This window comes from Serratia sp. CoH_122_TC_1, from assembly GCF_058191755.1.
The window spans coordinates 1-115,343 of the sequence record NZ_JBXWLA010000002.1; the positions used below are offsets into that span (position 1 = coordinate 1).

Annotated in this window: 105 protein-coding genes and 1 pseudogene (1 of these 106 running past the window's edge); 52 read left to right on the forward strand and 54 right to left on the reverse strand. The window is 54.1% G+C overall.

The features are described 5' to 3' along the window. Positions 1-991 (forward strand): cation:dicarboxylate symporter family transporter (locus AC2FC2_RS02575; protein ID WP_490658671.1); only part of this gene is annotated, 991 nt, incomplete at its 5' end. Positions 992-1,056: 65 nt separating this feature from the next. Here AC2FC2_RS02575 and phnX read toward each other — a convergent pair. Both phnX and phnW read right to left on the reverse strand, forming a co-directional pair. Continuing rightward, positions 1,057-1,866 (reverse strand): phosphonoacetaldehyde hydrolase, encoded by an 810-nt coding sequence (phnX, locus tag AC2FC2_RS02580; protein WP_490658672.1) that lies wholly within the window; start codon positions 1,864-1,866, stop codon positions 1,057-1,059. Positions 1,867-1,873: 7 nt separating this feature from the next. After that, on the reverse strand, positions 1,874-2,977 hold the full coding sequence (gene phnW / locus AC2FC2_RS02585; protein ID WP_490658673.1) for a 2-aminoethylphosphonate--pyruvate transaminase: 1,104 nt from the start codon (positions 2,975-2,977) through the stop codon (positions 1,874-1,876). 143 nt (positions 2,978-3,120) lie between these two features. Between phnW and phnR the strand changes: the two genes are divergently transcribed. Then, complete coding sequence (gene phnR / locus AC2FC2_RS02590) at positions 3,121-3,840, forward strand: phosphonate utilization transcriptional regulator PhnR (protein ID WP_209632986.1); 720 nt, start codon at positions 3,121-3,123, stop codon at positions 3,838-3,840. Positions 3,841-3,927: 87 nt separating this feature from the next. Here phnR and kdgR read toward each other — a convergent pair whose 3' ends face one another. After that, positions 3,928-4,719 carry a DNA-binding transcriptional regulator KdgR gene (gene kdgR / locus AC2FC2_RS02595; protein ID WP_490658674.1) on the reverse strand — a complete coding sequence of 264 codons (792 nt, stop codon included), beginning with the start codon at positions 4,717-4,719 and terminating at the stop codon, positions 3,928-3,930. Positions 4,720-4,944: 225 nt separating this feature from the next. Here kdgR and AC2FC2_RS02600 point away from each other — a divergent pair, with 225 nt between their 5' ends. Continuing rightward, positions 4,945-6,339, forward strand: a complete 1,395-nt coding sequence (locus AC2FC2_RS02600; RefSeq protein ID WP_209634185.1) for an MFS transporter — start codon at positions 4,945-4,947, stop codon at positions 6,337-6,339. A gap of 48 nt (positions 6,340-6,387) precedes the next feature. Here AC2FC2_RS02600 and htpX read toward each other — a convergent pair whose 3' ends face one another. The 6 genes from htpX to AC2FC2_RS02630 form a co-directional block, all read right to left on the reverse strand. After that, positions 6,388-7,266 carry a protease HtpX gene (gene htpX / locus AC2FC2_RS02605; protein ID WP_209632984.1) on the reverse strand — a complete coding sequence of 293 codons (879 nt, stop codon included), beginning with the start codon at positions 7,264-7,266 and terminating at the stop codon, positions 6,388-6,390. Between the two features lie 197 nt (positions 7,267-7,463). Then, complete coding sequence (locus AC2FC2_RS02610) at positions 7,464-7,850, reverse strand: DUF4260 domain-containing protein (RefSeq protein WP_314592249.1); 387 nt, start codon at positions 7,848-7,850, stop codon at positions 7,464-7,466. 97 nt (positions 7,851-7,947) lie between these two features. Continuing rightward, on the reverse strand, positions 7,948-9,984 hold the full coding sequence (gene prc / locus AC2FC2_RS02615) for a carboxy terminal-processing peptidase (RefSeq protein ID WP_209632982.1): 2,037 nt from the start codon (positions 9,982-9,984) through the stop codon (positions 7,948-7,950). Between the two features lie 19 nt (positions 9,985-10,003). Beyond that, positions 10,004-10,714 (reverse strand): RNA chaperone ProQ, encoded by a 711-nt coding sequence (proQ, locus tag AC2FC2_RS02620; RefSeq protein WP_209632981.1) that lies wholly within the window; start codon positions 10,712-10,714, stop codon positions 10,004-10,006. Positions 10,715-10,809: 95 nt separating this feature from the next. Beyond that, entirely contained in the window at positions 10,810-11,307 is a 498-nt protein-coding gene (locus AC2FC2_RS02625) for a GAF domain-containing protein (RefSeq protein ID WP_209632980.1), read from the reverse strand. 103 nt (positions 11,308-11,410) lie between these two features. Beyond that, complete coding sequence (locus AC2FC2_RS02630; protein WP_490658675.1) at positions 11,411-11,611, reverse strand: hypothetical protein; 201 nt, start codon at positions 11,609-11,611, stop codon at positions 11,411-11,413. A gap of 215 nt (positions 11,612-11,826) precedes the next feature. Between AC2FC2_RS02630 and yebS the strand changes: the two genes are divergently transcribed. The 10 genes from yebS to AC2FC2_RS02680 all read left to right on the forward strand — a co-directional run bounded on the left by yebS (position 11,827) and on the right by AC2FC2_RS02680 (position 23,690). Further along, complete coding sequence (yebS, locus tag AC2FC2_RS02635; protein ID WP_490658826.1) at positions 11,827-13,074, forward strand: membrane integrity lipid transport subunit YebS; 1,248 nt, start codon at positions 11,827-11,829, stop codon at positions 13,072-13,074. Then, positions 13,043-15,673, forward strand: coding sequence for a PqiB family protein (locus tag AC2FC2_RS02640; RefSeq protein ID WP_265556173.1), 2,631 nt, complete (start codon positions 13,043-13,045; stop codon positions 15,671-15,673). The genes yebS and AC2FC2_RS02640 overlap by 32 nt, the downstream gene beginning before the upstream one ends. Before the next feature lie 102 nt (positions 15,674-15,775). Further along, positions 15,776-17,215, forward strand: coding sequence for a 16S rRNA (cytosine(1407)-C(5))-methyltransferase RsmF (rsmF, locus tag AC2FC2_RS02645; protein WP_490658676.1), 1,440 nt, complete (start codon positions 15,776-15,778; stop codon positions 17,213-17,215). 287 nt (positions 17,216-17,502) lie between these two features. After that, the gene (locus AC2FC2_RS02650; protein WP_209632976.1) at positions 17,503-18,039 is read left to right on the forward strand and encodes a Csu type fimbrial protein; all 537 of its coding nucleotides are present in this window, start codon (positions 17,503-17,505) and stop codon (positions 18,037-18,039) included. Between the two features lie 2 nt (positions 18,040-18,041). Then, positions 18,042-18,545 (forward strand): Csu type fimbrial protein, encoded by a 504-nt coding sequence (locus AC2FC2_RS02655; protein ID WP_265556175.1) that lies wholly within the window; start codon positions 18,042-18,044, stop codon positions 18,543-18,545. Next, on the forward strand, positions 18,545-19,081 hold the full coding sequence (locus tag AC2FC2_RS02660; protein ID WP_209632974.1) for a Csu type fimbrial protein: 537 nt from the start codon (positions 18,545-18,547) through the stop codon (positions 19,079-19,081). The genes AC2FC2_RS02655 and AC2FC2_RS02660 overlap by 1 nt, the downstream gene beginning before the upstream one ends. Before the next feature lie 20 nt (positions 19,082-19,101). Next, positions 19,102-19,866 carry a fimbrial biogenesis chaperone gene (locus tag AC2FC2_RS02665; protein WP_209632973.1) on the forward strand — a complete coding sequence of 255 codons (765 nt, stop codon included), beginning with the start codon at positions 19,102-19,104 and terminating at the stop codon, positions 19,864-19,866. A gap of 82 nt (positions 19,867-19,948) precedes the next feature. After that, positions 19,949-22,360, forward strand: coding sequence for a fimbria/pilus outer membrane usher protein (locus tag AC2FC2_RS02670; protein WP_490658827.1), 2,412 nt, complete (start codon positions 19,949-19,951; stop codon positions 22,358-22,360). Between the two features lie 20 nt (positions 22,361-22,380). Next, a complete protein-coding gene (locus AC2FC2_RS02675; protein WP_209632972.1) occupies positions 22,381-23,313 on the forward strand; it encodes a Csu type fimbrial protein in 933 nt (310 codons plus the stop codon). Between the two features lie 137 nt (positions 23,314-23,450). Beyond that, positions 23,451-23,690, forward strand: a complete 240-nt coding sequence (locus AC2FC2_RS02680) for a YebV family protein (protein ID WP_037422480.1) — start codon at positions 23,451-23,453, stop codon at positions 23,688-23,690. Between the two features lie 53 nt (positions 23,691-23,743). On the opposite strand, the gene AC2FC2_RS02685 is transcribed toward AC2FC2_RS02680, so the two are convergent. Together AC2FC2_RS02685 and AC2FC2_RS02690 are read right to left on the reverse strand one after the other, a co-directional pair. Beyond that, the gene (locus AC2FC2_RS02685) at positions 23,744-24,346 is read right to left on the reverse strand and encodes a hypothetical protein (protein ID WP_490658677.1); all 603 of its coding nucleotides are present in this window, start codon (positions 24,344-24,346) and stop codon (positions 23,744-23,746) included. A 1-nt stretch (position 24,347) separates the two neighbouring features. After that, on the reverse strand, positions 24,348-24,740 hold the full coding sequence (locus tag AC2FC2_RS02690; RefSeq protein WP_037422476.1) for an ASCH domain-containing protein: 393 nt from the start codon (positions 24,738-24,740) through the stop codon (positions 24,348-24,350). 329 nt (positions 24,741-25,069) lie between these two features. Between AC2FC2_RS02690 and yniD the strand changes: the two genes are divergently transcribed. Further along, positions 25,070-25,177 carry a small membrane protein YniD gene (gene yniD, locus AC2FC2_RS02695; protein WP_012144841.1) on the forward strand — a complete coding sequence of 36 codons (108 nt, stop codon included), beginning with the start codon at positions 25,070-25,072 and terminating at the stop codon, positions 25,175-25,177. 18 nt (positions 25,178-25,195) lie between these two features. Then, a complete protein-coding gene (locus tag AC2FC2_RS02700; RefSeq protein ID WP_209632970.1) occupies positions 25,196-25,333 on the forward strand; it encodes a hypothetical protein in 138 nt (45 codons plus the stop codon). Between the two features lie 33 nt (positions 25,334-25,366). On the opposite strand, the gene AC2FC2_RS02705 is transcribed toward AC2FC2_RS02700, so the two are convergent. Further along, positions 25,367-25,537 carry a hypothetical protein gene (locus tag AC2FC2_RS02705; RefSeq protein ID WP_209634231.1) on the reverse strand — a complete coding sequence of 57 codons (171 nt, stop codon included), beginning with the start codon at positions 25,535-25,537 and terminating at the stop codon, positions 25,367-25,369. A gap of 165 nt (positions 25,538-25,702) precedes the next feature. Between AC2FC2_RS02705 and AC2FC2_RS02710 the strand changes: the two genes are divergently transcribed. Continuing rightward, positions 25,703-25,912, forward strand: coding sequence for a hypothetical protein (locus AC2FC2_RS02710; RefSeq protein WP_209632969.1), 210 nt, complete (start codon positions 25,703-25,705; stop codon positions 25,910-25,912). A 150-nt stretch (positions 25,913-26,062) separates the two neighbouring features. Here the strand turns inward: AC2FC2_RS02710 and AC2FC2_RS02715 are convergent, their stop codons facing one another. Both AC2FC2_RS02715 and AC2FC2_RS02720 read right to left on the reverse strand, forming a co-directional pair. Continuing rightward, positions 26,063-27,490, reverse strand: coding sequence for a serralysin family metalloprotease (locus tag AC2FC2_RS02715; protein WP_490658678.1), 1,428 nt, complete (start codon positions 27,488-27,490; stop codon positions 26,063-26,065). Positions 27,491-27,796: 306 nt separating this feature from the next. Next, a complete protein-coding gene (locus AC2FC2_RS02720; RefSeq protein ID WP_209632967.1) occupies positions 27,797-29,140 on the reverse strand; it encodes a 2-hydroxycarboxylate transporter family protein in 1,344 nt (447 codons plus the stop codon). A 482-nt stretch (positions 29,141-29,622) separates the two neighbouring features. On the opposite strand from AC2FC2_RS02720, the gene pckA reads away from it, so the two are divergent. Then, the gene (gene pckA / locus AC2FC2_RS02725; protein WP_209632966.1) at positions 29,623-31,242 is read left to right on the forward strand and encodes a phosphoenolpyruvate carboxykinase (ATP); all 1,620 of its coding nucleotides are present in this window, start codon (positions 29,623-29,625) and stop codon (positions 31,240-31,242) included. Positions 31,243-31,321: 79 nt separating this feature from the next. Here the strand turns inward: pckA and ertE are convergent, their stop codons facing one another. Further along, complete coding sequence (gene ertE, locus AC2FC2_RS02730) at positions 31,322-32,572, reverse strand: N-carbamyl-l-glutamate amidohydrolase ErtE (protein WP_265556180.1); 1,251 nt, start codon at positions 32,570-32,572, stop codon at positions 31,322-31,324. After that, positions 32,569-33,951: a hydantoin-5-propionate amidohydrolase gene (ertD, locus tag AC2FC2_RS02735; protein ID WP_490658679.1), complete on the reverse strand. Its 1,383-nt coding sequence runs from the start codon at positions 33,949-33,951 to the stop codon at positions 32,569-32,571. The genes ertE and ertD overlap by 4 nt, the downstream gene beginning before the upstream one ends. A gap of 173 nt (positions 33,952-34,124) precedes the next feature. On the opposite strand from ertD, the gene AC2FC2_RS02740 reads away from it, so the two are divergent. The 5 genes from AC2FC2_RS02740 (at position 34,125) to AC2FC2_RS02760 (ending at position 41,020) form a co-directional block, all read left to right on the forward strand. Next, complete coding sequence (locus tag AC2FC2_RS02740) at positions 34,125-35,021, forward strand: LysR family transcriptional regulator (protein WP_209632963.1); 897 nt, start codon at positions 34,125-34,127, stop codon at positions 35,019-35,021. A 213-nt stretch (positions 35,022-35,234) separates the two neighbouring features. Continuing rightward, positions 35,235-36,326, forward strand: coding sequence for a thiohydantoin desulfurase (ertC, locus tag AC2FC2_RS02745; RefSeq protein WP_209632962.1), 1,092 nt, complete (start codon positions 35,235-35,237; stop codon positions 36,324-36,326). After that, positions 36,323-37,981 carry a thiourocanate hydratase gene (gene ertB / locus AC2FC2_RS02750; protein ID WP_209632961.1) on the forward strand — a complete coding sequence of 553 codons (1,659 nt, stop codon included), beginning with the start codon at positions 36,323-36,325 and terminating at the stop codon, positions 37,979-37,981. Before ertC ends, ertB begins: the two co-directional genes overlap by 4 nt. Beyond that, positions 37,978-39,321 (forward strand): MFS transporter, encoded by a 1,344-nt coding sequence (locus AC2FC2_RS02755; RefSeq protein WP_209632960.1) that lies wholly within the window; start codon positions 37,978-37,980, stop codon positions 39,319-39,321. Before ertB ends, AC2FC2_RS02755 begins: the two co-directional genes overlap by 4 nt. A gap of 52 nt (positions 39,322-39,373) precedes the next feature. Then, positions 39,374-41,020 (forward strand): HAL/PAL/TAL family ammonia-lyase, encoded by a 1,647-nt coding sequence (locus AC2FC2_RS02760; protein ID WP_490658680.1) that lies wholly within the window; start codon positions 39,374-39,376, stop codon positions 41,018-41,020. Between the two features lie 21 nt (positions 41,021-41,041). Here AC2FC2_RS02760 and AC2FC2_RS02765 read toward each other — a convergent pair whose 3' ends face one another. Further along, on the reverse strand, positions 41,042-41,698 hold the full coding sequence (locus AC2FC2_RS02765; protein WP_490658681.1) for a TetR/AcrR family transcriptional regulator: 657 nt from the start codon (positions 41,696-41,698) through the stop codon (positions 41,042-41,044). A 93-nt stretch (positions 41,699-41,791) separates the two neighbouring features. Between AC2FC2_RS02765 and AC2FC2_RS02770 the strand changes: the two genes are divergently transcribed. The 4 genes from AC2FC2_RS02770 (at position 41,792) to AC2FC2_RS02785 (ending at position 46,767) form a co-directional block, all read left to right on the forward strand. Then, positions 41,792-42,490, forward strand: a complete 699-nt coding sequence (locus AC2FC2_RS02770; RefSeq protein WP_209632957.1) for a DAPG hydrolase family protein — start codon at positions 41,792-41,794, stop codon at positions 42,488-42,490. A 93-nt stretch (positions 42,491-42,583) separates the two neighbouring features. Then, a complete protein-coding gene (locus tag AC2FC2_RS02775; protein WP_265557117.1) occupies positions 42,584-43,894 on the forward strand; it encodes an MFS transporter in 1,311 nt (436 codons plus the stop codon). A gap of 174 nt (positions 43,895-44,068) precedes the next feature. Further along, complete coding sequence (locus AC2FC2_RS02780) at positions 44,069-45,328, forward strand: MFS transporter (RefSeq protein WP_490658682.1); 1,260 nt, start codon at positions 44,069-44,071, stop codon at positions 45,326-45,328. After that, positions 45,325-46,767 (forward strand): glycoside hydrolase family 32 protein, encoded by a 1,443-nt coding sequence (locus tag AC2FC2_RS02785; RefSeq protein WP_490658683.1) that lies wholly within the window; start codon positions 45,325-45,327, stop codon positions 46,765-46,767. Before AC2FC2_RS02780 ends, AC2FC2_RS02785 begins: the two co-directional genes overlap by 4 nt. A 134-nt stretch (positions 46,768-46,901) precedes the next feature. Here the strand turns inward: AC2FC2_RS02785 and AC2FC2_RS02790 are convergent, their stop codons facing one another. The 3 genes from AC2FC2_RS02790 to AC2FC2_RS02800 form a co-directional block, all read right to left on the reverse strand. Next, positions 46,902-47,903, reverse strand: coding sequence for a LacI family DNA-binding transcriptional regulator (locus tag AC2FC2_RS02790; RefSeq protein ID WP_209632953.1), 1,002 nt, complete (start codon positions 47,901-47,903; stop codon positions 46,902-46,904). 67 nt (positions 47,904-47,970) lie between these two features. Further along, positions 47,971-48,534, reverse strand: coding sequence for a HutD/Ves family protein (locus AC2FC2_RS02795; RefSeq protein WP_490658684.1), 564 nt, complete (start codon positions 48,532-48,534; stop codon positions 47,971-47,973). Next, positions 48,534-49,904: a formimidoylglutamate deiminase gene (locus AC2FC2_RS02800; RefSeq protein WP_490658685.1), complete on the reverse strand. Its 1,371-nt coding sequence runs from the start codon at positions 49,902-49,904 to the stop codon at positions 48,534-48,536. Before AC2FC2_RS02800 ends, AC2FC2_RS02795 begins: the two co-directional genes overlap by 1 nt. A 213-nt stretch (positions 49,905-50,117) precedes the next feature. Between AC2FC2_RS02800 and hutC the strand changes: the two genes are divergently transcribed. The 4 genes from hutC to AC2FC2_RS02820 all read left to right on the forward strand — a co-directional run bounded on the left by hutC (position 50,118) and on the right by AC2FC2_RS02820 (position 54,807). Further along, positions 50,118-50,834: a histidine utilization transcriptional repressor HutC gene (gene hutC, locus AC2FC2_RS02805; RefSeq protein WP_245209773.1), complete on the forward strand. Its 717-nt coding sequence runs from the start codon at positions 50,118-50,120 to the stop codon at positions 50,832-50,834. A gap of 159 nt (positions 50,835-50,993) precedes the next feature. Beyond that, positions 50,994-52,217: an imidazolonepropionase gene (hutI, locus tag AC2FC2_RS02810; protein ID WP_490658686.1), complete on the forward strand. Its 1,224-nt coding sequence runs from the start codon at positions 50,994-50,996 to the stop codon at positions 52,215-52,217. Continuing rightward, positions 52,214-53,017 carry an N-formylglutamate deformylase gene (gene hutG, locus AC2FC2_RS02815; protein ID WP_209632948.1) on the forward strand — a complete coding sequence of 268 codons (804 nt, stop codon included), beginning with the start codon at positions 52,214-52,216 and terminating at the stop codon, positions 53,015-53,017. Before hutI ends, hutG begins: the two co-directional genes overlap by 4 nt. 254 nt (positions 53,018-53,271) lie before the next feature. Then, the gene (locus AC2FC2_RS02820; protein ID WP_490658687.1) at positions 53,272-54,807 is read left to right on the forward strand and encodes a serine hydrolase domain-containing protein; all 1,536 of its coding nucleotides are present in this window, start codon (positions 53,272-53,274) and stop codon (positions 54,805-54,807) included. An 8-nt stretch (positions 54,808-54,815) separates the two neighbouring features. Here AC2FC2_RS02820 and AC2FC2_RS02825 read toward each other — a convergent pair whose 3' ends face one another. From AC2FC2_RS02825 to AC2FC2_RS02835, 3 genes are all read right to left on the reverse strand, one after another. Continuing rightward, on the reverse strand, positions 54,816-55,346 hold the full coding sequence (locus tag AC2FC2_RS02825) for a chorismate mutase (RefSeq protein ID WP_490658688.1): 531 nt from the start codon (positions 55,344-55,346) through the stop codon (positions 54,816-54,818). Positions 55,347-55,463: 117 nt separating this feature from the next. Next, positions 55,464-55,928 carry an anti-virulence regulator CigR family protein gene (locus tag AC2FC2_RS02830; protein WP_209632945.1) on the reverse strand — a complete coding sequence of 155 codons (465 nt, stop codon included), beginning with the start codon at positions 55,926-55,928 and terminating at the stop codon, positions 55,464-55,466. A gap of 266 nt (positions 55,929-56,194) precedes the next feature. Next, positions 56,195-56,392 (reverse strand): hypothetical protein, encoded by a 198-nt coding sequence (locus tag AC2FC2_RS02835; protein WP_490658689.1) that lies wholly within the window; start codon positions 56,390-56,392, stop codon positions 56,195-56,197. Between AC2FC2_RS02835 and AC2FC2_RS02840 the strand changes: the two genes are divergently transcribed. Continuing rightward, positions 56,391-56,570 (forward strand): hypothetical protein, encoded by a 180-nt coding sequence (locus AC2FC2_RS02840; RefSeq protein WP_209632944.1) that lies wholly within the window; start codon positions 56,391-56,393, stop codon positions 56,568-56,570. The genes AC2FC2_RS02835 and AC2FC2_RS02840 overlap by 2 nt on opposite strands. Positions 56,571-56,624: 54 nt before the next feature. Here AC2FC2_RS02840 and AC2FC2_RS02845 read toward each other — a convergent pair whose 3' ends face one another. The 6 genes from AC2FC2_RS02845 to AC2FC2_RS02870 form a co-directional block, all read right to left on the reverse strand. Beyond that, positions 56,625-57,506 carry a nucleoside-specific channel-forming protein Tsx gene (locus AC2FC2_RS02845; RefSeq protein WP_209632943.1) on the reverse strand — a complete coding sequence of 294 codons (882 nt, stop codon included), beginning with the start codon at positions 57,504-57,506 and terminating at the stop codon, positions 56,625-56,627. A 392-nt stretch (positions 57,507-57,898) separates the two neighbouring features. Beyond that, on the reverse strand, positions 57,899-58,171 hold the full coding sequence (locus AC2FC2_RS02850; protein WP_209632942.1) for a hypothetical protein: 273 nt from the start codon (positions 58,169-58,171) through the stop codon (positions 57,899-57,901). Between the two features lie 72 nt (positions 58,172-58,243). After that, on the reverse strand, positions 58,244-59,137 hold the full coding sequence (gene yddG / locus AC2FC2_RS02855; RefSeq protein ID WP_490658690.1) for an aromatic amino acid DMT transporter YddG: 894 nt from the start codon (positions 59,135-59,137) through the stop codon (positions 58,244-58,246). 92 nt (positions 59,138-59,229) lie between these two features. Next, positions 59,230-60,600, reverse strand: a complete 1,371-nt coding sequence (locus tag AC2FC2_RS02860; protein ID WP_265557126.1) for an APC family permease — start codon at positions 60,598-60,600, stop codon at positions 59,230-59,232. Continuing rightward, positions 60,590-60,787, reverse strand: coding sequence for a hypothetical protein (locus AC2FC2_RS02865; RefSeq protein ID WP_209632939.1), 198 nt, complete (start codon positions 60,785-60,787; stop codon positions 60,590-60,592). Before AC2FC2_RS02865 ends, AC2FC2_RS02860 begins: the two co-directional genes overlap by 11 nt. A gap of 130 nt (positions 60,788-60,917) precedes the next feature. Beyond that, on the reverse strand, positions 60,918-62,336 hold the full coding sequence (locus AC2FC2_RS02870) for a glutamine synthetase family protein (protein ID WP_490658691.1): 1,419 nt from the start codon (positions 62,334-62,336) through the stop codon (positions 60,918-60,920). 239 nt (positions 62,337-62,575) lie between these two features. On the opposite strand from AC2FC2_RS02870, the gene puuD reads away from it, so the two are divergent. From puuD to AC2FC2_RS02890, 4 genes are read left to right on the forward strand one after another with little or no spacing between them, the layout of a single operon-like run. Further along, positions 62,576-63,337 (forward strand): gamma-glutamyl-gamma-aminobutyrate hydrolase, encoded by a 762-nt coding sequence (gene puuD / locus AC2FC2_RS02875; protein WP_265557128.1) that lies wholly within the window; start codon positions 62,576-62,578, stop codon positions 63,335-63,337. Beyond that, positions 63,334-63,891 (forward strand): HTH-type transcriptional regulator PuuR, encoded by a 558-nt coding sequence (gene puuR, locus AC2FC2_RS02880; RefSeq protein ID WP_209632936.1) that lies wholly within the window; start codon positions 63,334-63,336, stop codon positions 63,889-63,891. The genes puuD and puuR overlap by 4 nt, the downstream gene beginning before the upstream one ends. Before the next feature lie 15 nt (positions 63,892-63,906). Continuing rightward, the gene (puuC, locus tag AC2FC2_RS02885; RefSeq protein WP_490658692.1) at positions 63,907-65,403 is read left to right on the forward strand and encodes an aldehyde dehydrogenase PuuC; all 1,497 of its coding nucleotides are present in this window, start codon (positions 63,907-63,909) and stop codon (positions 65,401-65,403) included. Between the two features lie 11 nt (positions 65,404-65,414). Then, positions 65,415-66,695 (forward strand): NAD(P)/FAD-dependent oxidoreductase, encoded by a 1,281-nt coding sequence (locus tag AC2FC2_RS02890; protein WP_265557130.1) that lies wholly within the window; start codon positions 65,415-65,417, stop codon positions 66,693-66,695. A gap of 40 nt (positions 66,696-66,735) precedes the next feature. Here the strand turns inward: AC2FC2_RS02890 and budC are convergent, their stop codons facing one another. Further along, a complete protein-coding gene (budC, locus tag AC2FC2_RS02895) occupies positions 66,736-67,491 on the reverse strand; it encodes a meso-2,3-butanediol dehydrogenase (RefSeq protein ID WP_061807606.1) in 756 nt (251 codons plus the stop codon). A gap of 326 nt (positions 67,492-67,817) precedes the next feature. After that, on the reverse strand, positions 67,818-68,246 hold the full coding sequence (locus tag AC2FC2_RS02900) for a universal stress protein (protein WP_265557131.1): 429 nt from the start codon (positions 68,244-68,246) through the stop codon (positions 67,818-67,820). Positions 68,247-68,513: 267 nt separating this feature from the next. Between AC2FC2_RS02900 and AC2FC2_RS02905 the strand changes: the two genes are divergently transcribed. Continuing rightward, a complete protein-coding gene (locus AC2FC2_RS02905; protein WP_265557132.1) occupies positions 68,514-69,194 on the forward strand; it encodes a hydrolase in 681 nt (226 codons plus the stop codon). 365 nt (positions 69,195-69,559) lie between these two features. Here the strand turns inward: AC2FC2_RS02905 and cspE are convergent, their stop codons facing one another. The 6 genes and pseudogenes from cspE to AC2FC2_RS02935 form a co-directional block, all read right to left on the reverse strand. After that, positions 69,560-69,772 carry a transcription antiterminator/RNA stability regulator CspE gene (gene cspE, locus AC2FC2_RS02910; protein ID WP_012006483.1) on the reverse strand — a complete coding sequence of 71 codons (213 nt, stop codon included), beginning with the start codon at positions 69,770-69,772 and terminating at the stop codon, positions 69,560-69,562. 342 nt (positions 69,773-70,114) lie between these two features. Continuing rightward, positions 70,115-70,759, reverse strand: a complete 645-nt coding sequence (locus tag AC2FC2_RS02915) for a Qnr family pentapeptide repeat protein (protein ID WP_209632931.1) — start codon at positions 70,757-70,759, stop codon at positions 70,115-70,117. A gap of 127 nt (positions 70,760-70,886) precedes the next feature. Beyond that, positions 70,887-71,051: pseudogene (locus tag AC2FC2_RS02920) on the reverse strand (DUF3658 domain-containing protein); the annotation flags it as partial. A gap of 12 nt (positions 71,052-71,063) precedes the next feature. After that, entirely contained in the window at positions 71,064-71,630 is a 567-nt protein-coding gene (locus AC2FC2_RS02925) for a DUF1835 domain-containing protein (RefSeq protein ID WP_404759756.1), read from the reverse strand. A 242-nt stretch (positions 71,631-71,872) separates the two neighbouring features. Beyond that, positions 71,873-72,949 carry an SMP-30/gluconolactonase/LRE family protein gene (locus AC2FC2_RS02930; protein ID WP_490658693.1) on the reverse strand — a complete coding sequence of 359 codons (1,077 nt, stop codon included), beginning with the start codon at positions 72,947-72,949 and terminating at the stop codon, positions 71,873-71,875. A 197-nt stretch (positions 72,950-73,146) separates the two neighbouring features. Continuing rightward, positions 73,147-73,356, reverse strand: coding sequence for a hypothetical protein (locus AC2FC2_RS02935; protein WP_209632928.1), 210 nt, complete (start codon positions 73,354-73,356; stop codon positions 73,147-73,149). 173 nt (positions 73,357-73,529) lie between these two features. On the opposite strand from AC2FC2_RS02935, the gene AC2FC2_RS02940 reads away from it, so the two are divergent. Then, positions 73,530-73,880, forward strand: a complete 351-nt coding sequence (locus AC2FC2_RS02940; RefSeq protein WP_404759758.1) for a GFA family protein — start codon at positions 73,530-73,532, stop codon at positions 73,878-73,880. A gap of 82 nt (positions 73,881-73,962) precedes the next feature. Here the strand turns inward: AC2FC2_RS02940 and AC2FC2_RS02945 are convergent, their stop codons facing one another. From AC2FC2_RS02945 to AC2FC2_RS02960, 4 genes are all read right to left on the reverse strand, one after another. Then, complete coding sequence (locus AC2FC2_RS02945) at positions 73,963-75,135, reverse strand: Gfo/Idh/MocA family protein (RefSeq protein ID WP_490658694.1); 1,173 nt, start codon at positions 75,133-75,135, stop codon at positions 73,963-73,965. Positions 75,136-75,149: 14 nt separating this feature from the next. Beyond that, positions 75,150-76,073: a TIM barrel protein gene (locus tag AC2FC2_RS02950; RefSeq protein ID WP_404759760.1), complete on the reverse strand. Its 924-nt coding sequence runs from the start codon at positions 76,071-76,073 to the stop codon at positions 75,150-75,152. Positions 76,074-76,282: 209 nt separating this feature from the next. Further along, complete coding sequence (locus tag AC2FC2_RS02955; RefSeq protein ID WP_490658695.1) at positions 76,283-77,320, reverse strand: LacI family DNA-binding transcriptional regulator; 1,038 nt, start codon at positions 77,318-77,320, stop codon at positions 76,283-76,285. A 114-nt stretch (positions 77,321-77,434) separates the two neighbouring features. Next, on the reverse strand, positions 77,435-77,851 hold the full coding sequence (locus AC2FC2_RS02960; protein ID WP_209632923.1) for a DUF2000 domain-containing protein: 417 nt from the start codon (positions 77,849-77,851) through the stop codon (positions 77,435-77,437). Between the two features lie 534 nt (positions 77,852-78,385). Here AC2FC2_RS02960 and AC2FC2_RS02965 point away from each other — a divergent pair. The 3 genes from AC2FC2_RS02965 (at position 78,386) to AC2FC2_RS02975 (ending at position 88,466) form a co-directional block, all read left to right on the forward strand. Beyond that, complete coding sequence (locus AC2FC2_RS02965) at positions 78,386-85,573, forward strand: SDR family NAD(P)-dependent oxidoreductase (protein ID WP_490658696.1); 7,188 nt, start codon at positions 78,386-78,388, stop codon at positions 85,571-85,573. Positions 85,574-85,832: 259 nt separating this feature from the next. Beyond that, entirely contained in the window at positions 85,833-87,038 is a 1,206-nt protein-coding gene (locus AC2FC2_RS02970) for an MFS transporter (RefSeq protein WP_265556956.1), read from the forward strand. A 306-nt stretch (positions 87,039-87,344) separates the two neighbouring features. Then, positions 87,345-88,466 carry an AI-2E family transporter gene (locus AC2FC2_RS02975; protein WP_209632920.1) on the forward strand — a complete coding sequence of 374 codons (1,122 nt, stop codon included), beginning with the start codon at positions 87,345-87,347 and terminating at the stop codon, positions 88,464-88,466. A gap of 142 nt (positions 88,467-88,608) precedes the next feature. Here the strand turns inward: AC2FC2_RS02975 and AC2FC2_RS02980 are convergent, their stop codons facing one another. Then, on the reverse strand, positions 88,609-89,040 hold the full coding sequence (locus AC2FC2_RS02980) for a GNAT family N-acetyltransferase (RefSeq protein ID WP_490658697.1): 432 nt from the start codon (positions 89,038-89,040) through the stop codon (positions 88,609-88,611). Positions 89,041-89,231: 191 nt separating this feature from the next. Here AC2FC2_RS02980 and AC2FC2_RS02985 point away from each other — a divergent pair, with 191 nt between their 5' ends. After that, positions 89,232-89,774 (forward strand): GNAT family N-acetyltransferase, encoded by a 543-nt coding sequence (locus tag AC2FC2_RS02985; protein WP_209632918.1) that lies wholly within the window; start codon positions 89,232-89,234, stop codon positions 89,772-89,774. Between the two features lie 198 nt (positions 89,775-89,972). On the opposite strand, the gene icd is transcribed toward AC2FC2_RS02985, so the two are convergent. Continuing rightward, entirely contained in the window at positions 89,973-91,226 is a 1,254-nt protein-coding gene (icd, locus tag AC2FC2_RS02990; RefSeq protein ID WP_012006449.1) for an NADP-dependent isocitrate dehydrogenase, read from the reverse strand. Positions 91,227-91,358: 132 nt separating this feature from the next. On the opposite strand from icd, the gene rluE reads away from it, so the two are divergent. The 6 genes from rluE (at position 91,359) to purB (ending at position 96,019) form a co-directional block, all read left to right on the forward strand. After that, on the forward strand, positions 91,359-91,985 hold the full coding sequence (gene rluE, locus AC2FC2_RS02995; protein ID WP_209632874.1) for a 23S rRNA pseudouridine(2457) synthase RluE: 627 nt from the start codon (positions 91,359-91,361) through the stop codon (positions 91,983-91,985). 21 nt (positions 91,986-92,006) lie between these two features. Then, positions 92,007-92,342 (forward strand): lysozyme inhibitor LprI family protein, encoded by a 336-nt coding sequence (locus AC2FC2_RS03000; protein ID WP_265556964.1) that lies wholly within the window; start codon positions 92,007-92,009, stop codon positions 92,340-92,342. 9 nt (positions 92,343-92,351) lie between these two features. Beyond that, positions 92,352-92,798 carry an NUDIX hydrolase gene (locus AC2FC2_RS03005; protein ID WP_490307656.1) on the forward strand — a complete coding sequence of 149 codons (447 nt, stop codon included), beginning with the start codon at positions 92,352-92,354 and terminating at the stop codon, positions 92,796-92,798. Positions 92,799-92,893: 95 nt separating this feature from the next. After that, positions 92,894-93,997 carry a tRNA 2-thiouridine(34) synthase MnmA gene (mnmA, locus tag AC2FC2_RS03010; protein WP_490658698.1) on the forward strand — a complete coding sequence of 368 codons (1,104 nt, stop codon included), beginning with the start codon at positions 92,894-92,896 and terminating at the stop codon, positions 93,995-93,997. A 2-nt stretch (positions 93,998-93,999) separates the two neighbouring features. Further along, positions 94,000-94,626 carry a high frequency lysogenization protein HflD gene (gene hflD / locus AC2FC2_RS03015; RefSeq protein WP_265556967.1) on the forward strand — a complete coding sequence of 209 codons (627 nt, stop codon included), beginning with the start codon at positions 94,000-94,002 and terminating at the stop codon, positions 94,624-94,626. A 22-nt stretch (positions 94,627-94,648) separates the two neighbouring features. Beyond that, positions 94,649-96,019: an adenylosuccinate lyase gene (purB, locus tag AC2FC2_RS03020; RefSeq protein WP_490658699.1), complete on the forward strand. Its 1,371-nt coding sequence runs from the start codon at positions 94,649-94,651 to the stop codon at positions 96,017-96,019. 45 nt (positions 96,020-96,064) lie between these two features. Here purB and AC2FC2_RS03025 read toward each other — a convergent pair whose 3' ends face one another. The 3 genes from AC2FC2_RS03025 to pdxR all read right to left on the reverse strand — a co-directional run bounded on the left by AC2FC2_RS03025 (position 96,065) and on the right by pdxR (position 98,871). Further along, a complete protein-coding gene (locus AC2FC2_RS03025; protein WP_209632869.1) occupies positions 96,065-96,766 on the reverse strand; it encodes a GNAT family N-acetyltransferase in 702 nt (233 codons plus the stop codon). A gap of 13 nt (positions 96,767-96,779) precedes the next feature. Beyond that, positions 96,780-97,232 carry a GNAT family N-acetyltransferase gene (locus AC2FC2_RS03030; protein WP_209632868.1) on the reverse strand — a complete coding sequence of 151 codons (453 nt, stop codon included), beginning with the start codon at positions 97,230-97,232 and terminating at the stop codon, positions 96,780-96,782. A 121-nt stretch (positions 97,233-97,353) separates the two neighbouring features. After that, the gene (gene pdxR / locus AC2FC2_RS03035; RefSeq protein WP_490307658.1) at positions 97,354-98,871 is read right to left on the reverse strand and encodes a MocR-like pyridoxine biosynthesis transcription factor PdxR; all 1,518 of its coding nucleotides are present in this window, start codon (positions 98,869-98,871) and stop codon (positions 97,354-97,356) included. Between the two features lie 411 nt (positions 98,872-99,282). Between pdxR and phoP the strand changes: the two genes are divergently transcribed. From phoP to AC2FC2_RS03050, 3 genes are all read left to right on the forward strand, one after another. Next, on the forward strand, positions 99,283-99,954 hold the full coding sequence (gene phoP / locus AC2FC2_RS03040; protein WP_490658700.1) for a two-component system response regulator PhoP: 672 nt from the start codon (positions 99,283-99,285) through the stop codon (positions 99,952-99,954). A 5-nt stretch (positions 99,955-99,959) separates the two neighbouring features. Then, entirely contained in the window at positions 99,960-101,417 is a 1,458-nt protein-coding gene (gene phoQ / locus AC2FC2_RS03045; protein ID WP_265556973.1) for a two-component system sensor histidine kinase PhoQ, read from the forward strand. A gap of 285 nt (positions 101,418-101,702) precedes the next feature. Then, positions 101,703-102,824 carry a ribosomal protein uL16 3-hydroxylase gene (locus AC2FC2_RS03050; RefSeq protein ID WP_404759771.1) on the forward strand — a complete coding sequence of 374 codons (1,122 nt, stop codon included), beginning with the start codon at positions 101,703-101,705 and terminating at the stop codon, positions 102,822-102,824. Positions 102,825-102,874: 50 nt separating this feature from the next. On the opposite strand, the gene AC2FC2_RS03055 is transcribed toward AC2FC2_RS03050, so the two are convergent. The 8 genes from AC2FC2_RS03055 to AC2FC2_RS03090 form a co-directional block, all read right to left on the reverse strand. Beyond that, on the reverse strand, positions 102,875-103,963 hold the full coding sequence (locus tag AC2FC2_RS03055) for a malate/lactate/ureidoglycolate dehydrogenase (RefSeq protein WP_490658701.1): 1,089 nt from the start codon (positions 103,961-103,963) through the stop codon (positions 102,875-102,877). Between the two features lie 85 nt (positions 103,964-104,048). Then, complete coding sequence (gene pepT / locus AC2FC2_RS03060; RefSeq protein ID WP_490658702.1) at positions 104,049-105,278, reverse strand: peptidase T; 1,230 nt, start codon at positions 105,276-105,278, stop codon at positions 104,049-104,051. A gap of 257 nt (positions 105,279-105,535) precedes the next feature. Next, positions 105,536-106,372: a Sir2 family NAD+-dependent deacetylase gene (cobB, locus tag AC2FC2_RS03065; protein WP_209632862.1), complete on the reverse strand. Its 837-nt coding sequence runs from the start codon at positions 106,370-106,372 to the stop codon at positions 105,536-105,538. An 11-nt stretch (positions 106,373-106,383) separates the two neighbouring features. Then, the gene (nagK, locus tag AC2FC2_RS03070; RefSeq protein WP_209632861.1) at positions 106,384-107,304 is read right to left on the reverse strand and encodes an N-acetylglucosamine kinase; all 921 of its coding nucleotides are present in this window, start codon (positions 107,302-107,304) and stop codon (positions 106,384-106,386) included. 55 nt (positions 107,305-107,359) lie between these two features. Then, positions 107,360-108,607: a lipoprotein-releasing ABC transporter permease subunit LolE gene (lolE, locus tag AC2FC2_RS03075; protein ID WP_209632860.1), complete on the reverse strand. Its 1,248-nt coding sequence runs from the start codon at positions 108,605-108,607 to the stop codon at positions 107,360-107,362. Then, a complete protein-coding gene (lolD, locus tag AC2FC2_RS03080; RefSeq protein WP_404759774.1) occupies positions 108,607-109,311 on the reverse strand; it encodes a lipoprotein-releasing ABC transporter ATP-binding protein LolD in 705 nt (234 codons plus the stop codon). Before lolD ends, lolE begins: the two co-directional genes overlap by 1 nt. Further along, positions 109,304-110,506: a lipoprotein-releasing ABC transporter permease subunit LolC gene (gene lolC / locus AC2FC2_RS03085; protein WP_265556979.1), complete on the reverse strand. Its 1,203-nt coding sequence runs from the start codon at positions 110,504-110,506 to the stop codon at positions 109,304-109,306. The genes lolD and lolC overlap by 8 nt, the downstream gene beginning before the upstream one ends. Before the next feature lie 117 nt (positions 110,507-110,623). Further along, a complete protein-coding gene (locus AC2FC2_RS03090) occupies positions 110,624-111,265 on the reverse strand; it encodes a helix-turn-helix transcriptional regulator (RefSeq protein ID WP_209632857.1) in 642 nt (213 codons plus the stop codon). A gap of 86 nt (positions 111,266-111,351) precedes the next feature. On the opposite strand from AC2FC2_RS03090, the gene AC2FC2_RS03095 reads away from it, so the two are divergent. Further along, the gene (locus tag AC2FC2_RS03095) at positions 111,352-112,335 is read left to right on the forward strand and encodes a threo-3-hydroxy-L-aspartate ammonia-lyase (protein ID WP_490658703.1); all 984 of its coding nucleotides are present in this window, start codon (positions 111,352-111,354) and stop codon (positions 112,333-112,335) included. Between the two features lie 151 nt (positions 112,336-112,486). After that, on the forward strand, positions 112,487-115,343 hold the 5' portion of the coding sequence (gene mfd / locus AC2FC2_RS03100; protein ID WP_490658704.1) for a transcription-repair coupling factor. It continues 623 nt past the right edge of the window; only the first 2,857 of its 3,480 coding nucleotides appear in the window; its start codon is at positions 112,487-112,489; its stop codon lies off the right edge, out of view.

The following is a 115,343-nucleotide window of genomic DNA, read 5'->3' on the forward strand; positions in this document are numbered from 1 at the left end:
TGAAGGCCTGGTGCAAGGGGCGCAAGAAAGCGCGCGTCTGTCAGCGATCCAAAGCAACTACGTGGGCAAACTGGCCGACCTGACCGTACCGCAGATGGTGTTGTCCTTTATTCCTAAAAACCCGTTTGCCGACCTGACCGGTGCCAGCCCAACGTCGATCATCAGCGTGGTGATCTTCGCTACCTTCCTTGGCGTGGCGTCGCTGCAACTGCTGAAAGACGACAAGCCTAAAGGCGAACGCGTGCTGGTGGCGATCGATACCCTGCAGGCTTGGGTGATGAAACTGGTACGTCTGGTGATGAAACTGACTCCATACGGCGTATTGGCACTGATGACCAAAGTGGTCGCCGGCTCTAACGTCCACGACATCATCAAACTGGGTAGCTTCGTCGTCGCCTCATATCTGGGTCTGGCTATCATGTTTGCGGTGCACGCTGCCCTGTTGGCATTCACCGGCGTTAACCCGCTGAAGTTCTTCCGCAAGGTATGGCCGGTCATCACTTTCGCCTTTACCAGCCGCTCCAGCGCCGCCAGTATTCCACTTAACGTGGAAGCGCAGACCCGTCGTCTGGGCGTGCCGGAATCCATTGCCAGCTTCTCGGCCTCGTTCGGTGCCACCATTGGCCAGAATGGCTGCGCGGGCTTGTACCCGGCGATGCTGGCGGTCATGGTTGCCCCAACCGTCGGTATTAATCCGCTGGACCCGGTGTGGATTGCGACCTTGGTCGGTATCGTCACTATCAGCTCCGCCGGCGTTGCCGGTGTAGGTGGCGGCGCAACCTTCGCCGCGCTGATCGTGCTGCCGGCAATGGGCCTGCCAGTTACGCTGGTTGCCCTGCTGATCTCGGTTGAACCCTTGATCGACATGGGCCGTACCGCACTGAACGTCAACGGCTCTATGGCTGCCGGTACCATCACCAGCCAGCTGATGAAGCAAACTGACAAGTCCATTATGGACAGCGAAGACGAAGTCGAACTGGCTCACCAGTAAATTTCGTCAGCACTAAAAAAACCGGGGCTCTCACCAGCCCCGGTTTTTTTATGTCTGGGAAACGACTATGGCCGTTCACCCTTCGCCAACCGCTGATTGATTTCGGCAATCACCCCCGGCAGTTGTACCAATGTATCAATCACGTAGTGTGCCCCGGCAGCATACAACTTATCCGCCGCCAACCTGCGCCGCCGTTCAATCTCTTCATCATTCATTTGCTGGTATTCCTCCCAGGTGGCGCCGAATTCGTTACCCGACAGCGCCAACCCGATGCTCCACATCCCCGCGTTGATCCCCTCGCTGATACCCGGCACCGCGTCGTCCACCTTGACGCAATGCGCCACGGCATCAATACCCAGCATAATCACGTTCTGCAACGCCATCCACGGCCCAGGACGGCCGCCAACGGCCAAATCATCCGTCGCTACCCAATGGTCCGGCGCATAGCCACGCTGCGCTGCCGCAGGTGCTAATACCTCCATCACTGCACGCGGATAGCCTGAACAGGAGCCAATCTTGACGCCTTGTTCACGTAACGCGGCAATCACCTGCGGAACCCCCTCAATAGGGTCGGCAAAGTCGACGACCTTGGCAATTTGCAGCGGCATAAAGGCTTGGTACAACGCATCAATATCTTGATGGCTCATAGAACGACCGAGCTTTTGTTGCCAGCGCGCATCTACCGCCGGCAGCTTGCCCAAAGCTTCAATGTGCTGCCACTTGCCCAACCCCATTGGAACACGTGCTTCAGCCAAGCTAATGTCGATATCAAAGGTCTGCTTAAAGGCTTCGACAAAAATCTGCGTCGGCGCAAAAGAACCAAAGTCCACTGTCGTACCGGCCCAGTCGAGAATCACTGCGTTAATCTGGTTCATGGGTATCCTATCGCTCCCAATACATTGCTTGCCCGACCGCGGCCAGCAAACGTTCAATATCTTGCGGATAGACTTCGCCAATGTTGCCTATACGGAAGCAATCGCTCTGCGATACCTTACCGGGGTAAATAACGAAGCCCTGTTGCTTCAGGCGCTGGTAGAACTCTGTAAAGCGGTAATTTTCTGCCTTAGGCGAATAAAAGGCAGTGATAATCGGCGAGTGAAGATCATCTTCCAACAACGTTTCAAATCCAAGTGCGCGCATCCCTGCAACCAAACGTTGTTGATTAGTACGGTAGCGGACGTTACGGGCACCAATCCCCCCTTCTTGCGCCAGTTCGCGCAGGGCCTGCGCAAAAGCCAGTAAAGTATGGGTTGGCGACGTGAAACGCCATTTACCGGCGTTATCTTCCATGCAGCGCCACTGAGCATACAAGTCCAGCGACAGCGAACGCGAACGCCCAATGCACTTTTCCAGCTCGCTGCGTCGTGCTATCACAAATGCAAAACCCGGCACGCCCTGTATGCATTTATTGGCAGAGCTGATCAGATAATCAATGCCCAGCGCATCCACATCCAGCGGAATGCCACCGAAACTGCTCATCGCGTCCACGATCAAGGTTTTGCCATTACGCGCCGCCAAACCTGAGACCCGTTGCAGCGGGTTGAGCATTCCCGTCGTGGTTTCACAATGCACCATGGCGATATGACTGATACGCGTATCGCTTTTCAGCACAGCGTCCATCGCTTCTACATCCGGCTCATTCACTTCACCGCAGTTGAATGCGTGGTGGTTGATATCCATCAACCTGGCCATCTCAACCATGCGCGCGCCATAAGCGCCGTTGTTGACGATCAACAGCTTGTCCTGTGGGCCAATCACCGTTCCCAACGCCGCTTCTACGGCAAAACTGCCGCTGCCCTGCAATAACACCGAGGTATAGCCGGTCGACTGAGTCGCCAGCGCCACCAACTGCTGACGGATGTTCTGCACCACACCCAGGTTGTAATCTTCATCCCAGGTACAGCTATCGAACAACATGGCCTCTTTCACCGTTTTTGACGTGGTCAGCGGACCAGGCGTTAACAACAGGTAATCATGTTCAGACATTTCACTCACCTAATTGGTCTATACCAGATTGCGGTATAGTGGCGGTAAATTTGCTCTCGGGTCAAACGACAACCGCAGCTGAAACAAAAAATTCATCTGCACATGTATAATGGGCAGGTGCCAAAATGCCATAGCGAGTTGAAATGAAAGAACATCAGAGCGAGATCCCCCACTACCTGCAAATCAAGGATCAGTTACAGGCGCGCATCACTCTTGGTGAACTGCAGGCGGGAGATAAACTGCCTTCTGAGCGCGAGCTGTGCGCAATTTTCTCCACGACCCGGGTTACCGTCCGTGAAAGCCTGGCGCAACTGGAAGCGACCGGGGCCATTTACCGTGCCGATCGCCGGGGATGGTTTGTGACGCCAGAACGGCTGTGGTTAGATCCGACGCAAAACACCAACTTTCACCGCTTGTGTCAGGAACAGGGGCGTGCGGCCCGCACTGCGCTATTATCGGCTGAAAAAACCAGGGTACCGCGTGATGTGATGCAACCGCTGGCATTAGCGCCATCGGATAAAATCTATCTGCTACGCCGTGTGCGCTATGCCGATGACCGGGCAATTTGTTATTGTGAAAATCACTGTCTGCCCGAGCGAGTACCGGAACTACTCCGCCGAGATCTCAACGGCAGCCTGACCGAGATTTATCAGCAACACTACAACCTGACCTATCGCAAAATGCACCTGTCGTTTTACCCGACCGCACTGCCACACAATGCCGCTGCCGCCTTGGGTGCGATGGTTGGCCTGCCGGCACTGTTGCTGCGCCGACTTAATTACGATCAGCAAGGCCGCATTCTCGATTTCGACATCGAATATTGGCGCCACGACAGCCTGCGCATTGAGGTTGATACGCTTTAATCCTGCATGCCGGTGCGCCGTCGTAAGCCCACAATAAAAAGGCGCAGCCATGACTGGCTGCGCCCTTAATGCCCTATACCGACGGGATCAGAATGGATAGTCGTGGTAACCCATTTGCTCGGAAATGTTACGCGCGGCGGTATGCAAACGTTTGATGTAATCGGCCTTCGCGTCTTCGGAGTAACGAATAGAAGGGAACGAAATGCTCAGACCCGCAGTGACTACGCCAAAGCGGTCAAATACCGGCACGGCTATACAGCGTAACCCTTCTTCCTGCTCTTCAATATCTTCGCCCACGCCCTGTTCACGCACCTGATCCAACACTGACAACAGCGCTGCGGCGTCGGTCAGGGTGTTCGGAGTACTGCGGGTAAATTCAATCTGCGACAGGATGCGGGTTACTTCCGCCCGATCGCGCCAGGCCAGCAGCACTTTGCCAATCGCAGTACTATGCAGGGGGTTACGGCGGCCGATGCGAGAGTACATGCGCAAGTTATACATGGCATCGATTTTGTGGATGTAGACAATGCTATCTTCATCCAATGCCCCAAGGTGAATGGCTTCACGGGTGTGATTCGACAGTTCACGCATTTGGACGTCAGCGATGCGGATCAGATCAACGCTCTGTAACGACTTGGCTCCCAGTTCAAACAGCTTGAGAGTAAGCGCATATTTTTCCGACTCGTCTTCCTGCGACACATAGCCCAAGGACTTCATGGTTTGCAAAAAACGGTAAACAGTACTTTTGGACATCATCACCCGCTGGGAAAGCTCAGTAATGCCGATCTCGCGTTCCTCGCCCAGCGCCTGCAAGATACCAAAAACCTTTAGCACCGACGACACGGCATCCGGTTGCTTATCTGGATCTGCGTTAACCATATATCCTACCCAGCTTCTGTTTTAAGAAATTTGAACACGGGTTTCAGTATACGCGGTACCTCAGAGACCATGCAATCCAGCCAAGAGATAAATGCCTGAGAGGGAAAGGGTTAGGCGTTTCGCTCTCATTGGTTATTACAATTGCGTGCGAAACTGTGGATGCAATCGCAGACGAATATGATTAGCATGATAATACTCCCCCGAATTAATACCACCGAGATCAACATGCGTCCTTGTACTGACGGCCTCCCCGTCCCGCAGCGCTATGGGGCTATCCTTGCCATTGCCCTGGGCATTACCGTTTCAGTGCTCGACGGTGCGATTGCTAACGTGGCACTGCCGACCATCGCCCGCGATCTGAATGCCAGCCCAGCCAGCTCCATCTGGGTAGTGAACGCCTATCAGTTAGCCATTACCATTTCACTGCTGTCGTTGGCCTCACTCGGCGATTTGATTGGCTATCGCCGCATCTACCAGGCTGGCCTGCTGGTTTTCAGCGTTACGTCACTGTTTTGCGCCCTGTCCGACTCACTGACGACACTGACCATCGCCCGCGTGCTGCAAGGTTTTGGCGCCGCCGCCATCATGAGCGTCAACACCGCATTAATCCGCATTATCTATCCGCAGCGCTTCCTTGGGCGTGGTATGGGCATCAATTCGCTGATTGTCGCCTTCTCGTCGGCGGCTGGCCCCACGGTAGCGGCAGCGATCCTGTCGGTAGCATCCTGGCAATGGTTGTTCGCCATCAACTTGCCGATCGGCATTGTGGCGCTGTTGCTGGGGATGAAATATCTTCCGGCCAATAGCCAGAAAAGCACTAATCAGCGCTTTGACCCGACCAGCGCCGTGATGAACGCGCTGACCTTCGGGTTGTTGATTACCGCCATCAGCGGCTTTGCTCAAGGCCAGAGCCTGACGTTGATTTTCAGCGAAATCGCAGCACTGCTGGTGATTGGCTTCTTCTTTGTCCGCCGCCAGCTGCGCCAGGAATTCCCGTTGCTGCCGGTAGATCTGCTGCGCATCCCCATTTTTGCACTGTCGATGGGCACATCAATTTGTTCGTTCGCGGCACAGATGTTGGCTATGGTCTCATTGCCGTTCTTTTTGCAAAGCACGTTGGGCCGTGATGAGGTCGCCACCGGGCTGCTGCTAACGCCGTGGCCGTTAGCCATTATCGTCATGGCCCCCCTCGCAGGGCGGCTGGTAGAACGCGTCCACGCCGGGCTGCTCGGGTGTATCGGCCTGGCCGTGTTTGCATCGGGGTTATTCCTGCTGGCGATGCTGCCGCATAACCCGTCGGACATGGATATTATCTGGCGTATGGTCCTGTGCGGCGCTGGTTTCGGGTTGTTCCAATCGCCCAATAACCACACGATTATTTCCGCCGCTCCACGTAACCGTAGCGGCGGAGCCAGCGGCATGCTCGGCACCGCGCGGTTGTTGGGGCAAACCTCCGGCGCAGCCTTGGTGGCGCTGATGTTTAACCTGTTCCCTGCCTCAGGTACTCATGCCTCACTGATCCTGGCGGGCACCTTTGCCACATTGGCGGCGGCGGTCAGCAGTTTGCGTATTACTCAACCGCGGGTACAACCGGTAGAAAGCCACCAACAAGCCAAATAGCAGGCATAAAAAAACCCCGGCAAGCCGGGGTTTTTAACGTTATCAGGGTTACTTCAGGTACTGGCCTGAACGCAGCGCTTCGATACGTTTATCGAGCGGCGGGTGCGACATGAACAGTTCGCTGAACGACTTGGATTTGCCGTTGATGCAGAACGCCATCATGTTGCCCGCTTCCTGCGGTTCGTAACTGGTTTTCAAGCGTTGCAGCGCCGCAATCATTTTCTCGCGACCAACCAGTTTGGCAGAGCCGGCATCGGCGTAAAACTCACGGTGGCGTGAGAACCACATGGTGATAATGCTGGCCAGGATACCGAACACCAGTTCCAATACCATCGACACACCGAAATAGATCATCGGGTTACCGTTGCCTTCCCCTTCGCCGTCACGGTTGCCCAGGAAGCCTGCGGCCGCCTGCGCGATCAGACGTGAGATAAAGATCACGAAGGTGTTTACGACACCCTGAATCAGCGTCATGGTGACCATGTCGCCGTTGGCAACGTGGCTGATTTCATGGGCAATAACCGCTTCCGCTTCGTCACGGCTCATGCTCTGCAACAGACCGGTGCTGACAGCAACCAGCGACGCATTACGGCGTGCGCCTGTAGCAAAGGCGTTAATATCCGGTGCATGGTAAATCGCCACCTGCGGCATGGCGATGCCTGCCTGTTGTGACTGACGGCGTACTGTTTCCAGCAACCAGTTTTCAGTTTCGTTACGCGGTTGTTCAATCACTTCCCCGCCAACGGAGCGCAGCGCCATCCATTTGGACATCAGCAATGAGACAAACGAGCCGCCGAAGCCGAACAGACCAGCCATGATCATCAGGCCCTGAACGCTACTGGATTGGATTCCCGTCAGGCTGAGTACCAGCCCGAAAACCAACATCACCGCCAGGTTGGTGAGCAGGAACAGAGCTATACGCATCATAAAATGTTTACTTCCTCATAAATGTTAACAAAACGCTGTCTCGGATACCCTAGATCGTATGGGCATTCGTCACAGTTTCAAGAGTTCCACGCCATTAACCTACTAAAAATACGAAACTTTACAAAAACGGCGCGCGAGCAATGCTTTTCAAATTGTAAACGATTGTTGCATAAAGAGGTGGGTTTTCTAACGGAAAATCAGCGCTGTTTATTATTCAAACGCCCGAGATGAGTATAACCAAATCCTTCAGCGTATTTCAGCCCATAGCCCAGCGTGCGGTCAAAGCCGATATGCGCACACCAAATCAGTGCAGCCATCAGCCAAAACGGCTGTTGGAGCCAGACAAACACCAGGCCACAGAGTATCGGGCCTATATAGGAATGTGCGATGTTATACCCGAGCGCCCCGGCCTTTTTACCCAGTGCATAGGCGATAAATGAAATGTCAGGCAGCAGAAAACAACCGGCAAACAGCCACCCGCTATAGTGTTGGTAATGATATATCGCGACAGACAGGATCAGAACCAGCAGCGCTTCGAGCCGCAGCAGAGTACGCATTGCAGGAGTTAAGTTGCTCACCATCATGTTCCCACCCTGTGTTTAACGTCGAAAAACGCTTCAGGAGCGCCCATTAAAAAGCGCACCCTTGGGTGCGTTTTTCATTTGCTGATGTTCGACTGCGTTACTTCGCCGCCGCTGGCTGCGCCTGGTCAAGGTGCGCCAGATCCAGTGCGATATGCACGGTTTCATCCAGGTATGGGTCTGGTTCCTGGTAATCCTTCGGCAAATCATCCAGCGACTTCAGCGGCTTCTTACCGGCACGCTGCAGACGATCATTAATCCGCTGCAAACGGGTAGCATCATCATCGTGGTTCTCTTTCTCACGCTGGGCGAGGTTGAGTGAAACGATGTTACGCTTGTCCTTCAGTGCCTTGTAATGCGCGATATCCTGCGCGATGTACTGGAACTCAGGATCCTTCGCGATGCGCTGCTCATGATCTTTCAGCAGTTCAGGTTCGAACGGCTTCAAGTCGCCGGTTTTGGTGTAGGTCGCAGCATTGATGCTGTCCCACGGCATCGCGTTATCTTCAAACGCTTCGCCGGTTTCCGCGGGATCAACACCGGTTGGCATCAGGATATCCGGCGTCACACCCTTACGTTGAGTACTGCCGCCATTGACGCGGTAGAACTTCTGAATGGTGTACTGCACAGAACCCAAGGCCGGCCATTCCGGACGCAGCATCTGATCGTAAATGCGGTTCAGCGAACGGTACTGTTGCACAGTGCCTTTACCGAAGGTGGGTTCACCGACGATCAGGGCACGGCCGTAGTCCTGCATTGCCGCAGCAAAGATCTCGGATGCCGAGGCGCTGAAACGGTCAACAAGTACCACCAATGGCCCTTTGTAATAGGTCACGCCGTCGGTGTCTGCGTCTTCACGCACTTTGCCGTTGTTGTCACGTACCTGCACAACCGGGCCGCTCGGAATGAACAGGCCAGACAGCGATACCGCCTCAGTCAGCGCACCGCCACCGTTGGTGCGCAGATCAATGATCAGGCTCTTGACGTTTTGCTTGGCCATCTTCTGCAACTGCACTTTCACATCATCGGTCAGGCCAACGTAGAAGCCGGGAATATCCATCACCGCGACTTTCTCATTGCCGACGGTCTTGATGGTCATTTTCACCGCACGATCTTCCAGACGGATGCGCTCACGGGTCAGCGTAACCACCCGTGTTTTGGTGCCTTTGCCAGCCGGCAGGATATCCAGGCGCACTTTGCTGCCCTTTGGCCCCTTAATCAAGGAAACCACGTCATCCAGGCGCCAACCGATCACATCAACCATAGGTTTGCCTGCTTGGCCAACGCCAACAATACGGTCACCTACGGTGATCGCCTTGCTCTTCGCCGCCGGGCCACCTGGCACCATAGAATTGATGAGGGTGTAATCGTCATCCATCTGCAACACAGCACCAATGCCTTCCAATGACAGGCTCATTTCGGTATTGAACTGTTCGGTGTTGCGCGGAGAAAGATAATTGGTATGTGGGTCGATTTCATGCGCAAAGGCATTCATTACCAGTTGGAATACGTCTTCGCTGTTGCTTTGCGTCAGGCGCTTGATAGCAAACTGATAGCGTTTGGTCAGCGTGTCGCGTATTTCCTTGTCGGTCTTACCGGTCAGCTTGAGGTTCAGCTCGTCATATTTAACTTTGGCATTCCACAGGCTGTCCAGTTCGGCCTTGTCTTTCGGCCACGGCGCTTTGCTGCGGTCGAGATCGATAGTGTCGTTGCCGGTGAAGCTCATTGGCTTTTCCAGCAGCGATAAGGCATAGGTGTAACGCTCAAAACGGCGTTTCTGGGCCAGATTGTACAGCGCGTATGGCGTATCCAGCTTACCGCTTTTCAGTTCTTCGCCAAGCTGATCGCGCTTGTTAGCGAATTGCGCCACGTCAGAGGCCAACAACACATTATGGCTGTAGTCCAACATATTCAGGTAACGATCAAATATCTTGCCTGAAAAGTCCGCGTCGAGGGAGAACTGGCGGTAATGAGAGCGAGTGAAGCGCGACGTTACGCGCTCACTCACAGTAGCATGTTGCGGTTCCTGCTGAAGCTGCGGCAGTTGATCGATGCGGATGTTGGCTGTGTCCGCTCCGTAACTTACACCCGCCCACAACAGACCCGCGACTGCTGTTAATCTGACAAATTTGTTCATGCCTTGGTTGGCCTCCGTATCAGAACTGCAAGTGTTCTGCGCGCACAATCATCGCCAGACCGGAAGAGAGCTGCACACGTACGCCATCTTTAGCGATTTCGAGTACGGTAGCATCCATCGCGCTCTTGCCTGCTCTGACTTTGATTTCTTGGCCAATTTGCAGTTTAGAGATATCCGTGACTGGCACATGACGCGGCTGGCTTTCCTCTTTTACTGGACGAGGTTGGCGAGCTGGCTGTGGGCGAGTTTGTGGGCGCGGTTTGCGGTTCTCCTGTGCGGCTCCACCTTCGCGACGCACGGCAGGTTTTTTACCTGCAGGGCGCGGACGGCGTGGTTCCGCGTCGGCTGATTCACCGGCAGCTTCACGTTTTTTCGCGTTTTGTTCGGCACGCTGTGCCTGAACGCGCGCTTTCGCTTCTTCAAGCTGTTGACGGGCATGATCGACATGCTGCTGTTCCAGCTCACCGCACGGATTGCCGTCCAAATCGACGCGCTGTGCGCCAACTTTGACACCGTACAGATAACGCCAGCTTGAGGTGTACAGGCGCAGAGCAGAACGCAATTGCGTTTTGCTCAGGTTTTCTTCCCCTTGAACACGCTCGACCAGATCCTGAAAAATACCGATTTTCAACGGGCGAGCTTCGCCCTCGGCGCTAAAGCAGAGCGGAAAACGCTCGGCAAGAAAAGCAATGACTTCTTTACTAGAGTTCAACTTAGGTTGATTTTCCATGAAATTTCCTGATTACAACGGGTTTGCCAACCAGCGCAGGCATGAACAGGCGTCATTATAATGACGCCATCGGTAAATGCCACGTTAACCGTAGATCAACTTGCTGTCACAGTGACATATTTCGCACTATCACACTGTTCCAGCTGCGCGCAAAGCCCCGCCACCACTGCTTCCAGGCCCCTTTCGTCCTGTTCGTCGAAACGTTGATAAACTGTGCTGTCAATATCAAGAACGCCGATAATATGACCGCCAACGTTCAGCGGCAGCACAATTTCTGCATTACTGGCCGCATCGCAGGCGATATGGCCTGGGAACGCATGGACATCGCCAACCCGCTGAACGCGGTTTTCCGCCACCGCGGTACCGCACACACCCTTACCCACAGGAATACGCACACAGGCGATTTTTCCCTGGAACGGACCGAGCACCAGTTGGTTGCCGTCGATCAGGTAAAAACCCGCCCAATTGACGTCGTCAAGACGCTCATTGATCAACGCACTGGCGTTGGACAACGCAGCGATAAAGTTGGTTTCCCCGTCGAGCAGCGCACCCAAATCACGTTTTAAATCTGTGTAGAACTCTTCTTTTGTCATCTGTTAACCATGGTTTTCTATTCCTGTGTCTAATATTAAAAGAAACACAGGGGGTCAGTCATAATGCGCATGAGCGACAAGTTATTTGATTTTCTATTGTATATCATGCAGGTAGTTTTGCTGTCTTGCCATTTTTCTGCCAGCTGACCCTCAGCATAATTGCTATTACATCGGGTTGTCCAAAGCAATCATGAGACGTTTTGAAACAACAAGTTAGCCCGGCAGTCACTTTACTGAATGAAATAAGCTTTATTCTTTTTATATCAATGCATTGGATACTCTCTGCCGGTGCTTGTAAAGCCATTGTCCAACCTGCGCCCCATAGGCATTAAATGCCAATCGCCACGGGGTTGTTGAACTGTTGCTTCACAAACCCCTGCCGGGCAAGGTATGTTTGCCTCGCAGAAACCCTGTTTTCCCTGCGTTGCCGCCCTGAGCTTTATCATCAGCAGGTTAGACCAGGTTTATTTTTCAGCTACGCTATGAAATCCGGCGGGCTCTAGGGCAGCTTTTGTCATGATGAAAATACACGCGATCACCACACCACTTTCCAAAGCTCGCCACCAACGTTGTTGCGAATGCGACCTGCTCTTCGTGTTGCCGCCACTCAGCGGTAACCAGGCCGCTTACTGCCCGCGTTGCGATGCAAAAGTAGTGAGTGGACGCGACTGGTCAATGACCCGGCTCACCGCCATGGCAGTCACGATGCTGCTGTTAATGCCCTTCGCCTTCAGTGAACCATTGATCAGCATCCGTTTGCTGGGGGTGCGTATTGACGCCAGCCTACTGGAAGGTATCTGGCAGATGAGCCGTCAGGGCGATCCCATCACCGCCAGTATGGTGGCATTTTGTACCATTGGCGCCCCGTTGACCCTGGCACTGTCACTGCTTTACCTGCGGTTTGGCCATGCGCTGGGCATGAATCTACGGCCGGTGCTTCTGATGCTGGACCGATTGAAAGAGTGGGTCATGCTCGATATTTACCTGATCGGCATGGCCGTTGCGACAATCAAGGTCAAAGAGTACGCCGACATTCAGGCCGGCAGCGCGCTGATTGCGTACCTGTCGCTCACTCTGCTCAGTATCCTGACGCTGATCCATGTCAATTTGGAGCAATTGTGGGAGCGTTATTACCCGCAGGAGCAGCCGGAAGGTCCGCCGCCGGCGCTGCATGTCTGTTTGTCGTGCCATTTTACCGGCTATCCTGACGAACGCGGCCGCTGCACACGCTGCCATATTCCGATGTGCCATCGTCAGCCTTATAGTCTGCAAAAAACCTGGGCCGCTCTGATTGCAGCAATGATTCTGCTGATCCCGGCCAACCTGATGCCTATATCCATTATTTACGCCAACGGTGCGCGCTTGGAAGATACCATCTTCTCTGGTGTCGTCTCGCTGGCAACCTCTGGCAATGCGCCTATTGCCGCTATCGTTTTCATTGCCAGCGTCCTGGTGCCCTTTACCAAGGTCATTGTGCTGATTACCTTGCTGTTCAGCATTCATTTCAAGACCTCGCACAGTTTGAAAACACGTATCCGCCTACTGCGTCTGGTGACCTGGATCGGGCGCTGGTCGATGCTCGATCTGTTTGTTATTGCGTTAATGATGTCGCTGGTGAATCGCGACCAATTGTTATCTTTTACTATGGGACCGGCTGCCTTTTACTTTGGGTCTGCGGTTATTTTAACTATTCTTGCCGTAGAGTGGCTGGATAGCCGATTGATTTGGGATGCACATGCAACAGGAAACGCCGAATACACCGACTGAGGCGCGGGTCAAAAACAAGCGCCGTATTTCGCCATTCTGGTTACTGCCGTTTATTGCCCTGCTGATCGCGGGGTGGTTGGTTTATAACAACGTCCAGGAACGTGGCACCACGGTAACCATAGACTTCCAGTCTGCCGCAGGCATTATCGCCGGGCGTACCCCAGTGCGTTACCAAGGGGTGGAAGTCGGTACCGTACAAAGCATCAGCCTGAGCAAGGATCTCCGCAGTATCGTGGTCGAAGCCAGTATCAAAAGTGACCTCGAAGACTCACTGCGCGACGGCACTCAGTTTTGGCTGGTGACACCGAAAGCCTCGCTGGCGGGGGTGTCTGGCTTGGATGCGTTGGTCGGCGGCAACTACATCGGCATGATGCCAGGCAGCGGGCAGCCGCAAACCCACTTTACCGCGCTCGATACCCAGCCCAAGTACCGGCTGAACACCGGCGAACTGATGATACACCTGCACGCAGACGATCTCGGTTCGTTGAATACCGGTTCGCTGGTGTACTACCGTAAAATCCCCGTCGGCAAGGTATATGACTACACCATCTCCGAGGGCAATAAAGGTGTCACTATCGACGTGCTGATCGATCGCCGCTTTGCCAATCTGGTCAAAGGCAACAGCCGTTTTTGGAACGTCTCAGGCTTCAAAGGCGATTTTAGCCTGGCAGGCGCGTCAGTGCAGATGGAAAGCCTGACAGCCCTGGTCAATGGCGCCATTGCTTTTGATTCACCGCTCGACGCCCCGCAGGCCAAAGCCGATCAAAGCTATACCCTGTATCCCGATTTGGCGCACAGCCAGCGCGGCGTCAACATCACGCTGGATCTGCCGAGCGGTAACAATCTGGCCGAAAACCGCACCCCTCTGATTTACCAAGGGTTACAGGTGGGCACCCTGACCAAGCTAACCTTGCAACAGGACAGCAAGGTCACCGGTGAACTGACGATCGATCCCGCAGTGGTGGATTTGATGCGTAGCGGCACGCGGATCGTCATGCGCAGCCCACGGTTGAGCCTCAACGACGCCAAACTCAGCCAACTGCTGACGGGCAATACGCTGGAACTGGTGCCGGGTGAAGGCGAACCACAGCAACATTTCAACGTTCTCGATAGCAGCGAAACATTGCTGCAACAGCCTGGCGTCCTGACTGTGACGCTTAACGCACCGCAAAGTTACGGCATCGACGTTGGCCAGCCGCTGGTTGTGCATGGCGTCAAGGTTGGCCAGGTCATGAGCCGCGCCCTGACAGCCAACGGCGTGGTGTTTACCGCCGCCATTGAAGCGCAATATCGCAGCCTGTTGCATAAAGACAGTAAGTTCGTGGTCAATAGCCGCGTTGACGTCAAGCTGGGGCTGGATGGTATGGAGGTTCTTGGTGCCAGTGCCCAGGAATGGCTGGACGGCGGTGTGCGTATCATTCCCGGCAGCAAAGGCGACGCTGTCAGCCAGTATCCGTTATATGGCAATAGCGAAAAGGCAGAGGCCGGCATCATCGGCAATAGCCCGACCCCTACCCTGACACTGACGGCGGTCAGTCTGCCAGACGTACAGGCAGGATCGGTCGTGTTGTACCGTAAATTCCAGGTAGGCGAAATCGTTAACGTGCGGCCCAAAGCCAACGAATTTGAGGTCGATGTTTATATCAGCCCGGAATACCGTAAACTACTGACTAACGAAAGTATTTTCTGGGCAGAAGGCGGCGCAAAAGTGCAATTGAACGGTAGCGGCCTGACGGTTCAGGCATCGCCACTCAACCGTGCACTGAAAGGGGCCATCAGTTTCGACAACCTGCAAGGCGTGACGCTGGACAAAGGCGCCAAACGCGTGCTGTACGCCACAGAAACTGCCGCCCGTGCAGTGGGCAGCCAGATTATCCTGAAAACCTATGACGCCAGTAAGCTGTCACCCGGTATGCCGCTGCGTTATCTCGGTATTGATATCGGCCAGGTGGACTCATTGAAATTGGCACCTGAACGCAATGAAGTGCTCGCCAAAGCGGTGTTGTACCCGGAATACGTGCAAACCTTCGCACGCCTGGGCAGCCGTTTCTCCATCGTATCACCGGAGATTTCCGCAGCCGGGGTGAGCAATCTCGACACCTTGCTACAGCCCTACATTAACGTTGAACCGGGTCGTGGGCGCGAATTGCGCAGCTTTGAACTGCAGGAAGCCAGTATTACCGACTCACGCTACCTGGACGGCCTGAGCGTTATCCTCGACGCAGCAGAAACCGGGTCGCTGCAAATCGGCACGCCGGTATTGTTCCGCGGCGTGGAGGTCGGCACTGTTACCGGTTTCTATCTGGGCACCATGTCCGATCGCGTTCACGTCGCATTGCGCATCAGCAAGAAATACCAGTATCTGGTGCGTAACAACAGCGTATTCTGGCTGGCCTCCGGCTATAACCTGCAGTTCGGTCTGACCGGTGGCGTCATCAAGAGTGGGACATTCCAACAGTTCATTCGCGGCGGCATTGCATTTGCCACACCGCCAAGCATTCCTCTGGCACCGAAGTCGACGCCGAACAAGCACTTTATGCTGAATGCTGAAGAACCGAAGGATTGGAAAGCTTGGGGCACCGCAATCCCTAAAGAGTAATTTCGTAACATCGTCAGGGGCTCAGCAATGCTGGGCCCCTACTGCTCTCAGGTTTGTGATAAACTCCCGCCCTTATTTTGACTGCTGCCAGAGAGCTCACCCGTGGCCAAACCTGCCTCCGTTTTTTTGCCGCCCGCGTTTCTCGACGCGACGCGCGCCATCATGCCCGCCGACCTGTCGATGGACGATTTCATTGCCGCCTGCCAACGCCCATTACGCCGTAGCCTACGGGTCAATACCCTGAAGATCAGCGTTGCTGACTTTCTGGTATTGGTGCAGGACTATGACTGGCAATTGGAGCCTATCCCTTGGTGTGCTGAAGGCTTTTGGATAGAACGAAAAGATGAAGAATTGCGTTTGGGCAGCGCGGCGGAACATCTGAGTGGCCTGTTTTACATTCAGGAAGCCAGCTCGATGCTACCTGTCAGCGCACTGTTCGCTGACACGGAAACGCCACGACGGGTCCTGGACGTCGCTGCTGCACCGGGATCAAAAACCACCCAAATTGCTGCCTTGATGAATAACCAGGGCGGTATCGTGGCTAACGAATACTCCGCCAGTCGGGTAAAAGTGCTGCACGCCAATATCAGCCGCTGTGGCGTAAAAAACGTGGCGTTAACTCACTTTGACGGTCGGGTCTTCGGTGCTGCGTTACCGGAAAGCTTTGACGCCATTTTGCTGGATGCGCCTTGCTCCGGTGAAGGTGTGGTGCGCAAAGATCCAGACGCCATGAGCAACTGGTCGCTGGAAAGCGTTGCCGCCATAGCGGACACTCAGCGCGAATTGATCGACAGTGCCTTCCATGCCCTGGCCCCCGGCGGGGTGATGGTCTATTCCACCTGCACACTCAATGCGCAAGAGAACCAGCAAATCGTCAACGGGTTGTTGGCAGCCTACGGCGATGCAGTCAGCATTGAACCGCTGGGTGAACTGTTCCCCGGCGCTAAACAGGCGTTAACTGCCGAAGGTTTCCTGCACGTATTCCCGCAAATCTACGACAGCGAAGGCTTCTTCGTGGCACGTTTGCGTAAGCACCACTCCGTTGCCCCACTGGCAAAACCAAACTATAAACTGGGTAAGTTTCCGTTTACCCCGCTGTCCGGCAAGGACTCGGCTGACATTGCCCAGGCCGCCGCTGCCTCCGGCCTGTTCTGGGATGAAAGCAGTCGTCTGTGGGCGCGCGATAAGGAGATTTGGCTGTTCCCCGCCGAACTGGAGGCACTGGTCAATAAAGTGCGATTCTCACGCATCGGGCTGAAACTGGCCGAGCGTTTCACCAAGGGTTACCGCTGGCAGCACGAAGCTGTTATCGCCTTGGCGATGGACGATAGCAAACAGCGTTTTGAACTGAATGCCGCGCTGGCGCAAGAGTGGTTCCACGGCCGCGATCTGTACCCGGAACTGCCGCCGCAGACCGATGAATGCATTGTCACCTATCAACAACAACCGTTAGGCATCGCCAAGCGCATTGGCAGCCGGATCAAAAACAACCTGCCGCGCGAACTGGTCCGTGACGGCGTGCTGGATTTCCACCAACAATAATCCCATTTTTGCCCTAACTGGCCGGTCAATCCCCGGCTGGTTAATCCTCCTAATAATATTCCTATACGTAAGTATTATTATTCTAATCATTTCCATAACTAATCATTATCCCCCTGAGATGCTGGAAGATAGCGACATCTTTCAAAAACAAAGAAAATTTTCGGCCTTTCCCCAAGACAATTTCGAGTTCTTATTCTATTAATTAAGCTGTAAATAAATTAATGCGTTCAACCCGTTTTCGGGTGGCGATTTTGTGGGGTTCTCCCTTACACAGCAAGGAAACTAATATGAAAAAGATTCTGATGGCATTGACCTCGGTAGCCACCCTGCTGTGCGCAAATGGCGCAGCTAACGCAGGCACAATTCAAGGTACGCTCGGCGTATCGTTAACCATAGGTAACGGCTGTGTCGTTACCGGTGGTACCTCAACCGGAACCGTCAACAACTTTGGTTCTATCAGTTTCGGCACCTACTCCTCATTGGCCAACATCATCACCGCCAGCTCAACCGGCACCGCTGGCGCGGGCAGTTCGATCGGGCTGAACTGCACCGACGGTACCGCGTATACCGTTGCGTTGGATAACGGGTTAAACGCCTCCAGTGGTCAACGTCGGATGGCCAGCAGTGTTCCTGCTTATATCAGCTATAACCTTTATCAAGATGCCGCTCATACGCTCACGTGGAACAACACCACTGGCGTTCTTGCCGGTACCGGTACAGGTGCGGTCGTCCCATTAACCGTCTATGGTCTGGTGCCATCTTCAGGTACCACCCCGGCTGCTGGAGCCTATGCCGATACGGTGACCATGACGGTAACCTGGTAAGCATGCTGCGTCTGGCCAGCGCCTGTCTGTTATTGCTGGTGGCTGTAAGCGGCCGTGCTGATGTCAAGACTGCCACTGTCTCGGTCAACGCCACACTGGTTAAATCCTGTGTGGCGGGTACCACCAGCGGCGGTAGCACCACTTTTGGTACGCTTAACTTTGGTACAGTGTATTTTCTCAATACCGCTGTGCCGGTTACCGGACAGCAAAATTCCGGGGCCTTACAGGTAAATTGCAACAATGGAACCAGCTACACCGTGTTGCTGAGCGGCGGGCAGAGTGGGAATACGGCGGCGCGGTATATGCAGAGCACTGCTGGCGCAAAAGTCAGTTATAACCTCTATACCAACGCCGCTCATACCCTGGTCTGGGACAACGTGACCGGCGTGTCGATGACAGCCACCGGACAAACGACCTGGCTACCGGTGTATGGCTTGGTTCCCGCACAAACAACCCCCGCTACCGGTAACTATTCCGATACGGTGCAGGTAACGATAAATTGGTAATGAAAAGCGCGAAGACCTGTTTGCTGTTAGCTGGCCTGATAAGCGCCTGCGGGGCTTCTGCCGATACCGTTAGCCAGGCCTTTACGGTGAATGCTTCCATTATCAAAGGCTGCGTATTGGGGAGCGGTGTCACTGATGTTACGACATTCGGCACCCTCAGCTTCGGACAGGTCTCCTCACTCAGCAGCAATATCAGCATCGTATCCAGCGCTGGCGCTGGCTCGGTACTGATTCGCTGCAATCCAAATGTGAGCGTCACATTGGCGCTTAATGTAGGCAGTAATGTGACCGGATCCATTTCCGGCGGCAGGAAATTACAAAACGCAACCACGTTGGAAACGCTGGTGTACCAACTGTACCAGGACAGTAACTACTCAACCCTTTGGGGAGATGGCACCAACGGTGGCAACGCACAAACCGTTTCCAGCACCGGCAGCACGCAAGAAATCAAAATTTATGCCCGTTTAATGTCGACCAGTATCCTGCCCACCAGTGGCACCTATAGTGATACGGTCTTATTAACAGTGACTTATTAAGCTTTAACAAGGATCACACTATGCGAACCGCCCTTAGACTGTCTTTGATGACAGCCCTCTTGCTCGCAAGCCAGCCACACGCTTTTGCCGCCGCGTCCATCCTTATCTGGCCGATTGATCCAGCCATTGAAGCCAATCAGCCGGCCACCGCACTGTGGCTGGAGAACCGCGACAGCAAAACCGTTTATATGCAAGTTCGCGTTCTCGGGTGGCAACAGGTTAACGGTAAAGATGACTACCACAACCAAAGTAACGTGGTCGCCAGCCCGCCGGTTGCCACTATCGCCCCCGGCAAACGTCAGCTGATCCGTTTAATTAGACAAACGCCGACCCCTGACGGTAAAGAGCAGGCATACCGTATTCTGGTCGATGAAGTGCCGATTAAGGATCAGGACGGTGCTGCCCCAGAAAAAGGGGCGCAAATGGGATTAAAATTCCAAATGCGTTATTCCGTCCCGCTGTTTGTCAGCGGCAAAGGGATCTGGACCAAGCAGGATTACGAGCATCCGCGTGACTACGCAACGGCCAGCCAACCGCAGCTCAGTTACCGGTTATCACAGCAAAACAGCCAACGCTGGCTTGACGTGCGTAATACCGGTGTAGTGCATGCCCGGCTTTCACAAGTCAGCATGCAGGGCAAGCCTCTTGCGGCTGGATTGCTGGGCTACGTCCTGCCGGGTTCGCAGGTACGCTTTGCCTTACCGCCGTCAGCCAGTTTTGCCGGCGGTAAGCTACAGGCGACGGTCAACGATAATAAACAGCCAATAACGATTCCGGCCTATTGAGCCTTCGGTGCTGGTGAATCGGATACGCCTCCCTATTGGCAACGGATTGAGACTAAAACCGTTAGCCCTTGCCGTACTCTGTATGGTGGTAGACCTGTGGCTAGCAGACGTGCGGGCGGACGATCTGCCACCGCCGCCCGGTGCGATCACCATGCCCGATACTACCCTCTACCTGGAGCCGGTGGTCAATGGCAGGCCAACCGGCAATGTGGTCCCCATTAGCTACCGCGGCGGTCACTACTACCTCACCCCGCAACAGCTTATCGACGCCGGCCTGCCCGTGGCAGATAAACAGGCGAAAGAAATTGCCGTCGATCAGCTCAATAAAGTGGATGTCACCTACAGTGGCGAAACCCAACAGCTGATGATTAACGTGCCCAATGACTGGCTGCCGAATCAAAACATTAGCGCCACCGATCCGGAACAGCGTCTGAAAGCACAAAGCAGCCTTGGTTTTCTCTTTAATTATGATGCCTATGCCAGCCAGAGCGGCAGTGGTAATCCCGGGTATTTCTCGCTCTGGAGCGAACAGCGCTTATTCGACGGATTTGGTGTGATCGCCAATACCGGTATTTACCGTGGCAGTTTCAACAACGACAGCACAAGCGAACAAAACAGTCGCTACGTCCGTTACGACAGCTCATGGCGCTACAGTGACGAAGACAGCATGCTGAGTTACACCGCAGGCGATGTCACCACCGGCTCGTTACCCTGGACAACAGCAGTCAGAATTGGGGGGCTGCAACTGGCGCGTGACTTCGCCACACGTCCGGACGTAATAACCTACCCATTACCGCAGTTTTCTGGGCAAGCAGCGGTGCCCACCAGCGTCGATCTGTATATCAACAGCTATAAAAATACATCGACGAATGTGAACCCCGGGCCTTTCACGCTCAATACCGTTCCCTATATTAATGGTGCCGGTCAGGCAACGGTAGTGACTACCGATGCACTCGGTCGCCAGGTGAGTACGACCGTGCCCTTTTACGTCGCCAGTAATTTGCTCCAGGCCGGTATGAGTGATTTCAGCCTATCGACCGGTGCCCTGCGGCAAAACTACGGCATCAGTTCGGGTGATTACGGGCAATGGGTTGCTAGCGGCAGTGGGCGTTACGGCGTCACCGATTGGTTAACCCTAGAAGGCCGTGCCGAAGGTGCCGCACAACTGGCCGTCGCTGGCACCGGCGCAGACATTCGAATTGGGCAATGGGGGGTAGTAAACGCCTCTTACAGTCATAGCCAGGCGGGCAGTGACGCATTCAACGGCACGCCGCTGCCCGTGCAGATTTACTATGATCCCATCACCGGTCAACCGTTCACACCGGCCGAACCTACCGACGTTTATCAGTACACCAGTACGCGTGGGGATCAAACCAGTCTGGGGTACACCTACAGCAACTCACTGTTCAGCCTTAACGCCCAGCGGGTTCTGCGCAGTGAAGGCTACGGCGATCTTTCTGCTTATAAGAGCAGCTACCGTCTGAGCCGCCGTACCGATCAGCTCACCGGCAGCATTGGTCTCGAACGCTTTGGTAGCATTGGTGTCGGCTATTTTGACGTGCGCGATGCCATCGGCACGCGCACGCGCTTGGTCAACTTATCTTACAGCCTGACTCTGTGGCGTAATATGAGTCTGTATGCCTCGGTAAACCGTGAGATAGGCAGCAGCGGCTACAGCTCGCAACTCCAGCTCAGTATCCCATTCGACAGTTGGGGCACCGCCAGCGTGAGCACCACACGTGACACCAATAATCGCTGGAGTGAACGCGTGGGTTACAGTCGGTCCGCACCTACGGATGGCGGATTGGGATGGAACCTGGCTTATGCCGACAGCCAGGGCAGTGGCAATGATTATCGACAGGCCGACCTCACCTGGCGTACGTCACTGCTTGAAACCCGCGCGGGCCTGTATGGCAACAGCAATAACTACACGCGTTGGGGCGAAGTCAGCGGTTCTCTGGTCGCCATGAACAGCAGTTTCTATGCCACCAATACCATTAATGACGCCTTTGCACTGATTTCAACGGATGGCTACGCCGGTATCCCGGTGAGCTACGAAAACCAACGGATTGGTATAACCAATAACAATGGCTATCTATTAGTGCCTACCGTCACTTCGTATTACCATGCCAAATTCCAAATCGACCCCTTAAATCTGCCTGCGGACGTTACCCTCCCAACGGTAGAGAAAACCGTCGCCGTACGAGACCACAGTGGTTTCCTGGTTAATTTCCCGGTCAAACGTGTTTCAGCTGCCGACGTTGAGCTGGTCGATGCGCAAGGGAAACATCTGGCCAATGGCAGCCAGGTTGCCGTTATCGGCAGCAATCAGCAAAGCTATGTCGGCTGGGACGGCATGAGTTATATCGACCCGGTAGAACAACACAACCGCTTAAGCGTCATTCCGGCTGACGGCGGTGCGCCATGCCAGGCAGAATTCACCCTGGATAAACCGCAAGGTATGCAACGCATCGGCCCCGTCGTCTGCCGATAACCCATTACGGAGAAAAAGATATGTCTCGGCCACTCATAATAATCCTGGCGGCGTTGTTGCTGATGACCTGTCAAAGAGGGCTGGCAGCCTGTAGCACCACCAGCGGTACGGTAACGCTCCCCACCAGCAGCTCCTTTGCCGTGTACAACGGTCAGATCAATGCTCAGGGTACCGCAGGACTTAACTGCACCGGCCTTGGCCTGTCGCTGTTGTCACAAAATACCGTAACGGTGAAAATCGCCTCAACCACAAACACCATGGCACTACTTAATAACAACGGTTCCGGCGATAAAATTTCCTACCTGATTTACCCCGATGCGAATTACCAATATCCCTACAGCATCGGACAAACCATCGATTACAGTTCACTGAATCTACTGTCGCTGATCCTGATCTCCTCTAACGTTAACTTCCCGGTTTATATCAAGACCACTGCAGGAGCGAACGTCAGTGCCGGCACCTATACCGATACCATTAACCTGATATGGAACTACCATATCTGCGGCCTGGGGGTGCTAGGACTGTGCGTCTGGTGGGATGGCACCGATCAACCCAGTACCGTCACCGTGACGGCAATCATCACCAAGAGTTGCCTGATCAATACCGCCAACAGCGTCAATTTTGGCAGTATGGCCCTGGTGGGCCAATTTAATCCCATTAACCAAAGCATCACCCTTACCTGCACCAAGAGCCAGGGCTACACCACCTACTTCACCAATGGCAACAACCCGGTTACCGGCTGGCGGCAGATGATTAATGGCACCACTAATTTTCTGCAGTACCAAATTTATCTGCCCAATACCTCTACCGTATGGAGCAGCACCAATGCGCAAAGCGGCGCCGGAACAGGCCTGGCGCAGAGCATCCCTTTCAAGGCAGCCATTAACCCGGCACAAACCGAAGCGCCGGTCGGTACCTATCAGGACAACGTCAGTTTTGTGGTGACATATTAACGCCATGCGGTAGCCACCGAACACGAATGTTGCCAGCTTGTATTTTTTATGTGGCATTTTTTGCTCATTTGTCTATGCTGATACTGATGACCCAAACTGGTCACACCTCATACCAGCAGATCAGGCAAGGAGTTCCAATGGGCAAAACCGTGGTGAAAATAGGCAGTTTTGAGGTCGACGATGCACATTTGTCTTCTTCGTCAGAGCAAGCCAGTACGCTGGCAATCCCTTGCAAGTCGGATCCCGACCTGTGTATGCAGCTAGACGGTTGGGATGAACACACCAGCATCCCGGCAATGTTGAATGGCAAGCAATCGCTGCTGTATAAACAACATTACGATCGACAGACCGATGCCTGGGTGATGCGATTAGAATGAACGGCAGTAAACGGAAGAACGCGCAGTGTCCGCTAAGAACACGGCGCGTTTTTTTATGCGATAGCGATACCGCGGCCGGCAAAAAAACGGCCAAAGTGGCTCATCGGTAACCGAACCTGTTTGCGGGTCGCCAGGCTGTCACCGGAAGGATTGTGGAAGGTCACGCAGTCAGCCTCGACCGCCGTCACCAAAACCAGATGCCCCCCTCGTTGAGGAGGTACCTGCTCAGGCTGGCGAATGCCAGGGTGCACCGAGGCCATAAAATAACGGTGTCGCGCTAATAACGGCAGCAACTCCCCAGGTTCAAGCCCAACCCGAACCTCTGCCGCCAGCGCAAACTGCTCACGCACATAGTCGACAAAGGGCGCGTAGATCAGCCCCTTAATACGCTCCCCCTCACGTACGTAAGCGCCGTACGGCAAACTGCGGCGTGCCAGCTCCATTAGCGATGGCGCATCACCATCACGGTGGCTCAACACCATTTTCAGACAGGCCATACCGCAGACGTGGTTAGCCCATTCGACGTATTCCGCACGGTCATGCGCACCACTGAGCGCCCAGTTGGCGTCGTCAGCCAACGTCACTCGGCCCGCAATCAAGTCGGCCGCAAGTTCGGGTGTCGCCCACTGGCAGACGTAGGGAACTGGACGTGTCAAATCAGAACGTCTCTGCCACTTTGAAATTCATCAGCACCAGCGTCATATCAGGTGAGAACAGTTCATACTCTTCAAAGAAACTCTGCAGCTCTTTACGCCAGTAGGCCAGTGAACGGTCACCTTCGCCTTCAGCATAAGCATGCGCTTCATCAACCTGATCGTAGGTTTTCATTTCTACTGATGTCAGTTCTACCGCGCAAATCGGGTTACCCTTGCCATCAACCACCACAAACACATCGCCGGCCAGCGGGATACCTTCACCGTCAAGATTGGCGCAGGTTGCCGTCTTGGTCCCGTTGAGGATCAGCTTTACGATGTCATCGGCCTGCTGCTCAGTATTGCCAAACGCCCAACGTTCGGTGTTTTCATATTTTTTCGGAATTTCGCTCGCCATTGCCATACCTTATTGAATGAATCATTGTGCAGACAGAATAGTACAACGTATTCCCCGCTGCCTGCACCTGCCTAATTCACCCCGCTGTCACTCATTCCCACATTTTTTACAAGCCGTTTACGGTAAATGCCTGTGCCTGTGCCAGGACAACAGGCATACTGTGGGCGAGATCCACTCCATGGCGACGGTCAGGCGGTAAAATGAAAGATGCAGATAAAGACTCAGATGACACCTTTAGTGACTTACTCAAAGTCCTGGCGGTGGTGGTGATCGTTATCTTTGTTATCGGCGGCTGGTATTTCAGTTGATTACACCAACAGGAGGTCACATTGGCAACCAAACGCATGCGCACCAAACACTGGAAGATGTTTTTGATTTTGTTGCTGATCTGTCTCGCCCTACTGTTATTGCGCTGGGCGGCAATCGTCTTTGGCTAACGGCAAGGAGCAAGCCCGATGGCAAAAAATAATGGCAAAGGCATCCAAATCGCCTTACTGCTGCTGGCGCTGGTTATTTTGATCTGCGGTGTATTGATGATTACCACCGAATTAGGTCACCAGATGCTCGAAGAGATCGAAGATATTCTCGAATAACGCCAGTCCGGCCGGACACTGGCGAACACCGCACTAGGGGTGATCCCGTTTTGCGGGTTGTTGGGCTTCCGGCTCCAGCAGCTCGCGCAGATAGGCTATTCGTGCCTCCCCTTGTGGTAACCACAGACGACTCAACCAATGCTGCACTTCTGCCCGCTGACTCCGGCGATGGTAGCCAGCCAATTGATCGATCAGTTTCATCATTCATCCTCCAGATATTCAACACTGTCAGTATTGGATAAAAAAACCAGAAGAAATACTGATGGTTTGTTTTTTATACTTCCGGTTTTGGAATTGTGCGATCGGGGTGGTGGCGAACCCCAGGCTCACCTGCTACATTGACCAAAAATCACCCAGCCGAGGTAAACGATGATGTTCTCGGAGCAGGAGATAAAACCCGTGTGGGATGAAGTAGCACGTTTGATCGGCGACAGCGTGATGCAGTTGCGCCATCGCGGTGAGGTTTTAACGGTAGAAACGCTGGCGAAACACCTGACACAACAACTGGACGACTGCAACGATATCGAACGCCGTATCCTGATCGGCGCGGCGATCAACATGCTGAAAGATGGAAAATGAATCGCCAACCGGAATGGTTGGCGATTCGGCAGAAGCCCGAGGTATGCAAGCCCGGCCTTCTGGGCATTACTATGTCAGGCTAACATGACGGATTTAATAGGAATTGTCGGGTTTTTCCTCAAAACACCGAATTATTGTTGCCATCAGGCCTCACGCCAGCACGAAATCACTGATTTCCAAGGGTTGCCCCACCACTTTCACCAGAAAATCACTGCCGTCAAACCCGCCGCCCATATTGATTGCCACATCACTGACATGAGCCTGTTGGTCATAGGTCAACATAGCCTCCCCGGCCTTGCCGCTAAATTGGCTGACAAATTCAAGGCTATTGCTGCCGGTATTAAACAGCGACAGATCAATCTTGTCTTCACCACGAACAAAATCGTGGATCCAGTCCGGTGCAGACGCACGCGATTCCGACGCACCAAAATAAACAAAGGTGTCTTTACCTGCGCCACCGTACAGGTGGTCAGCGCCCTCGCCACCAAACAGTACGTCGTTGCCCGCTCCGCCTTGCAGTAGGTTATTCGCGGCATTACCAATCAAGACGTCATTTCCCGCACCGCCAATCGCATTCTCGATCGTAACACCGGCAGCGATTGAAACGTTCCCCTTCAACCCTCCCACATCGGAGAACGATTTCTCGTTAAGATTAATGCGCTGATTCTGGCTAAAACCGGAGAAATCAAAAGTGTCATTGCCGCCGGCATCCCACGCGGTAAACACGATTTTGTCCTGGGCATGGGTGGCCGTGAGGAAATCACGATCGGTATTGGAATTAAAGCCATAAACCGTATCACCGCTACGGGTCGTCATATTGGCGCCATAAAAATGCTGAATCGCCGTGATGTCATTTAACAATGGAGCAGAGGAGTATGCCCCCTTAAAGTCCTGCCCGGTGCTGCTTTCACTGAAATAACTCATGACGCTGTGGGCGCGGCTGTCTTCAAAGTAGGTGGCATCTTTGCTGTAAGTGATGCTGACGCCAGGCGCAGCGTTGTAATCGCCTGGATGTTGCAGCCCCAGAGCATGACCAATCTCATGGGTAAATGTCTGGCGTCCATATTCATTTTCATGAATCAGATTATTGACGAACACGTTGCTTTTGGCGTTATACCAGGTTTGCCCCGCCACCGATGGAGAAGAGTCCGGGTTATAAGCGAAAGCATATGAACCACGCGAGCTGACATCAAAAAGACCAAATTTGATATTCGCGCTTTGGGTATTGCTGGTTTCTGTAAAGGTGATATTGGCAACGTCTGACCAAGATTGCAGCGAAAGTTTCGCCTGTTCACGCTGCTGTGCATTAAAGCTGCTGAACCCGCTGATCGCCATGCTCGACATATTGCCCGGTGCCTGTTCCCAGAAGCTATAGCTCAGGTTAACCGCCGTTTCTGTTACCCCTTTGTCGTGCCAACTGCGATCGCCACGAATCAATTCCAGCCCGGCATTATCAAAACTTTTTGAGGGATGGATCACATTAAGCTGTGAATCGCTTTCAGGTTTATACGCGCCCTGAAAGGCCAATACCGTTATAGCTTCAGCAGAAGCGCTAGCCTGTTGCTTATTTGATGACATGCCAAAATCTCCATATTCGTCATTTCAGTGAGCTGAGGGCGTCACTGACGGATAGCCTTAATGGCCGGGGTCCGGTGCTGAGTCAATACGGGGATTTCGGTAATGCGGCTGGCACCCTCCATGAGCACTCTTAATGAGAACGATAATCCCTTAACAAAAAGCATAGACACTTTTAATTAAAATACCGCCTCACCTCATTAAAATAATGACGCCCTTTCCCATTACGCTTTGGTGCTTATTATTAGCCCGCGACACAAATAAAAAAACCGGGGCAATCCACCCCGGTATCCATAATGTCATTTGGACTCAGATTAACCAACCCAATAGCAGCGTCGCACCAATGACGGTAGAAGCGCCGCCAATACGCGTGGCAATTTGCGCGAAAGGCATCAATCCCATGCGGTTGGATGCGGAGAGGATCGCTACGTCGCCGGTCCCCCCTAATCCACTGTGGCAACAGGTAACAATCGCCGCCTCAACCGGGTACATTTTTAAATAAGGCGCAATAAGGAAACTCACCAACCCCATAGACAACACCACTGAACCGCAGACCACCACATAACCTACTGAAAAGACGGCTACCACGCTTTCTAACGGCACATACAACATACCCAAGCCAATCATCAGCGGCCACACCAGCGCGGTGGAAACAAATTTATAAAAGCTGTGTGCTCCCGTTTCCATTGAGGTGGGTATCACTCGGCAGTATTTGCACAGTACCGCAAACAAGATCATCAGCACCGGGCCAGGGATATGCACAATGTGTTCGAACAGACCACCGACGATAAAGAAGGCGCAAATCACCAACAGCCCGCCCCCCATCAATTGGAAATCAACGTTACCGCTGGTTTCTTTAATGGCAAACACGGCGTTTTCTTGCGCCGAGCGGATTAGCATGCCATCGCCGCTCAATGCCTTGCGCTTCATACCCAGACGGGCCAACACACCTGCCGCTACGATGGCGAAGATATTGCCCAATACCGCTGCGGGTGCCAGTTGCGCCACATACACGTCTGGTGTTGATCCCAGAATGGCAGAATACGCCAGTGACAGGGGCAAAATGCCTTCACCAATGCCGCCACCGATGATCGGCACAATGATAAAGAAGAAGGTGTGATAGAAAGTGAAGCCAAACAACTTACCCACCAACAGCCCCGTCACCACGGCCGTCACCGTGCCGACGACCAAAGGCACGAACATGCGGATCATGCCCTGAATCAGGATCACCCGGTTCATGCCAAGAATACTGCCGACCACCAAACTGGCGATCACAAAGTACAGCAGATTGGCGTCTTTCATCAGCAGATGAACGGTAGCCATTACGTTCGGCTGGAAGAAATTAAAGTAAACCAATACTGAAGGCACCATCAGGCACAGAATCGCCGGGCCACCAATATCGCGCAGCACGGGAATACTTTTCCCTAACTGTGCCAGCGCAAAACCCAGTGTCATGATCACCGCCAGACCACCGATCATATTCTTTGGCAAGAAGTTGGCGTAGGCCGAAACGGCAACAATGGCACAAATAGTGATAAACAGTGCAACCGGTACTGCACCGATATCCATCTGCCGGATTTGATTAATTAATCTTGACGGATCAGGCTGCGGTGTTTCTTTCTCACACGCAATTTCTGCATTTATCTGTTTCATTATTCACCCTGCTGACAAGTGTTCAGTATGGAGCGGATCGTCTAACGATACGTGGAGTAATTTAAAGCGTTAAAACAAGCCATTATCTGGATAAATTAGATTTCTTATAATAAATAAAATAGTGGACAGCACTGACAATATGATAAAAAATAAAAATACAAAACTAAATTACGCCTTATTAATCCAATATTGTGAACCTTCGCCGATGTTGGTTTTAATTAATTATCGTCAGCGTTTTGTAATTAAAATAATCAGTCGTAAATTCACTGCTATGCTATAGGTGGAAGTAAAAATCCGCGCGTTTATTAATGAGAACCGGAGCGGCAATTAGCTGAATCCGGTCAGCTGTACCCGAGCCTGTCTCTGTACGCGGCACCGTGCAGAAAACAGGCACATAATATATGCCCTGCGGCTTACTGAATGCGGGTAGTTTTGCTGCGGCCCGAAAGTCAGCGGGCATAGAACTAATAAGGAAGTAGGATATGTCTTCAATCGCTATTACCCCACAAACGCTGGCCCGTTACGGCATCCATCAGGCTACCGAAATCGTCCATAACCCAAGCTACGAGCAACTCTTCACTGAGGAAACCCGTGCCGACCTGCCGGCACTGGAGCGCGGAACGCTAACCACATTGGGTGCGGTTAACGTCGATACCGGCGAGTTCACTGGCCGCTCACCGAAAGACAAATACATTGTGCGTGACGACACCACGCGCGATACCGTCTGGTGGTCCGACAACGGCACCGGCAAAAATGACAACCAGCCGCTGTCGCCCGAGGTCTGGCAACATCTGAAAACATTGGTGGGCAACCAACTGTCCGGCAAGCGCCTGTTTGTTGTGGATGCGTTCTGCGGTGCCAATGCCGATACCCGCCTGAAGGTCCGCTTCATCACCGAAGTGGCCTGGCAGGCACACTTCGTCAAAAACATGTTTATCCGCCCGACCGACGAAGAACTGCAACGTTTCGAACCGGACTTCGTGGTGATGAACGGGGCCAAATGCACCAACCCGGACTGGCAACAACAGGGGCTGCATTCAGAGAATTTCGTTGCCTTTAACCTGACTGAACGTATGCAGCTGATCGGCGGAACCTGGTACGGCGGCGAAATGAAAAAAGGGTTGTTCTCGATCATGAACTACCTGCTGCCGCTGCAGGGCATCGCTTCAATGCACTGTTCTGCGAACGTTGGCGAACAAGGTGATGTGGCAGTGTTCTTTGGCCTGTCCGGCACCGGCAAAACCACCCTTTCCACCGATCCCAAACGTCAGTTAATCGGCGATGACGAACACGGCTGGGATGATGACGGCGTGTTTAACTTTGAAGGCGGCTGCTACGCCAAGACCATTAAGCTGTCTCAGCAGGCAGAGCCTGAAATCTACCAGGCGATCCGCCGCAACGCGCTGCTAGAAAACGTGCAGGTATTGGCCGATGGCAGCATTGATTTTGATGACGCCAGCAAAACCGAAAACACCCGTGTTTCTTACCCGATCGACCACATCGAAAACATCGTCAAACCGGTGTCTAAAGCGGGCCATGCGAAGAAAATCATCTTCCTGACTGCGGACGCTTTCGGGGTGCTGCCACCGGTATCTCGCCTGACGCCGGAACAAACCCAATATCACTTCCTGTCCGGTTTCACGGCCAAGCTGGCGGGGACTGAACGTGGGATCACTACCCCAACCCCAACCTTCTCTGCCTGTTTCGGCGCAGCCTTCCTGACGCTGCACCCGACGCAATATGCCGAAGTGCTGGTTAAACGTATGGAAGCCGCCGGCGCCCAGGCCTATTTGGTTAATACCGGTTGGAACGGCAGCGGCAAGCGTATTTCCATTAAGGACACACGCGGCATCATCGACGCTATCTTGAACGGTGAGATTGAACACGCCGACACCTTTACCCTGCCGATCTTTGGCCTGGCAGTGCCGACAGCGTTGCCGGGCGTTGACCCTTCGATCCTCGATCCGCGCAAAACTTACGCTGACGAATCGCTCTGGCAGGAAAAAGCGCAGGATCTGGCGCAGCGTTTTATCGACAACTTCGCTAAATATACCCTGACCCCTGCAGGGGAAAAATTGGTGAATGCGGGACCTAAACTGTAAGGCAACGGGGCGCAGCACGTTGAGCTCAGTCCCATAAGCAAAGAGATATTCACGATTCAGGGGCCGATTGGCCCCTTTTTTACGCCAGTTGCTTATCCAAATTAATCAATGCCTGTGCCAACACCCTGGCGCCATCCGCCAACTGTTGCTCGGTAATCGATTCCTCAGGGCAATGACTGCGCCCGTTCAGGCAAGGAATAAACACCATTCCCACCGGCCCGGTCGGTGCCATGTAAACGGCGTCATGTCCAGCGCCGCTAGGCAAACGACGACTGGCCAACCCAAGTGATTGCGCAGCATTATCAATCGCCTGCATCACCGATTCCGCGCAGGCGGTAGGGCGCGCACGGCTAACGTGCTGCAATTCCGCCTGCAAACCCAACGCCTGTAACCGCGAAAGGCACTGCTCCAGCAGGAGCTCAGGAAAGCAGTCCAATACTTGCTGACTGTCGCTTCGGACTTCAAGCATTAACTCCACCCGCCCCGGTACGGCGTTGGGTACATTCGGCGTCATAGCGATACGGCCCACGGTCGCTACCACATAATGCGGGTTGCCGCTTTGTCGTGATGCCGCGGCATGGGCCTGCTCTATCACATGTGCCGCACCGACCAGTGCATCGCGACGAATATCCATAGGCGTGGTGCCCGAGTGATCCGGTTGCCCAACCACAGTCACCAATACACGGCGAATGCCGACAATATGCGTTACAACCCCTATCGGCAGCCGTTGGTGCTCCAACACTGGGCCCTGTTCTATATGCAATTCAAGGTAAGCTGCTGTTCCCCCGGGCAGGCGCAGCGGCTGGGTCAGCTTTTCAGGCTGAGCACCGATACGAGCCATTGCCTCCGCCAGTGTTTCACCCTGTGCGTTCTTCGCCGCCAGCATGCCACTGTCCAACTCACCGCTGAGCGCCCGGCTGCCAACGCAAGAAATGCCATAATCACTCGGCTCTTCGGACAGAAAATCGATCACCTCAAACGGATGCTGCAAAGCAATTGTCTGTTGGTGCAGGCTATGGGCTATTTCTATCCCCGCCAATACGCCGATAATGCCGTCATAGCGCCCGCCGCCCACCACGGTATCGCAATGTGACCCCGTGACGAGTGGTGCCAAATCATTGCGTAGCCCTGCACGACGTCCGATCAGATTGCCCGCCTCATCCAACGTCACTGTCAGTCCGGCCAGCTGCATTTGCTCAGCAAGCCAGATACGCGCCTCACTGAACAACGGTGTAAAGGCACGCCGTGTCCAGGGGACGTCCGGCAGCGTCATCTGTGCCAGATGATTGACCCTTGCCCATAAGCGTCCGCTATCGATTAACGCTGTCATTGGTTTTCTCCTCTGGCAATGTGTGGACGCAGGAACTGGCCTGTCCCCGGAGTGTTAACAATATGCCCATCGACGAAAACCGCCTCACCACGGCAATAGGTTGCTTCTACCCGCACGCTAAACTCCATGCCCTCAAAAGCGCTCCATTTGACGGCTGACAGACTGTTAGCCGGGTCGAATCGATAATGTTCCGGCCGCAGAATGACAAAGTCAGCGTCCATGCCGGGGTTAAACGCCCCTTTGCGATCGTCGAGAAGGAAATGACGCGCAGGGTTGCGGCACAACAGTTGTGCCACGGTCGTCGGTGCGATGCCGTGTTGCTCACATCCCGTCCACAGTGCGGGCAGCAAGGTTTCCAATCCGGGACCACCGGACGCATTTTTGAACACGTTGGCATCCCCTTTCCGCTCCAGCCCCCAACTGACGTGGTCGGACGAAACGAAAGTACAATCGCCCTGTGCAATATGGCTCCACAGTCGTTCCGTTTCCGCTTTTGGGCGGATCGGTGGGTAATGTTTGGTTTTGGCACCAAATTGGCGCGTATGCTGTTCGTGATTGAGCATCAGGTACTGAACGCACGTTTCAATACTGACGGGATACCCGGCCTGTCGATACATCCGGTACAGCTCGAAACCACGTGAGGTAGAAACATGCACTGCATGGGCGCGAGCACCGCTTTCTGCCCCCATTTCATAAATCAGCGCCGTCGCCAGATTTTCGATCAAGGGCGTATGGGCACGCATAAAAGCATCCCAGCCGGTATCCCCCCTGTCGATCATCCGTTGAATATTCTTACGCGTCAGCTCCTGCATTTGGTTGTGTACCGCACAGGCCAGCCCCGTGGGCGCAATCAGCTCAAAGGCGTGCATCAGGTCATCCTCATCCACTCGAGGGAAGCGTCCCGGTGTGGCCTCAAAGGTAGAGAATTTAAAGGCGCACACGCCACCTTCAATCAGACCCGCGGCGGCGTCAAAACCGTAGGTTGCATTAAGGGTACCAAACAAGGCCACGTCAACATGGCAGTCACGCTCGACCTCGGCAATCTTGGCGTCCAGCAGTGCGCGGCAAGCCACAGGTTCGGGGTCGTCATAGGGCATATCAACCATCACCGTGATTCCCCCCGCCGCCGCCGCGCGCGATGCCCACCCCAGCCCTTCCTGATTCGCCTGGCTACCAGAATGCACCTGACCGTCAATCACGCCGGGCAGGATCCACTTGCCGCTGGCCTCAATGACTTTGCATGCCTCGGGGGCTTGTCCACTGCCGCTCCCAATGATTTTACCGCCAGCGATCGCTAGCCAGCCGTCAGGTGTCACCCGTTCGGCATCCACCAGATTGCCCTTTACCACCAGCTCGGGTCGTTGACTCAGATTCATCATGCCTCTCTCCTTATTACCCCCTACCGATAACTGCATAAAAATGCAGTTATCTCAGGTTATCAATCGACCAGTTGTGCCGATACCAAGGGCAGTGTAGGGTGAGGCTATCTATTCTGTCTTATGCTTGTTTATCACTCATGCATAACAAAATGTTAACTACCCGTGGAGGACGTGTGCGTTTAAACCTCAAACAAATCGAAGTGTTTCGCGCCATTATGCTGACCGGTTCGATCAGCGGTGCCGCAAAACTGCTGCACGTTTCTCAACCGGCAGTTTCACGACTCATCGCCTATACCGAGCAACGGTTAGGCCTGACGTTATTTGAGCGTATCAAGGGGCGGCTGTACCCCACGCCAGAAGCTCGCCACCTGTTTGTCGAAGTCAACTCTGTGTATCAAGGAGTACAGCGGGTCAACGAAGTGGCGGAGGATTTGATCCAAAACCGCATGGGACACCTGCGCATTGCCTGTAGCCCAAGTTTAGGCCAAGGCCTTATCCCCAGTGCTATCGCCAAGTTTCACGCACAACTGCCTGAAGCACGGGTAATTCTGCACACCATGATCCCGGATGTGCTCTTGCAAGCGGTGCTGACACAACAGGTCGAATTGGGCGTCGCCTTTCTGCATGAGGGCCATCCCAACGTGCATTCGCGTCAATTGTACGAGAACCGATTAGTGGTGGCGCTGCCCGCTTCTCATCCACTGACGGCTAAAAATGTGATTGGCATCGAAGAGTTAATCGACCAACCCTTCATTGGCTACGGTGCCGACATCCCTATCGGCCAGCTGGTACGCAAACTGTTGAACGATGCCGACATTATTCTGAGACCCACCGTTGAGGTGCAGCAGATCCATGTCGCCTGTGCATTGGTGCAAGCCGGGGTAGGTATCGCATTGATCGACGAAATTACCGCCAACGGACCGGTGTGGACCAAGGTGGTTTTCCGGCCGATAGAACCCACTGCAAATACCCCTATCAGTATCGTGCATGGCATGTACGAACCGTTGTCGCGCTTGGCACAAGCGTTTATCCATACCCTGGAGTCAGTACAGATCCACTGGTCGCGCTAGGCCATTTTTTCGCCCTTTCCCTTGCCGCTGTCCCTCATGACGGCGGCGCATTATTTTTTCCAGGCCACGGGTTAACATTTTGTTATACGCAGGTGATAAAAAGTAATGCGACATTTTAGTTAACCGCCCCCTAGTATCGAATTCCGGTAGCGCAACTATTCACAGATTATTCATTCAAGCGCAATCTCACCGATACTTTCAGGAGCACAGACCATGGGGCGTGTTTTAACACTTGATGATGTAGAAGCCGCAGTAAAAGGCGGTTCGGTATTTGCCTGCGGCGGTGGCGGCTGGGTGGCCCACGGCCTGGAACTGGGGCGGTTGGCCGTGACCATTGGGCGGCCAGAGTTAGTGACTCTTGATGAGTTGGCCGATGACGCCTGGATCGCCACCGCTGCGGCAATTGGCGCCCCCGGCGGTCTGACCGATTGGCAGATGCTGGGTGTCGACTACGTCAAGGCGGTCCAACTGGTACAACAGGAACTGGGCGCCCCTATCGCGGGATTGATGGTTGGCCAAAATGGTATGTCCAGTACCCTCAACGGCTGGTTGCCTGCGGCAATCCTCGGCTGCAAGGTCGTTGATGCCGTTGGCGACCTGCGCGCCCATCCCACCGGTGATATGGGTTCTATTGGCCTGGCCTCCAGCCCGCAACCCATGATCCAGGCCGCCGTCGGTGGTAACCGTAACCATAATGCCTATATCGAGTTGGTCGTGAAAGGTGCCACCGCCAAGGTATCGCCAGTGCTGCGCAAAGCGGCCGACATGTCCGGCGGGTTCATCGCCAGTTGCCGCAACCCGATACCGGCCGCCTATGTACGCCAACACGCGGCACTGGGGGGAATCAGTCAGGCGATCTCATTAGGTGAAAGCATTCTGGCGGCACAGGGCCGTGACGTTGTCGACGCGATTTGCCGCCACACCGGCGGTCAAATCATCGGCAGCGGCGTCGTTGCCGACAACAGTTTGCGCTATACCGAAGAGGCGTTTGACGTCGGTATTGTGACGATTGGTCAGGGGAATGGGCTGCGCCGCATCCACGTCATGAATGAGCATATGGCAGTAGAAGATGCCCATGGTGAGCGAATTGCCAGTTATCCGGACGTCATCACCACACTGGATATGGCCGGTAACCCGATCAGCGCAGGGCAACTGAAAGCCGGGATGGACGTCGTGATTTTCCATATGCATCACTCGCAGTTCCCGCTCTCGTCTTCGGTTACCGATCCTGCGGTCTATCCCCCGGTGGAGAAAACGCTGGGTATTGATCTACGCAGTTACCTGCCGACAGGAGATGCCGCATGAAAAGAACCTTTGGGGTCACCTCCGGCACCCAATTACGCTGCCTCGGCTGGCGACAAGAGGCCCTGCTGCGCCTGATGGAGAATGTGTTGGCGGTAGGCGAAAACCCGGATGAACTGGTGGTGTATGCCGCTCTGGGCCGGGCCGCACGTGATTGGCCATCACACGATGCCATTGTTCACGCACTGAAAACCATGCGTGAAGATCAGACCTTGCTGGTGCAGTCCGGCAAACCCATCGGCGTGTTGCAAACCCACGCCAATGCACCGTTAGTGATCATGGCCAATTGCAATATGGTCGGCCAATGGGCGAAAGCGGAAAACTTCTACCGCTGGGAAAAAGAGAATCTGATCTGCTGGGGAGGACTGACCGCCGGTGACTGGCAATATATCGGTTCGCAGGGCGTGATCCAGGGCACCTATGAAATCTTCTCGCGCATTGCCGAACGGCATTTTGACAACGATCTACGCGGGCGTTTTATTCTTACCGCCGGATTGGGTGGCATGGGCGGTGCCCAACCACTGGCAGGCACCCTGGCCAATGCCGCGATTCTGACCATCGAAGTCAATCAAGCCAGCATCGACAAGCGGCTGAAAAATGGTTTTCTTCAGCATCAAGCGGCAGATCTCAACCAGGCACTGGCGATGATCGCTGCCGCCCAACAGCGCAAAGAGGCCCTTTCTGTTGCCCTGCTAGGCAACGCCGCCGAGATCTACCCGGCTATTTTGGCCCGTGGTGTCATCCCTGATATCGTCACCGACCAAACAGCAGCGCATGACCTGGTTTACGGCTATGTCCCTGCGGGCTATAGCCTCGCTCAGGTGGCGACACAGCGCGAAACAGACATCAATGCCCTGATGGATGCCAGCCGCCGTTCAATCGTTCAGCACGTACAGGCCATGATCGGTTTTATGGATCGCGGTGCGGTGGTGTTCGACAACGGCAATCTCATACGCACTCACGCCCATCAGGGCGGCGTTGAGCGTGCATTCGAGATCCCTATTTTCACCGAGGCCTTCCTTCGCCCGCTGTTTTGCCGCGCTATCGGCCCGTTCCGCTGGATAGCCCTGTCCAATAACAGCGACGACATTCGCGTGATTGATGACTATCTGCTGCAGCGTTTTGCCGACAATCGCATCGTCAGTAATTGGATCACCCTGGCACGTAAGCATGTTCCGTTCGAGGGATTACCGGCGCGCATCGCTTGGCTTGGTCACGGTGAACGTACCGAGCTGGCGCTAGAGGTGAACCGTATGGTGGCAGACGGGCGCCTGTCCGGTCCGATCGCCTTCACACGCGATCATCTCGATGCCGGTGCGATGGCACATCCTAATATCATGACTGAAAAGATGAAGGATGGCTCCGATGCGATCGCCGACTGGCCGCTGCTCAATGCCTTGGTCAACTGTGCCTCTATGGCGGATCTGGTGGCCATTCACTCCGGTGGCGGCGGTTACAGCGGTTATATGACCAGCTCTGGCATCACCACCGTTGCTGACGGCAGCATTGCGGCGGCACAGCGCCTGCAACTGTCGATGACTAACGACACCAGCACGGGCGTGATGCGCTACGCCGACGCCGGCTATCAAGAGTCACTGGACGAGATTGCTGAAAAATCCCTGCCGTATATCTCACTGCCTCGTGGAGAACAACGATGAATAAAAGCACGGCTCCCTCAATATCGCCTCTGTTGGCCACTGACGCCAGTGTCACGCCGCGTAAAAAAAGCAGTGGGCGCAAAGCGATTGCCGCCGCTTCTGTCGGTAATGCGCTGGAGTGGTATGACTTCTCGGTATACGCTTTTTTTGCGGTGTATATCGCGCAGAACTTCTTTCACCCGAACGATCCCGGCACCCAATTGTTTGAAGCCTTTCTGGCCTTCGGCCTCGGGTTCGTCATTCGCCCCCTCGGTGCATTGGTGATCGGCGCTTACGGCGACCGGGTCGGCCGTAAGGCCGCTCTGACGCTGACGATAATGACCATGGCCGTCGGTACCGCAATCATTGCCTTTGCTCCCCCCTATAGCGCCATCGGTATAGGGGCACCACTGCTGATCCTGTGTGGCCGAGTGCTGCAGGGGTTTTCCGCGGGCGGTGAAGTTGGCGGTGCCGCAGCATTCTTGATCGAACATGCCCCCAAGGATCAAAAAGGCCAGTACGCTTCATGGCTGCAGGCCAGCATGGGGATATCCAATATCCTTGGCGCACTAGTGGCGACAGCCGTCACGCTGACACTTAGCCACGAGCAAGTGGGTGACTGGGGCTGGCGCATTCCCTTCATTATCGGCCTGTCAATCGCCCCGATCGGCCTGTGGATGCGTAAAACGCTCGAAGAAACGCCCCTGTTCGCCGAGGAACAGGCGCGACGGCTGCAAGAGAAACGTGCACCAGAGATGCCGTTGCGCTTGTTATTCCGTACCCATCGCCATGCCGTCCTGCTGGGTACCGGGCTGTCAATCCTATGGGCCGTGAGTGTCTATGCGCTGATTATTTATATGCCGATTTACGTCCAGCGCGTACTGCACTTCGAAAGCCACCAGGCGTTTCTGGCAGCGCTGATCGGCAACTGCTTTATGGTGGTGTGTTGTGTCGCTGCCGGTGCCTGGTCAGACCGGATCGGGACACTGAAGATCTTGCAGGCCGGGGCTGCGCTACTGCTGGTCGCCAGCTACCCATTGTTGTTGCTGCTGGATGCCTACCACACCACGGCGATGCTGATACTGGTGCAGACACTGTTTTGCGTGCTGGTGTCATTGTTCGTCGGCGTGGCACCCGCAGCCTTATCAGATCTCTTTCCTACTGAAGTCCGTGCCAGCGGCATGTCCGTCTCTTACAACCTGGCTGTCACCGTGTTCGGTGGTTTTGCCCCGGCAATCCTCACTTGGTTAACCCAAAATACCGGTACCCGTTTTGCCCCGGCCTGGTACGTGATGATCGCCAGTTTATTGGCGTTGATCACCCTGTATTTGATCGCCCGTCGCCCACAGCGGCAGTTCTAAACCAGATCGCGATTACAACATCATAAAAATCAATAATAAGGGTCTATTTATCATGCCAGGAAAATTGACGTTATCGCTGTTGATCCTGCTCACGCTCGGTTACAGCCAGATCGGGGCAGCCACCGTAACCCTCGACGGCCACTCTCTTACCCCGCAGATTGTCGCCAACGTCGCCGATGGCGAAGCAGTGGCAGTGGCTCCGGCAGCAATGGAGCGCGTGACAATGTCACATAAGGTATTAATACAAGCTGCGCAGAACGGGTTGAAAATCTATGGGTTGACGGTCGGCGTAGGCCTGAACAAAGACCGCCCGATGGTCGATGTACACGGCAAGCTAACGCAAGAAGTCGTAGAGGCATCGAAGAAATTTAACGTCGGCCTGTTGCATGCCCACTCTGGCGGCATCGGTAACCCCATGAGCATTCGAGTCGCGCGGGCGACCATGGTAACCCGCCTCAACGCCTTGTTGAGCGGTGGCGGTGGCGTTCAGCCAGCGATTGTCGACGCCTATGTCGCCTTCCTGAATAAAGGTATCACACCGGTCATCCCCGCAGAGGGTTCCGTGGGTGAAGGCGACATTACGGTAATTAGCCACGTCGGACTGGCGATGCTCGGCGAAGGCGACGTCTATTACCAGGGTAAAAAGGTGGCGGCCAAAACGGCATTGCATAGCAGCCAAACGCCGCCCATTGCTCCTTATGCCAAAGACGCGTTATCGATCCTCAGCTCTAATGCTTACTCTGCCGCCAGCGGCGCATTAGCCCTGGATTCATTGTCTCACCTGATACAGGTTAATACCTTGACCTACGCGCTCAGTCTGCAAGCGCTAAATGGCAACGTATCCCCTTTCCTTGCCAATACCCTGGCATTGCGCCCTTATCCCGAAGTGGCAGCCACGGGGAAAAACCTGCGTGAGCTGCTGGCCGGCTCCAGCCTGTGGCAACACGACGACAGCCGCCCCTTGCAAGACCCACTTAGCTTCCGCTCCGGCGTCTATCTTTTGGGAGAACTTCAACGCAGCTATCAGCAAGCTTACGATCAGTTACTGGTGCAGTTGAACAGTTCTGATGACAATCCGGGTGTCGCACTGAACGTGACAGCACCGTCACAGCGACCGCAAGAGGCCGTCGGGTACGTCAGTGAAGGCGACCTGCAGGGTGCCGTGCTCCCCAGCGCCAACTTTGAGCCCCTTCCGTGGGTGTTGGCCTTCGAACAATTGGGGTTAGCCTTGGCGCACAACTCGCTGGCCAGCGCACAACAGGTGGTCAAACTGAACAACCCTGCATTTACTGGCCTGACGCGTTTTCTCGGCACGGATCATACGGTACATGCCTTTGGTGCGATGGAAAAACCGGTCATGATGCTGGCAATGCGCAACAAAGAGCTGGCAATGCCAGTGTCGCTTGATTACTTCCCGGTCGCCGGCGATATCGAAGACATCGCCACCAATGCCCCGTCGGTGGTTGAGCGCGTTCAGCAGCAAGTGGATAACAGTTATCAATTGCTGGGCATTCTGCTGGTTCATGACGCACAGGCCGTGGATTTACGCCAGCAACGCCAGAATGGTTTTGTGCTCTCTGCACCTACTGCAGCACTCTACGCTGCTGTACGCAAACAGGTCCCCTTTATCGAGACAGATCGCCCGCTAGCCCCAGATTTTGCAGCCGCCGAGCAAGTATTACGTCACTACGGCAAGTAAGCCAGCAGACCTCCCCCACGCTCAGGGCGCCGGCAACGGCGCGCTGAGCAATCCAGGCAATAACACCGCCACCGCAGCCGCGATGCGATCATCGATTTCACTGCCCGGTGGCAACAGCCCCAGTGCCATTTGGCGCAACGGTTCCGCTATCACCATCGCCAGCAGCAGATCGCTGATCTGGGTGAATTCCAGCTCACGTAGCCATCCGCGCCGCTGTTGGCGTTGCAGCCAATCAGCCACAATAGCCCGACCGCGTTCAATACCGTTGCGCTGGTAGATGACCAACAGCGCTTCCCGGCCTGGAAACTCGCCTTGTAACAGACGAAACATCCCCAGGGCCTGTGCGCTCAATACCTGCCGTGCTATCGCCCGTAAGCCTTGTTCCAACAACATCGGCAGTTCTGCCACCTGTTGTGGATCTTGTTCGAACACCGGCTGAAAAGCGTCCGGCCAACTTGCTACCGCCTGCATCACCAGTGCCTCTCGGTTTTCAGCAAAGCGGTACAGGGTCTTTTTGGCCATGCCTGCCTGTTTTGCCACCGCGTCCACTGTCGTCGCGGCATAGCCCTGCGTCAGCAGGAGTTGCAGGGTCGCCTCCACCACGGCGGCCCGCAGCTCGCTTTCCGGGACCGCTGGCCTTCCGCGTGAACGCGATTGAGCGTCTGTTTCATTTGCCATGATTAATCCTCTACAGCGTTGACAGAGACAGCATACCGGCATAGTCTTATTTTGGAAACAACATTAGTTTCCTAAATAAAAAGGATGACCGTTATGACACATCAATCGCTGGTGCTCCCTTGGGGCGTTAATGATATCAACGCGTTGCTTAAACCGGAACCATTGCGGCTGGAGATGGGGCTGACACGTAGCATGGACGGTTTGTTGACCGTGGCTATTCGTACCGACCTGCACGGCTGCAAAGGCCGTATGCTGGAGTGGTGGTTTACCTTTTTTGAAACCACGCAACACATCCGCTGGTGGCATCCGCATGATCACGTCGAACACCGTGGCTGGGACGCCCACTGGAAAAAAGGGGAAAGCTATGTCGGGGCCAGCATCGACGCGGTGGAGTGGCTAGCGGAAATGCCACCGACACCGGCTCGGCTGAAGTTCCATGCCGCCGAAGACTTCTTTGCTGCACACGCCTTGCAGCAGGCACGCGAAAGCCAGGCGTTATCTGCTGCGATTTGCGCCCGCATCGGTTTTGGCGAACAGGTAGCGTTGGACGATAACGGCGACCCTCTCGACGGAGAAATGCTGCACCTGGTTCGGGACACCCCTTATGGTTGCGTGTTGCGCAGCCGCTTCTTACTGGGGAAATCCTGCACCAACGCACATGACGAATTACCGGATGATGTCGGTTTCAACCTGATGCGCCATTGTTACAATGAATTCAGCTATCTGGCACAATTTCTGCCCTCCTTGTACTACGCTGAAAACGGTCGTGAGGTCGCCCCTTTGCCATGGTGAATCCCGTCTCACACTTCCTGTTTAAAATAATTGATTGTTTTGTCATAAGAATTTAGAACTGAATGACAATAATTCAAAGACACGGGAATGGGGATGGACACACAAACGGCGGTTATCGACGCACGCCAGTCGCGTCAGGCCTTGCTGGCCGGTTCGGTCGGCAACTTTATCGAATGGTATGAATTCGGCGTTTACGGTTTTCTCGCCACCGTGATCGCCGCCAATTTTTTTACCCTCCAGGGTGAAAGTGAAATCACCAGCCTGATCCTCACCTATGCCGCCTTTGCGCTGGCCTTTTTCTGTCGCCCGATCGGCGCCGTGATTTTCGGCCGTATCGGCGACCGCATTGGTCGCCGGCCGACGTTAATTGCGGTATTGCTGCTGATGACGGTAGCCACTGCATTGATTGGCATAATGCCAACTTACGCTTCCATTGGCGTCGCCGCCCCACTGTTGCTGACGCTGTTACGTATGTTTCAGGGGCTGTTTGCCGGCGGTGAGTTTGGTGGCGCGGTGTCGCTTATGACCGAGTTTGCGCCAAAGGGTAAACGTGGCCTGTTCGGGGCTTGGCAATCATTGACCGTGGCGTTCGGGCTATTGGCCGGCGCAGGCCTGGTGGCACTGTTAGCCGCATTATTAACGACAGAGCAATTGCATGACTGGGGCTGGCGAATTCCCTTCCTGCTCGCGTTACCCATGGGGGCGGTAGCACTGTGGTTGCGGCTAAAACTGCAAGAAACACCCACCTTTACCCAGGCACAACAGACGCGCCACACAGCCACGCAGGCACCCGCCGTGAAGGTAAGCGGCGTCGTGAAAACCATTGTGATCGGCATTGGCCGCATGATGGGCTGGTCTGCTGCCGGTTACACCTTCCTGGTGGTCATGCCGTCCTACCTACAAACCTCGCTGCACGCAACCTTTCAACAGGCGCTGGTCGCCACCGTGCTGGCCAACATCGGCTTCGCACTGACTATTCTGCCCGCCGGTATCCTTAGCGATAAACTGGGACGCAAAACGGTCATGTTGACCGCGGTGGTGGCGGTGATCCTGTTTACCTTCCCGCTGTTGCACCTGTTGCAAGATCCGCAGAGCTCGCTGCTGGCCAAGGGTATCGCGGTGATGATCGCCGGTGCTGTCGTCGGCCTGCTCGCCGGACCAGGCCCCGCTATGCTGGCAGAAATGTTCCCAACCCAGGTGCGCTATACCGGCCTGGGGCTGGCCTACTCGCTGTCCAATGCCGTGTTTTCCGGCTCCGCGGGGTTAATCATCACCGGTCTTATTAAACAGACCGGCAACCTCGACATTCCCGCTTACTATGTGGTCGCCACGTCGGTTGTCAGCCTGTTCGCGCTGATGACCCTGCGGCGTGACGACCATCTGCGTTCGCTCAACGAGCGTTAATTCCTTTTGGGCGCTCTGCGCGCCCTATTTTCTCGCTGAGTGATTTCGATCACACCAGTAAAATGTTAACGTTAACTTTTGTGATTAACATCGCAACCTCTCGTTTTGATGACTTTATCTGGCACAAAGTTAACGTTAACAATAGAGCTAATTTCATTCATCAGGGTATTTCACATGAACCGCGAAACAAAAAAATATTATGCACTTCTCAGCGGCCTGTTGTTTTTCTTCTTCTTTACCTGGTCATCCAGCTTTTCACTGATTTCGATCTGGCTGAACCAGAAAATTGGCCTTAAAGGGACAGAAACCGGCCTCATCTTCTCCGCAATGTCGATCATGGCGCTGTGCGCACAGCCGCTGTACGGTTTTATTCAGGACAAACTCGGGCTGCGTAAACATCTGCTGCTGTTTGTCGGGATATTGCTGTTACTCACCGGCCCCTTCTTTATCTACGTCTATGCCCCGCTGCTGCAAACCAATTTGGTGGCCGGCGCATTGGTCGGCGGCGTATTTGTCAGCCTGGCGTTCAACGCCGGGATTGGCGCATTGGAATCCTATACCGAACGTGTCAGCCGCATCGTCGGTTTCGAATTTGGCCGGGCGCGTATGTGGGGCTCTCTGGGCTGGGCCAGCGCCACCTTCTTTGCCGGTTTTAACTACAATATCAACCCCAACATCAACTTCTGGATCGCCTCGGCCTCGGCGGCAGTGTTTCTGCTGTTACTGTGGCAAGTGCGTGAGCTGAAACCCAATGCCATGGCCGGTCTCGAGTACGGCAAGCCGGAAAACCTGAAACTGCAGGACGCCCTGGCATTGCTGCGCTTACCGGGATTCTGGGCACTCGTGGTATTCGTACTCGGCACCAGCATCTACGGCGTGTTTGATCAGCAGTTCCCGGTTTATTTCGCCTCGCAGTTCGCCACCCACGAAGAAGGCAACCGCATGTACGGTTTCCTCAACTCACTGCAGGTGTTTCTGGAGGCCGGCGGCATGTTCCTCGCACCGCTGCTGGTTAACCGCATCGGCATCAAACAGAGTCTGTTGCTGGCCAGTAGCGTAATGGCACTGCGCATGTTCGGTTCCGGCATGGCCAGCGGCGCACTGATGATTTCCGCCATGAAGTTACTGCACGCCGTAGAATTGCCGATCCTGCTGGTAGCGATGTTCAAGTACATCACTACGCGCTTCGACAGTCGCCTGTCCTCCACCTTGTATCTGGTCGGATTTCAATTTATCAGCCAGATCGTTGCCGGCATTCTGGCCCCCTTGGCGGGTTACGGTTATGACCGCATCGGTTTTGCTGACACCTATTTGCTGATGGGCTGCGCGGTGGCCGGTACCACACTGATTTCCTGCTTTTTGCTGCGCGGCGAGACCGTGGCCAGCACGCATCCATTTCAATCCACGATAAAATCAAGTGAGCCAACCCAATGAAAAATGCCTTAGCTCAAGCCGATCATGCGGTCGAAGCCCTGCGCGCACAACGTCAGGAGCAGTACTACCCACGCTTTCATCTGGCTCCGGCCGCAGGCTGGATCAACGATCCCAATGGCCTGATCTGTATTAACGGTGTCTATCACGTGTTCTATCAACACCACCCGTATGATGAGAACTGGGGACCAATGCACTGGGGCCACGCGACCAGCCAAGATCTCACGCACTGGCAGCACCAACCTGTCGCCCTGGCACCTGGCGATGATGATGACAAAGACGGCTGCTTCTCAGGCTGTGCGGTGGATAATGACGGCATACTGACACTGATCTATACCGGCCACGTCTGGCTGGGCAAAGAAGGCGATGATGATCAGGTACGCGAGGTGCAATGCCTGGCCACCAGCGAAGATGGGATCCATTTCGTTAAACACGGGCCGGTGCTAACGCCGCCAGAGGGTATCCAGCACTTTCGCGATCCAAAAGTCTGGCGCGCCGGCGACCAATGGTGGATGGTGGTCGGTGCCAAGGAGCACGGGTTGGGACAAGCGCGTCTTTACCGTTCGAACGATCTGCACGACTGGCAGTTTGATCGCGTATTGAGCGCTGCACAGACGTTGCATCAGGGTTATATGTGGGAGTGTCCCGACTTCTTCCCGCTAGGGGAAAAACAGGTGTTGCTATTCTCCCCACAAGGGTTGGCAGCGCAGGGATACCGCAATCGCAATCGATTCCAGAGCGGCTATTTGCTTGGTCACTGGCAACCCGGCAATGATTTCAACGCTACCCAAGCGTTTTGCGAACTGGACAACGGGCACGACTTCTATGCGCCACAAACCTTTACCACCGCCGATGGCCGACGCATGCTGTTCGCCTGGATGGACATGTGGGAATCCCCGATGCCGAGCAAAGCGCACGGCTGGGCCGGCGCCCTTACCCTGCCCCGCGAGTTGACGCTGGCGGCCGATGGAAACGTACTGATGAACCCGGCACGCGAGTTGGCGGCATTGCGTGGGCAGCAACAATCTCTGGCTGCGGTATCGCTGTGCAACCAACGTCAAATGTTAGCGGGAGAAGTGCAGGAATTAGCCCTGACGCTGAATCTGGCTGACAGTAATGCCGAGCGTTACGGTATCGCTATCGGTAAGGCTGCACGGCTGTACGTCGATAATCAGGCGCATCGCCTGGTATTGGAGCGGTTCAGTGAGGATCCCGGTCTATGTGGTTGTCGCAGTGTGCCACTACCGGCGGGGGAAGGGTTGTCGTTACAGATCTTTATCGACAGATCATCGTTGGAGGTCTTCGTCAATCAGGGCGTTGCCTGTCTAACCAGCCGTATCTACCCGGCCGACGGTCATCAAGGCGTTAGCCTGTTTGCCGAAAGTGGACAGGCGCAGTTTGCTGCATTACAGGCCTGGGAATTGGACAGCATCTGGGAATAAACGCCTGTTTGGTGTGAGGGGCACAGTTTATATGCTGCGCCCCATTGCATCTGCAAGGGATAAATCGGGTCGAACATGTTCGGGCCGGTTCCCAGCCATTGATTACCAGCGCGCATTTATTGCGCCCTGATGGATTAAAGTGATTCCCGCAGCAACAGTGGGCAAGCTACTTTCCGCGTATCCTGGTGATCGAGCTGATTGATCAGATGCAGCGCCGCCTGACGGCCCAGTTCGTAATGTGGCAACTGTACCGTCGTCAGCGGTGGCAGGAACAGTTGACCAATCCCCACCATGTTGTCATAGCCCAAAACGCCTACCTGCTGAGGTATTTTCCAGCCCTGCGCCAAGAGCACCTGATACACCATAAATGCTACCCGATCGTTCCCGCACACCACCACATCACAGTCGCGCTGCCCGGGTGAAAAGTGCCTTTCCAGCAGTTCTACGCTGTCGCGGTAATGCTCGTCGCCATCCGTCAAATCGAGATGATACTGACGCAACTGGCTCACATCCCCCCCCGCGTCACACCAGGCACGCTCCAGGCCGCGGCGACGCAGGCCCGCTGCCACGGTGGTTTCAGGTAAGTGAATACACAAGGGGGCACGATAGCCTTTGGCGATCAGCGTACACATTGCGTCGTACTGGCCTTGTTCATCATCAGGAATGTAACTGGCGACCCGATGTTCCGGACTGACGCAATTCGCCAGCACCAGTTTTTTATCCAGCAGCTTGGCCGGGAGGGTCACCTGGCGCAGCCCCATGGTGGTGAAGATCACTCCATCCGGTCTATGTGCCAATAGCAGGTCAATGGTGTGCTCAGCGTTGTCGTCGGCGAACAGGTTAACGACAAAGCTGTTCCAACCGTGCTCGCGCGCCGTTTTTTCAATCGACAGGATCATTTCCACAGAAAACGGTGTGGTTGCAGTATCCAGCGCCAAAACGCCAAGCGTTTGCACCCGGCTGCTGTCGCCGCGAATGCGCCGTGCCGCGAGATCGGGCACATAGTCGAGTTGGTCAATCGCCAATTTGACGCGTTGGTAGGTTTCCGGCCGCAGCTTATCGGGCTCGTTGATGGCACGGGATACCGTCATTAACGATACCCCGGCAAGTTTTGCAACGTCTTTCAGCGAGGCCATGCACCCTTCTCTGTGTGGGATAGAAAACCAAATAATCCCATAGCTTAGCGCTGGACTCTAGCCCGGTCTAGCCGGGCATGATATCGGCCCACAGAATGACGCTGTCTTCCGCCAGCGACGACAAGGTGCCGTGGTGTTCATCCGCCGCCCACCACACGCCTTGACGCGCAGCCAGCATGACGCCATCGGCCAGCGACCAACGGCCCTGCAGCACGTACAACACACCGGCATGATGGCGGGGTAACACCGTCGCCGCAGTTACGCGCTGCACGTTAGCTGCCCAGCGGCCGCGTCGGGTCATGATATTGAAGTCTTGGCTGCTACCGCCCAGCAATGTCGCATTCAGTGCCACATCACCGGAAAAGGCGAACGGCTCACCAACCTGCGAAAGGTGATGATCAATCTGCCCGTCGCTCAGCAGATGCACACCATCGCCTTCCAACAACGTGATCGACCGATCGATACCGGTGAAAGCTGAGAAAGGGCCGTCCTGCGCGATAGTGGCAATACTGGCGCGCCAATCAAAATCCTGACTGCCAGCGGGCCAACAGGCAATCTCGCGGGTTTCTCCCCCACCATTGCGCCACGGCGTTACCGGCAGAGAGGCAAAATCAAAACGCGTCGGGCCCATTATGCCTCCTGCTGGAACGTTTTCAGCACCTGCAGAAACTCTGCGCGGCTCTGCTGTTGCAGGGCATGACGCCCCTGTTCAATCACCTGCCGGCCACCGACAAACACGTCGCGAATTTGCTCTTTGCCGCCGGCGAACAGCCAGCGATTCAGAATGGCGGCGTCAGGTGCAGCAGCCAGATAAGGGTCATCACCGTCCAGAACCAGCCAATCGGCACGGTAACCACTTTGTAAACGCCCAATAGGCGCGCCACAAGCCTGCGCCCCCCCCTGCAAGGCCTGCGGGTACAGAACATCGGCCACTGCCGGTTGCTCTGGCGTAGTCAACCGGTTACGACGCTGATCGCGCAACCGCTGGGCGTATTCGAACCAGCGCAGTTCCTCAACCACATTGAGCGAGACATGGCTGTCGGAGCCGATGCCCCAACGCCCCTGATGCTGCAGGTAGGCGTCGCCGGGGAAAATACCGTCGCCCAGATTCGCTTCCGTGGTCAGGCACAGGCCCGCCACCGCTTTGCTGCGCGCCAACTGCTCCAGCTCGTCACGGTCGAGATGCGTTGCGTGCACCAGACACCAGCGGCTATCGACCGGCAAGTGATCATACAACCAAGCTACCGGACGGCGGCCACTCCAGGCCAGACAGTCATTGACCTCTTTTTGCTGTTCTGCAATATGAATATGCACCGGCAAGGTGCTGTCTGATGCGGCCAGGATCTGCTGCATCTGGCTCAGTTCTACCGCTCGCAGCGAGTGGAAGCACAGTCCCTGATTTTGCAAAGGTTGATCCGCCAACTGACGGGCAATCACCTGCTGCTGCTCCAGATAGCTTTCCGCATTCTGAATAAAACGCTTTTGCCCTGGTTGCGCGGGCTGACCGCCAAACCCCGCATAGCTGTACAACACCGGCAAAAGTGTCATACCAATCCCCGCCTGTGCTGCCGCCTGGCTGAGACGCCCCGTCATTTCACCGCGATCGGCGTAAGGGTTGCCGTCCGCGCCGTGATGCAGATAGTGGAACTCCGCAACCTGGGTATATCCCCCTTTCAGCATTTCGATATACAGTTGACGGGCGATCACTTCCACCTGTTCCGGCGTCAAGCGCTGCACCAGGCGGTACATCAGGTCACGCCAGGTCCAGAAGCTGTCTTGTGGGTTACCCGCTATTTCTGCCAGCCCGGCCATCGCACGCTGAAAAGCATGGGAATGAAGATTCGGCATGCCCGGTACCACGTCGCCGTGCAATCGGGTGCAGCCTTGAGGATCTGAATCGGCAGTCACCTGAGTCAGGTAACCTAGCGCATCAACATCCAGGCGGACGTTATGCGCCCACCCTTCGGGGAGCAGAGCGCGTGAGGCAAAATAAGCTGGCATGGCAGTCTTCCACTGTTAGTGTAACGGCTGATAACGCGCGATAATCGCGCATCCGAAAATGCAGGGCCAACGTGTTGCTGTGGCGAACCGGCCCTTAGTTGTATATACATATACATACGCCGACATCAACAGTAAACTGGTGTTATTATTTTTTTATTTGACGAGGTTAACGTCGTGGTTGATCAACAGACCCTGTTACAACTGGCTGCTGCAATGAGCGATACCCCCGCCCCAATTTATCAACGGGTCAAGCAGGCAATCGTAAACCAGATCCGCGCAGGTCATTGGCTACCGCACCAACGCGTTCCTTCTGAAAGCGAGCTGGTCGCCGAGCTTGGCGTCAGCCGTATGACCATCAACCGCGCACTGCGTGAGCTGACGACTGAAGGCTTCCTCATCCGCATGCAAGGTGTTGGCACCTTTGTCGCCGAAGCCAAGGCACACACCGCCCTGTTGGAAGTGCATAACATTGCCGACGAAATTGCCGCACGTGGGCATCGGCACAGCAGCAAAATTCTGCAGCTCAAAGCACGCCCTGCCAGCGAAGAAGAGGCGGTCGCGTTGGGTATCCAGCCCGGCCAACAGCTTTTCTATTCACAAATCGTGCATTACGAAAACGACATTCCCGTTCAGGTAGAGGACCGCTGCGTGAACCCCCTGATCGCACCTGATTACATGAAGCAGGATTTCGATCGCGTCACGCCCTATATCTACCTGACACAGGCCGCACCGCTGACCGCCGGCGAGCATATCGTGGAAGCGGTGGTGCCAACCTCCCGTGAGCGTGAATTGCTGCAATTGGAGGACCATGAACCCGGACTGCTGATCCACCGCCGCACCTGGTCGGGTAAAACCGTGGTGACCTCAGCGCGCCTGCTGTATCCGGGCAGCCGCTATCAACTGTTCGGCCGTTTCACCACTGACGTGTAATTCCCTGCGGGTGCTGCTTTTGCACCCGCCCTTCCACAACGATCACATCCCGATAACAAATTTTTAGCCTGCCTCTTGTGACAATCCGATGAATGCGCTAGGTTGTTTTTAATTGTATATACAACCATGTGGGAGCCAAGGCTCCAGCGGAGAAAAGCAATGACCACTGAGATTCACTGCGACAGCCTGTGGCACGGAGCCGATATCGTCACCATGCGCGACGGCAAATACCACACGCTCAGCAACGGCGCGATTGCCGTGCGTGATGGAAAAATTGTCTGGCTGGGTGAACATGCGGCAATGCCGGCTGCGCTAATCGCGGATGAAACGGTGAAATTCGACGGCGGCATCATTACCCCAGGCTTTGTTGACTGCCATACGCATCTGGTGTTCGGTGGCAATCGCAGCGGTGAGTTCGAACAGCGTCTGAACGGTGTAAGCTATGCCGACATTGCCGCCCAAGGCGGCGGTATCATTTCCACGGTCAAAGCCACTCGCGACGCCGATGAAGAGCGGTTGTTTGAACAGGCGCTGTTTCGTCTGCGCCCGTTGCTGGCGGAAGGTGTAACCTGCGTGGAGATCAAATCCGGCTACGGTCTGACACCAGAAAGCGAACTAAAAATGTTGCGTGTCGCACGCAGACTGGGCGAACACGTGCCGGTAGAGGTGAAAACCACCTGCCTGGCAGCGCACGCCCTGCCGCCGGAATACGCCAACCGCGCCGACGACTATATCGATCTGGTATGCAACACCATCATTCCTCAAGCGGCTGCCGCCGGGCTGGCCGACGCGGTCGACGCCTTCTGCGAGCACCTGGCATTCTCTCCCGCGCAGGTGGCAAAAGTGTTCGCCGCCGCTGAAGCGGCGGGTTTGCCCGTGAAACTGCACGCCGAACAACTTTCTGCACTGGGCGGCAGCACATTGGCAGCGCAGCACCATGCCCTATCCGCCGATCACCTGGAATACGCCACCGAACAAGATGCCCGCGCCATGGGCGACGCCGGTACCGTAGCGGTACTGCTGCCAGGGGCGTACTACCTGTTACGTGAAACCCAATGTCCACCGGTTGACCTGTTCCGCAAACACGGTGTGGCAATGGCCATTGCCAGTGACGCCAATCCAGGCACCTCACCGACCCTGTCATTACGTTTGATGATCAATATGGCCTGCACCCTGTTCCGTCTGACACCGGAAGAAGCCCTTGCCGGTGTCACGACTCACGCGGCTAAAGCGCTGGGCCTTCAAGCCAGCCATGGCACGCTGGAAACGGGCAAAGTGGCAGATTTTGTACACTGGCCGCTGTCGCGACCGGCTGAACTGGCTTACTGGTTGGGCGGACAACTGCCCTGTACGGTGATTTTCCGAGGAGAAGTACGTCAATGACTATTCGCGATCCGTTTGATTTCCATGCCGGCAGCCTGCCGTTGCTGATCAGCATTCCCCATGCCGGTACTCGACTCACGCCGGCGGTCGAAGCCGGTTTGACCGACGACGCGCGACCGCTACCCGACACCGACTGGCATATCCCGCAGTTGTACGATTTTGCCCGTGCGATGGGTGCCAGCATGTTGGTCGGTAATTATTCGCGCTTTGTCATCGACTTGAACCGCCCCGCGGACGATAAGCCGCTGTATACCACCGCGACGACCGGTCTGTATCCTGACGTGCTGTTTGACGGACGTCCGAGCTTTTTGCCGGGCAAGGCACCCTCTGATGAGGAGCGTTCCCGTTATCTGCAAGACATCTGGCAACCCTATCACCAGCAATTGCAGGATGAACTGGCACGGTTAAAGGCAAAACACGGTTACGCATTGCTCTTCGATGCGCATTCTATTGCCTCAGTGATCCCACGGTTGTTCGACGGTAAGCTGCCGGACCTCAATTTGGGCACCAACAGCGGTGAAAGCTGCGCCCCGGCGCTGAGCGATCGTCTGGTCGCCTGTTGTGAACAGCAGCAACAGTTCACGCACGTGCTTAACGGCCGTTTCAAAGGTGGTTACATCACTCGCGCTTACGGCCAGCCGCAAGAACAGCTGCATGCCATTCAGCTTGAGCTGGCGCAGGTGAACTACATGTCAGAACAGTATCCCTTTGCTTTTGATCCGCAGCGTGCAGCGTCCTTGCAACGCCTGCTCAAACAAATGATCGACAGTCTGCTTTCCTGGGGCGGGTTGCCACGCTAAGTCTTCTCGACCTGTTGCGAGGCACGGCGCCGGCCTCGCATATCCCTGCGCTTGACGTCTTGCCTTGTGGCACACATTTTGCCTCCTTCCCTTCTGCCGTTTCGATTTGCGTACTGCATCTCAGTTTTGACTGAAAATTACCGTATCTGGTCGGAACAGCGCACAAAACAGCGGCCCGCAGATTGCGTGGTACGCGACAATCTGGCGAAAAGCCCATCGAGGCACAAATTGATAATCTATTCTGGAGGCTAGATATGTCTGAAATCCCGCTAAACTGGCGCGCCGCACAGGCGGTTGCCAACCGGCTGTTGGCTGATTGGCAGCCCGATGGCCAACCCGGTGGAGCGATTACCCTGTTCGACGCGATGCAGATCCAAGCGACCACCAGCGCAGGCCTTGCCGATCTGGCGCAAAATACCCCGTTTACCGCCGACACCGTAGTCCGTTATGCCTCTGTCACCAAACATATTTTCGCCGCGCTGGCACTAAATGCCACGGACAACGCCATCAGCCTCAGTGACCGGCTTGGCAACTTGCTGCCTGAGCTGCAATCTCCGTTGGCAGACGTCACCGTCGGCCAAGCGCTCGACATGACCAGCGGGCTCCCCGACGTGCGCGAAACCCTGGGGTTGTTGGGCATCTCGGTGCACACTCGCAGCGAGGCACAGCCGGTGATGCAGTTCCTGCAAGGGCTGAGTGGGTTGAACTACCCCGCGGGAAGCGAAATCACCTACACCAATACCGGTTACCGGCTGGTCGAAGCCGCACTCCAAGCCAGGGGCTATGATTTTGACCAACTGGTGCAGCAGCACATCGCCCAGCCGTTGCAGGTGCAGCTACGGGCGCCCGAAAGCTGGTTTGACGTTGTCCCCGGTCTAGCCCCCGGTTACTGGCGTTCAGCACTGGGTTGGCAACTCGCCACTGCGGGTCTGCATCTTTCCGCATCCGGTAGCCTGACGGGCAGCGCCAATGCCCTCACCCGCTGGTTACAAACGCTGCTCGCCGATCGCGATCCCGGCCGTGGCGTACTGGCACAACTCAGTGCGCCGCGTCATCTCAACCAGGGCCAACTCAGCAGTTATGGTCTGGGGCTGGCACAAACTCCGCTCGGCCAACATCAACTGCTGGGGCACGGCGGTTCACATGCCGGCTACAAAACCTATTTCTTGTTGGCACCTGACCGTCAAGCTGGCGTCGTACTGGTCGCCAACCGCGAGGACTGTGACAGTTTTGCTATGGCACTGCAGGTCATGGCCGCTTTGCTTGGCGAAGCGCTCCCGCAACGCAGCACGGCGATTCCTGACGGTATTTATGCCACGGTGGCCGAACCCTACTGGCTGGAGGTGAAAAACGGCAACGTCGCCTATCTGGGTAGCGATGAACCCCTGTATCAAGCTGATGATGGTTACGCCGTGTCGCTTTCCGCTCATATGCCGATACGGCTCAAATGGACGGGGGAAGCCGTTGAAGGGGAAGTGGGCCATGTGACGCGCAGTTTTCTGCCAGTGACACCCAACCGCGACTGCCTGAAACACGTTCAGGGGTTGTGGTATCACCCGCAGTACCGAACAGCTTTCGAAATTTGCGGCGATCAAGTGCATATTGGGGTTGGCCCTGCGGCACAGACCGGGACAATCAGCTCACTCGGCCAGGGCCGCATGCTGGTTGAAAGCAACGACGGCCCGTGGTTAAAACGCTTTTGCCTGTACTTCCGTGGTTACAGCGTGGATTTGATTGCTAATCGCAGCCGCGTGCTGACCTTTCAGCGCAGCGGCGTGGGTTGCGATTAATCGCGCTGTCACCCCGCCTTGCTTACCCTGACGGCCAGCAAGGCGGTAAATAAGCGCTGTTTGTCAGCCTCGCTCAGGTTGGCCTGATCAATCGCGTGAATAAAGGCACTGCGACTGGCCTGCGTCAACGAACCGCTTTTCACCTCCGTCGCCAACTGCTGTAAAATACGGCTACTGAGTTCAGCAATCTGCGGCCGTACGCTCTCGAGCGGGCGCGGCTGCCACTCACTTTCCGGCTGCGCCAGCCAGCCTGCGCGATAACGGTATTGGATTGCCTTGGCCGCGTCCATTTGTGCCTTGATAAAGGGCCTGACAGAAAGCGGATCCAATCCTAAACGCCCCGCTTCTGCCTCCGCACTTGCCAATACGTTGGACTCTTGCGCCAAATCCTCAATTGGCAGATTGCGTAGTGCCTTATAACCCGCAACATCTTTCATGTAAGACAACCGCTGGTTTACCAGCTCACCGAGTGCCATGTTGCTTTCAGCCAACGAGGAAAAACTGACCAGACAACAGGCAATCAATAACATCCTGAACATGACCATGTCCTTATTTATTTGCCTAAAAACAATAAGGATAAGAGTTCACCACGAACCTTGGGTTCAGGCAAATAAAAAGCCCCGCCGAAGCGAGGCTCTACGCAGCAAAATCCCGCGTTAATTAAACACGCCATTGATCACTGATGCTACCAATGCGGTGCTCAGCGCGACCAAGACCAGGTCGTCACCGGCAATACGCCATTCATAGCCTGGATAATAAGGCAAATCATGGCGCATCGATGAGGGCACCATTTTCTTGGCGATGCCAGGGGGTAACGGCTTGCCACGCGCCAAATTTTTGGCAATACCCGGCGGTAAAGAACGGTACCCGGTCAGCCCATAGTTCACTGCCAGAGAGCGTGCACGCTCACGAGAAATACTGACTGAAACCATGCCTTGGTCGCTATCGTTTCCTTTGGCCTTATTACCGTGGTTACCGTTATTGCCATGATTACCGTTGTTGCCATGATTACCGTTGTTGCCATGGCCGTCCCCCCCTTTATCAGCCAATGCCGGTGCAGATGACAGGCCCAACGACGCGATCAGCGCCAGCACGGTGAGGGTAATATGAGGTGTACGCATGGGTGTCACTTCCTGCATGGGTTATTGCCTCCAATATTGGCGCAACTGTCCACATAAAGCATGCGGAAAACTCTGAGATATTTATCCCCTGGAATGAGGACGCACCCTTCAGATGAAAATACGGTCCCCCACTGCAAAATAACTCGATAAAACCGAATGATTTGACTGAGATTTTTCTTGCAGAGAAATAAGCCTTGTCGTAGTTTGTGAGGGTCACAAAAAAGAGTGAATCTGCTCTTTTTCGTCGCACCTCAAATTATTTTTCATCACCCAAAGTGATAATTCGGAATACTTCCCGCCACCCCGTGCGGGATTCTTTTTGCTATAAAACTGACATCAAATGCACCACACCAGTGCTTTTTGTTGAGATTTAGTTGCCAATACTTTAAATTCGGCGTCTGAGAAACCTTAACCTCCCGCAATGGCCAGGTGGCAACTGACGGGCGTTCAGGAGCAAAAGACATGCAAATGACCCTCATGGAATACATCACACAGCACTTTAATGGCGATCTTCACCGCTACGCGCAATCTGAAGGCGTGAGCCGTGAACAAATCATCAACTGGATCAATAATGAATGCCATGTAATCAAAGGACGATTATTTATGCCGGTAAGACATTTGCCGGGTGAACCTGCGCAGTGATGACAAAAAAAACCCCGCCAAAGCGGAGTTTTCTGTTTCTGACACCACGGAAAATCAGAAGTTATAACCAGCTACCAGGTAGTAACCCCAACCGGTGGATTTAATTGGGCCCTGCGGAGTGCCGATATCAGCCCCATCCTGCCACTGGCCACCGTTATGGAAATAACGGGCAACAAACGAGTAGTGCCAGTGATCGTAATTCAACGCCAAGATATGGCTGGAAGCAATTGAGTTACTGGTACGCACTTGCTTGCCGGTACCGTCGGTCCAATTGCTGTCTTTGCCCAGATCGGAACCAAAGTCAAAGTTGGTAAAGCCGATGTAGCTCAGATTGCCACCCCACAGTTGGGTCAACGGCACAAAGTATTTCACTTTGAAGCGGTAACCATCCCAGCTGTTTTCGTTGGCAGCCTGGTAGTTTTCCCACTGGTATTTTGCATAGATGTTCATCGACAGGCTCATCGGCAGACCGGTGTCGATGTCGGTACCCAGACCCATGTACCAGGTATTCTGGCGACCATCGGCATTGTGGCCCAGGTCATAGATGTAGTTGTTAGCAAAGTACCATTCTTTGAACGGGCCGAAGCTCAGATCGGTACCGGTCAGTTTGTCGATGGAGAAGCGCGGTTCAATCTCCATAAACATCGGTGAACCTTTGTCCCAGATGCCACGATCCGGCGTGTTACCAACGCCGAAGAACTTAGGTACGTCAACGTAGCCATAGAAGTCGAACCAATCTTTTTTAGCGAAGGCTTCATACTCCAGGTAGACGTCGTTGTTCAACTGAGGTCCGAAACGGGTATGGTAGCTGCCTACCACGTTAACGCTCTGGTGCCACCAATCTGAAACGTATTGGCTGTCTTTGCTATCAGCCATTGAAGATGCACTGTAAGACGCTGCGAGCAGTACACCTGCTGCGAGAGCTATTTTTTTCATTTTATTACCACATGCTTAAAGGGCCATTTCCTGCCCGTTAGAAAAGATGACAATGAGTCTGACGACACCTGGCGTTGCCTCCGCTTACAAACTCTCGGGCGACGCGCGCATTATAGAAATCACTGGGTGTAAGAATCTGTGATCCAGTTATGCATTTTGCGAATAGGTAATCGATTGCGTTCACATTTGTCAAATTATGTTTCATGAAAATTCACGATCGCTGTGATTTTTGTCATGCCCGGTAAATTTTTAAGCAGTTTTTGTGCCAATTATGTTCAACACGAAAACGTAACCAGGTCTGTCGCCAAAATGAAAATGCCAGCGCTTTTAACGCTGGCATTTTGAGGAAATCTACGGTGATAAACGGGGAATAGCCCCCCGCTGGTCAAACTTCAGTTAACGGCGGGCAGAGCTTTCGCGATATTCTCCTGACGGAAAACCACCTCTTGCCCAGGTGCGATCTCCCACTCTTTGGGTGGAATATCCACTTTGGGTGCGGCAGCGATCACCGACCCCACAATCAACTTGCCTTCGCGACGCAAAATACTGACATCCAGTTGGTATTCGTGGCGCAAATTAGCCGTGGTCAGTCGCACGGTATCACCGCGCATATAGCTTTCATCATCAATAACTGGCTGCTGAATGAATTGGATATCGTCTCTCATTTTCATGTTCCTTCATGCAGAATCGCTAGTTAGATTCTAGTCCAACATCGGACAATCGGTTGATAATTTCCGTTAATTTCCTCGGGTTGCCCGCCAGCACACTAATGAGCCCAACGTGACCATCACCACCCCCTGCCAAAAATTGGCCGTCAGCGCAGTCTCCAGCACGAGGGCGGCAAATACCGCTGACAACACCGGCGTAAAATAGGACACCGTCGCCAATAACGTCATATTGCCATGCAGAATACCGACGTTCCACGCCGCGTAGCCCGCCCCCATCGCCATACCCGCACATAGCAGCGTCAAGGTCACGGGAAGGGTAAATTGCATGCCGCTTTCGGCGCTAAACGCGTACTTCAGCCATAACGCCACGGCGGTCAGCGTAATAAACAGCACGACACCGTTTTGACCCTGCGCAATTTTCTTGGTCAGATTGCAATACAGTGCCCAAATCACCGCGCCAGCAAACGCCAGCGAATAGCTCAGCGGATTGCTACGCACATTTTCCAGCATTTGCGCCGGTGACCAACCGCCCTCGCCGCTCATGATCCAGCCGATACCGAATAATGACAGCAACAACCCTGGCACCAGCCACCATTTGGCTTTTTGCCCGTTGAATACCAGCGCCATCAGCACGGTAAAACAAGGCCAGAGATAGTTGATCATCCCAACCTCAATGGCTTGCAAGCGGGTATTCGCGTAGCCCAGTGACAGTGACAGACAGATCTCATAGCTGACAAACAACAGGCTACCGAGGATCAGATAGGCTCGCGGGAAATGGCGAAAATTTGGCAGCCGCAGCACCAGCAGCAAAAAAATCGCGCTGACGCTGTAAATCATCGCCGCACCGCCAATAGGCCCCAGCCCCTCGCTAACGCTACGTATCAGGCCGACAACGCTGCTCCACAGCAAGATCGCTAACAGGCCGAGTAATGTGGCTCTATACTGGACGGGGAAAGAGGGCATTGATGAAATCCAATAGGTTATTTTTTATCAGGATTTTCACTCTACTGCCCACAGGAAAAAAAAGAAAGGCGGGCGTCCCCGCCTGGCTTGGGTTATTGCTGCGGTTGTCGCTCAAACTGCGGAGGTGGCTGGCGGAAACGCCGGGTGAGATACACCAGGTAACCAAAGCCCAGAGCGGCCCAAATCAGTCCCATGGTTAGCGAGCTTTTTTCCAGATTCAACCAAAGTACGCCCACCGTCAGAGCCCCCACCAACGGCAGGAACAGATAATTGAAATGGTCTTTCCACGTTTTGTTGCGGCCCTCGCGGATATAAAAATGACTGATCACCGACAAATTGACGAAGGTGAAAGCCACCAGTGCACCAAAGTTGATCAATGCCGTGGCCGTGACCAGATCGAATGACAGCGCAGACAACGCCACCAGCCCAACCAACAGCACGTTCAACGACGGCGTGCGCCACTTCGGATGGATATAGCCAAAATACTTTTCCGGGAACACGTTATCGCGCCCCATTACATATAACAGTCGCGACACGCTGGCGTGTGAGGCCAAACCGGACGCCAAGGTGTTAATAAAGGTAATGCAGAGGAAAATCGATTGGAACAGCTTGCCGCCCACATAGAGCGCGATTTCTGGCAATGCCGCATCTGGCTGGTGGAAACGTTGAATAGAAGGGAAAAACAGCTGAATAAAGAACGACACGCTGATGAAAATCACCCCACCATACAGCGCGGTCAAGAAAATGGCGCGGGGAATCACCCTGGCGGCGTCGGGCGTTTCCTCACATAACGTGGTGACCGCATCAAAGCCAAGGAACGAAAAACACAAAATGGTAGCACCGGTAATAATCGGTAGCAGATGCGCGTTCTCACTCACGAACGGTTGCAAACTCCACACGGTGCCCAACCCTTCACCGCTGTGCAGACCGCGCACAACCAGGAAAATAAACACCACAATGATGGCAACCTGAGCCAGAACAAATAACGTATTGAAGTTGGCTACCAGATTGACGCTTTTCAGGTTGATGGCGGTAATAATGATCACAAAACCCACCACCCACACCCACGGCGGCACGTCAGGAAACAAGGCGGTCAGGTAGATTTTTGCCAGCAGCGTATTAATCATCGGCAAGAACAGGTAATCGAGTAACGAGGACCACCCCACCAAAAAGCCGACGTGCGGATTAATGGCCTTCTGTGCATAGGTATAGGCGGAACCCGCCGTCGGAAACTGGCGCACCAGTTTGCCGTAGCTGATTGCCGTAAAGAGTACGCCAGCCAGCGCCAACAAGTAAGAGGCAGGCACGTGACCGTCAGTCAGGCCGGAAACAATACCGAAGGTGTCAAACACGGTCATCGGTGTCAGATAAGCCAGGCCCATCATCACCACTTGCCACAGCTTCAGGGATTTACGCAGCTGCGGTTTGGCTGCTTCATTACCGTTAATGGGATTAATCGTCATGGCTCTTCCCCTCTTTGTCCTCTGCTGGTAACTGGTTAACGTCATTCAGAGAGGCCGCGGGGAAACTGCTGTTCAGGCGGCGGAAAATGCGATGTAAAGACAACGGGAACAAGCCTGCAGATGGCCCGTATTTACTGCGGCTCAGGCACACGCCTGAGCAGACTGATGGTTCAGTTATGGCTGTCATGATTATTTCCTCGCTGGCGTCCTGTACGCCAAAGTGGAAGAAATGCTGTACCGCTGCGCGCAGCTTCGCAGGCCACAGGATAGCCGGCGGAATGCGCCAGACGCGCGCGGTATAATGGATATTGAGTGGGTCAGGCGTTTTTCAGCATCCACTCGATTTCGGTTTCGGTGATCAGGCGCTCAAACTGCACCAACTCATCCGTTTTGCAGGCCAGGTAGACGTGGCTAAACCTTTCCCCCAGCAGCGCAGTCAGTACCGGCTGGTGTTCAAATTCGTACAGCGCATCACTTTGGCGGATTGGGAAAGGTAGCCCCTCTTGCTCCAGGCCGTTGCCGGTTACCGGCTCTTGCAAAGGCAACGTCGTTTCCAGGCCATAAACAATACCCGCCAAAATGGTCGCCATCACCAGATAAGGGTTGGCATCGGCGCCGGCCACGCGATACTCCACACGGTGGCTGTCGCGATCGCCACAGGGAATGCGCAGTGCCACTGTGCGGTTGTTGTGGCCCCAGGATGCCTGAGTAGGGACGTACATGCCCGGTTGGAAACGGCGGTAAGCATTAACGTTAGGTGCCAGTAACGCAATAGAAGAAGGCATCAGGGCAATCATTCCTGCCAGTGCCTGTTTCAGTAATGCAGAATCTTCGCCGTCGTCGTCCGCAAGAACGTTATTGCCCTGCCTGTCCAGCATGCTGATATGCACGTGCATACCACTGCCGGCGTGTTCTTCGTAGGGTTTTGCCATAAACGTGGCCTGCATGTTGTGGTTTTCCGCCACCATGCGGATCAGGCGTTTTAGCGCCAATGCATGGTCACAGGCCTGCAGGACATTGTCGGTGTGATGCAGGTTGACCTCAAATTGGCCTGGCGAGGCTTCCGCCACCGCACCATCCGCCGGCAAACCCTGCATACGCGCCAGTTCATCAATCTCACTGAGCACGTCGGCAAAGTGGTTAAGGTTATCGACGGAATAAACCTGGCTCTGGGTATTGCGTTCCTGAGTCCCCGGTGCGCATGGCGGCTGAAGATAGCCTTCCGAATCGCGCTGGCGATCGATGAGATAGAACTCCAACTCTACCGCTACTACGGGGGATAGCCCGCGCTGACGCAAACGCTGCCACACTCGGTTCAGCACATTGCGCGGTTCAACGTTAAAGGGAGTACCATCTTCATCCAGCATGGTGAGCAGCACCTGGCCGATGTACTGCGGATCCGCCGCTGACGGCGTCAATGTCCCCAGCACCGGCACGCAGATATGATCCGGCTCGCCCAGTTCTTGCCCTAATCCAGCCTCTTCGACAACGTTACCGAGAATATCCATCGCGAAAACCGATGCGGGGAAGTAACACCCTTTCTCCAGTTTACTCAGCCCGGCGACCGGAATGCGTTTACCGCGGAAACTCCCGTTAAGATCGGTCAGCAGAACGTCAACGTGCTGAGTTAATGGATAACGCTCCAGGTACTTCTTCACTTCACGCTGGAACGCGCTACTTCGCTTTTCTTCATGATGCTGAACAAAGTTTTCCACTTCTACTATGTTGGTCTGCATGATTCACCCGCCATGTATGTTTTTGTCTGTGGTTCTCACACTTATTGCCGTCGATGTTTTTTGACCATCTTGCTCAATATAATGTCCACCAATGAAACATAGATGCAACAAAATTGTTTTGCAAGTGTTACTTTGAGTTTGAATATTGCCCATTTGACTGCTAGATTTATAAAATATTGAACGAAAACGGCAGTGGAGAAGCTTATCGTTCATAATTTCGAACATACCAAGGGGATAGCATGGGCAATATATTTAACAGACCAGTGGTCGGCGTAGTGATGTGCAGGTATAGGTTAAACGGGCACCTCACTCAGACCTTGCAAGAAAAGTACCTAAATGCCGTAGTAGCCGCTGGAGGGCTGCCAATCGCCCTGCCGCACGCGCTTGCGGAGCCGGAACTGCTGGACGCACTGCTGCCTCACCTCGATGGCATTTTATTGCCTGGCAGCCCCAGTAATGTGCAGCCGCACCTTTATGGTGAAAACGGCGATGAGCCTGACGCCGATCCTGGGCGAGATGAATTGAGCCTGGCGTTAATCCGCCATACGCTCGACAGGCGCATTCCCCTTTTCGCCATTTGCCGCGGCATGCAGGAAATGGTGGTTGCCACCCAAGGCACCCTCCACCGTCGCTTGTTTGAATTACCTGAATTACTCGAACACCGAGAAGATCACGACCTACCGCTGGAACAACAATACGCCCCTGCCCATGAAGTGATCGTTCAGGAAGGCGGATTACTCTCGCAACTGATACCGGATTGCAACAGATTCTGGGTGAACTCACTGCATGGGCAAGGGGCAAAAACCCTCGGCTCCAGCGTGCGTATCGAGGCCCACGCCGCAGACGGGCTGGTGGAGGCTATCAGCCTGCGCGATCAGCCCTTTGCGCTGGGTGTGCAGTGGCACCCGGAATGGAACAGTGAAGAGTACGCCCTGTCGCGTCTGTTGTTTGAAGGTTTCATTAGCGCTTGCCGACACTATCAAAAGGAAAAACGCCCATGAGCGATGTCAGCTTGGCACCGGGAAAACGCCTGTCACAGATCCGCCAACAATTGGGTCTGTCACAGCGCCGCGCGGCCGAACTGTCTGGATTAACCCACAGCGCCATTAGCACTATCGAACAGGACAAGGTCAGCCCGGCCATCAGCACCTTGCAAAAGCTGCTGACGGTGTACGGGCTGTCACTGTCGGCGTTCTTCGCCGAGCCGGAAAAACCGGATGAACCGCAAATTGTTATCGATCACCAAGATCTGATCGAAATTGGCAGTCAGGGGGTGTCGATGAAATTGATCCACAACGGCGACCCCAATCGCACTTTGGCGATGATGATCGAAACCTATGAGCCGGGTACCACCACCGGCGAACGTATTAAGCATCAGGGGGAAGAGATTGGCACCCTGCTGGAAGGCGAGGTGGTATTGCAGGTCAATGGGCAGGCTTATCATCTGCAGGCTGGCCAGAGCTACGCCATCAACACCGGCATTCCCCACAGTTTCAGCAACACGTCGGCGCGGATTTGCCGAATTATCAGCGCCCATACACCGACGACTTTCTGATCAACGGAGCAAGGCATGGACTTCCACCACTTACAGTATTGGCAACAACGGGCACAAGCCCTGAATATTGAGAACCGACTGTTTATCAATGGCCGTTATCAACCCGCCGCCGAAGGTAAAACCTTTGCCGTGGAGGATCCTGCCGCCCAACGCGAGTTAACGCAGGTGTCCCGCGGTAGCGGTGTCGATATTGATCTGGCGGTCAGTGCGGCGCGAGCGGCGTTTGAACGTGGGGACTGGTCACGGGCAGCGCCTGCGCAGCGCAAAGCCACCTTGTTACGGCTAGCGGCGTTAATGGAGCAGTATCAAGAAGAGCTGGCACTGCTGGAGACGCTGGATACCGGTAAACCCATTCGCCATAGTCTGCGTGACGATGTACCTGGTGCCATTCGCTGCCTGAGCTGGTATGCCGAGGCGATCGACAAGGTTTACGGCGAAATTGCCCCCACCGCGGGTGATGCACTGGCGTTAATCGAACGCGAACCCATTGGCGTCGTGGGGGCTATCGTCCCCTGGAACTTCCCGCTGTTGTTAGCCTGCTGGAAGCTCGGCCCGGCCTTGGCCACCGGCAACAGCGTGATTCTCAAACCCTCTGAAAAATCCCCGCTGACAGCTATCTATCTGGGCAAACTGGCGCAACAGGCAGGACTGCCGGACGGCGTGCTGAATATTGTCCCCGGCTACGGTCACGATGCCGGCAAGGCATTGGCGCTGCACAATGACGTTGATGCCCTCACCTTCACCGGCTCCACGCAGGTCGCCAAGCAACTGATGATCTACGCCGGCCAATCCAATATGAAACGGGTATGGCTGGAGGCCGGTGGCAAAAGCGCCAATATTATCTTTGCCGACTGTCCTGACCTGGATAAAGCGGCACAAAGTGCCGCAGCGGGCATCTTCTATAATCAGGGGCAGGTGTGCATCGCCGGGACTCGGCTGCTGGTCGAAGAGAGTATTCAGCAAGAGTTCCTGCACGCGCTGCGTCGACATGCCGCAGCATTCACGCCCGGCGATCCGCTCGATCCTGCAACGGTGATGGGCACGCTGATCGACCAAGGCCACTGCGAGAAAGTCGCTGACTATATCGAACAAGGTTTGAGCCAAGGTGCGACGCTGTTCCTTGACGGCCGCGAACACCCACAGCATGGGCACGCCGGGTATCTTGGCCCGACCATTCTCACCCAGGTGGATAATGCCATGAGCGTTGCACGCGATGAGATCTTTGGTCCGGTACTGGCGGTCACGCTATTCAACGGTGAACAACACGCCATGCAACTGGCCAACGACAGCGACTACGGCCTGGGTGCCGCGCTCTGGACACGCGATCTGTCCCGTGCGCACCGCCTGGCTCGCCAGTTAAAAGCCGGTACCGTGTTCATCAATAACTACAACGACGGGGATATGACCGTGCCCTTCGGGGGTTACAAACAAAGCGGCAATGGACGCGACAAATCGTTGCATGCGCTGGATAAATTCACCGAACTGAAAACCACCTGGATTTCGCTGGAATAAGGGCAGACACCATGACTGAACACGTAAAAAGCTATTATGCGGCCTCGGCCAACAGCCACGCGCCCTATCCGCAGTTGAATGAATCCATTGAATGTGACGTCTGTATCGTCGGTGGCGGTTACACAGGCCTGTCCTCGGCGCTGTTTCTGGTGGAAGCCGGCTACAACGTCGTCCTGCTGGAATCTGCCCGTATTGGCTTTGGGGCGAGCGGCCGTAACGGCGGTCAATTGGTGAATTCTTACAGCCGTGATATCGACGTGATAGAACAACGCTACGGCCCGGAAAGCGCCCGCATACTCGGCAGCATGATGTTTGAGGGCGCAGAAATCATTCGCAGCCGCATCAAGCAATACGCCATCGAATGCGACTATCGCCCAGGCGGGATCTTCGCCGCGCTCAACAACCGGCAATATCATGCGCTGATAGAGCAAAAACAAAACTGGGAACGCTACGGTAACACGCAACTTGAGCTGTTGGATGCTGGGCGGATCCGCCAAGAGGTCAACAGCGATCGCTACGTCGGTGCGCTGCTCGATCACAGCGGTGGCCATATCCATCCGCTGAATCTGGCGCTCGGCGAAGCCGAAGCCGTTCGTCTGCAAGGCGGACGGATCTTCGAGCAGTCAGCGGTCACCAACATCTTGCACGGTGAACCGGCGATCGTCAGTACGGCCAATGGACAGGTGAAGGCACGCTATGTGATCGTGGCAGGTAACGCCTATCTGGGCGATAAACTGGAGCCGCGGCTGGCCAGACGGAGTATGCCGTGCGGCACTCAGGTGGTTGCCACTGAACCATTGGCACCGGAAGTGGCTCAGTCATTGATCCCACAGAATTACTGCGTTGAAGACTGTAACTACCTGTTGGATTATTACCGCATCACGGGCGATAACCGCCTGCTGTATGGCGGTGGCGTGGTTTATGGTGCCCGCGATCCTGACGATATAGACAACCTGATCCGGCCAAAACTGCTGAAAACCTTTCCACAGTTGAAGGGCGTGCGCCTCGACTACCGCTGGACAGGTAATTTCCTGCTGACGCTGTCACGTATGCCGCAATTCGGCCGCCTTGAAAATAACGTGTATTACATGCAGGGCTACAGTGGCCACGGCGTGACCTGTACCCATTTAGCGGGCAAGTTGATTGCGGAGTTGATGCGCGGCGATGCGGAACGCTTTGACGCCTTTGCCAAGCTGCCACACTTGCCGTTCTTCGGTGGCCGGAATCTACAGATCCCCTTTACCGCTATTGGTGCAGCCTACTACACACTGCGAGATCGGATTGGCGTGTAAGGTTCACAGGCCCGGCGATGCCGGGCCTGATCGTTACGGCTTAAACAATTTTAGGTTGACCGTCTGAGGCGGTCGCCCCACCATCAACCGGGATGTTGGCACCGTTAATAAAGCTGGCGTCGTCACTGGCCAGGAACGCCATCACCGCAGCCACTTCTTCCGGCTCTGCCGCTCGGCCCAACGCAATACGCTCGTTAAACTTGTCGCGGATCTCCTGCGGCCAGCCATTGGTCATATTGGTTTTCACCAGGCTTGGGCAGACGGAGTTCACTCGCACGCCATCACCGCCGTGATCCAGCGCCATCGCACGCGTCAGGTTCACCACCGCGCCTTTCGCCGCGCAGTAATACGCGGCGCCCCAGTCCCCCCCCAGGCCAGAAACCGAAGCGGTATTGACGATACAGCCTTTGGTTTTCAGCAAATGCGGCATGGCGAACTTGGAACAGAACACGACACCATCAATGTCCACGCCGGCGATGCGACGCCAGTCAGCTACGCTGGTTTCCAGCACGCTGCCCGCGACGTGCACACCGGCATTATTCAACAATACGTCGATACGGCCCAATTTTTCCGCCACGTCGTTCATCATCTTTTCAACCGCAACGTGGTCGGAAACATCGATATGCACCGCCAATGCCTTGCCTTTTGGCAGTGAGGCGGCCACCTTGTCTACCGCATCCTTCGCCCAATCAGCCAGAACCACGGTTGCCCCTTCGGCAGAGAACCGGCGTGCCGCCGCTTCCCCCATCCCATTGCCGGCCCCGGTGATAACGACCACTTTATTGTCGAAACGCATAAGAACTCCTCCATGTGAATGTATTTTTATAAGTCATACAAATCCTGATTAAGTCCGAGGATAAAACTCATGGGGGGTGAGGGCCAGTCAAAACGTGCGGTTTTATAATCAAAAAGAGGTATTCATTGTAAATTCAAGGCGTCAGGGCAATCATTATCGGAATTAGGCCAAGCCTTTGATGCCATTAATAAAATAATCATGCGTGATTATTTTTAAGCTGTATTATCAGAAATGAATAAGTTCAAGAACTGTTCTATGTTGTCATCTGGTTGATAAGCAACCGTTATAGAAAAACCCGGACTGCATCTTGGGCAGCCCAGGATGGATTATTTTTTCTCAATGGGAACAACCAGCAGATCGATATTCAACTGATTGATCGCTTGTCGTGTCGACGACATCAATCGGCTCCAGATATCGTGATGGTGGCCAAAGATGATCAGGTCAAAACCTTTGTTCTTTGCCGCCCGATTCAGTTCTTCCGTCAGTTCGCCACGCCCAATAATCACCTCTTCAACCGGATAAGATGACCGTTCCTTGATCGCATTGAGCATATTCTTTACACGTTCAGAAAAGGTACGATCGGTGTAGTTATATTCACCGATCCCCAGTTCGGCGTAATAACCGGCATGATGGATATCGATATAAATCAACGATAGTTTGGCATTCAGCTCGCTGGCCAGCCTGGCCCCCCTTCCGAGCAAGAATTCAGCATCTTCACTGAGATCCGTTGCAACAACGATATGTTGATAAGTCATGATGACTGCCCTCCACATCGAGCCAATAAACAGGACCGCGCTCCCTGCAATAGACGTTTCGCATGTCTCTCATGCAACTTAAGTTTAGTTCAGCGATTAAATCATCGCCCTCCCACGTTATTGTTCTGTTGATGGGACGATGTATCCTGACTTCACCCTCTACCGAAAATCCTCACCATCCCTAGACTAAAGGCAGGTGCTGAGATTCAGCCCGGCTTTTTTAACGTTAATTGACGTTCCATCTACCGATGAAAGAGGAATACAACTATGAGCACTCCAGCAAACTTCAATGGTCAGCGTCCTGTTATTGATGCTAATGATGCCGTTATGTTGCTGATCGATCATCAAAGCGGCCTGTTCCAGACCGTCGCCGACATGCCAATGACTGAGCTGCGCGCTCGCGCTGGCGCACTGGCCAGTATCGCTACGCTAAGCAAATTGCCGGTAATCACCACGGCTTCAGTACCGCAAGGTCCTAATGGCCCCTTGATCCCTGAGATCCACCAAAATGCCCCGCACGCAAAATATGTTGCCCGTAAAGGCGAAATCAACGCATGGGATAACCCAGACTTTGTCGCTGCGGTTAAGGCTACCGGGCGAAAAACGCTGATCATCGCCGGTACCATTACCAGCGTTTGCATGGCTTTCCCGTCAATAAGCGCAATCGCCGATGGATATAAAGTGTTTGCTGTCATCGATGCGTCGGGCACCTATTCAAAAATGGCGCAGGAAATCACCCTGGCGCGCGTAGTGCAGGCCGGTGTAGTTCCGATTGATACTGCAGGCGTAGCTTCTGAACTTCAGGGGAGTTGGAACCGTGAGGATGCACAGCAATGGGCAGAGGTTTACACCAAAATATTCCCGGCCTATCAGTTGCTCATTGAAAGCTATGTTAAAGCGCAGGACGTCGTGAAAAACAGTGAAGTACTGGATTCTCAGCGAAGCTAACCACCGTCTAATCTGATCATTAGGCATAAAAAAACCCCGGCCGTAGGCCAGGGTTATCAATGTTTGTCGGTTACTTTCCCGACTGTCATGTTATGGCGTAAGCGTCCGTCCAACACTCCAACCTTACGCAGCCTAAGCACAACTTTTTCACAACAGAAAAATAGACTGAATCATCGTCGTTATTATTGTTACGACGCCAATCTCTTTTGCTGTTGCCAATAACTTCCGTTATTGAAATACGCTTAATTTATTTTTTAGATAAACTCCAGGTAATCCTGGAGTTTATTCAGGCATTGCATTTATTTCTCATCTGCTCAGGTTTACACCGTCTTCGCTATCGCAAGAAATAAATCACTACCTACAAATTATAAAACGACGACGTTGCCGGCAGAAGGACCTTTCTGACCGTTTTCGATCGTGAATTCAACGCGCTGACCTTCATCAAGCGTTTTGAAATCATTGCTCTGGATAGCAGAGAAGTGTACGAACACGTCTTTGCTGCCGTCTGCCGGAGAGATAAAGCCAAAACCTTTACCTGCATCAAACCATTTTACCAAACCAGTCATTTTAGTAGACATAGATATTTCCTTTATATTTTTGAGACGCCATATGGCGATAGAGGTCTGTTTTTGTTGGAAACTTATTGGGCACTAAAGAAGGAAATTCGCGGGAGAAGAGGTATCTATGGATATCACTAATACTGAGAACTGCTTTACTAAAACTGCTTTCATAAGGTCTGTACTACAAACCGATGGCGTTATTTATACACGAGGGATTTATTTAAGCAAGGAATATTTATTATAATATTTATACACACCTCTTATTATTTATCCGCCGCAGCGCCAGCCGTCGCTAACGCGAAGGGCCTCACGGCCCTTCATAAAACATCGCCGGCAGCTTGAAAGACGATGGGCATAACCCTAGCCGATAACCGCAATACCCAGCCGCTCCATCATTTGAAACACCTGGTAGCTGTCCAGTTTCACGCCCTGCAGATCAGTGCCACGCAGGTCTAACTCACCCAGTTCCGAATTGGTCAGATCGCAATGCGTAAAGTTGGCCGCACGCCAATCAAAAGAGGCAAACTCGCCACCGGACAGGTCAGAACCGCTAAAGGTCGCACCAAGGATCTGTGCACTGTTCCAGCGGTTTTCCCATAGCTCACACTTCTCCAGTACCACTTTTGAAAAGTTGGCGTAGCTCAGGTTGGTTTTGGTGATGTAAGCGCTGCAAAACCAGGTGCGTGCGGTGATCATATTCATAAAGCTGGCGCCGCGGAAATCAGCACCCTGCGCACGACATTCGCGGATTTCGATGCCCAACGCGCTGGCATTTCTGAAGTCCGCCATCGACAGGTCGCAATTTTTGAAACTGGCGTCCTTCAGCAGCGCACGGCTGAAATTACCGCCCTGCTGGCTCTCGCGATCGTAAAACTGACAGTCAATAAACTCGGTACCGGTCAGGTCGGTACCCGAGAAATCGCAGTTAATAAAGCTGCCGTTTTCAATCTTCTCGCCGGTAAACCGGTTACGGCCAATCTTTTCACCATCCAATACCAGCGTCATTGCGAGATACCTGTTTATTTGTACAGTCAATGCCGCATTATAAACAGAAGCCGGGGTCGGATAAAACTGCTTTGCCCCGCTTTATCCGCCCCACCGCACAAAAAATCACAACGCGGGGTGAGCACGATTAAGCCTGCCGCACCTGGAGAAGGTTCATGTTCACGCCGCCGGTCTGCGCCTGCAATATGCCCCGCTCAATCAACGCGTACAGTCGGAAATTCAGAAAAGTGTCGCCGACCCCATAGGGCGAATTCACCCTTGCGTTGCCGACCACCCGGGAACCCTGGGTGTAATCGTTGGGGCATTATTGCAACAGCAACGGGTCGTGGAACTCCAGCGTTTTCCCCTGCACTTCTCCCTGTGCAAAGATCCGCACTGGGGCGTTCTCCTTCAGCAGTCTATACCAGTCGGTAATGAGCGCCACTTGGTCTTCGGGTGGCAATTCACGCCGGCGAACCCACAAAGATTCGAGCGTTTCAATCGGACAGCAACCGGTGGTTTCATGTCCGGCAAGTGCGGTGACGTTAACCACAAACACCGGGTGTTCACGCAGTAATGGCAGCAGGGCACGCAACATTAATTGCTCATCGGCGTTGTCGCCAATCCACAGGGTCACCTGCCCGGTGATCGCAGCCAACTGCTTTTTTAAGCTTTCCATCGCCGTCAGGCGTTGTGCAGAGGTGTCCCAATCGGGGGCGTTAACAGAGTGGTGCAGATCTTGAAACCAGCGGGATCGGGCCTGAAGACCCTGCTCGTCATCCAGCGCGCACAGCGGCCCAAATGACAGGTTATCGGTGAAATCCAGTACGTCCTCTCCCGGGTAAGCCAACCGCACGCAGCCACCCGACAGTGCAATATGCACATCTTTCATCAACGCTCTCCTCGCCTATTCCCTAAAATAATCCTGAGATGAATTCTGCCAATTTTTTTCCGCTATCAGTAGACAAAAAATCCGAATTTTCCCGCCTGAATAGCACAAAAAAACCGCCTCAGTGAACGCCACTTAAGCGGTTGATGATTGCTGCCAGGATTGACGATCGCGCCAGCCATCGGCCCCATGCGCTGCCGCTTTCAGTTGAAAATCCACGCCCCATCAGTGGGCGTTACGGCCCTTCATGGCAACCCGGAGACATTTTGGCCATCGCTAAACGCCACCTTGACGATGCTGAACGCGCGCGTGCGATCGGCATTCGCGGTATCGGCAAAGAGGCGAGGATAACGTGAATTGACAACCCAAACCTCACCATCCTTGACTGCCGCCGCAGTGGGTCCATCCAATCCCGGCGGCGTGACAACAGCGGTAATGCGCGCGCTAGCCCAGCCGTCGGATGAAGAAAGCAGCGTCACATCCCCCGACATGCCCTGCCCGGTGCCAGGGAAAGACTGCACCACCACCAGAGTGTCGGGGTTTTTAAGACGTAACCCGTCGGGCCCTTTCAAACGCTGTGGCAGCTTGATTTCGCTTAGAGCGTGCCTCCCATCCAGCGCCACCTTCCACAACAGACCACGGGAATAGTCCCCGGCAATCAGATAGCCGTCCGGGTGGTAAACAATTCCGTTGAGATAAGGTTTCGCCCCCGACGCCGCCGTGGTCGTGGCGGGCATCAGACGTTCGGAACGCACCAGTATCGAAACCGCCTTGGTTGCCTGGTCGATTTTATAAATCTGCGGCTGGAAACTATCGGTAACGTAGACATTGCCTTGCGCGTCGAGGGCCAGATCGTTGGCGAGCGTCGGTCCTTTGCTCAACGGCGAGAAATCATAGACATGTTGCAACGCACCTGTGTCGAGATCAAACTCGAGCACCTGCGCCACGCGATTGTGCGTACCGGGTGAAGACGTGAGCGCAATGCCTACATCTTCGTTGCATACCAGCATGCGGTTGCGCACGGCGTCAACGACAATGCCGGAAGTCGTGATCTGTGAACGGTCGACGGCGAAAGGCCTGTAGCGCCCATCCTCATAAACCAGGCCGATCTGCCCGCCGCGCAGCGACGAAACCAGAAACGCCCCGGCGCGCTCATTCCAGGCAATGCTCTCGGGGTATCCCCCAGCGGCATCGGGCACAAAGGTGATAACCTGCGCGCCCTGGGTCGGCGCGGCAGTCGCAAAGAACATGACGACGCTGACCAACAGCGTAATACCACCAAAGCGCAGCGGTGAAGTTGATGATAGGGTGTTCTTTAACATGACAGGGAACCTGGTAATGAACCGGATCTGCATAGTAGGTGGGTGCTGAAAACGGCACTAGTCGGGAAAAAGGCAATACGCTAATGAAAAAATCACAGCAATCATGCGATGGCTGTGCGCTCAACGCGGTTCGCCAGCAAAGCTGGCACAAAAAAACCGCCCTTAAGACTTAGGCGGTTTATTCTCGTTTTCGGCGTTTATTTCAACGCTTCCTGAATGGCGTCAGCCATCGGGCCAATGTGCTTTTCGGCCGCTTTAAGCTGGAAATCAACACCGTTTCCGTCGTTGGTGTCGGATAATGTCGCCTTGATCAGCTCCAGTGCGGCTTGCACAGCCACCAGTCTTTTATGTTGTTCGTCCGTGATCGGTTTGGAACTCAGGGTGGCTGGGTAGTATTGCTCTAACATCACTGTCTCCTTGTCATTGCCTTAATCACTAACTTAACAGAATTTAAAGATTTTTCTAATACAGCCGTCCCAAAACCGCTTTCCCACTTCAGGTGCAGTACACCAGGCCAATCAATAGGCTAAATAGGTGAACTATAATTGGACGAACTGAGATTTTCAGCAGGTGAGCCATTATGTCATTTCAAGGAAGCTGTCATTGCGGTGCCGTCACCTTTACGGTGAACGCCGATCTGCCCCATGAAGCCCTGAGTTGCAACTGTTCAATCTGTCGCCGCAAAGGCTTGTTGCTGGCGTTCTTCCCGATCAACACCTTTGTGCTGAACAGCGGTGATACCTTGCTGCGCGGCTATACCTTTAACAAACAGGTTATCCAGCACCAATTTTGCCAAACATGCGGCACCGAGGCGTTTGCCTATGGGAAAGGTCCGGACGGTTCGGAGATGTGCGCTGTTAACCTGCGCTGCGTGCCCGAACTGGCACTCGAGTCGTTGCAAATCCACCCCTATGACGGTGCCAGCGCCTGAGCCGTCGCGAATAGGCAGACAACACAATGGGCTTGCCTGCCTATCCGCGATAACCCCTACGATGAGGTTGCACTACGGCACCTCAGCGAAACGCCACCCAACTGGCGCCAGCATCGGCCGACCGCACGCAGTTTTCTACCCAACGCACGCCCATCGCACCTGCATGCACGTCGGGGTACCATAGATCGGCCAGAAATTCGCCGTCCCCTCGATCGCTAGCGTCCATGGCCAGCGCAAAGCGCCTGTAGAGATTTGACCACGCTTCAAATAATCCTTCCGGATGACCGCCGCCAATACGATCATCCGCCAACGCCATAGGATCGAGATAGGACATACCACGCTCCAGAATGCGTACGGGTTCCCCCTGCACTTCAAAACGTAGTTGGTTAGGCTGTTCATCCCACCATTCCAGGCTCGCCTTTTCGCCAACAATACGCACCTTCTGCCCGTGCATCGATCCGCTGTTAACCGCCGAACACCACATGGAACCCACAGCACCATTATCATATTCCATCAGCACAAAGGCGTTATCTTCCAGCGGCGCTCGGGTTTTAACAAAACTCTGGCGGCTGCACATCAGGCGTTTGATCTTAAGCTGCGGCACCATGGTTTCCGACAAGAACAATGGATGGGTCGCCAAATCCCCCAATACATAGCTGGGGCCAACAAAACGTGGATCTACCCGCCAGCGGGTACTGGGGTTTTCTTGCTCCACCGGGGCCGCGTGAAATCCATGAGAGAACTGCATGTTAATAATGCGTATTTCGCCCAGCAACCCATCGGCGATCATCTGTCGCGCCTGATGTATTAGCTGGTGCCCGGCGTAACCATAGGTGACGCCGACAATCTTATGGTGCTTTTGGCTCAGTTCGATCAGTGTTTGCGCCTCTCCCGTGGTGAAACACAAGGGTTTTTCGCACACCACATGTAAACCGGCCGCCAGCGCCGCTTTACAGATAGCAAAGTGGGTATTGTTTGGCGTAGCAATGGAAACCGCTTCAATACCGTCCGCTCTTGCGGCCTCCTCGCGAAATAACGTGGCGTAATCTGGATAACAGCGCTCCGGTGCCACCCCCAGGCTTTGCCCAAAGCTGCGCCCACGTTGCGCATCGATATCAAACGCACCAGCCAGCAGGGTGAAAGTCCCATCGCGCTGTGCCGCAGAACGATGAATATAACCAATCTGGCTGGTGCCGCCGCCGCCGACCATGCCCCAGCGCAGGGATCGGTCCAAAGGTTTAGTGCCGTTGATCATCACGTTTCTCCTGATTAAAAACCGATGTTTCGCAAATAGTTGAGGCTTTCCGTAACATCGCGCAGGCTACCCTGCGCATGACGCGGATCGCGCTCCTGCTCAATGGTGATCCAGCCCTGATAACCACGTGCCGCCAATAATTCACGCACGGCCGGATAGTCAATGGCTCCCTGGCCAAGCGGACACATCACCCCTTGCGCACAAGCCGTAAAGAAGTCCAGCCCACGCGCCAATACATCGTGAAATACCCGTGGGTTAACGTCCTTGAAATGCAGATAATCAATGCGCGTGAAGTAGCGGTCGAGCCAGGTAACGGGATCCATTCCGGCGTAGTAAAGGTGCCCGGTATCCAGGCACAAACCGGCGGTTTGATGCGGGATTTGGGCGGTCAGTTGTTCGATCTCATCAGCAAATTCGATACAGCCCCCCGCGTGCGGATGTACAACCGGCCGTACGCCATACTTCTGCCAGGCAATCTCGCTGACGGTAATAATATGGCTGATCATTCTTTGCCAATCATCTGGTGACAATCGCGGTGCCAGAGAAGACTGCCCGGCAAATTTCGCCCGCTGCGGGTCGCCGAAATCAATAATGACCAGATAAGGTGGCGAAAAATGAGGAGCGCGGTTTTGTTGCGCTTTTATCGACTGCGATAAGTTGCGACAAATGTTATGTGTCAACTCAAGGATATGGCCGAAGTTATGCTCACTGACCAGATCGTCAAACAGGGTTCCCGCCACCAGCGATAGTCCATGCCGTTGCAGCTCGGTATTCAACGTCAGGACATCGGTCGGTAAGTATCCCCACGGCCCCAGCTCTATGCTGCGGTAACCAGCCGTACTTGCCTCCTGCAAGACGGTTGCGTAAGGCGGAAGATGCGGATTGTTAGGGTCATCCACTCCCCAACTGCAAGGTGCATTGGCGATAGACAAAGTCATGATTTTTGTTCCGTAGCGAAGTAGGCGTGGCGTCAGTATCAAACAAACGTTTCAAAATTGGCAATTATGAAAATTTCATTTTTTGATAGCGATCGCGTTAATTTTTATCACAAAAATGATAATTTTTTATCAAATTAAGGCAGGGCACCACATGGAGGGGATTAGGGAATTGGAACCGGGGAGCGGCCCCCGAACAGGGAGCCAGGCAGTCAAATATTTTCTTGGGTGATCAAATCAAAACGATTAATGACATGTATAAAACCGGACGAATCACGGGTTACAGCCGACACAAACGTGTTGATAACCGTCGCGGCAAACTCAGTAATGCGGTGTCTCAACATCAAATCTAACGTGCCATCAAACAGCGCCATCTCCCCTCCGTCCACCGGGCCATGGCAAACCAAGGTAATCTCATGTTGCCTGCCACTTTCTCGCAGCGCCGCGATAATCCCCTCAACACCGCCACAAGGTGCATAGAGGGCCACCAGCTCAGTATGTTGCGCCAGCAAGGCCTGAGTTACCTGCCTGGCGCTTTCTGCCTGTTCATGGTTGCGAACCGGTTCAAGTACCCGATGGCCGGTCTGGTGCTCACGCAGGTAAGAGCGGAAGCTGATTTCGCAGGTTTCCTGGCACAAAAAACGGTTATCACCGATGATCACACCAACGTCTCCTGGCTGTCGGCATAATCTCTCCACCGCCCAGGCAGCGGTACGACCAGCCTGCTGGTTATCCAAACCAATATAGCCAGTGCGGCTGTGCACTGACAGATCCGACAGGAGCGTAAACACCTTGACGCCCCGCCGGGTCGCCTCTTCAACGGCGTAACCAATCATCGGGTTATCCAACGCCAGCACGCCGATAACGTCAACACGCTGGCTTAGGGACGTAATGGCTGCGGCCGTCTCGTTGACGGCACTGATATCATGAAAAATGAACTGCGGGGGAGAGACAGGATCGTGATATAACGCAGCCTGTTCCATCAGGCTATCAGCCAATTGGGCGTAAAACGAATGCGCCTTCCGCAGCAGGATAAACCCCATTTTTACCCGAACAACCGGTTTCCCGGCCGTTTCAAACAAACGATGCGATTTCTCCAGGGCGAACCCCAATTTTTTCGCTGCCGCAATCACCTTGCGTTCCGTTTCGGGCCGTACCGCTGCACGTTGATTTATCACCCGGTCAACCGTGGCAATGCCGACATGTGCCTCTCTGGCGATGGCGGCCAGGGTAGTTTTCTTACCTGCCATACTCGTCTCCCATCATTATTCTGATAGAAACTATCATGACAAATGCGCCTGACGAAACTCGGCGGCAGCGTTTGTGTGATCGGGCACGTAAATGAGGTATGGCGGAGACAGGGTTTACCGATAAACGGAGAATTTTTTCGTTAGGGGCTTAAGCTGTTCGGTGTCTCCGTACAGCGCTACGGCAACGAACTCCAACTTTTCGTACTCTGTATTCGCAGTATCCGCGATCTGCTGCTCAGCAGAGTGCGACAACATGGTGGTGGTGAAGAAGTTTGCCAGCACCGCCTCTTCCTTACATTTAAGGATCAGATTGCTGAGCTGGCTGCTGTTTTTCGCCTGCAGGATCACGATCGGGTAATGGCTCATATTGGCGCTGACACCGTCGATAGCGCTAGGGTAATGATGGAATTCACGCTGTTCGATCAAATCGGTAATGCCTGCCGTCAAGTGACAGGACGCGTTGAACAAGGTTGCAGGTTCGTGGTTGCGGTTCAGGATGATATAGAACTTCTTCTCGTTGTCGCTGTACATCGTTTTCTCCTTTGGTGTTGACATCAGTGTTACCCAGACTGTCGATAGTTTTCAATGATATCGATCAGAGCCGCCGAAAAAAAATAACATGCTGCATCATTATGACAGTGCCCCACTCTCGAACCAGACAACAAAAAGATAAATAGAACCGTGTTGAAATTATAGAAATAAAGATAATAAACAATTATAAAAATAAAAAATCAAAACCGAGATGGTTATGTCAGTAATAAACAGGGTAATCACCTGATACTACTTAATTTCCCCTCATCTCGACAAACACAAATAACCTTAGTTATATCAGAAAAAAATAATACCATATGGATTTAATAGAAATAATAAATCAAATAAAACAAAGTGATATAAAACCATTACTAAAAACAAGGAAATATAAATGTGAAAAAAAATTAACTATCTATAATTAATTTTCGACGCCTGACCACAGAGAAAATCAATGAGCAAACCATAAATAAATAGCAAGTTAATAAAATTCCTACCTTCAAAAAAATCCTATGTTTACATCACGGAGGTCACCCTATGTCTGCAAATAGAGAACCTATTGCCATTATTGGCATTGGTTGCAAAACCCCTGGAAATGCGAATAATCACAAAGAGTTATGGGATGTATTACTGAAAGGCGTCGACGGTATTACCGACGTCCCCCCTGAGCGCTGGAATAAGGACAAGTTCTACGATCCAGACACCAATAAAACCGGAAAAATCAAGACGGCACGCGGTGGTTTTATCAATGGCATTGACAAGTTTGATAATGAATTCTTTAATATTTTCCCCAAGGAAGCAGAAAATATCGATCCCATGCAGCGCTTGCTGCTGCAGGCAACCTTTGAGGCGTTAGAAGACGCTGGCGATCGACTGGATAGGTTCCGCGGCTCAAAAACCGCCGTATATATCGGTTCGTTTGCCAACGATTATCAGGATATTCTTGCCGATCCTGATAACCGTTATCGCATTAGCCCGCAGTCAGCCATGGGGATCTCACTGACATCTTTAGCAAACCGTATTTCCTATTTGTACGATTTAAAAGGTCCAAGCATTGCCGTCGATACCGCGTGTTCGGCCTCCCTGGTTGCCATCCACCTGGCGTGTCAGAGCATTTGGTTACGGGAGGCGAAGCAGGCCATTGCCGGCGGGGTTAACCTGAATATCAACCCTGCGTTGACGATGATGCTGTCAAAAGGCAATTTCCTCAGTGCAGACGGCACCTGTAAAAGTTTTGACGAAAGTGGCAATGGCTACGTGCGCGGAGAAGGTGTGGGATTGGTCTATCTGAAGCCACTAACTCAGGCGTTGGCGGACAATAATAAGATCTATGCCCTGGTGCGAGGCAGCGCCTGTAACTCTGACGGCTTTACCCCTGCCGGTTTTACCGTACCCAACCCCGAAGCCCAAACGGAAATGCTTCAGACGGCGTACCGGCAAGCAGGCATTGATCCGCAACGAGTGCAATATATTGAGGCCCACGGTACGGGAACTTCTGTCGGTGACCCATTGGAAACTCAAGCCTTCGCCAATGTGTTTAGCCAGCGTCCCGTTGAACAGCCCCTGCTTATTGGATCAATAAAAAGTAACCTTGGTCATCTGGAGGGGGCAGCAGGTGTCACCGGCTTGATTAAACTGGCGCTCTGCCTCCATCATAAACAGATCCCGGCGAACCTGCATTTCAACAGACCAAATCCCAAAATTGACTTTGAGAATTGGCGCCTGAAGGTGGTGGACCGCAATCAACGCTGGCCTGCACCGAGCCACGGTCGCTCACGTATAGGCGGTGTTAACTCATTTGGTGCAGGAGGTACCAACGCTCACGTTGTCTTGGAAGAATACATACCGGATACAGAGGTCATTGTCGGCCTGGATCAGGCAGAAGATATCCGGCCGGAGGTAAATCTGTTCAGTTGCAGTGCCCAAACGCCTGAGGCGCTGAAAGCACAATTACAAACCTATCTGGCCTATCTGTCAGACACCCAAGCTAACCTGAACGATATCTGTTTCAACGCCGGTCAACATCGATCGTTACTTCGCCACCGTCTCGCTATTGCAGCCAGCAGCACGGAGGATCTTGGTGAAAAGATAAGTGCTTACCTACGCGGTGAGTCGCTCGCCGGCGTTGAGTCAGGACAGGCACAGGATAAGAAGCCGCGTTTGGCTTTCGTCTTTACCGGTCAAGGGCCGCAATGGTACGCCATGGGCCGTCAGCTTATTGATACGGAGCCCGTTTTCCGTCACGTAATCGCCACCATCGACAAGCTGTTTGTCGACATTGCCGGTTGGTCGTTACTGGAAGAAATGAGCCGTCCAGAATCAGAATCACAAATTAGTGATACTCGGATTGCCCAACCCGCCATCATGGCCTTGCAAATCGCCTTGGTCGAATTATGGAAACACAACGGTATTGAGCCTGAAGGTGTCATTGGCCACTCAATCGGTGAAGTTGCGGCAGCCTATACCGCCGGGGCACTCACGTTGGAACAGGCAGTGCAGGTGATATTCCACCGCAGTCGCGGCCAGCACGCGGCATCTGGCAAAGGCGTCATGTTGGCTGTTGGCGTCGATTTACCGACCGCCGAAAAGTTGATTGCCAACGTTGCCGATCGCGTGTCCATAGCCGCCATTAACGGCCCCGAAAGCATTACCCTTTCCGGAGACCGTAAACCACTGGACGCGATTGCCAGTGAGCTGGAAAAAAAAGATGTCTTCCATCGGTTCCTGAAGGTCGATGTGCCATTCCACTCACACCATATGGGCCCACTCAAAGAAGAGCTGATCGCCTCACTCAGCGCTTTAGAGCCCACTGCCGCTCAGATTGCCCTTTATTCCACCGTCAGCGGCAAGCGGGAAGACGGACTCCATTTAGTCAGCGATTATTGGTACCAAAACGTCCGCGACCCGGTCTATTTCTCGCCGGCACTGCAACGCATGGTAGAAGACGGCTTTGATATGTTTATCGAAATCGGCCCACACCCGGCTTTAAGCAGTGGAGCACAAGAACTGTTCACCAAGCTGAACGTCAATGCACAAATATTGCCGTCAATCCGCCGTCAGGAAGATGAAGCCGTGCGCCTTAAGCAAAGCCTGGGTGCGCTGCTGATCGCGGGACACCCAATGAGCTGGCACAAGGTCTGCCCTGGTGCAGGCCGACTGCATGATTTGCCTCGCTATGCCTGGCAAGAGAAACGTTTTTGGAATGAGAGCCGCCGCCATCAGGAACACCGCCTCAAACTCGATTTCCACCCCAATATTACCCAACATCATCGTTCAGGCATCAATCCAACCTGGCACGTGTTCAATGTATTTCTTGATAGCCAGGCAGATCCGTATCTCAGCGAGCATCGGATGGATGATCTGATTTTGTTCCCGGGTGCCGGGATTCTGGAACTTGCAATGGCCTCAGGTCGTCAGGCCTTTGGCGAGTCGTTCAGTTATCTGATGGATATCAGTTTTGAACGCGGACTGTTCCTGCCGGATGAAGGGGAGCCTTTAACCATTAACCTGGAGATTGATTCTGCATCAGGCCGCTATTGGCTGTTAAGCCGGGATGGCAGCAAACCCGATGCGGAGTGGATAAAACACGCGAACGGAATAATAAATTATCTGGACGTTAAACCGGCAGCGCCTCAAATCAGCCTGAGAGAAGTTCAGCGTGATGTCAGCCACCGAATCCCGGTACAACCCACTTACAACAGTTTAAAACGCGGTGGTTTAAGCTATGGCCCTGCGTTTAAAACTATCCAGAACCTCTGGAGCGCGCCGAATAAGTTGTTGGCGAAAATAGTCATACCTGACAGCCTGAAGTTTGGCCTCGACCGCTACTTCATGCATCCTGCACTCATGGACACCGTGGTTCATAGCATTCTCGCTACGCGACAGCAGGACACTGACGAAGAGTTGGGTGTTTACCTGCCGGTGCATATCGAACGCTACCACTTCTTCCAAAAGGCACAGGGCGATATTTTATGGAGCTACCTTTCTGTCCAACAAGCCGACGAAGACTATCTGCAAAGTGATGTGTTGCTGTTTGATGATGCCGGTAATGTAGTCGCTCAAATCATCGGCCTGCGATTAAAATACATCACCGGCTCACGCAGCAACGAAGAGGATATTGCCTACAGCGGTTGTTATGAATATGGCTGGCATCCTGTCGACAACGTAAGTGTACCGGCACAGCCTGGTACAGAAGTATTGTTGATTGCGGACGTGCAGACGCATTATCGCGCACTCGCCAACGCATTGAAGCAGCGCGGGGCGACGGTCATTACCTTGGGAGAAAACTCCGCATTCGATTGGCCGGTAGACCTGCAGGAGCGCCAGGCCGTGCTCAATGCGCTGGGGGAAGTCAAAGCACGCTACCCTGCCCTGACGCGCATTGTGAATCTGCTGCCGCAAGAGCACGTCGGTGAACATGACTTGGCCCCCCGGATAGAATCGCTAATCTGGAAAAGCGTCAATATCAACCACGCAATCATTGAAAATGAACTGCAACCCGTCCTTTGGACCATCAACTGCGGCTCGGAGTGGGTCACGCCAGAAGACTCGCCCATTAATCTGATACAGGCTCCGCTGTATGGCGTCAGCCGCACCATGAACAATGAATATCCGCTTGCCGTCTGCAAGGTTGTTGATTTAGGCAAGGCTAACGAAGGCGAACTGAGCCTTCTTGCTGGACTGATTACGGCCCCCCACAGGGGTAAGAATGAAACCGAATTGGCGATACGCGGGGAGCAACTCTTCGCCCGCAGGCTGAAGAGCGTAGACCCCGACCAAGCTCAGCTCAACGCCGCCAAAGTGCTACCGGGGTGCGGCGGGAATTATCATGCTGTGTTTGGTGTGCCGGGCGTGATCGGTTCACTGCAAATGCGTCAATTTACACCTGCGGAGCTTCAGGAACATGAGATTGAGCTCGCGATAAAAGCCTCAGCATTGAACCGCCGTACAACGTCTGAACGCTCACTCAGCCACGAATGCAGTGGTGTGATAACCCGCATCGGCTCGGCAGTCAGCGGCTTCAAGACCGGGGATAGGGTTATCGCTATCACCGCTAACGGCGTGGCCGGAATCACTCGAGTCGACAAACATTACGTGACACATAAACCTGCCGCCCTGTCGTTTGAACAAGCCGCACTGCTGCCTATCGCCTGCCTGACGGCTTGGCAAGCCCTGTTCAAGCTAGCTCGAATCAAACCGGGTGAACGTGTGCTGATCCACTGCGCGCATACGCCAACGGGATTGGCCTGCGTGCATTTGGCTCAACAGCTAAAAGCCGATGTCTTTGCCAGCGCCGATACCGACGCTAGCCGAGAACAGCTTCGCTCATTGGGCATTACGCATGTTTATGACAGCACGACGTTAAGCTTCCATCAGCAAATTATGACCGATACGCAGGGTGCCGGCGTCGACATTGTTCTGAATAACCTCAGCGGTAAAGGCGCTATGCAAAGTCTGAGATGCCTGCAGCCTTTTGGCCGGTTTATAGCGCTGAACCCACATAACCAAGGAGAAAATGAAGCGTTAAGCTTCCACTGCCAACAAGCAAACTTCAGTTATTTTGCCGTGGATGTTCTGTCTCTGGTCGCTGAGAGACCGCATGAAGCCGCAGAGCTCTTTGCTCAGGCCATCGATGCAATTAACAGCGCAACGCCAATGCCATTGCCGGCCTACTCCGCTCTTCCGGTCAATGCACTTCCCTCCGCACTGGGCGACGATCGCCAGTCAGAAAACAGGGTGGTGACCATGGAGGGGGTCTCCGTCAATGCACTTCCCGCGCAGCATTTACAACTGTCAGCGGAGAAAACGTATCTGATCACCGGCGGGGCCAGCGGATTGGGCATCGTGCTGGCTACGTGGTTGGTGGAGCACGGAGCCAGAAAACTGGTGCTCGCCAGCCGCAGCGGCCCTAAGCATGACGAGGATCGCCATGCCATTGCGCTAATGCGCCAACAAGGGGTTGAGGTGCTGTTACCTAAAGTCGACCTCTCTTCGTCCACCGACGTGATGTCCATGATCGAACAGATCAAGCACGTTGCCCCGTTGGGCGGGGTTATTCACGGAGCGGCGGTGATGCAAAATGCCCTGATCGGCAATCTGCAGCGTGACGAACTGATGCCAGCCTTCGAGGCCAAAGCCTTGGGCGCCTGGCATTTACATCAAGCCCTGCAGAATACGCCTCTGGAATTCTTCCTTTCGCTTTCCTCCATCGCGTCCGTGTTCGGTTTTGGCGGCCAGACCTGTTATTCCGCCGCCAATAACTTTATCGACAAGCTAACGCATTATCGCCAAATGCAGGGACTGACTGCGCAGGCGATCAATATCGGCGTACTCGGTCAGTTTGCCGGGCTAACAAAGGATGCCGATTCGTTATTGAACCTGCTGGATAAACAAGGCTGGCTGCCGATGAGCCAGAAACAGGTGACAGCGAAAATCGAGCAAGTGTTGCTGGACGGCAATGTGATAAGAATGGCCGCCAATATTGACTGGGCGCGTTTCCGTGAGCATTACGATCATCTGCGCAACGATCTGCGTTTCGCCCATTTATTGTCCAATGAAGCACTGCAGATCAAAGGGCAAAACGACGGTAATATCAGCCTGCGTGAAAAAGTACAGGCGTTGTCGGGTTCCGAGGCCGTACAGGAACTGAAACATCAGCTGACCGAAGCATTAGCGCGGATCCTTGGTACCACCGTTGATAAGGTTGCGCCGGAAAAATCGCTCTCTGCGATGGGCTTGGATTCGTTAATGCTCAACCAGTTACGCCATTGGATCCAGCAAAAACTGGAGATCAATTACCCGTTGATGCGCATGGTGAAAGGCCCAAGCTTACTTGAACTCGCCGAGCAACTTTACCAGGAATTGACCAATGGCAGCACTGCGCAAGCACCATCCGGCGACATTTCAGGTATTACTTCAGAAGCCGACATTGAGGTTGTGCATGAATACTTTGTCCGTTTAAAACGGGCACCGAATGAACAGCCGAAGAAAACCAAGCTGTTTATGATGCCTTCGATGGGGGCTGGTGCATCGATGTTTGCTCACTTCCTCTATAACCCCCCGGCAGATTGCGAAGTCTATGCCATTCAATCCCCGGGCCGTGAAAACCGGTTACAGGAAGAAAACCACACCCAGTTGTCGGCGTTGTTGAGCGAATTGGAAACGGCATTCGATCGTTTGATGGAAGATGAAAAACAGCTGGGTTGGGAGGGTGACATCGCCTTCTTTGGTCATAGCTACGGAGGGATAGTGATGTTCGAGCTCTACCGGGCATTGCGTGCCGGCAACAAACTCTTGCCGGTGCATTTCTTCTCATCGGCAACCATGGCACCACAGCTCACCGGCACCTGGAAAAACCGCGAATCGTTACGCGAAAGTGGTGTTGCTTCCAACTCAGAGCAAAAAATCCTCGGTCTGTTGACCTACATTGACGATCTGGAGTTCGTTAAGCAAATCTTACCGGGGCTGCGCAGAGATATGCCATTACTATTAAGTTATGAATACCAGCACGACGCACCGCTGTCCTGCCCGATTACGGTGTTCTCAGCGCTGGAGGATGAGGTCACGCTGGTCGATGAAATGACCGCCTGGGAGGCGCAAACCACCCACGCCTTCCAGCAATTTGTGGTACACGGTGACCACTGGTTTGTCAGCCGCAATAAAGACTTTATTGGCGAAAAAATAGCGGAGGTGCTGGCAAGATTATACGCGCAGTCTCGTCCCTAGCAGCCATTGCACACATGATGAGAAAACCCGTCGTTTTCTGATCTTCACCTAAACAAGAGAGAAGCCATAGGGCTTCTCTCTTTCGTTATAACCCTATTCTGGAGTGACTCTACGTTTCACTTCACACCCGAAGCTTTAGCGTTCTGGCTTCTCAATAAAGCTCGAAATGAACGGTTTCGCCGGTGAATAGAGCAATAATTGAACTGTTGGTATTATCGACATAACGCATAGTCTGATTTTTATCTCCCTGGAGAAAATCATGACCACAAGCAAATCAGACCCGGTGGATTCGGCCAGCCCTACCGCGACGCAATGGCCAGCAATCGTCAACGTGCTGTTCGCTGGTATTGCCGTTGCCCTCCATGTGGGTAAAGCAACCATTGCCCTGCCGGAACTGCAGCGCGAATTTGGTCGTTCGCTGGAGTCGCTGAGTTGGATCATCTCGGCCTTTCCGTTTATCGGCGTGTTTGGCGGTATCGCTGCAGGCCTGCTGGTTCGCCGCTGGGGCGATCGTCGTTTACTGAGCCTGGGATTAGTGATTGTCAGCCTCGCCAGCTTTGCCGGCGCCATGCAACATGTTTTTGCCGGACTGATCGTGACCCGAGTCGTCGAAGGAATTGGCTTCGTCATTGTCGTCGTCGCCGCACCGACCGTGCTCACGCGTGTGGTCGCACCACAAAAACGGAATCTGGTGTTCAGCATCTGGAGCACCTTTATGCCGGCAGGCATAGCCCTCTCCCTGTTTTTCGGCCCGCATTTCGCTGGCTGGCAACAGAGTTGGGTCGCGGGCGGTGCCCTGACGCTGCTGGCAGCACTGCTGCTGCCATTAACGACCCCACGTGGTGCGATAACCCTTTCCTCAGCACCCGCGATCAAACTGCGGCAGGCGCTGCTCAGTATCATGCGTGCGCGACAACCGCTGTTGTTGGCGTTGATATTTACCACCTACAACCTGCAGTTCTTTGCCGTGATGGCCTTTTTGCCGATATTCCTGATGCAACGCATCGGGTTAACGTTGGCAGCGGCAGGTGGCGTCAGCGCTGCCGTGATTGCCGTCAATATTCTCGGCAACCTGGCCGCAGGCGTGCTGTTGTCGCGCGGTCTACGGGCCCGAACCCTGCTCGCTGTTGTCAGTACCTTCATGGGGCTTGCCGGGGCCGGCGTTTTCCTTTCAATAACGCCTAACGGCCTGCTTGTCCCGCTGTGTTTACTGTTTAGTGGCATCGGTGGCATGCTGCCCGCCACTATCTTGGCGGCGACACCAGCAGCAGCGCCAGAGCCCACATTGATCCCCCTGAGCCTGGGCCTGGTGATGCAAGGCATTTATCTCGGCCAGGTGATCGGCCCGGTCGTCTTGAGTGCCCTTGTTGCCTACGCGGGTTGGACAGCCCCCTCCGTACTGGTGCTGTCCGCCGCGGTACTGGGGAGCGCACTGGCGTTATCGCTCACAACGAAGGCGCGATAAACGAAAGGCCCATTACACAATATATAAAATGAGTCCATTGGGCTGGTCATCAACGAGAGGCCGCTGTGGCCTATGTGAGCAGTAACGTCACCGACGAAGGGGATTCTCGCTGGCGAACTTAACGCCCCGTTTCCTATACCCAATACCCCCACAAAATGAGGCATCATTAATAAGCTTTATTAATTATTGGTGCATAAAATCCACTACCTGTTACGCGTTTGTGATGTTAGGGTTTGTTCTTCAAGAAGTGTCAATGCCGGTGCATATCGAGATTGACAAGAAAAATCTATCATCAGAGGGACGGGTATGATGTCTAAAGGTATTTCAAAAGGATTCTTTATTCTGATCCTTTTTATTGTTACCGCTGCTTTTCTGGACGTATTGGGTCCCTATTACTCGTCAGTGCTGTGGGCCATCATTTTGGCGGTGATTTTCCACCCGGTGAAACAAAAGCTCAAACAATACCTGGGCGATCGAAATGGCCTGGTTTCGCTTTTGACGGTCGCAGTGATCTGTTTGATCGTGTTTACGCCGTTGGCGATCATCGCATCTTCGTTGGCCATTGAACTCAACGTTGTCTACACCAAGTTGCAAGGCAACAACACGCAATTCCCGGTCATTCTGGCCGATACCTTGCGACTGCTGCCGGGTTGGGCACGCCATTTTCTGACTGAACATAACCTCGACAATGCCGCAGAAATACAAAAGAAACTCTCCGAGCTGGCGCTGCAAGGCGGGCAATATCTTGCCGGTAGCGTGTTCCTGATCGGCAAGGGTACGTTCAACTTTGCCGTTGGCTTTGGCGTCATGCTATATCTGCTGTTCTTCCTGTTGAAAGACGGCCCTTATCTGGTCAACCTGACGCTCGAAGCATTGCCGTTATCCGAATACGTGAAACATCACCTGTTTGTGAAATTCGCCGCGGTTTCCCGTGCCACGGTGAAAGGCACCGTCGTGGTCGCCGTCGTGCAAGGTGCGCTCGGTGGTCTGGCGTTTTATGTCACCGGGATCGAAGGTAGCCTGTTGTGGGCTGCACTGATGGCATTCCTGTCCATTATCCCTGCCGTGGGTTCTGCCATTATCTGGGTACCTGCAGCCATCTATTTCTTCGCCACCGGTATGCTGTGGAAAGGCCTGTTCCTGGTGGGCTTCTTCGTGGTAATCATCGGCCTGGTCGATAACATCCTTCGTCCATTGTTGGTCGGTAAAGACACCAAGATGCCTGACTATCTGATCCTGATTTCTACCCTGGGTGGGATGGAAATCTACGGTATCAACGGCTTTGTCATCGGCCCACTGATTGCCGCCCTGTTTATCGCTTGCTGGAATATCCTTTCCGGCCGCGACAGCAAGGAAAATACGGATGAAATCGATGAAGAGTTTATCGAGGAGGGGAAAAACCACCCTGATGCCACGAAGGCGGAGTAAAACGCCAGTACTCTTCATTCCGGGGCCTTTTCAGGCCCCAACGTTTGTATCTGTGTCTTACCAGGCCAGGCTTTATCGGCCTTCGCGGCTCAATAGGGATAACAACGCGTGCCGCTGAAGCTGACGTGAACTCACCTGTCGGTTAATTCCTCGCACACCTGTTCGGATAGAAGAAAATTATCTCCGGATCGCCCTCATCAAGATTCTCAATATGGCCACTCTCGATAAAGCCCGCCGCCAGCAACAATCCCCTCATGGTTACATTCGAACGGTTGGTTGACGTAAAAAGCTTGGGCTGAGGTGAAAGTGATATCAGCGTGTGTAACAGTTGTGAACCCACTCCTTGTCGCCTGTAGCCTTCAGCCACCATCAGCATTTCGATAAAACCGCAGCCAAAGAAATGGGCGTTCAACACACCATAGGCCACCACCTGCTCTTCATTCTCAGCGAGATAACAGGTTCCTGCTGCACACCATTCCCGAATCTGGGTGCAGCGATGCGGGACATGAGATAGAGAACTATCGATAGCGGCCAGCGCAGAAATATCCGCTGTCGTAGCAAGACGAACAATCATTTTTCTGGTTCCTTGGTTACTGGCATCTTTTCAACACGCTTCACACCTGCCGATTTCAGATTTTCACAAGAGATAATATTTATCAGTGTTTGGTCGTGACCGCCATTGCTGTGGTGTCAGATACCGATCCTAACATCTGTAAAACGATGCTAGGATAAACCGCAAAAAGCGCCGGTTAACAAGAAGGTTTCATGATCGTCACCACTACCCCACGACTCATTATTCGTGCATTTAATGGCAAAGATGCGAATGCGCTATTTGACTACCTGTCCTCGCCCCGCACGCCTTGTTTTTATGACGAGAAACTCAACTCCTTGGCCGAAGCAGTCGAATCGGTTAACAAGCGTGCTCTCGATCCCAGTCAGTTCGCCGTATGTCTCAAAGAGAACGACATACTTATTGGCCATCTCTTTGCCGATAATAGTGAAGAGCCGGACCAGAATACCTGGAGCGTGGGCTGGCACTTTAATCAGCGTTATGAAGGCCAAGGCTTTGCCACCGAATCCGTCACGGCGTTGTTTAATTATTTATTTACTGAAAAAAACGCCAGACGCCTCTATGCCTACGTAGAAGATTACAACATGGCGTCTCAGAAACTTTGCGCCCGTCTTCATATGCGTCAGGAAGGTTGCTTCAAGGAGTTTGTTACGTTTATAGCGGAAAATGGCGAGGAACAATATGACAATACCTTCGTTTACGCTCTGCTTAAGAGAGAGTGGCAAGCTATTGGTTAACTTACGCTTTAGCGTTTGGTTATAAACGGGCAACCACTTACCCGTGTTTCATGGTCAGGCGCCTTAAATTTGCAGCAACACTTTATCCCCTACCCCTAAAACGCCCCCAAAGTGCTCGAGTTTTGATAACCGCTGCGGTTTGAATAATAAAAAACGGGAACCATCAGGTTCCCGTTATCATTTAGCGCTTAAACACCATTACATGTGTTTAACGATAGCGTCGCCAAACTCTGAACATTTCAGCAGCTTAGCGCCTTCCATCAGGCGTTCGAAGTCATAGGTCACGGTCTTGGCAGCGATTGCGCCTTCCATGCCCTTAACAATCAGGTCAGCCGCTTCGAACCAGCCCATGTGACGCAGCATCATTTCTGCAGACAGGATGATGGAACCTGGGTTCACCTTATCCTGGCCAGCATACTTAGGTGCAGTACCGTGGGTCGCTTCGAACAGTGCGCAATCAGAACCAATGTTGGCACCCGGTGCAATACCGATACCGCCAACCTGTGCGGCCAGGGCGTCGGAGATGTAGTCACCGTTCAGGTTCATACACGCAATCACGTCGTATTCAGCCGGACGCAGCAGGATTTGCTGTAGGAAGGCATCGGCGATCACGTCTTTAACGACAATTTCTTTACCGGTGTTCGGGTTCTTGATTTTCAGCCATGGGCCGCCGTCGATCAGCTCACCGCCGAACTCTTCGCGTGCCAGTTCGTAGCCCCAATCCTTGAAGGCACCTTCGGTGAACTTCATGATGTTGCCTTTGTGAACCAGGGTCACAGAGTCACGGTCGTTGGTGATAGCGTATTCGATCGCTGCACGAACCAGACGTTTGGTCCCTTCTTCAGAACATGGCTTCACGCCGATACCGCATTGCTCTGGGAAACGGATTTTCTTCACACCCATTTCGTCGCGCAGGAACTTGATCACTTTGTCTGCTTCAGCAGAACCGGCTTTCCATTCGATACCCGCATAAATGTCTTCGGCGTTTTCGCGGAAGATCACCATGTCGGTCAGCTCTGGCTGTTTAACCGGGCTTGGGGTGCCCTGGTAGTAACGCACTGGACGCAGACACACGTACAGGTCCAGTTGCTGGCGCAGGGCCACGTTCAGGGAGCGAATACCGCCACCGACAGGGGTCGTCAGCGGGCCTTTGATGGCAACGCGGTAGTCACGGATCAGATCCAGGGTTTCTTCCGGCAGCCACACGTCTTTCCCGTAAACGTGAGTGGATTTTTCGCCGGTGTAGATTTCCATCCAGGAGATTTTACGTTCGCCGTGGTAGGCCTTTTTCACTGCTGCATCAACCACGTGAATCATAGCAGGGGTAACGTCAACGCCAATACCGTCGCCTTCGATAAACGGAATGATCGGGTTATTCGGAACAACCAGTTTACCCTGGGCATCGACCGTAATCTTTTTACCTTCTGCCGGAACAACTACTTTGCTTTCCATCAACCTCTCCTTCAAGCGCAATTTTTGTTAATGCTTTGTAAGATGCGTGTAGATACTACTGGAATTTTCTGTCCGCGCCAATCCGAAACGGATTCGGTTATAATGCGCCTATCATCCGTAATCTCAACTGTTATGAAAAAATTCTCTGTTAAAAATCACAAAGTTAAACGATTCAGCAAGCCTGAGTCCGCTAAACCCGCTGTAGCACAGGGCCCGCGTCGTGTCGTGTTATTCAATAAGCCATTCGATGTGCTCCCGCAATTTACCGATGAAGCAGGCCGCGCGACGCTGAAAGAATTCATTCCTTTTCCTGATGTTTACGCCGCCGGACGCCTGGATCGCGACAGTGAAGGGTTATTGGTATTAACCAATGACGGCAAGTTGCAGGCACAGCTCACCCAACCGGGTAAACGCACCGGCAAAGTGTATTACGTACAAGTCGAGGGTACGCCGCAGGAAAGCGATTTGGCGCCCTTGCGCAGCAGTGTCACGCTCAAAGATGGCCCTACGCTGCCTGCCGGTGTGGAGTTGGTCGCAGAACCACAATGGTTGTGGCCACGCAACCCGCCAATCCGCGAACGTAAGTCGATCCCTACCGCCTGGCTAAAAATCACCCTGTACGAGGGTCGAAACCGCCAAGTGCGTCGCATGACTGCACATATCGGCTTTCCTACCCTGCGGCTGATTCGCTACAGTATGGGCGATATTTCATTGGGTGAACTGCAACCCGGTGAATGGAAAATCCTGGATTCACTGTAATTGGCCTCTGGAGCAGCAACGATGAAAACATTAACCGCGCTACTGTTCACCACTCTGCTTTCCGTCTCTGCCGCACAGGCTGCCAGTTTCGACTGCGCCAAAGCCGTCAACGCCGATGAAAAGGCGATCTGCGCCAGCCGTACGCTAAGCGACAAAGATGTGGAAATGGCCACCAAATACCAGTTTTTGCACGGCCTGTTCGCCATGGGGGTGAGCGGAGAGATGCTGGACCAACAACAAAGCTGGTTAGAGCAACGTAAACTGTGCGGTAGCGACGTCAATTGCCTGTCCGCCAGTTACAAAACTCGCATTGCCGAGTTGGATGATATCTATCAGCACATTAACAAACCGCTGTAAGAGGCCGCCATGTTTAAACCGCACGTCACCGTTGCCTGCGTGGTTCACGCCGCTGGAAAGTTTTTGATCGTCGAAGAAACCATCAACAATAAGGCACTATGGAACCAGCCAGCCGGTCATCTCGAGGCTGACGAGACCTTGGTGCAGGCCGCAGAACGCGAACTGTGGGAGGAAACCGGCATCCGTGCCACGCCGCAGTCATTCCTCAAGCTGCATCAATGGATCGCACCGGACAATACGCCGTTTCTGCGCTTTTGCTTTGTTATCGAGCTGGAGCAGCAGTTGCCAACAGCGCCGAACGACAGCGATATCGATCGCTGTCTGTGGCTGACTGCCGACGAAATATTGCAGGCCCCTAACCTGCGTTCCGCGCTGGTAGCGGAAAGCGTTCGTTGTTATCAACAGCCGGAACGTTATCCGCTGTCGCTGGTCAGTAGCTATAACTGGCCGTTCTAAGATAAATAAGTGCCGTGCGCCGGCGCGGCCAACGTGGTAAAATCCTGCGCTTGTTTTTTATCAGCACGGTTCGTGTTCAAGTTCGTGAGATCCCCATGTCAGACAACAGCCAGAAAAAAGTAATCGTCGGTATGTCCGGCGGCGTCGACTCTTCCGTTACTGCCTATCTGTTACAGCAACAGGGCTATCAGGTCGCTGGGCTGTTTATGAAGAACTGGGAAGAAGACGATGACGAAGAATATTGCTCCGCAGCGACCGATCTGGCCGATGCGCAGGCAGTATGCGACAAACTCGGTATCGAACTGCATACGGTGAATTTCGCGGCAGAGTACTGGGACAACGTTTTTGAACTGTTCCTGGAAGAGTACAAAGCCGGCCGTACGCCGAACCCAGACATTCTGTGCAATAAAGAAATCAAATTCAAAGCGTTCCTGGAATTCGCCGCAGAAGATCTGGGCGCCGATTTTATCGCCACCGGTCACTACGTACGTCGCCAGGACGTAGAGGGCAAAAGCCGCTTACTGCGCGGTGTCGACGGTAACAAAGACCAGAGCTATTTCCTCTATACCCTGAGCCACGAGCAGGTTGCACAAAGCCTGTTCCCGGTCGGTGAACTGGAAAAGCCTGAGGTGCGTCGCATCGCCGAACGGCTTGAGCTGGTCACCGCCAAGAAAAAAGACTCCACCGGTATCTGTTTTATCGGCGAGCGCAAATTCCGTGATTTCCTCGGCCGCTACCTGCCTGCACAACCAGGCCCCATTGTCACTGTCGACGGCCAGACCGTCGGTGAACATCAGGGCTTGATGTACCACACCCTGGGTCAACGTAAAGGGCTGGGCATTGGCGGCATGAAGGACAGCAGTGAAGATCCGTGGTACGTCGTCGACAAAGACGTTGCCAACAACATTTTGGTGGTCGCCCAAGGGCATGAGCATCCGCGTCTGATGTCCGTCGGTCTGATCGCACAACAGCTACATTGGGTCGACCGTCTGCCGCTGACTGGCCCCTTCCGTTGTACGGTGAAAACGCGTTACCGCCAACAGGATATTCCATGCACAGTCACCCCGCTTGACGAAGAACGTATTGAAGTGCGTTTCGACGAGCCGGTCGCCGCTGTCACCCCAGGCCAGTCTGCCGTGTTCTATCAGGGTGAAGTCTGTCTCGGCGGCGGCATTATCGAACAGCGTTTACAGGAGTAATCGTGGCGAAGAATTATTATGACATTACGCTGGCGATGGCCGGAATCAGCCAGGCCGCGCGTATGGTCCAACAGTTGGCGCACGAAGGCCAATGCGATCGCGACGCCTTTCATATCTCGCTAAGCAGCTTGCTGCAGATGGACCCGTCTTCCACGCTGGCCGTCTTTGGTGGTGAAGAGCGTAATCTGAAAGTGGGTCTTGAGACGCTGATGAGCGTGCTCAATGCCAACAATAAAGGGCTGGGGGCAGAGCTGACCCGCTACACCATCAGCTTGATGGTGCTGGAGCGCAAGCTCAACGCCAATAAACAGGCGATGAACCAGCTTGGTGAACGTCTTGGTCAACTTGAGCGTCAGTTGGCGCATTTTGATCTGGAATCCGACACTATTATCAGCGCACTGGCCGGCATTTATGTCGACGTGGTCAGTCCGCTCGGGCCACGCATCCAGGTGACCGGCTCACCGGCTATCTTGCAAAACCCGCAGGTGCAGGCCAAGGTTCGCGCCACATTGCTGGCGGGCATCCGTGCCGCCGTGCTGTGGCAACAGGTTGGCGGCAGCCGCCTGCAGTTAATGTTTTCCCGTAATCGTCTGTTCAAACAGGCGCAAAATATCGTTGCTCATTGTTAATAGATCCCAGGAGTTGCTACCGATGGAATTATCCTCACTGACCGCCGTCTCACCCGTTGATGGACGCTACGGTGATAAAGTCAGCGCACTGCGCGCCATTTTCAGCGAATACGGTCTGCTGAAATTCCGCGTGCAGGTTGAAGTACGTTGGCTGCAAAAACTGGCCGCCTGCGCAGAAATCAAGGAAGTTCCGGCTTTTGACGCCGACGCAAACGCTTTCCTCGACAAAATCGTCGCAGAGTTCAGCGAAGAAGACGCGCAACGCATCAAGACTATCGAACGCACCACCAACCACGACGTGAAAGCGGTTGAGTATTTCCTGAAAGAAAAAGTGGAAGCGATCCCTGCCCTGCAGGCGGTGTCCGAGTTTATCCACTTTGCGTGTACCTCAGAAGACATCAACAACCTGTCGCACGCGCTGATGCTACAAACCGCGCGTCAGGACGTGGTGCTGCCGTACTGGCGTAAAATCATCGACTCAATCAAGGGTCTGGCGCTGGAATACCGTGATATTCCGTTGCTGTCCCGTACCCACGGCCAGCCGGCAACGCCGTCTACCGTCGGGAAAGAATTCGCCAACGTAGCCTACCGTATGGAACGTCAGTTCCGTCAGTTTGAGCGCGTGGAAATCATGGGTAAAATTAACGGTGCTGTCGGCAACTATAACGCCCACATTGTCGCTTACCCTGAAGTGGACTGGCATGTCTTCAGCAAAGAGTTCGTTACGTCTCTGGGCATCACCTGGAACCCGTACACCACACAGATTGAACCGCACGACTACATCGCAGAACTGTTTGACTGCGTGGCGCGTTTCAACACCATCCTGATCGACTTCGATCGTGATATCTGGGGTTACATTGCCCTGAATCACTTCAAGCAGAAAACCATCGCTGGCGAAATCGGTTCTTCTACCATGCCGCACAAGGTCAACCCGATCGACTTCGAAAACTCTGAAGGTAACCTGGGCTTGTCTAACGCGGTATTGGGTCATTTGGCCAGCAAACTGCCTGTTTCCCGCTGGCAGCGCGACCTGACTGACTCCACCGTGCTGCGTAATCTGGGTGTTGGCCTGGGTTATGCGCTGATCGCCTACCAGGCGACCATGAAAGGCATCAGCAAGCTGGAAGTGAATCAGGCACACCTGTTGGACGAACTGGATCACAACTGGGAAGTGCTGGCCGAGCCTATCCAAACCGTGATGCGCCGTTATGGCATCGAAAAGCCGTACGAGAAGCTGAAAGAGCTCACTCGCGGCAAGCGTGTGGATGCCGCAGGCATGCAGGCATTTATCGATGGACTGGCCCTGCCGGAAGAAGAGAAAACGCGCCTGAAAGCCATGACTCCAGCGAACTACATCGGTCGCGCCGCGACCATGGTTGATGAACTGAAGTAACGGCTTGGTTTCAAGTCAGAAAAGGCGGCCGTTTGGCCGCCTTTTTTATTCCATAAAATCCTGCAATCGTTTTTTCTGTTGCCCGTTCGCAGTAAAGTTATCGGGGTTTAGCCATTGCTCAAACCCGGCGTTGATGGCCGGCCAGCGGTCAACCGTCATCGCGAACCAGTCGGTATCCCGACTGCGGCCTTTGGTGACCACTGCATACCTGAATGTCCCCTCATGGTTGAAACCAAATCTCGCCGCGGCCTGCCTGGAGGGGGCATTATGGCTGTCACACTTCCACTCGCAGCGACGATAGCCCAAATCCTCAAACACGTGCTTTAACATCAGATAAATCGCTTCGGTAGCGCTTGAACGCTGCTTCATCGCCGGTGACCAGCTGACATGGCCAATTTCCGCCACGCCGTTGCCTTCGTCGATACGCATATAAGCCACCGTCCCAACCGGAAGCCCGCTTTCACGGTCAAACACCGTCAAATTCACCAGTGTGGGGTTCGCCTGCAGCGCAGTCAGGTGTTGCAACATCGCCGCTGGGCTCTCAGGCCGTTCTATCGACAAATACGTCCAGTCCCGGCCATCCGGCGCCTGCTGGAAGGCGTGGAACAACGCAGCATGATCTCGCTGTGGGTCAAGCAGCTTCAGCTGGCAAAAGCGCCCTGCCAGGGTTTCCCCTGCGGGCCGTTTCGCCGCTCGCCACTCGGATAATGACTCACCGACCGGCTGCCCGAATTGATTGATCATCATATATTCTCCGCCGCTAACGGTTATAAACAATAAACGAGCTTCTTTGGCCTACTTTGTCGTACAGTGAGCGCGCTGGGGCGTTATATTCTTGTGTCATCCAATAAACCCTATCGCTGCCTTTTTCATTCGCCAGCAGATAAGCTTGCTCGAATAACTTTTCGGACGCTTTCTTACCCCGCGCCGCCGGTGAAACATAAAGATCTTCAATATAGCAATAACCGGCAGAGCTCCAGGTTGATGGGTGAAAAATCAGATTCATTAATCCCAACAATGTGCCGTCTTTATCTTCCGCCACCAGGCCGTAAACCTGATGCCCTTCGCATAACCGTTCAAAGGTATGATCGGTGACCTGCGCCGGAACCTCCGCACGGTAAAAATGAAGATAGCCTTGCCAAAGATCCAACCACTGTGATTTGTCATCGCTTTGTATTTTTCGTACTACAACTTCATTGTTGATTGGGCGCATAGATCCTCGCGGGTTTTCTGAGAAAAAATAACGTAATACCAGCAGGATACACCCACCACTCAAGGCTGAATACAGACCAATTAATAACAGTAAGCAGACCAATTTGGCGGGACTACCACCTTTAGGCAGGTGCTTGAAGTTCGCCAAAAATAGATGATAACCTTTTGATAAATTTTACAATCTCATCCGGTGTATAGGCAGCAAAGCCGAAGACCAAGGCCCCTTTACTGGGTTTATGAGTATAAAAGTCAATCAGCCCGTAGACTTTCATTCCTTGGGCCGCGGCAGCATGAATCAACCGCCGCTCAGTGGCTGCGTCTGCCAGCGGGCATACCAGCTGCAGGCCGCCCTGCGGCAACAGCGGCTGAGTCCAGGCACCAAGATACTGATGAACTGCAGCATGCAAAATCTCAAGCCGAGCCTGATATATCTTGCGCATGTTCCTTAAGTGTTCGGCATAAAAATCGCCATGTAAGAATTTGAATAACGTCATTTGTGGTAATGCAGACGTATAACCATCCTGAAATTGCTTTGCCGCCACCATAGGTTTAATTAACTGCGGAGGAACGATAAGGAATCCAATACGCAATCCCGGGAATAAGGTTTTACTGAAGGTGCCAATATATAAAGTCCGTTGATATTGATCCAACCCTTGCAATGAGGCGGTCGTCAGGCCGTTATAATTAAATTCAGAATCGTAATCATCTTCAATAATCCAGGCTTTTTCATGCTGTGCCCACGCCAAAAGTTTCAGCCTTCTTTCTATGCTGAGCGAATGGCCTAACGGATAATGGTGAGAGGCCGTGATATACACCCCCCGGCCTCCCGCGTCCGCCTGAATCAGCGCATCAATATCCATACCGGATTGATCTACACCGATTGGATATGTGATTAACCCTGCAGACTGAGCCAATTTTTTAGCCCCCTGATAACCGGGTTCCTCAACGAAGACGCTGTCGCCGGGGTTAAACAGGACCTGCGTACACAGCGATAACGCCTGCTGGGAACTGGTCACCACGATCACCTGCTCCGCACTGGCTTTAACCCCCCTTTCACGGCGCAGATAGTCAATAATTTCTGCTCTTAGCTCCACCAGCCCCTGAGGATCGGCATAGCCTAACAGAGACTCGGCTCCCTGACGCACGGCCTGTCTTTCGAGCTGTAGCCAGCTTTCGATGGGGAACAGCCGCAAGTCGGGCAATGAAGGGGTCAGTGCACCATTACGGCAGGTATGGGGAGTATGCGCAGCAACCAGCAGAGAACGGCCATGTGCGCTAAGCTCCCGTTCTACCAAGAGGGTGCTTTCAGTCTTCTCCGAAGCCAACAACTCACGGCCGATCAACGTATTTTGCTGATAACTGACAAAGCTGCCACGCCCTACGGCTCGGGCAATGTAGCCTTCGGCTTCCAATTGGGCATAGGTTAACTCGACGGTATCGCGCGAAATAGCCAGCCGTACGGCCAACGTGCGACTGGGCGGAAGTTTAGCCAAATACCCCAGCGTTCCGGCGATCGCGAGTTGCTTAATCGTCAGGTGCAACGCGGCTTTACGCGTCAATCCTTGCCGTAAATGCCGGGTAAAGGTCACGTGTATCGCATCCTGCGTGGCGTGCTGCTTATTGTCGCTGCTGGGCTTCATAGTGTTCCGAGTCAAAGATAGGCCGGTGCGGCCCACACCAAGAGTTACTGTGATACAGGGAATTATGTCACAACCGTACAGCGCGGTACCCGCCCTGACGTAACCTGAACAAAATGCCTGGGTTTTCTGGTTAACGGCCTCTTCTGTTTAAGTTTGGTTTAGCTTTGCCCCGCCATTGTTTATCCTGCGTTTATCGGGCGTTGCCGATAATGGCGGCGTACAAAAAATAGATAGCGCTTATTTTTAACCAAGGTTCTGCGTCCCTTGCGATAAGTGCAGGTTATACCTACCATAACGTCAACACGATCAGATGGGTATGGTTACCGCGCTATCCCGTATACGCCAAAGAGCGTGTTACCTTTTATAGCGCGGGTGACAGGATGTTCACCCGCCACTCTACAGGAGTCTGTCATGCGAGTACTGGTTGTTGAAGATAATGGTTTGTTGCGCCACCACGTCTCTGTACAGATGCGTGAAATGGGCCACCAGGTTGATGCAGCGGAAGATGCCAAGGAAGCCGACTATTTCCTGCAAGAACATGCGCCAGACATCGCCATTGTCGATCTTGGCCTGCCCGGTGAAGACGGTCTGAGCCTGATCCGCCGCTGGCGTGCCCACCAGATGAAGCTGCCGATTCTGGTACTGACTGCGCGTGAGAGCTGGCAAGACAAAGTGGCCGTGCTGGAAGCCGGCGCCGACGACTATGTCACCAAGCCGTTCCATCTGGAAGAAGTCATCGCCCGTATGCAGGCGTTGATGCGTCGCAATAGCGGCCTTGCTTCACAGGTCATCGTTTTACCGCCGTTCCAAATTGATCTCTCGCGTCGCGAGCTCAGCGTCAACGAACAGCAAATTAAACTGACCGCGTTTGAATACACGATTATCGAAACCTTAATTCGCAACGCCGGCAAGGTGGTCAGCAAAGATTCCTTGATGCTGCAACTGTATCCAGATGCTGAACTGCGTGAAAGCCATACCATCGACGTGCTAATGGGCCGGTTGCGTAAAAAGCTGCAGGCGGAATACCCACAGGAAGTGATCACCACAGTACGTGGCCAGGGCTATCGTTTTGATGCGAAGTGAACATCATGTTCAACAAGGATAAAAAACCGTTTTCACTGCGCGCCCGCTTTTTGATGGCAACCGCCGGGGTGATCCTGGCGCTGTCGCTGTCTTATGGTCTGGTGGCCGTGGTGGGCTATATTGTCAGTTTCGACAAAACCGCCTTTCGTTTGCTGCGCGGTGAAAGCAATCTGTTCTTCAGCCTGGCTCAATGGAATAACAACAAGTTAACCATCGCCATTCCACCGGATATTGATCTCAACTTCCCTACTTTGGTTTTCATTTACGATGATAAAGGCAACCTGTTGTGGAGCCAGCGTCAGGTGCCAGAGTTGGAAAAACGCATCAATAAAGAGTGGCTGGAAGAGTCCGGTTTCTACGAAATTGATACTGATACCCGCGTCAGTAGCGAAGTGCTGGGCAACAACCCCAAAGCGCAAGATCAGCTCAAAGATTATGACGACAACGATCAAAACGCATTGACCCACTCCGTGGCGGTCAACACCTACGCGGCAACGGCCAGATTACCGGCGCTGAGCATCGTGGTGGTCGACACCATTCCGCAAGAGCTTCAGCGTTCGGATGTGGTGTGGGAATGGTTCAGCTATGTGCTGCTGGCCAACTTGCTGCTGGTGGTCCCCTTGCTTTGGCTGGCGGCTTACTGGAGCCTGCGCCCCATCAAGGCACTGGTGAATCAGGTCGGAGAGCTGGAAAACGGTGAACGTGACCAACTCGACGAGAATCCCCCCAGTGAGTTGCGCGGGCTGGTGCGCAATCTGAATATTCTGGTGCGTAACGAACGTCAACGTTACACCAAATATCGCACCACGCTTTCCGATCTCACGCATAGTCTGAAGACGCCGCTGGCGGTGCTGCAAACCACGTTACGTTCACTGCGTACCGGCAAGCAGACCACGATTGAGGAAGTTGAGCCTATCATGCTCGATCAGATCAGCCGTATCTCCCAGCAAATTGGTTACTACCTGCACCGTGCCAGTATCAACTCGGGGCAGACGGTACTGACGCGTGAAATCCATTCGGTGCCAGCGCTGCTGGACAGCCTCACCGTGGCGCTGAATAAGGTCTATCAACGTAAAGGCGTGGTGATCACGCTGGATATCTCACCGGAAGTGACTTTTATGGGGGAGAAAAACGACTTTATGGAAGTCATGGGCAACGTGCTGGAAAACGCCTGTAAATACTGCCTGGAGTTCGTTGAAATCACCTCCCTCCACTCCGATAAATTCCTCACTATCGTCATCGATGACGATGGCCCAGGCATTCCGGAAAGCAAACGCGAACTGATCTTCCAACGCGGCCAGCGGGTAGACACACTTCGACCTGGCCAGGGTCTGGGATTGTCAGTCGCAGCGGAGATCATTGAGCAGTACGACGGTTCTATCACCATTAGCGATAGCCCATTGGGAGGAGCCCGCATGCAGGTCACTTTCGCTCGCCAGCACGACTCTCACCACCACGAGTAAATTCTGTTGTTCAGGCCCCGATCCCCGGGGCCAATCTTCCGTTATATACTCTACATAATTCGAATGGCATGGCGGCGGCAAGCGAGCAAAACCCGGTGAGCTGACTAAAGTCAGTGATTTGGGTGACAAATCTGCCGGGAGCCGATTTGAACGCTGGTTGCAGCGGCCCCGCAGGGGCGTGGCCCATGGACGGGCCACGTAACTAAGCGTAGCCAACAAAGATGCAGTTTGAAGTATGACGAGTATAATCGCACTCAGGCTCACTCCTCTATCCTGGAATAGAACATGGATTATCAATTAGATCTGGACTGGAACGATTTTTTGCAACGCTATTGGCAAAAGCGTCCGGTGATTCTGAAGCGCGGCTTCAAAAACTTTATCGATCCGATCTCCCCGGACGAGCTGGCTGGGCTGGCGATGGAAAACGAAGTGGACAGCCGTTTGGTCAGCCACCAGGACGGCCGCTGGCAGGTTGCGCACGGCCCATTCGAGAGTTTTGACCACCTGAGCGAAAACAACTGGTCACTGCTGGTTCAGGCAGTCGACCACTGGCATGAGCCTTCCAGCGCGCTGATGCGCCCATTCCGTCAACTGCCTGACTGGCGAATGGACGACCTGATGATTTCGTTCTCGGTCCCGGGGGGTGGCGTTGGTCCTCACTTCGATCAGTACGACGTCTTTATCATTCAGGGTACGGGCCGTCGCCGCTGGCGTGTGGGCGAAAAAGTGCCGATGAAACAGCACTGCCCTCATCCTGACCTGCTGCAGGTAGAACCGTTCGACGCCATTATTGATGAAGAAATGGAACCGGGTGACATTCTGTATATCCCGCCAGGTTTCCCACATGAAGGCTACGCGCTGGAAAATGCCCTGAATTACTCTGTAGGCTTCCGCGCACCGAATGCTCGTGAGCTGGTCAGCGGCTTTGCTGACTATGTACTTGCACGCGAACTGGGCAGTAAACGCTACAGCGACCCGGAGATCCAACTGCGTGAACAACCGGCAGAGGTGTTACCGCAGGAAGTCGACGCATTACGCCAGATGATGTTGGATTTGGTTCAGCAACCCGAGCACTTCCAGCAGTGGTTCGGCGAGTTTATCTCCCAGACGCGCCACGAACTGGATGCTGCGCCGCCGGAGCCGCCTTATCAAGCCGGGGAAATTTACGAACTGCTGCAGCAGGGCGAACCTTTGCAACGCCTGGGTGGACTGCGCGTACTGCGCGTCGGCGACCAGTGCTTTGCGAACGGTGAACTGATGGATACCGAGCACCTGCAGGCTGTCAATGCCATGTGCCAGAACTTCAGCGTTGATGCTGCCATGCTCGGCGATGCCATTGACGACCCGTCATTCCTGGCGCTGCTGACCGCGCTGGTTAATAACGGTTATTGGTATTTTAAAGACTGAAGCTGAGTACTGTCTCATCAAGCCACCCGCTTTTCGGCGGGTGGCTTTTTTTATCCCCGTAAGACCTTCGTCCGGTAGTTTTCCAGTTCATGGTCCGGCATTCCGGCCTGTTGCGCTGCCGCACAGATTTGCTGCCAGGTATTTGCATCTATCGGGATGCCCTGTTGCAACCGCGCCACGCGGTTCGCCGCCTCCCATTCCCCGGGAACTGCAATCGGCTGTCCGTCGCTTGGGGGAGAAGCCTTCACCCAGTCGATAAACGCCTCTGCTTCATTCTGCATTTCCGGCGCAGCAAAGGCCTCGGGGTTGAGAATGAGGGTGGTCATACAGTTGAATATGGCGTCACTGTCAGATTTCAACGTCGCGTCATGGGTGGTACGCCCACCGGACAGCGCACCACCGAGAATTTCGCACAGCGTGGCCAGCGCATACCCTTTATGCGCACCGAAGGGCAACAGCGAGCCAAACGGCGGCTCGTGCATCACGCAAGGCTCCATCGTTGGTTGCCCCTGGTGATCGATAAGATAACCAGGCGCGACGCTCTGGCCCTTGTTGTAGGCCACGCGCGTTTTGCCAAAAGCAATGCCACTGGTGGCAAAATCCAGCAACAGCGGTTGTTTATCGGGACGGGGAAAAATGACGCAGAATGGGTTAGTGCCAAAACGACGATCGCTGCCACCGAACGGCGCCACCATGGGATCGCCCACCACGTTGACAAAATGAATGGAGATAAAACCGGCACGTGCACACTGTTCAGCCCAGTGACCAATACGGCCAATATGGTGTGAATTATGCAACGCCACCGCCGCCAGCCCCAATTGCCGAGCGCGTTCAATCCCTTTATCCATCGCTTCGCTGGCCACCACCTGGCCAAATCCCTGGCCACCATCAATCGTCAGCACGGCCCCCGCATCGCGCACCACCTGAGCATGGACATTCAGTTGTAAATGCCCTTGCGCCAACGATGCCATGTAGCTTGGGATCATGCCGACGCCATGCGAATCGTGCCCAGCCAAATTGGCCTGGACTAAATGATCCGCCACCAGTGCGGCTTCCCGCTCCGTGCTGCCGGCATGGCGCCAAATAGCCTGTACAAACTGTTCAAGGCATTGGCGATCGATACGGTGTTCAGTGCTCATGATAAGGCTCCTTGTGCTGGATATATGTCCCACACTAGGAGCAAACCCTTGTTGCGGCAAGCAATTATAACGATTGTAATCGGTGTTATTTTGCGCGTTCGGCCGTCAGCGCCGCGATGCGCATAATAACCGCCACCGCCTGCTCCATCCCTTCCAGGGAAACAAACTCATGCTTGCAGTGGTAGTTATAACCGCCGGTAAACAGGTTCGGGCACGGCAAACCGCGGAACGACAGCTGTGCCCCGTCGGTGCCGCCACGAATGGGCTTCATGACAGGTTCAATATCACAGTCGCGCATTGCCTGTTGCGCCAGCGCAATCACATGGGGATGCTCAGCCACCTGCTCGCGCATGTTGTAATAACTGTCTTCGATCGCCACCTCAATATAGCAATCACGCGGCAGGCCTTTACCCACCTGCTGAGCGATCTCGATCATCCGGCGTTTGCGCGCTTCAAAACCGTCACGCTCGAAATCTCGCAGGATGTAGTGCATCTCGGCGCGTTCAACGCTCCCCTTAAGGCTGCTGAGATGATAAAACCCCTCATAACCCGTGGTGGTTTCCGGGGTTTCGTCCGCCGGTAGTGCCTGCTGAATACGGGTCGCGAGAGACAGTGCGTTCACCATTACCCCTTTGGCGCTCCCCGGGTGCACGTTATTACCGACAATTTTCACCGTTACTGACGCCGCATTGAAGTTTTCACACTCCAGTTCACCCACGCCGCCTCCGTCTACGGTATAGGCCCACTCGGCATTGAACTCTGCAACGTCAAACAACTGAGCGCCTTTACCAACCTCTTCATCCGGCGTGAAGGCCACGCGGATATCACCGTGTGGGATCTTACGCTGTTGTAGCCGCACCATGGCGGTCAATATCTCGGCAATGCCCGCTTTATCATCAGCACCGAGCAGCGTTTTACCGTCGGTGGTGATCAGTGTCTGCCCCAACATGTGGTGCAGGATCGGAAACATCACCGGTGACAACACTTCATCGCCGATGCCGAGCGCAATATCGCCACCGCGGTAATTCTCGACGATCTGCGGGTTAACGTGCTTTCCGCTAAAGTCGGGTGACGTATCCAGATGCGAAATAAACCCAATTGCCGGCACGGGCCAGGCAACGTTCCCCGGTAAGGTGCCCATAACGCAGCCATGCTCGCTGAGCGACACCCGTTCAAACCCCAATTCAATCATTTCCTGCTGCAACGCGCGCGCCAGCTTCAATTGCCCGTCGGTGCTCGGCACATGTTTGACGTTCGCTTTAGATTGCGTGTCGAATGAGACGTAGTTAAAAAAGCGATCTAGTAGTTTATCCATGGTATCCGCCCTCAGAATATCGCGTTTCATTATGCGGAACCGGTTCGGATCAAATATTGAGACAGGTCATTTTTACCCAGATTTAACGGAAATCATTAATTGCAGTGATAATTACAGCGGTGCGGGTTCGTTCATCGATGGTGGAACGTTGAACAACATGGGTAGGCCGGTGGCGCAAAGCGGCTGAGCAGGCAGGCAAACATCAAGGTGTGAAGGAGAAAGTTCAGGACGCCACAGGCTGCGCCCTGAAACCAGCATTAAGGTTGATCGGCTCTTTCGACTTTCCCAACCAGGAATTTGTGCACGAACCGTGGTACTACCGCACTGGCAGGACCATAGTGTTTTTCATCAAACTGACTTTCTACCTGGCTGGGCTCCAGATTCAGTTCCATGGTGTGCGCCCCGCCCAAGCGTGCCTCGTGTACAAAACCCGCAGCCGGATAAACGTGGCCCGAAGTGCCAATAGCCACAAAGAAATCGGCCTTGGCCAGCGCCTGATAGATTTCATCCATGCCCAACGGCATTTCGCCGAACCACACCACGTGTGGCCGCAAAGGCGCCGGGAATTGGCAGCAATGGCAGCGATCGTCCACGCTGAGATCCTCCGGCCAGTCAAATACCTGCCCGGAGCTGGTGCAGCGGACTTTCAACAGTTCACCGTGCATATGCAACACGCGCGAACTGCCGGCGCGCTCATGCAGATTATCGATATTCTGCGTCACCAGCAGGAAGTTATCCCCCAACCAGGCTTCCAGATCCGCCAATGCGCGGTGTGCCGCATTAGGGGCAATCTCCGGGGACTGTAGCTGCCGGCGGCGTTCATTGTAAAACGCCTGCACAAGTTGCGGATCGCGCTGATAGCCTTCCGGCGTAGCGACATCTTCCACACGGTGCTCTTCCCACAAACCGTCTGCGGCGCGGAAAGTACGGATACCTGACTCGGCCGAGATCCCGGCCCCGGTCAACACCACGACAAACGGCTTCTTCAGCTCGGCCGCCGCCATGGTATCGCGATGAAAAATCCGCGAACGAAAGCGCTGATGCAGCACATGCTTACTCTTGCGAAACTGACACAGCCGATGGCGAGTATGCATTAACTCTCTCCTTACTTTTCCCTGTGAACCAAATTGAGGAACGCAGCCCCACGTACGCCACCCGCGTCCCCATAGCGCGCTTTTTCAATTCGTGGCAACTTGGCCACACGCAACAGATGCGCGGGTAAACGCTCGGGTAACGCCTGGTAGATGGCTTCAAAATTCGATAACCCGCCACCAATCACCACCAGATGTGGATCAATAATGGTCAGTAAATTGCCCAGGCATATCGCCAGAACATCCATAAAACGTTCGACATGAGCCACCGCCTGCGGCTCACCCGACTGATAATGCGCAATAATCTGCTGTGCAGGCAAGTGCTGCTGATAAAAGTGGGCGTACATCCACTCAAAACCGCGACCAGAAATGTAATTTTCGATGCAACCTTGATGGCCGCAGCCACAAGGAACGCGAGGTATATCATGCCCCAGCACGTCAAGCGCATCCACCGGCAGGCGGAAATGGCCAAATTCGCCAGCAATATAGTTACGCCCGGAGACCACTTTGCCGTCGACGATCAACCCGCCGCCCACCCCGGTGCCAAGGATAATGCCCAACACCGTTGGATAGTGACGGAACTCGTCGTCCCAGGCCTCCGACAGCGCAAAACAGTTGGCGTCGTTATCAATACGCACGTCACGACCAATCAGCTCAGCCAGATCCAGTGGTAAACGTTGCCCCATTGCCGCCGGTACGTTAGCTGTGAATACCGTACCATCATCGTCGTTGGGCAGCCCCGGAATGCCGATACCCACCATTCCCTGTTGGCCACAGAACGCATCCGCCTCAAAGGTCAGATCGCGCAACGTTGCCAGCAGCTGCTGATAATCGTCACGCGGTGTCGGCACCCTTTTTTGCCAAATGCGTTGCAGGTCTGCATCAAACACGCCCAGCTCAATCTTGGTGCCGCCCATATCGAAACCGTAGTACATAACCCACCCTTAGGCTAAAAAAATGGGGCGGCATCGCTGCCTCCCCTGATTTTGATTATTGACCGCTCAATACGCGTGCCGGATCAATACGGCTGGCACGCCTGGCTGGATACCAACTTGCCAACAGGCTGAGCACCAACGCCGTCACCAGTACAATCAACACGTCCAGCCAGTGCAACTCAGAAGGCAGGAAGTCGATGAAGTAGATATCGCCCGACAGGAATGAATGCCCCATCAGTTTTTCCACTCCTTTAATGATGTTGGTCAGTTGCAACGACGCGATAACCCCCACCACGACCCCGCTGACGCTGCCCACCAGCCCGGCCAGCAGGCCGTACCAGATAAAGATGGCGCGAATAAAGCCGTCTTTGGCACCCAGAGTACGCAGCACCGCAATATCACCGCTCTTGTCTTTCACCGCCATCACCAGCGTGGAGACGATATTGAAACAGGCGACGCCGATCACCAGCACCATTGCCAGATACATGATGGCGCGAATCATCTGAATATCACGGTACATGTAGCCATAGGTACCAATCCAGCTCTTGATATAAACATAAGCGTTGGTGACTTCGCCCGCATCGCGCACCAGCTTGTTGGCGGCAAACACATCGTTAACCTTGATGGCAATCCCCGTCACGCTATCGCCCATATCCAGATATTGCTGAGCGTCGGCCAGGGGCACCATCGCCAGGCTGTGATCGAGCTGGCCACTGAGCTGCAAAATACCCGTTACGTGCAAACGGATACGCTTCGGTTGCAACAGCTTCATTTGCGGATCGCTGTTAGGGATCATCACCGTCACATAGCTGCCCTGCTTGACGCCCAATGCATCAGCAACGCCCTTACCCAGGATCACCTGCTGCTCACCGCTTTTAAAATTAGCCCAGGCATCGCCTTGGACGTATTTCGGCAACGCACTGAGTTGGTTTTCCTGCTGCGGATCAACCCCTTTGACCCCGACCGCACGCAGTTGCGCGCCATTTTCCATCAGGCCGGTAAAGTTAATATAAGGCGCGGCAGCCGCTATGCCTGGCACTTTTTCTACCCGTTGCAGAATCGACGGCCAATCTTTAAATGGCTGTTTCACCGGTTCGATTTCGCCATGGGGTACCACGGCCAAAATACGGTTTTTCAGTTCACGCTCAAAACCATTCATCGCGCTCAGGCCAACAATCAGCACGGCAACGCCCAAGGCGATACCGATGGTGGAGATCACCGAGATCAACGACACCATGCCACCGCGCTTGCGCCCTCGGCTGAAACGCAGAGCCGTCAGAAAGGAAAGTGACGCACCCGCCATTACTCAGCCCCCAACAGGGTCAACTGGGCCTGCAGATGGCCGTCGGCCATTTCCAATTGGCGGCTAAGACGCTTCGCCAGTTGCAGGTCATGGGTTACCACCAGGAACGCCGTACCCTGGCGCACGTTCAACTCACCGAGCAGATCAAAGATGCTGTCGGCCGTACGTTTATCCAAATTACCGGTCGGCTCATCCGCTAACACCAACGACGGGTTATTCACCAACGCACGCGCAATGGCCACGCGCTGGCGCTCACCGCCGGACAATTCTGAAGGCCGGTGCTTGCTGCGTTTTGCCAACCCGACCGCCGCCAGCATCTCCAGCGCTTTTTCTTGCGCCTGTGCCGGCTTTATACCGCCGATCAACAGCGGCATTGCGGCGTTTTCCAGTGCAGTAAAGTCCGGCAACAGATGGTGGAACTGATAGATGAAACCAAGCTGGCGGTTGCGCAGCTCGGCTTTGGCCGCCGAAGACAAGGTATTCATTGACTGACCTTTGTAGATCACCTCGCCGGAGGTTGGGGAGTCCAGCCCCCCCAACAGGTGCAATAAGGTACTTTTGCCGGAGCCTGAACTACCGACAATCGCCATCATCTCGCCCGGCTGCATAGAAAAACTGACATTGCGCAGTACGTCGGTATGCAGGTTGCCTTCCTGATAGGTCTTACACAGGTTGTCGCACTGCAACAAAAGATGGTTACTCATAACGTAAAGCCTCAGCGGGTTGTACGGCGGCAGCGCGCCATGAAGGGTAAAGCGTGGACAACAGGGAAACCGCCATCGCCGCCACGGCAATGATCGTCACCTGCAACGGGTCAACCGCCACCGGCAACGATGCGCCGTCAATCAATGCGCCGAGAATCGGCATCAGATTATTCAGGTTGGTGGCCAGTAGCACGCCTAACAGCGTGCCGAGCAACGAGCCGATAATGCCCGCACTCGCGCCCTGCACCATAAACACCGCCATGATTTGTCGACGTGTCAGGCCCTGTGTTTGCAAAATGGCGACTTCACCCTGCTTTTCCATAACCAGCAGACCGAGTGACGTAATAATGTTGAACGCCGCCACTGCCACGATCAGGCTGAGCAGCAGCCCCATCATGTTTTTCTCCATGCGCACCGCCTGGAACAACTCGCCTTTACGTTCGCGCCAGTCTTTCCATTCGGTGCCCTGAGGCAATTTTTGTTGGCTCAGCGTATCAACCGTCAGCGGCTGTTGCAGGAACAAACGCCACCCCGTGATATTACCTGCCGGATAGCGCAGCAGGCGTGAAGCGTCCTGCTGATTGACCAGCATCTGGGTACCATCAACTTCACTGTTCGCATGGAAAGTGCCGACCACAGTAAACAGACGTTGAATGGGAATGCGGCCCATCGGCGTAAATTGGCTGGCGCTCGGCACCATCACCCGCAGCGGGTCGCCGCGTTTGACGCCAAGCTGCCCGGCAAGCTGTTCGCCAAGGATGATATTGTACTGGCCCGGCTGTAACAGCTGCTGTTTGACGTTCACCAGAAACGGCGTCAAGGGATCAGCTTCGTCCGGGTTTACCCCTAACATAACTCCGACCGCCACGCTGCGAGCGCTTTGCAGCACCACGTCACCGGTGGTTAACGGTGCAACGCGGCTAACGCCCTGCAGCCCCTGCGCCACCGAGGCAGGAATTTGTTGCGGGTTGATCGACCCCTGAGGGCTAGTGATCAACGCCTGCGGCATCAGGCCGAGAATATTGTTCTCCAGATCCTTTTCAAAACCGTTCATCACCGACAATACGGTGACCAACGCCATCACCCCCAGCGTAATGCCGATGGTGGAAAGCCAGGAAACAAACCGCCCGAAGCGATCTGAGGCCCGCCCGCGCATATAGCGCAGGCCAATGAATAACGCGACAGGTTGATACATGAAATCCGTTTTGTGGCCGTAGCTTAAGCAAAGTGATCAAGGATAATAAAGGCTATACCTCGTTTAGGGAACCACCCTGACGCCTTTTATTCCGCCGTTCGGGCTAACCGCAGCAGGTCACCCGGCATCTCGCTTTAACAGGTTGTAAACCGAGACCCGCGAAATACCCAATGCTTCCGCGGCCATAGTGGCCGCACCACGCAGTTGCAGATAGCCCTGCTGCTTAAGCAATTGGATCACCTGAAAACGCTGTTCGGAAGAGAGCGCGCGCGGCGCAGTGGCACACGAGGCCGCAAAAGTGTTGATCACTGAGGCGATGTCCGACAATGAACGCGCGCCCTCGTCAGCAACCTGCGGCGCGCTCTGCACCACCGCAGTCAGCTGTTGCAGGATGGCGTTGACGCTGTTGAAGATTGAAACATCCAGGTTGAGGCAGATGGCTGCTACATAAACCCCCTGGCTGTTACGCAAGCCGATTGACGTGCTCTTGGCCGGCCGACCGTCGGGGAAAGCATTGGCATAGTTCTGTACCACATCAGGGAAATCCGGCGAGGCAATACGTTCCAGCCCCATTTCGCTGGCAGCATCGCCAATACTGCGGTTAGACAGATTATTGGCGATGGCGACAATGGCTCGCCCTGGTTGCGTGAGATCATGCAGCACCACTTCGCAGCTCGGTGCAAACATGGCCCCCAGCGCCTGAACTATTTTTTCCGCTTCACGCAGCAACAGTGCGTTTTCCTGCTTGATATCACTCATCAACTTAACCATTTGACAATAACTTTACAAAGAGTAAATTAAAATCTCCGGGTAATCAATCAACCTTTCACCAGCGCGAGGTCGTCATGAGTTCAACTCCCCACTGCATCACCGCCGCCGATATCTCTACCGCCGCAGAAATTCTGGCTGGACATGCCATCCGTACACCGGTGATGACATCTCGGCAGGCCGATAACCTCACCGGTGCGCAGCTGTTCTTCAAGTGTGAAAATTTCCAACGCGTAGGCGCCTTCAAGTTTCGCGGTGCCTATAACGCCATTGCCCAATTGAGTGCTGCGCAACGCAAAGCGGGCGTGATTGCCTTTTCCTCAGGTAACCATGCCCAGGCAATGGCACTGGCGGCACGCGAACTTGGGGTCAATGTGACCATTGTGATGCCGCACGACGCACCGGCAACCAAGCTGGCGGCAACCCGCGGTTACGGTGCCAACGTGGTGATTTACCAGCGCCACAGCGAAGACCGTGAAGCCATTACCCAACGGCTGGCTGCTGAACACCGCCTGACGATAGTGCCCCCCTACGATTACCCGCAGGTGATTGCAGGCCAGGGCACCGCCACCAAAGAACTGATTGAGGACATCGGGCCACTGGATGTGCTGTTGGTGTGCACCGGTGGCGGTGGTCTACTGGCCGGTAGCGCGGTTGCAGCCAAACACTGGTCACCGCACTGTCGGGTGTTCGGCGTTGAACCGCAGGCAGGCAACGACGTGCAACAGGCGTTTCGCAGTGGCCAACCGGTACACATCCCCGTACCGAAAACGATTGCCGACGGCGCTCAGACCCAGCAGGTGGGTGCGCTGACATTCCCTATCATTCAAGAGTACGTTGACGATATTTTGACGGTCAGTGACCCGCAACTCTGCCGGCAGATGCGTTTCTTTATGGAACGGATGAAAATGGTGGTCGAACCGACCGGTTGCCTGGCCGCAGCGGCAGCAATGAATTCGCTACTGGATCTGCGCGGCAAAAAAGTGGGGGTGATCGTCAGCGGCGGTAACGTTGACGTCGATAAAATCCACGACTATCTCGCCCTGGCTACACAAGAGTAATGCCATTGAGTGGTTAAACATTCGCCATTAGACCGCCGCGCCGCGCTTTTATCTATGTCAGTTTATTGCCCAGTGGGCTAGTATTACCGGCTAAAGGCGCGGTGTTATTTCTGCCGGGGCGAAATTTAATACATTGATTAAAGATACCTTAATGAGCATCTCCGATAACCCTAAGCGTGCTGCATCCTCATCCTCCCGTTATTCTTTGCCTGAGCGTGCTGGTGACTTGCGCCAGTTGGGGCAACTGACCGGCTCGGCCTGCGCCGTAGAGTGCGCCGAGATCATCGAACGACATAACGGGCCGGTGATGTTGATCGCCCCGGACATGCAAAATGCCCTGCGGCTGCGCGACGAAATTCAGCAGTTTACCGATCAAATGGTGACCACTCTGTCGGACTGGGAAACCCTCCCCTACGACAGCTTCTCACCGCATCAGGAAATCATCTCCGCACGCCTGTCGAGCCTGTACCACTTGCCGACCATGGTGCGCGGCGTCATTATCCTGCCGGTCAATACGCTGATGCAGCGTGTTTGCCCGCACGAATTCCTGCACGGCCACGCGCTGGTCATGAAAAAAGGCCAGCGCCTGTCACGCGACAAACTGCGTGCCCAACTCGAGCAAGCGGGCTACCGCAGTGTCGATCAGGTGATGGAGCACGGTGAGTTCGCCACGCGCGGCGCGTTACTTGATCTGTTCCCGATGGGGAGCGAAGAGCCCTATCGCATCGATTTCTTCGACGATGAAATCGACAGCCTGCGCACCTTTGATGTCGACAACCAGCGCACACTGAGCGAAGTCGACGCGATCAACCTGCTACCGGCCCATGAGTTCCCAACCGATAAAAATGCCATCGAGCTGTTCCGCAGCCAGTGGCGCGAGCAGTTTGAAGTGCGCCGCGACGCCGAACATATTTATCAACAGGTGAGTAAAGGCACCTGGCCTGCCGGTATCGAATACTGGCAGCCGCTGTTCTTCAACCAACCGCTGCCGTCGCTGTTCAGCTACCTGCCAGGCAATACGCTGATCGTCAATACCGGCAATCTGGAAAGCGCCGCCGAACGCTTCTGGCAGGACGTTAACCAACGTTTCGAGAGCCGCCGTGTCGATCCGATGCGCCCACTGCTGGCGCCGGACAGCCTGTGGCTGAGGGTTGATGCATTGTTTAGCGAGTTAAAAGCCTGGCCGCGCATGGCGCTAAAAACCGAGGAATTGCCTGCCAAGGCCGGTAACACCAATCTGGATTACCGCGCCCTGCCGGATCTGGCGGTGCAGGCCCAGCAGAAAGCCCCCTTGGACAATCTGCGCCGCTTTATTGAAAGCTTTGACGGCAGCGTTATCTTCTCAGTGGAAAGTGAAGGTCGCCGGGAAACGCTGCAAGACCTGCTAGGCCGCATCAAGCTCGGCACCTCGTTGATCCAGCATCTCGATCAGACCGAGCCGGCCGGCCGTTACATGATGGTCGGGGCTTCCGAACGCGGCTTCCTCGACGGTATGCGTAACCGGGCCCTGATCTGCGAAAGCGATCTGCTCGGCGAACGCGTCAGCCGCCGTCGGCAGGACAACCGACGGACCATTAATACCGACGTTCTGATCCGCAACCTGGCAGAACTGCACCCGGGTCAACCGGTGGTACATCTGGAGCATGGCGTTGGGCGCTACGTGGGGTTAACCACGCTGGAGGCCGGTGGCATCAAGGCCGAATACCTGATCTTGTCCTATGCCGGTGAAGACAAACTGTACGTACCGGTTTCTTCATTGCATCTGATCAGCCGCTATGCGGGTGGCGCAGACGAAAATGCCCCGCTGCATAAACTGGGCGGTGATGCCTGGTCGCGCGCACGACAGAAAGCGGCCGAGCGGGTACGGGACGTGGCAGCAGAGCTGTTGGATATCTACGCCCAACGCGCGGCTAAAACCGGTTTCGCGTTTAAACATAACCGTGAGCAATATCAGCTGTTCTGTCAGAGCTTCCCGTTTGAAACCACACCCGATCAGGAGCAGGCGATCAACGCCGTACTGAGCGACATGTGCCAACCCCTGGCCATGGACCGCCTGGTATGTGGCGATGTCGGCTTCGGCAAAACCGAAGTGGCAATGCGCGCCGCGTTTCTGGCCGTTGAAAACGGCAAACAAGTTGCGGTATTGGTGCCGACAACGCTGTTGGCGCAGCAGCATTTTGACAACTTCCGCGATCGCTTCGCCACCTGGCCAATCCGTATCGAGATGATGTCACGCTTCCGCAGCGCTAAAGAACAGCAGCAAGTGATGGACGACGCCGTTGATGGCAAAGTTGACATTATCATTGGTACCCACAAATTGCTGCAAAGCGAACTGCGCTGGAAAGATCTGGGGCTGCTTATCGTTGACGAAGAGCACCGTTTCGGTGTCCGCCATAAAGAACGCATCAAGGCGATGCGTGCCGATGTGGATATCCTGACGCTGACCGCCACGCCGATCCCGCGCACGCTGAATATGGCCATGAGCGGCATGCGTGACCTGTCCATTATTGCCACCCCACCTGCCCGCCGCCTGGCAGTAAAAACCTTTGTCCGCGAGTACGACAGTTTGGTCGTCCGCGAAGCCATCCTGCGAGAAGTGCTGCGCGGAGGCCAGGTTTACTACCTGTACAACGATGTAGAAAACATCGAAAAGGCAGCAGAAAAACTGGCAGAGTTGGTGCCAGAGGCGCGCATTGCCATCGGTCACGGCCAGATGCGCGAACGCGATTTGGAACGCGTGATGAACGACTTCCACCACCAGCGCTTCAATGTGTTGGTCTGTACCACCATTATTGAAACCGGCATCGATATCCCCAGCGCCAATACCATTATCATTGAGCGTGCGGATCGCTTTGGGCTTGCGCAGTTACACCAGCTACGCGGCCGCGTCGGGCGTTCGCACCATCAAGCTTACGCGTATTTGCTGACGCCAAATCCAAAAGCCATGAGCACCGACGCCCATAAACGCCTGGAGGCCATCGCGTCACTGGAAGATCTGGGTGCCGGCT

What these genes read in the sequence shown, in the direction of transcription:
- AC2FC2_RS02930 (WP_490658693.1), bottom strand. Translation starts at nt 72,949, where the DNA reads ATGTTAAAGAACACCCTATCATCAACTTCACCGCTGCGCTTTGGTGGT.
- AC2FC2_RS02975 (WP_209632920.1), top strand. Translation starts at nt 87,345, where the DNA reads ATGATGTCTAAAGGTATTTCAAAAGGATTCTTTATTCTGATCCTTTTT.
- lolD (WP_404759774.1), bottom strand. Translation starts at nt 109,311, where the DNA reads ATGAGTAACCATCTTTTGTTGCAGTGCGACAACCTGTGTAAGACCTAT.
- AC2FC2_RS02675 (WP_209632972.1), top strand. Translation starts at nt 22,381, where the DNA reads ATGTCTCGGCCACTCATAATAATCCTGGCGGCGTTGTTGCTGATGACC.
- AC2FC2_RS02845 (WP_209632943.1), bottom strand. Translation starts at nt 57,506, where the DNA reads ATGAAAAAAATAGCTCTCGCAGCAGGTGTACTGCTCGCAGCGTCTTAC.
- AC2FC2_RS02870 (WP_490658691.1), bottom strand. Translation starts at nt 62,336, where the DNA reads ATGCAGACCAACATAGTAGAAGTGGAAAACTTTGTTCAGCATCATGAA.
- phnW (WP_490658673.1), bottom strand. Translation starts at nt 2,977, where the DNA reads ATGTCTGAACATGATTACCTGTTGTTAACGCCTGGTCCGCTGACCACG.
- AC2FC2_RS02850 (WP_209632942.1), bottom strand. Translation starts at nt 58,171, where the DNA reads ATGAGAGACGATATCCAATTCATTCAGCAGCCAGTTATTGATGATGAA.
- AC2FC2_RS02680 (WP_037422480.1), top strand. Translation starts at nt 23,451, where the DNA reads ATGGGCAAAACCGTGGTGAAAATAGGCAGTTTTGAGGTCGACGATGCA.
- AC2FC2_RS02670 (WP_490658827.1), top strand. Translation starts at nt 19,949, where the DNA reads ATGGTGGTAGACCTGTGGCTAGCAGACGTGCGGGCGGACGATCTGCCA.
- AC2FC2_RS02640 (WP_265556173.1), top strand. Translation starts at nt 13,043, where the DNA reads ATGCAACAGGAAACGCCGAATACACCGACTGAGGCGCGGGTCAAAAAC.
- htpX (WP_209632984.1), bottom strand. Translation starts at nt 7,266, where the DNA reads ATGATGCGTATAGCTCTGTTCCTGCTCACCAACCTGGCGGTGATGTTG.
- phnX (WP_490658672.1), bottom strand. Translation starts at nt 1,866, where the DNA reads ATGAACCAGATTAACGCAGTGATTCTCGACTGGGCCGGTACGACAGTG.
- AC2FC2_RS02800 (WP_490658685.1), bottom strand. Translation starts at nt 49,904, where the DNA reads ATGCCAGCTTATTTTGCCTCACGCGCTCTGCTCCCCGAAGGGTGGGCG.
- AC2FC2_RS02905 (WP_265557132.1), top strand. Translation starts at nt 68,514, where the DNA reads ATGAGCACTCCAGCAAACTTCAATGGTCAGCGTCCTGTTATTGATGCT.
- AC2FC2_RS02955 (WP_490658695.1), bottom strand. Translation starts at nt 77,320, where the DNA reads ATGGCAGGTAAGAAAACTACCCTGGCCGCCATCGCCAGAGAGGCACAT.
- ertD (WP_490658679.1), bottom strand. Translation starts at nt 33,951, where the DNA reads ATGATGAATCTGAGTCAACGACCCGAGCTGGTGGTAAAGGGCAATCTG.
- proQ (WP_209632981.1), bottom strand. Translation starts at nt 10,714, where the DNA reads ATGGAAAATCAACCTAAGTTGAACTCTAGTAAAGAAGTCATTGCTTTT.
- AC2FC2_RS02820 (WP_490658687.1), top strand. Translation starts at nt 53,272, where the DNA reads ATGTCTGAAATCCCGCTAAACTGGCGCGCCGCACAGGCGGTTGCCAAC.
- rluE (WP_209632874.1), top strand. Translation starts at nt 91,359, where the DNA reads ATGAAAAAATTCTCTGTTAAAAATCACAAAGTTAAACGATTCAGCAAG.
- AC2FC2_RS02760 (WP_490658680.1), top strand. Translation starts at nt 39,374, where the DNA reads ATGCCAGGAAAATTGACGTTATCGCTGTTGATCCTGCTCACGCTCGGT.
- AC2FC2_RS02690 (WP_037422476.1), bottom strand. Translation starts at nt 24,740, where the DNA reads ATGGCGAGCGAAATTCCGAAAAAATATGAAAACACCGAACGTTGGGCG.
- lolE (WP_209632860.1), bottom strand. Translation starts at nt 108,607, where the DNA reads ATGGCGGGTGCGTCACTTTCCTTTCTGACGGCTCTGCGTTTCAGCCGA.
- AC2FC2_RS02970 (WP_265556956.1), top strand. Translation starts at nt 85,833, where the DNA reads ATGACCACAAGCAAATCAGACCCGGTGGATTCGGCCAGCCCTACCGCG.
- AC2FC2_RS02600 (WP_209634185.1), top strand. Translation starts at nt 4,945, where the DNA reads ATGCGTCCTTGTACTGACGGCCTCCCCGTCCCGCAGCGCTATGGGGCT.
- AC2FC2_RS02720 (WP_209632967.1), bottom strand. Translation starts at nt 29,140, where the DNA reads ATGAAACAGATAAATGCAGAAATTGCGTGTGAGAAAGAAACACCGCAG.
- budC (WP_061807606.1), bottom strand. Translation starts at nt 67,491, where the DNA reads ATGCGTTTCGACAATAAAGTGGTCGTTATCACCGGGGCCGGCAATGGG.
- AC2FC2_RS02900 (WP_265557131.1), bottom strand. Translation starts at nt 68,246, where the DNA reads ATGACTTATCAACATATCGTTGTTGCAACGGATCTCAGTGAAGATGCT.
- AC2FC2_RS03090 (WP_209632857.1), bottom strand. Translation starts at nt 111,265, where the DNA reads ATGAGTGATATCAAGCAGGAAAACGCACTGTTGCTGCGTGAAGCGGAA.
- AC2FC2_RS02785 (WP_490658683.1), top strand. Translation starts at nt 45,325, where the DNA reads ATGAAAAATGCCTTAGCTCAAGCCGATCATGCGGTCGAAGCCCTGCGC.
- yebS (WP_490658826.1), top strand. Translation starts at nt 11,827, where the DNA reads ATGAAAATACACGCGATCACCACACCACTTTCCAAAGCTCGCCACCAA.
- AC2FC2_RS02795 (WP_490658684.1), bottom strand. Translation starts at nt 48,534, where the DNA reads ATGGGCCCGACGCGTTTTGATTTTGCCTCTCTGCCGGTAACGCCGTGG.
- AC2FC2_RS02755 (WP_209632960.1), top strand. Translation starts at nt 37,978, where the DNA reads ATGAATAAAAGCACGGCTCCCTCAATATCGCCTCTGTTGGCCACTGAC.
- AC2FC2_RS03095 (WP_490658703.1), top strand. Translation starts at nt 111,352, where the DNA reads ATGAGTTCAACTCCCCACTGCATCACCGCCGCCGATATCTCTACCGCC.
- yddG (WP_490658690.1), bottom strand. Translation starts at nt 59,137, where the DNA reads ATGCCCTCTTTCCCCGTCCAGTATAGAGCCACATTACTCGGCCTGTTA.
- AC2FC2_RS03050 (WP_404759771.1), top strand. Translation starts at nt 101,703, where the DNA reads ATGGATTATCAATTAGATCTGGACTGGAACGATTTTTTGCAACGCTAT.
- AC2FC2_RS02940 (WP_404759758.1), top strand. Translation starts at nt 73,530, where the DNA reads ATGTCATTTCAAGGAAGCTGTCATTGCGGTGCCGTCACCTTTACGGTG.
- prc (WP_209632982.1), bottom strand. Translation starts at nt 9,984, where the DNA reads ATGAACAAATTTGTCAGATTAACAGCAGTCGCGGGTCTGTTGTGGGCG.
- AC2FC2_RS02715 (WP_490658678.1), bottom strand. Translation starts at nt 27,490, where the DNA reads ATGTCATCAAATAAGCAACAGGCTAGCGCTTCTGCTGAAGCTATAACG.
- hutI (WP_490658686.1), top strand. Translation starts at nt 50,994, where the DNA reads ATGACCACTGAGATTCACTGCGACAGCCTGTGGCACGGAGCCGATATC.
- AC2FC2_RS02840 (WP_209632944.1), top strand. Translation starts at nt 56,391, where the DNA reads ATGCAAATGACCCTCATGGAATACATCACACAGCACTTTAATGGCGAT.
- AC2FC2_RS03055 (WP_490658701.1), bottom strand. Translation starts at nt 103,963, where the DNA reads ATGAGCACTGAACACCGTATCGATCGCCAATGCCTTGAACAGTTTGTA.
- AC2FC2_RS02660 (WP_209632974.1), top strand. Translation starts at nt 18,545, where the DNA reads ATGAAAAGCGCGAAGACCTGTTTGCTGTTAGCTGGCCTGATAAGCGCC.
- phoP (WP_490658700.1), top strand. Translation starts at nt 99,283, where the DNA reads ATGCGAGTACTGGTTGTTGAAGATAATGGTTTGTTGCGCCACCACGTC.
- AC2FC2_RS02960 (WP_209632923.1), bottom strand. Translation starts at nt 77,851, where the DNA reads ATGTACAGCGACAACGAGAAGAAGTTCTATATCATCCTGAACCGCAAC.
- AC2FC2_RS03000 (WP_265556964.1), top strand. Translation starts at nt 92,007, where the DNA reads ATGAAAACATTAACCGCGCTACTGTTCACCACTCTGCTTTCCGTCTCT.
- AC2FC2_RS03030 (WP_209632868.1), bottom strand. Translation starts at nt 97,232, where the DNA reads ATGCGCCCAATCAACAATGAAGTTGTAGTACGAAAAATACAAAGCGAT.
- AC2FC2_RS02835 (WP_490658689.1), bottom strand. Translation starts at nt 56,392, where the DNA reads ATGTCTTTTGCTCCTGAACGCCCGTCAGTTGCCACCTGGCCATTGCGG.
- ertE (WP_265556180.1), bottom strand. Translation starts at nt 32,572, where the DNA reads ATGACAGCGTTAATCGATAGCGGACGCTTATGGGCAAGGGTCAATCAT.
- pdxR (WP_490307658.1), bottom strand. Translation starts at nt 98,871, where the DNA reads ATGAAGCCCAGCAGCGACAATAAGCAGCACGCCACGCAGGATGCGATA.
- AC2FC2_RS02655 (WP_265556175.1), top strand. Translation starts at nt 18,042, where the DNA reads ATGCTGCGTCTGGCCAGCGCCTGTCTGTTATTGCTGGTGGCTGTAAGC.
- pepT (WP_490658702.1), bottom strand. Translation starts at nt 105,278, where the DNA reads ATGGATAAACTACTAGATCGCTTTTTTAACTACGTCTCATTCGACACG.
- AC2FC2_RS02860 (WP_265557126.1), bottom strand. Translation starts at nt 60,600, where the DNA reads ATGACGATTAATCCCATTAACGGTAATGAAGCAGCCAAACCGCAGCTG.
- nagK (WP_209632861.1), bottom strand. Translation starts at nt 107,304, where the DNA reads ATGTACTACGGTTTCGATATGGGCGGCACCAAGATTGAGCTGGGCGTG.
- AC2FC2_RS02775 (WP_265557117.1), top strand. Translation starts at nt 42,584, where the DNA reads ATGGACACACAAACGGCGGTTATCGACGCACGCCAGTCGCGTCAGGCC.
- AC2FC2_RS02945 (WP_490658694.1), bottom strand. Translation starts at nt 75,135, where the DNA reads ATGATCAACGGCACTAAACCTTTGGACCGATCCCTGCGCTGGGGCATG.
- icd (WP_012006449.1), bottom strand. Translation starts at nt 91,226, where the DNA reads ATGGAAAGCAAAGTAGTTGTTCCGGCAGAAGGTAAAAAGATTACGGTC.
- AC2FC2_RS02710 (WP_209632969.1), top strand. Translation starts at nt 25,703, where the DNA reads ATGATGTTCTCGGAGCAGGAGATAAAACCCGTGTGGGATGAAGTAGCA.
- AC2FC2_RS02650 (WP_209632976.1), top strand. Translation starts at nt 17,503, where the DNA reads ATGAAAAAGATTCTGATGGCATTGACCTCGGTAGCCACCCTGCTGTGC.
- kdgR (WP_490658674.1), bottom strand. Translation starts at nt 4,719, where the DNA reads ATGGTTAACGCAGATCCAGATAAGCAACCGGATGCCGTGTCGTCGGTG.
- pckA (WP_209632966.1), top strand. Translation starts at nt 29,623, where the DNA reads ATGTCTTCAATCGCTATTACCCCACAAACGCTGGCCCGTTACGGCATC.
- AC2FC2_RS02915 (WP_209632931.1), bottom strand. Translation starts at nt 70,759, where the DNA reads ATGACGCTGGTATTGGATGGTGAAAAGATTGGCCGTAACCGGTTTACC.
- AC2FC2_RS02825 (WP_490658688.1), bottom strand. Translation starts at nt 55,346, where the DNA reads ATGTTCAGGATGTTATTGATTGCCTGTTGTCTGGTCAGTTTTTCCTCG.
- AC2FC2_RS02925 (WP_404759756.1), bottom strand. Translation starts at nt 71,630, where the DNA reads ATGAAAGATGTGCATATTGCACTGTCGGGTGGCTGCGTGCGGTTGGCT.
- hutG (WP_209632948.1), top strand. Translation starts at nt 52,214, where the DNA reads ATGACTATTCGCGATCCGTTTGATTTCCATGCCGGCAGCCTGCCGTTG.
- AC2FC2_RS02985 (WP_209632918.1), top strand. Translation starts at nt 89,232, where the DNA reads ATGATCGTCACCACTACCCCACGACTCATTATTCGTGCATTTAATGGC.
- AC2FC2_RS02830 (WP_209632945.1), bottom strand. Translation starts at nt 55,928, where the DNA reads ATGCGTACACCTCATATTACCCTCACCGTGCTGGCGCTGATCGCGTCG.
- puuC (WP_490658692.1), top strand. Translation starts at nt 63,907, where the DNA reads ATGGACTTCCACCACTTACAGTATTGGCAACAACGGGCACAAGCCCTG.
- AC2FC2_RS02770 (WP_209632957.1), top strand. Translation starts at nt 41,792, where the DNA reads ATGACACATCAATCGCTGGTGCTCCCTTGGGGCGTTAATGATATCAAC.
- AC2FC2_RS02780 (WP_490658682.1), top strand. Translation starts at nt 44,069, where the DNA reads ATGAACCGCGAAACAAAAAAATATTATGCACTTCTCAGCGGCCTGTTG.
- AC2FC2_RS03025 (WP_209632869.1), bottom strand. Translation starts at nt 96,766, where the DNA reads ATGATGATCAATCAATTCGGGCAGCCGGTCGGTGAGTCATTATCCGAG.
- AC2FC2_RS02980 (WP_490658697.1), bottom strand. Translation starts at nt 89,040, where the DNA reads ATGATTGTTCGTCTTGCTACGACAGCGGATATTTCTGCGCTGGCCGCT.
- AC2FC2_RS02890 (WP_265557130.1), top strand. Translation starts at nt 65,415, where the DNA reads ATGACTGAACACGTAAAAAGCTATTATGCGGCCTCGGCCAACAGCCAC.
- purB (WP_490658699.1), top strand. Translation starts at nt 94,649, where the DNA reads ATGGAATTATCCTCACTGACCGCCGTCTCACCCGTTGATGGACGCTAC.
- AC2FC2_RS02950 (WP_404759760.1), bottom strand. Translation starts at nt 76,073, where the DNA reads ATGACTTTGTCTATCGCCAATGCACCTTGCAGTTGGGGAGTGGATGAC.
- AC2FC2_RS02630 (WP_490658675.1), bottom strand. Translation starts at nt 11,611, where the DNA reads ATGGCTTTACAAGCACCGGCAGAGAGTATCCAATGCATTGATATAAAA.
- phoQ (WP_265556973.1), top strand. Translation starts at nt 99,960, where the DNA reads ATGTTCAACAAGGATAAAAAACCGTTTTCACTGCGCGCCCGCTTTTTG.
- ertC (WP_209632962.1), top strand. Translation starts at nt 35,235, where the DNA reads ATGGGGCGTGTTTTAACACTTGATGATGTAGAAGCCGCAGTAAAAGGC.
- AC2FC2_RS02965 (WP_490658696.1), top strand. Translation starts at nt 78,386, where the DNA reads ATGTCTGCAAATAGAGAACCTATTGCCATTATTGGCATTGGTTGCAAA.
- ertB (WP_209632961.1), top strand. Translation starts at nt 36,323, where the DNA reads ATGAAAAGAACCTTTGGGGTCACCTCCGGCACCCAATTACGCTGCCTC.
- AC2FC2_RS02665 (WP_209632973.1), top strand. Translation starts at nt 19,102, where the DNA reads ATGCGAACCGCCCTTAGACTGTCTTTGATGACAGCCCTCTTGCTCGCA.
- puuD (WP_265557128.1), top strand. Translation starts at nt 62,576, where the DNA reads ATGGGCAATATATTTAACAGACCAGTGGTCGGCGTAGTGATGTGCAGG.
- AC2FC2_RS03005 (WP_490307656.1), top strand. Translation starts at nt 92,352, where the DNA reads ATGTTTAAACCGCACGTCACCGTTGCCTGCGTGGTTCACGCCGCTGGA.
- lolC (WP_265556979.1), bottom strand. Translation starts at nt 110,506, where the DNA reads ATGTATCAACCTGTCGCGTTATTCATTGGCCTGCGCTATATGCGCGGG.
- AC2FC2_RS02865 (WP_209632939.1), bottom strand. Translation starts at nt 60,787, where the DNA reads ATGACAGCCATAACTGAACCATCAGTCTGCTCAGGCGTGTGCCTGAGC.
- puuR (WP_209632936.1), top strand. Translation starts at nt 63,334, where the DNA reads ATGAGCGATGTCAGCTTGGCACCGGGAAAACGCCTGTCACAGATCCGC.
- AC2FC2_RS02935 (WP_209632928.1), bottom strand. Translation starts at nt 73,356, where the DNA reads ATGTTAGAGCAATACTACCCAGCCACCCTGAGTTCCAAACCGATCACG.
- AC2FC2_RS02705 (WP_209634231.1), bottom strand. Translation starts at nt 25,537, where the DNA reads ATGATGAAACTGATCGATCAATTGGCTGGCTACCATCGCCGGAGTCAG.
- mnmA (WP_490658698.1), top strand. Translation starts at nt 92,894, where the DNA reads ATGTCAGACAACAGCCAGAAAAAAGTAATCGTCGGTATGTCCGGCGGC.
- cobB (WP_209632862.1), bottom strand. Translation starts at nt 106,372, where the DNA reads ATGCATACTCGCCATCGGCTGTGTCAGTTTCGCAAGAGTAAGCATGTG.
- AC2FC2_RS02790 (WP_209632953.1), bottom strand. Translation starts at nt 47,903, where the DNA reads ATGGCCTCGCTGAAAGACGTTGCAAAACTTGCCGGGGTATCGTTAATG.
- cspE (WP_012006483.1), bottom strand. Translation starts at nt 69,772, where the DNA reads ATGTCTACTAAAATGACTGGTTTGGTAAAATGGTTTGATGCAGGTAAA.
- hutC (WP_245209773.1), top strand. Translation starts at nt 50,118, where the DNA reads ATGAGCGATACCCCCGCCCCAATTTATCAACGGGTCAAGCAGGCAATC.
- phnR (WP_209632986.1), top strand. Translation starts at nt 3,121, where the DNA reads ATGAAAGAACATCAGAGCGAGATCCCCCACTACCTGCAAATCAAGGAT.
- AC2FC2_RS02625 (WP_209632980.1), bottom strand. Translation starts at nt 11,307, where the DNA reads ATGACAAAAGAAGAGTTCTACACAGATTTAAAACGTGATTTGGGTGCG.
- AC2FC2_RS02700 (WP_209632970.1), top strand. Translation starts at nt 25,196, where the DNA reads ATGGCAAAAAATAATGGCAAAGGCATCCAAATCGCCTTACTGCTGCTG.
- AC2FC2_RS02610 (WP_314592249.1), bottom strand. Translation starts at nt 7,850, where the DNA reads ATGATGGTGAGCAACTTAACTCCTGCAATGCGTACTCTGCTGCGGCTC.
- AC2FC2_RS02765 (WP_490658681.1), bottom strand. Translation starts at nt 41,698, where the DNA reads ATGGCAAATGAAACAGACGCTCAATCGCGTTCACGCGGAAGGCCAGCG.